108 protein-coding genes, 2 tRNA genes and 1 pseudogene (2 of these 111 only partly in view) are annotated in these 115,343 nt (G+C 40.5%); 65 read left to right on the top strand and 46 right to left on the bottom strand.

All coding sequences use genetic code 11. From position 1 onward, the window contains the following. Window positions 1-10, top strand: partial view of a glycoside hydrolase family 10 protein gene (locus tag IWX76_RS16560; protein WP_196861133.1) — the 3' portion only. The gene continues 1,523 nt to the left of window position 1, outside the view; 10 of the gene's 1,533 nt are visible here — the last part of the coding sequence; its start codon lies off the left edge, out of view; it ends in the stop codon at window positions 8-10. 2 nt (window positions 11-12) lie between these two features. Here IWX76_RS16560 and IWX76_RS16555 read toward each other — a convergent pair whose 3' ends face one another. The 3 genes from IWX76_RS16555 to IWX76_RS16545 all read right to left on the bottom strand — a co-directional run bounded on the left by IWX76_RS16555 (window position 13) and on the right by IWX76_RS16545 (window position 3,907). After that, complete coding sequence (locus tag IWX76_RS16555; RefSeq protein ID WP_196861132.1) at window positions 13-1,155, bottom strand: acyltransferase family protein; 1,143 nt, start codon at window positions 1,153-1,155, stop codon at window positions 13-15. A 6-nt stretch (window positions 1,156-1,161) separates the two neighbouring features. Continuing rightward, on the bottom strand, window positions 1,162-3,081 hold the full coding sequence (gene nagB, locus IWX76_RS16550; protein ID WP_196861131.1) for a glucosamine-6-phosphate deaminase: 1,920 nt from the start codon (window positions 3,079-3,081) through the stop codon (window positions 1,162-1,164). Between the two features lie 79 nt (window positions 3,082-3,160). Continuing rightward, window positions 3,161-3,907, bottom strand: coding sequence for a DeoR/GlpR family DNA-binding transcription regulator (locus IWX76_RS16545; protein WP_196861130.1), 747 nt, complete (start codon window positions 3,905-3,907; stop codon window positions 3,161-3,163). A 242-nt stretch (window positions 3,908-4,149) separates the two neighbouring features. Here IWX76_RS16545 and IWX76_RS16540 point away from each other — a divergent pair, with 242 nt between their 5' ends. From IWX76_RS16540 to IWX76_RS16530, 3 genes are all read left to right on the top strand, one after another. Continuing rightward, window positions 4,150-7,386, top strand: coding sequence for a SusC/RagA family TonB-linked outer membrane protein (locus IWX76_RS16540; RefSeq protein WP_196861129.1), 3,237 nt, complete (start codon window positions 4,150-4,152; stop codon window positions 7,384-7,386). Window positions 7,387-7,397: 11 nt separating this feature from the next. Next, a complete protein-coding gene (locus IWX76_RS16535) occupies window positions 7,398-9,089 on the top strand; it encodes a RagB/SusD family nutrient uptake outer membrane protein (protein ID WP_196861128.1) in 1,692 nt (563 codons plus the stop codon). Between the two features lie 75 nt (window positions 9,090-9,164). Then, the gene (locus IWX76_RS16530; RefSeq protein WP_196861127.1) at window positions 9,165-9,380 is read left to right on the top strand and encodes a hypothetical protein; all 216 of its coding nucleotides are present in this window, start codon (window positions 9,165-9,167) and stop codon (window positions 9,378-9,380) included. 61 nt (window positions 9,381-9,441) lie between these two features. Here the strand turns inward: IWX76_RS16530 and IWX76_RS16525 are convergent, their stop codons facing one another. Both IWX76_RS16525 and IWX76_RS16520 read right to left on the bottom strand, forming a co-directional pair. Beyond that, window positions 9,442-9,774 (bottom strand): 2Fe-2S iron-sulfur cluster-binding protein, encoded by a 333-nt coding sequence (locus IWX76_RS16525; protein ID WP_196861126.1) that lies wholly within the window; start codon window positions 9,772-9,774, stop codon window positions 9,442-9,444. 2 nt (window positions 9,775-9,776) lie between these two features. Beyond that, a complete protein-coding gene (locus IWX76_RS16520) occupies window positions 9,777-10,787 on the bottom strand; it encodes an NAD(P)/FAD-dependent oxidoreductase (RefSeq protein ID WP_196861125.1) in 1,011 nt (336 codons plus the stop codon). Window positions 10,788-10,916: 129 nt separating this feature from the next. Here IWX76_RS16520 and IWX76_RS16515 point away from each other — a divergent pair, with 129 nt between their 5' ends. The 4 genes from IWX76_RS16515 to IWX76_RS16500 all read left to right on the top strand — a co-directional run bounded on the left by IWX76_RS16515 (window position 10,917) and on the right by IWX76_RS16500 (window position 13,234). Beyond that, window positions 10,917-11,663 carry a UDP-2,3-diacylglucosamine diphosphatase gene (locus IWX76_RS16515; protein WP_196861124.1) on the top strand — a complete coding sequence of 249 codons (747 nt, stop codon included), beginning with the start codon at window positions 10,917-10,919 and terminating at the stop codon, window positions 11,661-11,663. 117 nt (window positions 11,664-11,780) lie between these two features. Then, window positions 11,781-12,854 carry a peptide chain release factor 1 gene (gene prfA / locus IWX76_RS16510; RefSeq protein ID WP_196861123.1) on the top strand — a complete coding sequence of 358 codons (1,074 nt, stop codon included), beginning with the start codon at window positions 11,781-11,783 and terminating at the stop codon, window positions 12,852-12,854. 96 nt (window positions 12,855-12,950) lie between these two features. After that, window positions 12,951-13,024 (top strand) — tRNA-Asp (locus IWX76_RS16505). A gap of 136 nt (window positions 13,025-13,160) precedes the next feature. After that, window positions 13,161-13,234 (top strand) — tRNA-Asp (locus IWX76_RS16500). A gap of 428 nt (window positions 13,235-13,662) precedes the next feature. Here the strand turns inward: IWX76_RS16500 and IWX76_RS16495 are convergent. The 11 genes and pseudogenes from IWX76_RS16495 to IWX76_RS16445 form a co-directional block, all read right to left on the bottom strand. Continuing rightward, window positions 13,663-15,336, bottom strand: coding sequence for a polysaccharide lyase (locus tag IWX76_RS16495; RefSeq protein ID WP_196861122.1), 1,674 nt, complete (start codon window positions 15,334-15,336; stop codon window positions 13,663-13,665). 160 nt (window positions 15,337-15,496) lie between these two features. Next, window positions 15,497-16,027, bottom strand: a complete 531-nt coding sequence (locus IWX76_RS16490) for a glycosyltransferase (RefSeq protein WP_196861121.1) — start codon at window positions 16,025-16,027, stop codon at window positions 15,497-15,499. Further along, window positions 16,024-16,467: an oligosaccharide biosynthesis protein Alg14 gene (locus tag IWX76_RS16485; RefSeq protein ID WP_196861120.1), complete on the bottom strand. Its 444-nt coding sequence runs from the start codon at window positions 16,465-16,467 to the stop codon at window positions 16,024-16,026. The genes IWX76_RS16490 and IWX76_RS16485 overlap by 4 nt, the downstream gene beginning before the upstream one ends. 62 nt (window positions 16,468-16,529) lie before the next feature. Further along, window positions 16,530-16,685: pseudogene (locus tag IWX76_RS18185) on the bottom strand (DapH/DapD/GlmU-related protein); the annotation flags it as partial. Window positions 16,686-17,029: 344 nt separating this feature from the next. Further along, window positions 17,030-17,986 carry a glycosyltransferase family 4 protein gene (locus IWX76_RS16475; protein WP_196861118.1) on the bottom strand — a complete coding sequence of 319 codons (957 nt, stop codon included), beginning with the start codon at window positions 17,984-17,986 and terminating at the stop codon, window positions 17,030-17,032. A gap of 3 nt (window positions 17,987-17,989) precedes the next feature. Beyond that, complete coding sequence (locus IWX76_RS16470; protein ID WP_196861117.1) at window positions 17,990-18,949, bottom strand: glycosyltransferase; 960 nt, start codon at window positions 18,947-18,949, stop codon at window positions 17,990-17,992. 1 nt (window position 18,950) lies between these two features. Beyond that, window positions 18,951-20,156: a hypothetical protein gene (locus IWX76_RS16465; protein ID WP_196861116.1), complete on the bottom strand. Its 1,206-nt coding sequence runs from the start codon at window positions 20,154-20,156 to the stop codon at window positions 18,951-18,953. Continuing rightward, a complete protein-coding gene (locus IWX76_RS16460; protein ID WP_196861115.1) occupies window positions 20,153-21,178 on the bottom strand; it encodes a glycosyltransferase in 1,026 nt (341 codons plus the stop codon). The genes IWX76_RS16465 and IWX76_RS16460 overlap by 4 nt, the downstream gene beginning before the upstream one ends. A 24-nt stretch (window positions 21,179-21,202) precedes the next feature. Beyond that, a complete protein-coding gene (locus IWX76_RS16455) occupies window positions 21,203-22,528 on the bottom strand; it encodes a flippase (protein ID WP_196861114.1) in 1,326 nt (441 codons plus the stop codon). A 20-nt stretch (window positions 22,529-22,548) separates the two neighbouring features. Next, window positions 22,549-24,858, bottom strand: coding sequence for a GumC family protein (locus IWX76_RS16450; protein WP_196861113.1), 2,310 nt, complete (start codon window positions 24,856-24,858; stop codon window positions 22,549-22,551). A gap of 3 nt (window positions 24,859-24,861) precedes the next feature. After that, window positions 24,862-25,641 (bottom strand): polysaccharide biosynthesis/export family protein, encoded by a 780-nt coding sequence (locus IWX76_RS16445; protein WP_196861112.1) that lies wholly within the window; start codon window positions 25,639-25,641, stop codon window positions 24,862-24,864. An 832-nt stretch (window positions 25,642-26,473) separates the two neighbouring features. Here IWX76_RS16445 and IWX76_RS16440 point away from each other — a divergent pair. Further along, window positions 26,474-28,024, top strand: coding sequence for an alpha-N-arabinofuranosidase (locus tag IWX76_RS16440; protein WP_334642110.1), 1,551 nt, complete (start codon window positions 26,474-26,476; stop codon window positions 28,022-28,024). A gap of 91 nt (window positions 28,025-28,115) precedes the next feature. After that, window positions 28,116-30,095, top strand: a complete 1,980-nt coding sequence (locus IWX76_RS16435) for an alpha-L-arabinofuranosidase C-terminal domain-containing protein (protein ID WP_334642108.1) — start codon at window positions 28,116-28,118, stop codon at window positions 30,093-30,095. A 71-nt stretch (window positions 30,096-30,166) separates the two neighbouring features. On the opposite strand, the gene IWX76_RS16430 is transcribed toward IWX76_RS16435, so the two are convergent. From IWX76_RS16430 to IWX76_RS16410, 5 genes are all read right to left on the bottom strand, one after another. After that, window positions 30,167-31,852: a sodium:solute symporter family transporter gene (locus IWX76_RS16430; protein ID WP_196861111.1), complete on the bottom strand. Its 1,686-nt coding sequence runs from the start codon at window positions 31,850-31,852 to the stop codon at window positions 30,167-30,169. A gap of 33 nt (window positions 31,853-31,885) precedes the next feature. Next, on the bottom strand, window positions 31,886-33,391 hold the full coding sequence (gene araA / locus IWX76_RS16425) for an L-arabinose isomerase (protein ID WP_196861110.1): 1,506 nt from the start codon (window positions 33,389-33,391) through the stop codon (window positions 31,886-31,888). Between the two features lie 9 nt (window positions 33,392-33,400). Continuing rightward, entirely contained in the window at window positions 33,401-34,099 is a 699-nt protein-coding gene (locus IWX76_RS16420) for an L-ribulose-5-phosphate 4-epimerase (RefSeq protein WP_196861109.1), read from the bottom strand. A gap of 4 nt (window positions 34,100-34,103) precedes the next feature. Then, window positions 34,104-35,771: a ribulokinase gene (locus IWX76_RS16415; RefSeq protein ID WP_196861108.1), complete on the bottom strand. Its 1,668-nt coding sequence runs from the start codon at window positions 35,769-35,771 to the stop codon at window positions 34,104-34,106. An 84-nt stretch (window positions 35,772-35,855) separates the two neighbouring features. Further along, window positions 35,856-36,560 carry an NUDIX hydrolase gene (locus IWX76_RS16410; RefSeq protein ID WP_196861107.1) on the bottom strand — a complete coding sequence of 235 codons (705 nt, stop codon included), beginning with the start codon at window positions 36,558-36,560 and terminating at the stop codon, window positions 35,856-35,858. A gap of 135 nt (window positions 36,561-36,695) precedes the next feature. Here IWX76_RS16410 and IWX76_RS16405 point away from each other — a divergent pair, with 135 nt between their 5' ends. The 3 genes from IWX76_RS16405 (at window position 36,696) to cobA (ending at window position 39,628) form a co-directional block, all read left to right on the top strand. Beyond that, on the top strand, window positions 36,696-37,874 hold the full coding sequence (locus IWX76_RS16405; protein WP_334642106.1) for an aldose epimerase family protein: 1,179 nt from the start codon (window positions 36,696-36,698) through the stop codon (window positions 37,872-37,874). 183 nt (window positions 37,875-38,057) lie between these two features. Then, window positions 38,058-38,741 carry a Crp/Fnr family transcriptional regulator gene (locus IWX76_RS16400; protein ID WP_196861106.1) on the top strand — a complete coding sequence of 228 codons (684 nt, stop codon included), beginning with the start codon at window positions 38,058-38,060 and terminating at the stop codon, window positions 38,739-38,741. 143 nt (window positions 38,742-38,884) lie between these two features. Then, window positions 38,885-39,628, top strand: coding sequence for a uroporphyrinogen-III C-methyltransferase (gene cobA / locus IWX76_RS16395; protein ID WP_196861105.1), 744 nt, complete (start codon window positions 38,885-38,887; stop codon window positions 39,626-39,628). Window positions 39,629-39,727: 99 nt separating this feature from the next. Here the strand turns inward: cobA and IWX76_RS16390 are convergent, their stop codons facing one another. Further along, a complete protein-coding gene (locus tag IWX76_RS16390; protein WP_196861104.1) occupies window positions 39,728-40,321 on the bottom strand; it encodes a GIN domain-containing protein in 594 nt (197 codons plus the stop codon). A 689-nt stretch (window positions 40,322-41,010) separates the two neighbouring features. Between IWX76_RS16390 and IWX76_RS16385 the strand changes: the two genes are divergently transcribed. Further along, a complete protein-coding gene (locus IWX76_RS16385; protein ID WP_334642104.1) occupies window positions 41,011-42,009 on the top strand; it encodes a glycoside hydrolase family 5 protein in 999 nt (332 codons plus the stop codon). A gap of 3 nt (window positions 42,010-42,012) precedes the next feature. Here IWX76_RS16385 and IWX76_RS16380 read toward each other — a convergent pair whose 3' ends face one another. Further along, window positions 42,013-42,888, bottom strand: coding sequence for an AraC family transcriptional regulator (locus IWX76_RS16380; protein WP_196861103.1), 876 nt, complete (start codon window positions 42,886-42,888; stop codon window positions 42,013-42,015). Between the two features lie 163 nt (window positions 42,889-43,051). On the opposite strand from IWX76_RS16380, the gene IWX76_RS16375 reads away from it, so the two are divergent. Genes IWX76_RS16375 through IWX76_RS16365 form a run of 3 tightly spaced genes read left to right on the top strand, consistent with a single transcriptional unit; the run spans window position 43,052 to window position 47,281 of the window. Continuing rightward, window positions 43,052-44,878: a sodium:solute symporter family protein gene (locus IWX76_RS16375; RefSeq protein ID WP_196861102.1), complete on the top strand. Its 1,827-nt coding sequence runs from the start codon at window positions 43,052-43,054 to the stop codon at window positions 44,876-44,878. 15 nt (window positions 44,879-44,893) lie between these two features. Continuing rightward, entirely contained in the window at window positions 44,894-46,066 is a 1,173-nt protein-coding gene (locus IWX76_RS16370) for a glycoside hydrolase family 130 protein (RefSeq protein WP_196861101.1), read from the top strand. A gap of 9 nt (window positions 46,067-46,075) precedes the next feature. Next, window positions 46,076-47,281: an AGE family epimerase/isomerase gene (locus IWX76_RS16365; protein WP_442952261.1), complete on the top strand. Its 1,206-nt coding sequence runs from the start codon at window positions 46,076-46,078 to the stop codon at window positions 47,279-47,281. Here the strand turns inward: IWX76_RS16365 and IWX76_RS16360 are convergent. Next, on the bottom strand, window positions 47,261-48,562 hold the full coding sequence (locus IWX76_RS16360) for a hemolysin family protein (protein WP_196861099.1): 1,302 nt from the start codon (window positions 48,560-48,562) through the stop codon (window positions 47,261-47,263). The two genes, IWX76_RS16365 and IWX76_RS16360, sit on opposite strands and share 21 nt — an antisense overlap. A gap of 188 nt (window positions 48,563-48,750) precedes the next feature. On the opposite strand from IWX76_RS16360, the gene IWX76_RS16355 reads away from it, so the two are divergent. Beyond that, window positions 48,751-51,432, top strand: coding sequence for a PAS domain S-box protein (locus IWX76_RS16355; RefSeq protein ID WP_196861098.1), 2,682 nt, complete (start codon window positions 48,751-48,753; stop codon window positions 51,430-51,432). A 39-nt stretch (window positions 51,433-51,471) separates the two neighbouring features. Here the strand turns inward: IWX76_RS16355 and IWX76_RS16350 are convergent, their stop codons facing one another. Together IWX76_RS16350 and metK are read right to left on the bottom strand one after the other, a co-directional pair. Then, entirely contained in the window at window positions 51,472-51,819 is a 348-nt protein-coding gene (locus IWX76_RS16350) for a hypothetical protein (RefSeq protein WP_196861097.1), read from the bottom strand. 126 nt (window positions 51,820-51,945) lie between these two features. Continuing rightward, on the bottom strand, window positions 51,946-53,196 hold the full coding sequence (gene metK / locus IWX76_RS16345) for a methionine adenosyltransferase (protein ID WP_196861096.1): 1,251 nt from the start codon (window positions 53,194-53,196) through the stop codon (window positions 51,946-51,948). A 233-nt stretch (window positions 53,197-53,429) separates the two neighbouring features. Here metK and IWX76_RS16340 point away from each other — a divergent pair, with 233 nt between their 5' ends. The 32 genes from IWX76_RS16340 (at window position 53,430) to IWX76_RS16185 (ending at window position 81,349) form a co-directional block, all read left to right on the top strand. Then, window positions 53,430-54,317 (top strand): diacylglycerol/lipid kinase family protein, encoded by an 888-nt coding sequence (locus IWX76_RS16340; RefSeq protein WP_196861095.1) that lies wholly within the window; start codon window positions 53,430-53,432, stop codon window positions 54,315-54,317. 19 nt (window positions 54,318-54,336) lie between these two features. Continuing rightward, window positions 54,337-54,687, top strand: coding sequence for a translation initiation factor (locus IWX76_RS16335; protein ID WP_196861094.1), 351 nt, complete (start codon window positions 54,337-54,339; stop codon window positions 54,685-54,687). 145 nt (window positions 54,688-54,832) lie between these two features. Continuing rightward, window positions 54,833-56,437, top strand: a complete 1,605-nt coding sequence (gene pckA / locus IWX76_RS16330) for a phosphoenolpyruvate carboxykinase (ATP) (RefSeq protein ID WP_196861093.1) — start codon at window positions 54,833-54,835, stop codon at window positions 56,435-56,437. 287 nt (window positions 56,438-56,724) lie between these two features. After that, on the top strand, window positions 56,725-57,558 hold the full coding sequence (locus IWX76_RS16325) for a MotA/TolQ/ExbB proton channel family protein (RefSeq protein ID WP_196861092.1): 834 nt from the start codon (window positions 56,725-56,727) through the stop codon (window positions 57,556-57,558). A gap of 84 nt (window positions 57,559-57,642) precedes the next feature. Further along, on the top strand, window positions 57,643-58,257 hold the full coding sequence (locus IWX76_RS16320) for an ExbD/TolR family protein (RefSeq protein ID WP_196861091.1): 615 nt from the start codon (window positions 57,643-57,645) through the stop codon (window positions 58,255-58,257). A 10-nt stretch (window positions 58,258-58,267) separates the two neighbouring features. Continuing rightward, entirely contained in the window at window positions 58,268-58,822 is a 555-nt protein-coding gene (locus IWX76_RS16315) for an ExbD/TolR family protein (protein WP_196861090.1), read from the top strand. A 30-nt stretch (window positions 58,823-58,852) separates the two neighbouring features. Continuing rightward, window positions 58,853-59,674, top strand: a complete 822-nt coding sequence (locus IWX76_RS16310) for an energy transducer TonB (RefSeq protein ID WP_196861089.1) — start codon at window positions 58,853-58,855, stop codon at window positions 59,672-59,674. An 11-nt stretch (window positions 59,675-59,685) separates the two neighbouring features. Beyond that, window positions 59,686-59,910, top strand: a complete 225-nt coding sequence (locus IWX76_RS16305) for a hypothetical protein (RefSeq protein WP_196861088.1) — start codon at window positions 59,686-59,688, stop codon at window positions 59,908-59,910. 33 nt (window positions 59,911-59,943) lie between these two features. Beyond that, on the top strand, window positions 59,944-60,810 hold the full coding sequence (locus tag IWX76_RS16300) for a substrate-binding domain-containing protein (RefSeq protein ID WP_334642101.1): 867 nt from the start codon (window positions 59,944-59,946) through the stop codon (window positions 60,808-60,810). A 67-nt stretch (window positions 60,811-60,877) separates the two neighbouring features. Continuing rightward, on the top strand, window positions 60,878-62,572 hold the full coding sequence (locus IWX76_RS16295; protein ID WP_196861086.1) for a tetratricopeptide repeat protein: 1,695 nt from the start codon (window positions 60,878-60,880) through the stop codon (window positions 62,570-62,572). Window positions 62,573-62,650: 78 nt separating this feature from the next. Continuing rightward, window positions 62,651-63,022 carry an NADH-quinone oxidoreductase subunit A gene (locus tag IWX76_RS16290; protein ID WP_196861085.1) on the top strand — a complete coding sequence of 124 codons (372 nt, stop codon included), beginning with the start codon at window positions 62,651-62,653 and terminating at the stop codon, window positions 63,020-63,022. 106 nt (window positions 63,023-63,128) lie between these two features. Continuing rightward, window positions 63,129-63,671, top strand: coding sequence for an NADH-quinone oxidoreductase subunit B (locus tag IWX76_RS16285; RefSeq protein WP_196861084.1), 543 nt, complete (start codon window positions 63,129-63,131; stop codon window positions 63,669-63,671). Further along, window positions 63,671-64,174, top strand: coding sequence for an NADH-quinone oxidoreductase subunit C (locus tag IWX76_RS16280; protein WP_196861083.1), 504 nt, complete (start codon window positions 63,671-63,673; stop codon window positions 64,172-64,174). Before IWX76_RS16285 ends, IWX76_RS16280 begins: the two co-directional genes overlap by 1 nt. A 4-nt stretch (window positions 64,175-64,178) precedes the next feature. Further along, entirely contained in the window at window positions 64,179-65,390 is a 1,212-nt protein-coding gene (locus tag IWX76_RS16275) for an NADH-quinone oxidoreductase subunit D (protein WP_196861082.1), read from the top strand. Further along, window positions 65,383-65,895: an NADH-quinone oxidoreductase subunit NuoE family protein gene (locus IWX76_RS16270; protein ID WP_196861081.1), complete on the top strand. Its 513-nt coding sequence runs from the start codon at window positions 65,383-65,385 to the stop codon at window positions 65,893-65,895. The genes IWX76_RS16275 and IWX76_RS16270 overlap by 8 nt, the downstream gene beginning before the upstream one ends. After that, a complete protein-coding gene (gene nuoF, locus IWX76_RS16265; RefSeq protein WP_196861080.1) occupies window positions 65,895-67,262 on the top strand; it encodes an NADH-quinone oxidoreductase subunit NuoF in 1,368 nt (455 codons plus the stop codon). Before IWX76_RS16270 ends, nuoF begins: the two co-directional genes overlap by 1 nt. A 15-nt stretch (window positions 67,263-67,277) precedes the next feature. Continuing rightward, the gene (locus IWX76_RS16260) at window positions 67,278-68,282 is read left to right on the top strand and encodes a 2Fe-2S iron-sulfur cluster-binding protein (protein ID WP_196861079.1); all 1,005 of its coding nucleotides are present in this window, start codon (window positions 67,278-67,280) and stop codon (window positions 68,280-68,282) included. Continuing rightward, window positions 68,282-69,319, top strand: a complete 1,038-nt coding sequence (gene nuoH, locus IWX76_RS16255; RefSeq protein ID WP_196861078.1) for an NADH-quinone oxidoreductase subunit NuoH — start codon at window positions 68,282-68,284, stop codon at window positions 69,317-69,319. The genes IWX76_RS16260 and nuoH overlap by 1 nt, the downstream gene beginning before the upstream one ends. Window positions 69,320-69,350: 31 nt before the next feature. Beyond that, window positions 69,351-69,851, top strand: coding sequence for a NuoI/complex I 23 kDa subunit family protein (locus tag IWX76_RS16250; RefSeq protein WP_196861077.1), 501 nt, complete (start codon window positions 69,351-69,353; stop codon window positions 69,849-69,851). Window positions 69,852-69,897: 46 nt separating this feature from the next. Continuing rightward, on the top strand, window positions 69,898-70,395 hold the full coding sequence (locus tag IWX76_RS16245) for an NADH-quinone oxidoreductase subunit J family protein (RefSeq protein WP_196861076.1): 498 nt from the start codon (window positions 69,898-69,900) through the stop codon (window positions 70,393-70,395). After that, the gene (nuoK, locus tag IWX76_RS16240; RefSeq protein WP_196861075.1) at window positions 70,395-70,724 is read left to right on the top strand and encodes an NADH-quinone oxidoreductase subunit NuoK; all 330 of its coding nucleotides are present in this window, start codon (window positions 70,395-70,397) and stop codon (window positions 70,722-70,724) included. The genes IWX76_RS16245 and nuoK overlap by 1 nt, the downstream gene beginning before the upstream one ends. Before the next feature lie 22 nt (window positions 70,725-70,746). Beyond that, window positions 70,747-72,639 (top strand): NADH-quinone oxidoreductase subunit L, encoded by a 1,893-nt coding sequence (gene nuoL / locus IWX76_RS16235; protein ID WP_196861074.1) that lies wholly within the window; start codon window positions 70,747-70,749, stop codon window positions 72,637-72,639. A 21-nt stretch (window positions 72,640-72,660) separates the two neighbouring features. Then, window positions 72,661-74,127, top strand: coding sequence for a complex I subunit 4 family protein (locus tag IWX76_RS16230; protein WP_196861073.1), 1,467 nt, complete (start codon window positions 72,661-72,663; stop codon window positions 74,125-74,127). A 4-nt stretch (window positions 74,128-74,131) separates the two neighbouring features. Next, entirely contained in the window at window positions 74,132-75,505 is a 1,374-nt protein-coding gene (locus IWX76_RS16225; protein ID WP_196861072.1) for an NADH-quinone oxidoreductase subunit N, read from the top strand. Between the two features lie 45 nt (window positions 75,506-75,550). Then, window positions 75,551-76,207 carry a DedA family protein gene (locus IWX76_RS16220; RefSeq protein ID WP_196861071.1) on the top strand — a complete coding sequence of 219 codons (657 nt, stop codon included), beginning with the start codon at window positions 75,551-75,553 and terminating at the stop codon, window positions 76,205-76,207. A gap of 7 nt (window positions 76,208-76,214) precedes the next feature. Next, complete coding sequence (locus IWX76_RS16215; protein ID WP_196861070.1) at window positions 76,215-76,766, top strand: inorganic diphosphatase; 552 nt, start codon at window positions 76,215-76,217, stop codon at window positions 76,764-76,766. Next, complete coding sequence (locus IWX76_RS16210; RefSeq protein ID WP_196861069.1) at window positions 76,766-78,088, top strand: hemolysin family protein; 1,323 nt, start codon at window positions 76,766-76,768, stop codon at window positions 78,086-78,088. Before IWX76_RS16215 ends, IWX76_RS16210 begins: the two co-directional genes overlap by 1 nt. A 10-nt stretch (window positions 78,089-78,098) precedes the next feature. Beyond that, complete coding sequence (locus IWX76_RS16205) at window positions 78,099-78,803, top strand: 16S rRNA (uracil(1498)-N(3))-methyltransferase (protein WP_196861068.1); 705 nt, start codon at window positions 78,099-78,101, stop codon at window positions 78,801-78,803. Between the two features lie 15 nt (window positions 78,804-78,818). Continuing rightward, window positions 78,819-79,319: a biotin/lipoyl-containing protein gene (locus tag IWX76_RS16200; protein WP_196861067.1), complete on the top strand. Its 501-nt coding sequence runs from the start codon at window positions 78,819-78,821 to the stop codon at window positions 79,317-79,319. A 54-nt stretch (window positions 79,320-79,373) separates the two neighbouring features. Beyond that, window positions 79,374-80,486 (top strand): type IX secretion system outer membrane channel protein PorV, encoded by a 1,113-nt coding sequence (gene porV, locus IWX76_RS16195; RefSeq protein WP_196861066.1) that lies wholly within the window; start codon window positions 79,374-79,376, stop codon window positions 80,484-80,486. 79 nt (window positions 80,487-80,565) lie between these two features. Next, window positions 80,566-81,045, top strand: coding sequence for a 2-C-methyl-D-erythritol 2,4-cyclodiphosphate synthase (gene ispF / locus IWX76_RS16190; protein ID WP_196861065.1), 480 nt, complete (start codon window positions 80,566-80,568; stop codon window positions 81,043-81,045). Window positions 81,046-81,109: 64 nt separating this feature from the next. After that, window positions 81,110-81,349 (top strand): hypothetical protein, encoded by a 240-nt coding sequence (locus IWX76_RS16185; RefSeq protein WP_196861064.1) that lies wholly within the window; start codon window positions 81,110-81,112, stop codon window positions 81,347-81,349. 3 nt (window positions 81,350-81,352) lie between these two features. Here the strand turns inward: IWX76_RS16185 and IWX76_RS16180 are convergent, their stop codons facing one another. The 9 genes from IWX76_RS16180 to IWX76_RS16140 form a co-directional block, all read right to left on the bottom strand. Continuing rightward, a complete protein-coding gene (locus IWX76_RS16180) occupies window positions 81,353-82,228 on the bottom strand; it encodes a pirin family protein (protein ID WP_334642096.1) in 876 nt (291 codons plus the stop codon). A 34-nt stretch (window positions 82,229-82,262) separates the two neighbouring features. Further along, window positions 82,263-82,793: a YceI family protein gene (locus IWX76_RS16175; protein WP_196861063.1), complete on the bottom strand. Its 531-nt coding sequence runs from the start codon at window positions 82,791-82,793 to the stop codon at window positions 82,263-82,265. Between the two features lie 78 nt (window positions 82,794-82,871). Further along, window positions 82,872-83,462 carry a Crp/Fnr family transcriptional regulator gene (locus IWX76_RS16170; RefSeq protein WP_196861062.1) on the bottom strand — a complete coding sequence of 197 codons (591 nt, stop codon included), beginning with the start codon at window positions 83,460-83,462 and terminating at the stop codon, window positions 82,872-82,874. Continuing rightward, window positions 83,452-83,604 carry a FeoB-associated Cys-rich membrane protein gene (locus IWX76_RS16165; RefSeq protein ID WP_196861061.1) on the bottom strand — a complete coding sequence of 51 codons (153 nt, stop codon included), beginning with the start codon at window positions 83,602-83,604 and terminating at the stop codon, window positions 83,452-83,454. The genes IWX76_RS16170 and IWX76_RS16165 overlap by 11 nt, the downstream gene beginning before the upstream one ends. Window positions 83,605-83,654: 50 nt before the next feature. After that, window positions 83,655-84,848 (bottom strand): hypothetical protein, encoded by a 1,194-nt coding sequence (locus IWX76_RS16160; RefSeq protein WP_196861060.1) that lies wholly within the window; start codon window positions 84,846-84,848, stop codon window positions 83,655-83,657. Window positions 84,849-84,850: 2 nt separating this feature from the next. After that, window positions 84,851-85,681 (bottom strand): type 1 glutamine amidotransferase, encoded by an 831-nt coding sequence (locus IWX76_RS16155; protein ID WP_196861059.1) that lies wholly within the window; start codon window positions 85,679-85,681, stop codon window positions 84,851-84,853. 8 nt (window positions 85,682-85,689) lie between these two features. Further along, window positions 85,690-86,787: a carboxylate-amine ligase gene (locus IWX76_RS16150; RefSeq protein ID WP_196861058.1), complete on the bottom strand. Its 1,098-nt coding sequence runs from the start codon at window positions 86,785-86,787 to the stop codon at window positions 85,690-85,692. Between the two features lie 11 nt (window positions 86,788-86,798). Next, window positions 86,799-87,872 carry an ATP-grasp domain-containing protein gene (locus IWX76_RS16145; protein WP_334642094.1) on the bottom strand — a complete coding sequence of 358 codons (1,074 nt, stop codon included), beginning with the start codon at window positions 87,870-87,872 and terminating at the stop codon, window positions 86,799-86,801. Between the two features lie 17 nt (window positions 87,873-87,889). Continuing rightward, window positions 87,890-88,600: an esterase family protein gene (locus IWX76_RS16140; protein WP_196861057.1), complete on the bottom strand. Its 711-nt coding sequence runs from the start codon at window positions 88,598-88,600 to the stop codon at window positions 87,890-87,892. A gap of 144 nt (window positions 88,601-88,744) precedes the next feature. Between IWX76_RS16140 and IWX76_RS16135 the strand changes: the two genes are divergently transcribed. Further along, on the top strand, window positions 88,745-89,557 hold the full coding sequence (locus IWX76_RS16135; RefSeq protein ID WP_334642093.1) for an alpha/beta hydrolase: 813 nt from the start codon (window positions 88,745-88,747) through the stop codon (window positions 89,555-89,557). On the opposite strand, the gene IWX76_RS16130 is transcribed toward IWX76_RS16135, so the two are convergent. Continuing rightward, window positions 89,554-90,204, bottom strand: a complete 651-nt coding sequence (locus IWX76_RS16130; RefSeq protein WP_196861056.1) for an oxidoreductase — start codon at window positions 90,202-90,204, stop codon at window positions 89,554-89,556. The two genes, IWX76_RS16135 and IWX76_RS16130, sit on opposite strands and share 4 nt — an antisense overlap. A 213-nt stretch (window positions 90,205-90,417) precedes the next feature. Between IWX76_RS16130 and typA the strand changes: the two genes are divergently transcribed. Both typA and IWX76_RS16120 read left to right on the top strand, forming a co-directional pair. Then, on the top strand, window positions 90,418-92,226 hold the full coding sequence (gene typA / locus IWX76_RS16125) for a translational GTPase TypA (protein ID WP_196861055.1): 1,809 nt from the start codon (window positions 90,418-90,420) through the stop codon (window positions 92,224-92,226). Window positions 92,227-92,481: 255 nt separating this feature from the next. Continuing rightward, a complete protein-coding gene (locus IWX76_RS16120) occupies window positions 92,482-93,198 on the top strand; it encodes a 3-ketoacyl-ACP reductase (protein ID WP_196861054.1) in 717 nt (238 codons plus the stop codon). 192 nt (window positions 93,199-93,390) lie between these two features. On the opposite strand, the gene IWX76_RS16115 is transcribed toward IWX76_RS16120, so the two are convergent. The 3 genes from IWX76_RS16115 to IWX76_RS16105 all read right to left on the bottom strand — a co-directional run bounded on the left by IWX76_RS16115 (window position 93,391) and on the right by IWX76_RS16105 (window position 96,101). Then, complete coding sequence (locus tag IWX76_RS16115) at window positions 93,391-93,954, bottom strand: type 1 glutamine amidotransferase domain-containing protein (protein WP_196861053.1); 564 nt, start codon at window positions 93,952-93,954, stop codon at window positions 93,391-93,393. Window positions 93,955-94,030: 76 nt separating this feature from the next. Further along, window positions 94,031-94,780: a glycosyltransferase family 2 protein gene (locus IWX76_RS16110; RefSeq protein ID WP_196861052.1), complete on the bottom strand. Its 750-nt coding sequence runs from the start codon at window positions 94,778-94,780 to the stop codon at window positions 94,031-94,033. A gap of 19 nt (window positions 94,781-94,799) precedes the next feature. Next, window positions 94,800-96,101 carry a glycosyltransferase family 4 protein gene (locus IWX76_RS16105; RefSeq protein WP_334642092.1) on the bottom strand — a complete coding sequence of 434 codons (1,302 nt, stop codon included), beginning with the start codon at window positions 96,099-96,101 and terminating at the stop codon, window positions 94,800-94,802. 140 nt (window positions 96,102-96,241) lie between these two features. Here IWX76_RS16105 and IWX76_RS16100 point away from each other — a divergent pair, with 140 nt between their 5' ends. Beyond that, window positions 96,242-96,994, top strand: a complete 753-nt coding sequence (locus IWX76_RS16100; protein ID WP_196861051.1) for a class I SAM-dependent methyltransferase — start codon at window positions 96,242-96,244, stop codon at window positions 96,992-96,994. Here IWX76_RS16100 and IWX76_RS16095 read toward each other — a convergent pair. Genes IWX76_RS16095 through IWX76_RS16065 form a run of 7 tightly spaced genes read right to left on the bottom strand, consistent with a single transcriptional unit; the run spans window position 96,991 to window position 102,863 of the window. Beyond that, window positions 96,991-97,896, bottom strand: a complete 906-nt coding sequence (locus tag IWX76_RS16095; RefSeq protein ID WP_196861050.1) for a glycosyltransferase — start codon at window positions 97,894-97,896, stop codon at window positions 96,991-96,993. The genes IWX76_RS16100 and IWX76_RS16095 overlap by 4 nt on opposite strands. A 5-nt stretch (window positions 97,897-97,901) precedes the next feature. After that, window positions 97,902-98,549 carry an FkbM family methyltransferase gene (locus IWX76_RS16090; protein WP_196861049.1) on the bottom strand — a complete coding sequence of 216 codons (648 nt, stop codon included), beginning with the start codon at window positions 98,547-98,549 and terminating at the stop codon, window positions 97,902-97,904. Then, window positions 98,546-99,865 carry a flippase gene (locus tag IWX76_RS16085; protein ID WP_196861048.1) on the bottom strand — a complete coding sequence of 440 codons (1,320 nt, stop codon included), beginning with the start codon at window positions 99,863-99,865 and terminating at the stop codon, window positions 98,546-98,548. The genes IWX76_RS16090 and IWX76_RS16085 overlap by 4 nt, the downstream gene beginning before the upstream one ends. Window positions 99,866-99,883: 18 nt before the next feature. Then, entirely contained in the window at window positions 99,884-100,396 is a 513-nt protein-coding gene (locus IWX76_RS16080; protein ID WP_196861047.1) for a DinB family protein, read from the bottom strand. 22 nt (window positions 100,397-100,418) lie between these two features. Next, the gene (locus tag IWX76_RS16075) at window positions 100,419-101,108 is read right to left on the bottom strand and encodes a YjjG family noncanonical pyrimidine nucleotidase (RefSeq protein ID WP_196861046.1); all 690 of its coding nucleotides are present in this window, start codon (window positions 101,106-101,108) and stop codon (window positions 100,419-100,421) included. A 2-nt stretch (window positions 101,109-101,110) separates the two neighbouring features. Beyond that, entirely contained in the window at window positions 101,111-101,755 is a 645-nt protein-coding gene (gene upp / locus IWX76_RS16070) for a uracil phosphoribosyltransferase (protein WP_196861045.1), read from the bottom strand. Beyond that, window positions 101,736-102,863 (bottom strand): DUF7033 domain-containing protein, encoded by a 1,128-nt coding sequence (locus tag IWX76_RS16065; protein ID WP_196861044.1) that lies wholly within the window; start codon window positions 102,861-102,863, stop codon window positions 101,736-101,738. The genes upp and IWX76_RS16065 overlap by 20 nt, the downstream gene beginning before the upstream one ends. 105 nt (window positions 102,864-102,968) lie before the next feature. Here IWX76_RS16065 and uvrB point away from each other — a divergent pair, with 105 nt between their 5' ends. From uvrB to IWX76_RS16010, 11 genes are all read left to right on the top strand, one after another. Continuing rightward, window positions 102,969-105,002 carry an excinuclease ABC subunit UvrB gene (uvrB, locus tag IWX76_RS16060; protein WP_196861043.1) on the top strand — a complete coding sequence of 678 codons (2,034 nt, stop codon included), beginning with the start codon at window positions 102,969-102,971 and terminating at the stop codon, window positions 105,000-105,002. Between the two features lie 13 nt (window positions 105,003-105,015). Beyond that, window positions 105,016-105,213: a YwbE family protein gene (locus tag IWX76_RS16055; protein ID WP_196861042.1), complete on the top strand. Its 198-nt coding sequence runs from the start codon at window positions 105,016-105,018 to the stop codon at window positions 105,211-105,213. Between the two features lie 143 nt (window positions 105,214-105,356). After that, window positions 105,357-105,626, top strand: coding sequence for a DUF4834 family protein (locus IWX76_RS16050; protein ID WP_196861041.1), 270 nt, complete (start codon window positions 105,357-105,359; stop codon window positions 105,624-105,626). A gap of 84 nt (window positions 105,627-105,710) precedes the next feature. After that, window positions 105,711-108,197 (top strand): hypothetical protein, encoded by a 2,487-nt coding sequence (locus IWX76_RS16045; protein ID WP_196861040.1) that lies wholly within the window; start codon window positions 105,711-105,713, stop codon window positions 108,195-108,197. Window positions 108,198-108,206: 9 nt separating this feature from the next. Next, window positions 108,207-109,193 carry a glycosyltransferase family protein gene (locus tag IWX76_RS16040; protein WP_196861039.1) on the top strand — a complete coding sequence of 329 codons (987 nt, stop codon included), beginning with the start codon at window positions 108,207-108,209 and terminating at the stop codon, window positions 109,191-109,193. 29 nt (window positions 109,194-109,222) lie between these two features. Then, window positions 109,223-110,206, top strand: coding sequence for a DUF6427 family protein (locus IWX76_RS16035; RefSeq protein ID WP_196861038.1), 984 nt, complete (start codon window positions 109,223-109,225; stop codon window positions 110,204-110,206). 77 nt (window positions 110,207-110,283) lie between these two features. After that, a complete protein-coding gene (locus IWX76_RS16030; protein ID WP_196861037.1) occupies window positions 110,284-111,039 on the top strand; it encodes a type III pantothenate kinase in 756 nt (251 codons plus the stop codon). Beyond that, a complete protein-coding gene (locus IWX76_RS16025; protein ID WP_334642089.1) occupies window positions 111,002-112,348 on the top strand; it encodes a hypothetical protein in 1,347 nt (448 codons plus the stop codon). The genes IWX76_RS16030 and IWX76_RS16025 overlap by 38 nt, the downstream gene beginning before the upstream one ends. A 55-nt stretch (window positions 112,349-112,403) precedes the next feature. Beyond that, complete coding sequence (gene lptC / locus IWX76_RS16020; RefSeq protein ID WP_196861036.1) at window positions 112,404-112,931, top strand: LPS export ABC transporter periplasmic protein LptC; 528 nt, start codon at window positions 112,404-112,406, stop codon at window positions 112,929-112,931. Window positions 112,932-113,051: 120 nt separating this feature from the next. Next, complete coding sequence (locus tag IWX76_RS16015) at window positions 113,052-115,148, top strand: peptidylprolyl isomerase (RefSeq protein WP_196861035.1); 2,097 nt, start codon at window positions 113,052-113,054, stop codon at window positions 115,146-115,148. 63 nt (window positions 115,149-115,211) lie between these two features. Continuing rightward, window positions 115,212-115,343 carry the start of a DUF2480 family protein gene (locus tag IWX76_RS16010; protein ID WP_196861034.1) on the top strand. Its footprint extends 384 nt past the window's final position, so 132 of the gene's 516 nt are visible here — the first part of the coding sequence; it begins with the start codon at window positions 115,212-115,214; its stop codon lies beyond the right edge, outside the window.

The raw sequence follows: 115,343 nt of genomic DNA, 5'->3' as shown, positions 1-115,343 counted from the left end.
GGCACACTAATGTTATACTTTGATAAAGATTTTCTTTTTATACATTATGTATAAAATAATATACCAAAAGAGAATTTGAGTAACTGCCCAAACTAGTGAAGCATTTACAGGCGCGAAATTAGCGCTATAATAAGTTTGATATAACCAGCTTTGGAGTCCAGTTTCACTGCCGTCGGGCGTGTTCACTTTAAACATGTTTAGGGTGCGTGGCAATAACCCTGAAAGAAAAAAGACAGTGATGGCGTTAACCCCATAAACCACAAATGGTGTGGTGAACTTCTGATATTTTTGTACATCAATCATCCAATAGCTCAAGGCCAGGATAACGGTTGCTAAACCACCTGTGTACAAGACGAAGGAGCTTGTCCAAAGTGCTTTGTTAATCGGGAATTGTAAATCCCACAACAGTCCAAATGCAATGGCTGCAAAGCCGGTGGAGAATAACCAGGCCATTTTAGTGGCGGCGTCCATATCTTTACGTTTTAAGAATAGACCTACTAAAACGCCGAATAAACCTGTTGCTACTGCTGGAATGGTGCTGAACAATCCTTCGGGGTCCCAGGTTTTTGCTGACTTATACAAATGAGCTTCGGTTAATATGGATCGGTCGATCCAGGCACCCAGATTAGTTTCTTTTTCCAGGTTGGGATAACCAACACCAGGAACAGGTACAAAGGTCATCATGGCCCAATAAAAAACCAGCAGACCAATAAAGATTCTAAAGATATTTTTCTCTGTATTTTTCAAGAATATGACGGCAGAAATAAAGAAAACCAGGGCAATGCGTTGCAAGACGCCTGGTATTCTTACTGTTTGTAAAGCTTCGATGGGTGCAGTAAAGATTTTAGGGTACAAGGAAAGGAAAAGTCCAAGTCCAAATAAAATCAGGGCACGTTTAAAAGCTTTACTTAGGAGTTGACGGTGTAATGATGGGTCAGTTTTTTTACTGCCCATGGCATACGCTATGGAAACGCCCACAATGAAGAGGAAAAATGGAAAAATCAAATCGGTGGGGGTACAACCATTCCACGCCGCATGGCGTAATGGGGCATAAATATTTCCCCAATCGCCAGCATTGTTAACCAAAATCATTGCAGCTACGGTCGCCCCTCTAAAGAAGTCTAACGACAATAACCGCTGTGGGCTGTTTTCCATATTATATTAAAATTTCCACCTTACAAATGCTTCCATTGCTTCGTATTCTGATAAGCCCAGGTCGTCATAGGCTTTAGCTGTCTCCCGGTTACGGTCTTCAGCACGTTTCCAGAACTCACGTGAATCGTCGCCAGGGAAAACAGCACGGTCTTTTTGACTTTGGTGTTTAAAGATGGCATATTTCTTTTTCTCCAATTCCTGCGGACTAAGCGGTACAGCCATTTCGATTTCATGAGTTGGAAACTCATGCCAAGCGCCTCTATACATCCATAACCAGCAGTCTTGCGCCCAGCTTTCAGTTTTACGGAGTTCGGTTAATGCGGCAAGAATGATGTTGAAGCAAACGATATGTGTTCCGTGCGGATCTTCAAAATCTCCGGCAGCGAAAACTTGTTGTGGTTTTACTTTTTGTAATAATTCGATGGTTATTTGAATATCCAGGTCTGTTACCGGGTTTTTCTGGCTTTTGCCTGATTCGTAAAATGGCAGGGCCATGAAGTGAATATGATCATCTTCAAGTCCGCAGTAACGTGCACCAGCAATCGCTTCGCCTTTTCTAACTAAACCTTTAACCGTTTGAATTTCGGGGGTATCGATTTGATTAGGTAATTTCTGGTCAATGAAGGTACGCATGTTATCATAAATGCTTTGTAAAGCATCCTGACCTAAGCCCATTTTTTTAGCAAAATCAATGCTGAACTCTACAAAACGTAAGGCGTCATCATCCCAAACCGCAGTATTTCCAGAAGTTTGGTAAGCCACATGGACATCATGTTGTTGATCTACCAACCGGATGAAGGTTCCGCCCATGGAGATGACATCGTCATCAGGATGAGGAGAGAAAATAAGTACACTCTTTTTAGCAGGCTCGGCACGTTCTGGCCGCTGGCTATCATCGGCATTTGGTTTGCCACCTGGCCAGCCAGTAATGGTATGTTGTAGTTTATTAAAAATATGAATATTAATATTGTAAACTGGACCTTTTTCCAGGGCAAGTTGTGCCATGCCATGGTTGTTAAAGTCGTCTTCTGTTAGTTTCAGGATTGGTTTTTGTAAGGTGTTTGCTAACCAGATCACTGCTTTACGGGTGAGCATTTCATCCCATACACAGTCTTTCACTAACCATGGCGTGTCAAAACGGGTTAACAAGGAGGCTGCATCCTTATCAAGTATAAATTCTACATGTTCTGAAAGTTGCAGGTAAGTTGCCGGTACTTCACTAGAAATTTCGCCTTCTACTGCTTTTTTAATGATGGATGCTTTCTTTCTATTCCAAGCCATTAAAATGATTTCTCTGGCTTTGAAAATGGTGCCAATACCCATAGTAATGGCTTTTGAAGGCACAAATGATTTACCCCCGAAATCTCTTGCCGCATCTCTTTTAGTAAGGTCGTCAAGTGTTACTAAACGGGTACCTGAATTTGGTGCAGAACCTGGCTCATTGAAACCAATGTGACCAGTACGACCAATACCAAGAATCTGAATGTCTAACCCACCTACATCACTTATTTTCTTTTCATAGTCCAGGCAGAAAGCTGGGATTTCTTCAAGCTTTAAAGTTCCGTCAGGAATATTGACATTGTTTTTATCAATATCAATATGGTTAAAAAGGTTCTCATTCATGAAGGTCACGTAACTCTGTGCAGCATTAGGCTGCATAGGGTAATACTCATCAAGGTTAAACGTAACAACATTTTTAAAACTTAGCCCTTCCTCTTTGTGTAAACGCACAAGTTCTGCATACACCGCAATAGGCGTGGCGCCTGTTGCTAAACCAAGAACGGCCATTGCATTTTGTGACTGTTTGAGTTTGATTAGGTTAGCGATACGATGTGCAACACTTAGGGATGCTTTTTTTGGGTTTTCAAAGACGGAAACGGGCAGTTTTTCAAAGCGTGTTTCCTCTAATAGATTTAATCTAGCCATTAATTCGGTTTTGTTAAAATTGGTTCGGAGCAGTAAAGATAGCATACAATTCCGGTTTGTTCAGGATTTTGAGGCTTGATTAGAGAATTTTTAAAGTCTTTATCCGGTAATCGTTTAGTTCCGTGCACGCTGCGTCAATTTCCGTTATTAAATAATTGATATTTTCTAAAGAAGCTACTTTTAACCGTTGTGTAGTATTTAATTTCTCTGAAATACATAATATAGCAGCCCTTTTACTCGAGCTCAGCATTTTTTTCTTAAGCTGGTTAATCTCCCAGTCTGTATCGGTTAGGCCATTGGTTGGATGTACGGCGCTGGTGCCAATTAAACAGAGATCGGCATTGATTTCCGACAATTGGTTGATGACATGGCTGCCGTAGGTAACCTGTGAGTTTTTAGAAAAAAGACCTCCAATCAAAATCACTTCCAACTTTTCATATTTGGCCAGTTCAATCGCTACGTATGGGCTCACGGTAAAAAAAGTGGCTGTCAGCTGAGGAGGAAGCAATTTAGCTAGTTCAATTAGGGTAGTACCACCTCCTGTTAAGATGACCATCCCATCTTTAATGAGACCAATAGCTTTTTTTGCAATACACCTTTTGGCGTCGCGGGCGTAAACGTGTACGTCATCAAAAGAACTCTGGTAAGAAGTGGAAAGCGCTCCGCCATGTACTTTGATTAGCCTTTTGCTTTCACTTAATTCCTGCAAATCTCTTCTGATGGTGTCTTCAGACACGTTTAACAGGGATACCAGATCTGAGGTGAGCACCCGATTATGCAAATTTATTTGACGCATAATCAAATCATGCCTTTCTTTCTTTAACATGTGAGTAAATTTTAGCTAATGTAATAAAGCTTCTGATAATTTATTCCCTTTAAATGATAAATTGCGGGTTTTTGCTGTTGTGTGCAATAATAGTCTGCACTTTAGATTTAAAATAGTTGTTTATTTCTTTTGTTTAATGGAAAACATTCTGATATTTACTCTGTGAATTTTTTTTTGCGTGTTTTTGCGGGGTTTAAAATATTCACAATAAATAACTTATTAAATAACCAAGTCAGCCATTTATGAAAAAAAAACTACTCCTATTTATTTTAGGTAGTTTATTTGTTTTTGCTCATGCCTTTGCTCAGCAAAAAACAGTTTCGGGGAAAGTGATTTTCTCTGATGATAAACTCCCGATTCCAGGAGCTTCCGTAAAGATCAAAGGAAGTTCTACCGTTGTACAATCTGGCACTGATGGTGCATATACCATAAAAGCCTTGCCAACAGATGTATTGGTATTTAGCTATGTATCTATGGCTACGCAAGAGCTTGCCGTTGGTAGTAAAAGCACTATTAATGTATCATTGAAAGCAGACAATAACGACTTAAATGAGGTTGTTGTTGTAGGTTACGGTACACAAAAAAAAGCAAACTTAACCGGTGCCGTAAGTACGGTAGATACGAAAATGTTGCAAGCCAGGCCAATTACAGATGTAGGTAGAGGTTTACAAGGTATTGTACCTGGATTAAGCATTACTACAGCCAGTGGTGATTTGGGAAGAGATCCAAAAATTACCTTGAGGGGTGTTCGTGGATCTTTAAACGGTGGCGGTGCACAACCTTTGATTTTATTGGATAACGTAGAGATTGAAAGTATCCAGATGATTAATCCGGATGATATTGAAAGTATCTCTGTATTAAAAGATGCAGCATCAACCTCTATTTATGGAACAAGAGCTGCCTGGGGTGTTGTTTTAATAACCTCTAAATCAGGTAAAAAAAATCAACCTAACCGGGTGTCCTATACCAATAACCTTTCCTGGTCGACGCCAACAGAAATGCAAAAAGTTGCCGGAACTGCAGAAGGTGCTGAATTTGCACTTTCCGCTTTACAAAGGGCAAATCCGAACGTAACGCAGCCAGGTGTTGTGGGAATGTATATTGATGACATCGCTATTCAGAAAATGCGTGAATGGGAGCAGTTATATGGTGGACAAGAGCTAAGTGATGAGATGGTAATGGGTCGCGACTTTGAAGTTCGTGACGGCAAACTGTTTTTTTACCGTCCATGGGATGCAGCTGATAAATACCTGAAAGATTGGTCACCACAACAAAACCATAACTTAAGTGTAAGTGGAGGAAGTGAAAAAACAAGTTATAACCTAGGTTTAGGTTATTTAGACCAAACGGGTGCTTTAAAAGTTAATCCTGATGAATTTAGTCGTTATAATTTCTCTGCCAGTATTAATACCGCTGTTACTGATAAGATCGATTTGAGGGCAAAAGTTTTTTATACCAATACCACCTCAACTACGCCATTTATCTTTAGTGGTGCACAATACGGACCATTTTATTATTTATACCGTTGGCCTAAGTTCTATCCATATGGAACTTATGAAGGTGCCCCATTTAGAAATGCGGTTACCGAAGTAGAGCAAGCCAATATGAATGAAAGTAAAACCGGTTTAACGAGAATTCAAACAGGCGCAACTTTCAAACTGGCTAAAGGTTTAACATTTGATGCAGATTATACCTTTTCATCTACCAATAACCATTATACCAGTGTGGGTGGTGGTACCGCTGGATGGGATTTCTGGGCTGGATGGCCATCGGCTCCTTCAACAAATTACCAGTCGGCTGCTTATGATAATACGTTCGTAAGTTCAAGATGGAAAACGGTAAATACAGCAAAGGCTTTTGCAACCTATGTTAAGGAGATCAATGATCACTCTTTTAAAGCCATTGTGGGTGGTGATTTAGAATATTTTCAAAATGATTTTCACAGTTCAAAACGTAATATTTTATTAGATCCGGGAGTAGGTGCAATCCCTGGCGCAATTGGCGACCAGTTTGTAGACGGAAGTAACCTTCACTGGGCTACTTTGGGTGGTTTTGGGCGTATTAATTATGCTTTTAAGAATAAATTTTTATTGGAATTAAATGGCAGGTTTGACGGTTCTTCACGTTTCCCAAAAAATGAATTATGGGGCTTTTTCCCATCCATGTCTGCCGGTTACATTTTAACCGAGGAGACATTTATGAAAGAACTGGCGCCTGCGGTATCTTTCTTTAAAATTAGAGGATCATACGGTTCTATCGGTAACCAGGATGTGGGTGTGGCAGGTTCATACTATCCATTTATACCAACCATGGCAACATCAAACTCTAACTGGTGGATCGGTGGAAAAAATATGGTCACTATTGGAACGCCAGGTGCCGTATCGAGGTCATTAACCTGGGAAACTGTAACGACACTAGATTTTGGTGTTGATGCAAGGTTTTTCAAAAATGCTTTGGGTGTATCATTTGACTGGTATAGCAGAAAAACTACTGACATGTTAAGTGCTGGTGTAACCTTGCCAAGTTCTTTTGGTGCTACATCGCCGAGAAGAAACTATGGGGAAATCGAAACTAAAGGATGGGAATTGGCGATTGATTACAACCATGATTTTGAAAATGGTTTAACCTTGAACTTAACGGGTACCTTAGCTGATTTCCAGGATAGGATTACTAAATTTGCCAATACAACGATGACCACTACAGGTAACTATGAAGGTAAAAATCTGGGTGAAATCTGGGGTTATGAAACTGACCGCTTTTTTACAGAAGATGACTTTGTAGGTAGGGATGCCAATAACAAATGGGTGCTAAAACCTGGGATTCCGTCGCAGTCAAGATATGAAACGGCAAGTTTCAACTATGGTCCTGGTGATGTTAAATACAAAGACATAAATGGTGATGGCGTAATTGATAATGGCTCTAACACTGTAGATGATCATGGAGATTTAAAAGTGATCGGGAATAATACGCCAAGGTACCAGTATGGCTTCAGGTTAGGTGGTACATTCAAGGGCGTAGATTTCAATGCCTTTTTCCAGGGTGTGGCTAAAAGAGATTTCTGGGCATCGGGACCGGTTTTTGTTCCGGGATGGAATCCAGTTGAAGCTGCTTATGAGCACCAGATGGATTACTGGACACCAACCAATACGGATGCGTTTTATCCACGTCCAACTAATCAGGGGCAATCCAACAATACCCTTAACTTCTTAACACAATCTAAGTACTTACTGGATATGTCGTATTTAAGGGTGAAGAACATCACCTTAGGTTATACCTTGCCTACCAAAGTGAGCAGCAAAGTAAACATAGATAAATTGAGGTTCTACGTAAGTGGCGAAAACCTGTTTACGAAGTCTGATATTGGTATTCCAATTGACCCGGAAGTTGATTATACAGCAGAACAGAGTGACCAGGCATCATTTGGTCGTGTGTACCCTTACCGCACCACCTTGTCATTCGGTTTGCAGTTAACACTATAATTTTTAGAACAATGAAAAAGATATATATATTAATATTTACGGTTTGCCTGCTGACTACAGTAGGGGGGTGTAAAAAGTTTTTAGATAAAGGGCCGATTGATTCGTTTTCTGACGATAACTATTGGCAGACAGAAGCTGAGGTGAGAACCTTTGCCTGGGGTTTTTATACGGCTTATTTCACAGGTTATGGTTCAGGTTTTACCTGGGGAAAATATTTTTCCGGCGAAACGTTGAATGATGACTTTGCACCGAATACACCCACTGCTTTTACCAGGATTGTGCCTACTTCGTCTACAGCGTATAGTTTTACCTGGGTTAGAAAAGCCAACATCTTTTTGGCGGGTGTAAATCGTTCGCCATTAAATGAGGAGTCTAAAAAGCACTGGGGAGGTATAGCAAGATTTTTCAGGGCATTAGAATACAATGACCTGGTAAAATCTTACGGTGATATGCCATGGTACGAAACGGTATTGGAGGAAACTGATCCTGAACTTTACAGACCAAGAGATCCACAGATTTACGTTTTGGATAAAATGTTAGCTGATTTTAAATATGCTGCAGAAAACGTAAGGATTGCTGATGCTTCTACAGGTCCTAAAGGCCAGATTGTTAACAGAAATGTCGTGCTAGCCATGATGTCTAGGGTGTTTTTATACCATGGTACTTTGATTAAACAACAAAATATTGATGCTGCGAAAGCTACTGAATACCTTGAAGCTGCTAAGTGGGCTGCTAATGAGGTAATGACCAATGGTGGTTTTTCTTTAGGTGCTAGCTACAGAGGTTTGTTTAATGCTGTTGACTTAGTAGGAAATCCTGAAATGATCATGTTCAGGCAGTATGAGGCCGCACAAATTACGCATAGTTTGCATGGTTATGTGAATAGAGAGCCTCAGTCTGGGGCTTCTAAAGATGCTATAGATGCTTATTTATATGCCGACGGTTTACCAGCGTCTTTGTCGCCACTTAATAAAGGCGATAAAACCATCGCTAGTGTAATGAGCAATCGTGATCCACGTATCACGGAAACTTTCGCTAAGGAACTTCGCCTGAACGGTATCGCGGCTAACTACTCTTCCAGTGGTTATGCTATAATTAAGTTTTACAATGAATCTCTTAAAGATGTAGCAGGTGGTTTATCAAATACTGGTATTACAGATGCACCCATCATTAGGTATGGTGAAGTGTTAATGAACTACGCGGAAGCCAGTGCTGAATTAGGTACGCTAACGCAAAGTGATCTGGACAGGTCAATCAATCTGTTGAGAAAGCGTAATGGGGTAGCTATGCCTAGGCTAGAAGTGATGGGTGTACAGCCAGCAGTAAATGGGGTTGTTTATGATGATCCACTTCGTGATCCTACCGTTCCTTCCTTGATCTGGGAAATTCGTAGGGAGAGAAGAATTGAGTTGATGATGGAAGGATTTAGAAATGATGATTTAAAACGTTGGAGAAAATATACTTATATCGACACGCAAAAGAAACCTAACATTAATAAGGGTGCCTGGATCAAAAAATCTGACTATCCGAAAGCTGCAGTAACTCTTGATGGCGGTACAGAAGGTTATATTATTCCGGCTGCCAAAGCAGAAACACAACGCCTGTTTGAAAGTGACAAGGTATATTTAACCCCTTTGCCTATCGATCAAATTAAATTATATAAAGATCAGGGAGTTGATTTGAAACAAAATCCTGGGTGGTAAAAAGTTAATCACGAAGAGGCCGCATCAATTATTTGAATGCGGCCTTTTTTATAACAAATATTTATAGTTTTGTGTATGGCAAATTTTACTCTGACCCCTGAAACCGCAGAAAAAGTTAAAATTAAGTTTTTACGGAAATACAGGGATTTAACAAACGCAAATTTATCCTTTACACCAGGGCAGGAAGAGGAATTGGTTGAACAGCTGATGTTGCTTACCAAACGAGACCGGAAGTATGTGGAGTTTACAATTAATAAAGCTTTAGCTGATCCGGAAGGAAACAGATTATAGATTTTAATGCAAAAAAAAAGCATCCTTGTGGGATGCTTTTTTTTTTAAAGTTATTTTGAATTTAGTTTAAGCCGCCATGTAATTTTACGGTTAAACCATCCATATCTGCATTCAGCTGCAACTGACAAGCCAACCTGGAGTTAGGCAGCACATCTGGCAAGGTATCCAGCATGGCGTATTCATCATCAGACATTTCGTGTAGTTTATCCTCCCCTTCAAGTACGTCAACGCAGCAGGTTGCGCATAAAGCCATACCGCCACAGGTGGCTAATATGTCATACTCACAAGCTTTTAAGTATTCCATTAAACTCAGTCCCATATCAACCGGAGCTTCTAAGGTAGTGATGCTGCCATCTGGATTTTGAACGTGTATATTGATGTTATTTGCTTCCATAGTTAAAATTCACTTACGCCGTTAACAGTAGTATATTTCATGGTGTATTTTACCCCTGGGTTCATGTATTGATAAGCACTGTGGCTCATTAATGCTGCCTCATGGAAACCACATAATATTAACTTTAATTTATTGGTGTAAGTGTTGATGTCGCCGATGGCATAAATACCAGGGATGTTGGTAGAGTAATCATCTGTATTTACTTCAATGGCACTTTTATGAATGTTTAAATTCCATTGTTCGATCGGACCTAACTTAGGGCTTAATCCGAAAAGTGGGATTAAATGATCTGTAGGGACATTGGTTGTTTCTAGCGTTTTATTATGGATAATTTCAACGTTTTCCAATCGCCCATTTCCAGTAACTGCATTTAGGTTACTGTTTAACACTAAGTTTATGCGTCCGCTTTCAGCTAGGGCCATTACTTTATTTACCGAATCTGGTGCTCCCCTAAAGCTTTCGCTGCGGTGAACCAATGTTAACTCTTCAACAACGTCAGCTAAAAATATAGTCCAGTCCAGCGCAGAGTCGCCACCACCTGCAATAACCATTTTTTGTCCTCGGTATTGCTCGGGATCAAGAATCATATAGTTAACACCACGGCCGTTTTCGAATTGCTCTAATCCAGAAACAACTGGCTTACGAGGTTCAAAGCAACCTAGTCCGCCGGCAATTACAACAACCTTAGATTCTATGATGGTGCCCATGTTTGTGGTCAATACAAAATCGGCTTCTCCACGTTTTTCTAAACCTTCGATACGTTCGCCTAAAGTAAATCCTGGATGAAAAGGTTTCCCTTGTTCCATTAGGTTATCAATAAGTTCTTGAGCTAAAACTGTTGGATAGCCTGGGATGTCATATATTGGTTTTTTAGGGTATATTTCTGAAAGTTGACCGCCAACTTGTGGTAGGTAATCAATTAAATGACAGCGCATTTTAAGTAGTCCTGCTTCAAATATGGCGAATAAACCTACGGGTCCGGCGCCAATAATGGCTATATCTGTAGAGATCATGTATTTATATTTATGGCGAAAATACAAACTTTTGTTTTAATATTGGTTGTGTTCATAAATAATCTACATAAATTGTAGTACTTTATTTGTGAGGCTGCAATTGAATTTAATTTATCTTTGTTGCTATCGATGATCAAAAATATATACTTCGCATCTGATTTTCATCTGGGCGCTCCGAGCTATGAGCAAAGCCGTGCTCGGGAGAACCGGATTGTTAGCTGGTTAAATCAAATAGAACCAACCTGCAGTGAACTCTTTTTAATGGGTGATATATTCGACTTCTGGTTTGAATACCGCCTGGTTGTGCCTAAGGGCTTTGTCAGGTTGCAGGGGAAGCTTGCACAAATGTCTGACCGTGGCATTAAGATTTACTTCTTTAAAGGTAACCATGATATGTGGGTTAACGATTATTTTACCAAGGAAATGGGCATACAGGTGATCAGTGATGAGTATGTTATAGAAAGAAATGGCAAGCGATTTTATTTACACCATGGTGACGGTTTAGGTCCGGGTGATGAGAAATACAAAATACTTCGTAAAGTATTCAGAAATCCAGTTTGTCAATGGCTTTTCTCAGTTGTTCCTCCACAAATTGGATTGGGCATCGGGAGTGCCTGGTCATCAAAAAGCAGGAGAGATGGGCTTGATGAGCAGGTATTTATGGGTGAGGAGAATGAGTGGCTGGCTATTTATTCGAAAGAGCTGTTAGCAAAAGAGCACTTTGACTATTTTATTTACGGCCACCGGCATTTACCTTTAGACCTTCAGTTAAATGAAAAAAGCCGCTATGTCAATCTTGGAGAATGGATGAAATATAATTCATACGCTGTTTTCGATGGCAATGAGCTATCCCTTAATTATTTTGAAGCTAAATAATTAAGCTAAAAAAACCTATTTTTGTGTCCAAATAGATCGCTGGTCTTCAGAATCAGGGTATCGGCATATGCCTATACTACTGAAAAACGAGTGATTTTAATTTTCTGAAAAAAAGATATGTTAGAAAAATTAGAAGCAATTAAACTGCGGTGGGAAGATGTAGAAGAGCAGTTAAGTAATCCTGACACCATGCAGGATATGAAGCGTTTTGCAGCGCTAAATAAAGAATACAAGGACTTAGGTAAAATTGTAGATCAATATAAAATCTACAAGAATGTGATGAGTAATATAGATGCTAATAAGGAAATCTTAAGCACAGAAAAAGATGCAGAGATGCGTGACATGGCTAAGGAAGAATTGGATATGTTACTTAAAGAGCAGGAGGAGCTGGAAGAAAAAGTTCGCCTGATGTTGATTCCTGTAGATCCCGAAGATGCTAAAAATGCGGTATTTGAGATTAGAGGTGGTACTGGTGGAGATGAAGCCGCTTTATTCGCTGGTGATTTATACCGGATGTATAGCCGCTTCTTTGAGCAAAAAGGCTGGAGGGTAGAAACGGTTGACGTGACTGAAGGTTCGGCCGGTGGTTATAAAGAAGTGATTTTAAAAGTAAGCGGCGAGGATGTTTACGGACAGTTAAAATATGAGTCTGGAGTTCATCGCGTTCAACGAGTACCTGATACCGAAACACAGGGTAGGGTACATACTTCTGCGGCATCAGTAGCGGTATTACCAGAGGCAGAAGAAATTGATCTCTATGTTAACCCTGCAGATATAGATTTGCAGACATCACGTTCCGGTGGTGCAGGTGGGCAGAACGTTAACAAGGTGGAGACTAAGGTTCAATTAACGCACAGGCCTTCTGGACTCGTTGTTGTTTGTCAGCAAGAGCGTTCACAGTTAGGAAACCGTGTTATTGCCATGGAGATGCTAAGAAGTAAGTTGTATGATATAGAACTGCAAAAGAAGAATGGAGATATTGCTGCAAGGCGTAAAACTATGGTTTCGACCGGTGACCGATCTGCAAAAATCAGAACTTATAATTATCCACAGGGAAGGGTTACAGATCACCGTATTGGTTTGACCTTATATAACTTGAATAATGTGCTTGATGGTGGCGTGCAGGAATTGATTGATGCGCTTCAGTTTGCTGAAAACGCAGAAAAGATGAAAGAAGGTGCTGGTAATTAAGCACTTGAAAAATAACTAAAATAAAGTTTGCAAGTTTAAATATTCGCCTTATATTTGCATTCCCGAAAGGGACAAAGGATCCTTATTTGGATCAACGGACCGGTAGTTCAGCTGGTTAGAATGCCGCCCTGTCACGGCGGAGGTCGCGGGTTCGAGTCCCGTCCGGTCCGCAAAGCCACTCTCTAGAGTGGCTTTTTTGTTTACCATAAAATGGTAATGAAAATAAATAATAAAAATAAAGCGGTCTATTGATATATTCAGCTATATTTGCACTCCCGCAAGGGGAAACGATCTAACAAGATCAACGGACCGGTAGTTCAGCTGGTTAGAATGCCGCCCTGTCACGGCGGAGGTCGCGGGTTCGAGTCCCGTCCGGTCCGCAAAAAGGGATGATTGAAAAATCATCCCTTTTTTTATGGAATCATTTTTTCAAATCATAATGGGTGAAGTGATAGGACTTGTCTGCAGGCTTACTAGGGTCCACTCAGGCTTCTCCCAAATCCAAGCCAACGACGTGAATGACACCTTTTCCGTACGCATATCAACGGGATCACTCAGATGATATGTATGCGAATAGCGTACCTATCGAGTCTCAGATTTGGACTTTACAGAAAGCGCAGTCAAAGCCTTAAGGGCTTAATTGATTACACATAAAATTAAAGTTAATTTAGGCTATTTATTTGGATAGAAATCCGCGGAAGCATTATTGGACCTTGTCAAAAAATGGGATAAAAAAAAAGAGGGTTCCTTTTGGAAACCCTCTTTCGATTTGTTTGTGTGTGTTGTACTAGTTTAAGATGTTATGTTCTTATAATGTGCGTCCAGGGTATACATCGGCGTAAGTTGCTGTTGCTTTTCCAATAGTCAATTCATCTACGAAATAAACTCTTTTTTGAACTGAAGGCGTAGATTTGTTAGCCCAATCCCATTTATAAATTCCGGTTTTGAAATATGGAAAGGTGGCATCGTTGTAAGCGTTAGGCATATTTTTTCTGCTCACAACAAGTTTGTTGTTTTTCCATATCTCTAGTATGCCTGTATTATCCCAAGCCCATTTAACGTGGATAACCCAATCATTCCATACCTCTTTATCTACAGGACCTAAATCAAGTCTTGTCATTTTCGGCTGTCCTTTGGTTATGGCATTTGCATCACTTCTCATGTCTAATATAAAGCGATCATTCATAATACCCAAGGCTAGGGGTGGACTTCTCCAGGCTTCGCCTTTATTTAAATCTGGTCTGGAATTAAACTGTGCAATAATTTCAGCAATTGGATCTTTGGTGAATTCTTTTGGAAAGAAATTCGAAAATCCGTACCATGCTTCTTTATCTGTTCCAGGCTCCTGACCAAGTTCTGTACGATAACCTAATTTAGAATCACTTTTTCTAAGTTCAAATCTCAATGCGCCGCTACCAGCACGTTTCTTTTCTGTGCTAATATTTGCAGACCAAGTTTGGGTAATGCTTCTCTCGAACCAGGTACCCAAAGAGCTATTAAAATTGTAATAGTTAACTGCAGCATTGCTAACGTTTGGAGGCGTTACAACTGGTTTTGTAACTTCTACTGGTGGCGCAACTGTTGCGGTTGATGATGTGCGCCCTGGATATACGTTATTGTAACCTGCGCTGCCACTTCCAATGGTCACTTCATCAACATAGTAAATTCTTTTTTGAACAGATGGTGTTGATTTGTTAGCCCAATCCCATTTGTAGACACCAATTTTAAAATATGGATATGTTGCATCGTTGTAAGCGTTAGGCATGTTTTTTCTGCTAACGATTAGCTTGTTATTTTTCCATATCTCTAAGACACCTGTATTGTCCCAGGCCCATTTTGCATGAACAACCCAATCATTCCATACTTCTTTTTCAACAGGACCTAAATCCAGGCGTGTCATTTTTATTTCGCCAGTTGAAATAGCTCTCGAATCGTTTCTCATGTCTAAAACAAATCGGTCATTCACAATAGCTATAGCTAGTGGTGGACTTCTCCATTTTTCGCCCTTATCTAAATCTGGTTTAGAGTGAAATTGAACAACTATTTCAGCAATTGGGTCAGCTGTATACTCCTTAGGAAAATAATTTGCAAAACCATACCAGGCTTCTTGCTTAACTACGCCTGGTTGCTGGCCTAGTTCTGCACGGTGACCGTGTTTTGAATCACTTTTTCTTAATTCAAATCTCATCGAGCCTTTACCTGCACGAGTGATTTGATTATTAATAGCTGCTGAATATGATGCGGAGATGGATTCTTCATACCACTTTCCTTTTTCAGTGTTGAAATCATTGTAAGACAAGATGCCGCTTGATGCATTGGTTGTTGCGCTTACTGCATTTGAATCTGTTATTGAGGCAGCTTCTGTGAATTCAAGTTCATCAGATTCTGATTTTTGACAGCTTTGAATACCGAATGCGAAAAATAATGCTAAGAGTAAAATAAGCTTTGTTTTTTGTGTTTTTGTTTTTGTTAATTTTCTCATTTAATTTAGGAATTTTTTCCAAAACTAAATAAAAAAATTAGGATATCGATACTTTTATTAGGAATGATTCAAATTTTATTTTGAAAGACTCTATTTTTATTACTTATGATTCCTTTTTATTTTATGGAATACTACAATAAATAATAAGGAAAAATTACCTTTAATTCATTTCTGGTGCAGATTGTGGCTTATGTGTGTCGTTCGTGGTGCTAATATTTAAGTATTCTTGGATCGATCCGATTAAACTTGAAGATGCAGAGTTTTCAATAGCATGTAAAGGAATTAATTCACCTTTTAAAAAAGAGAAAATTTTTGCTTCCAATTCTTTTTCTTCATAAATAACATGAATGTATTTCAGTTTCTCTAATATCTTGGCGGTGGCAAGCTGATGCTCGTTACGATGCTCTCCAAGAGCAGCTGACCTAGGTAAAATTATAACTGGTTTGTTATTTTGTAACGCTGAAATAATGGTTCCCATTCCTGCATGGCTTACGATAAGATCTGCTCTTGAAAAATTTTCATTAAAATCTATGGGATTCAACATCGCAACAGACTTCATGTTTTTAACTTTATATTTTGACTGATTGATTTGGGCAATAATCTCCACCCCATTCAGAGATGGTGCAATCTCATCCATGCATTTTACAAGGCGGTCAAATGGTGCTTGTGTTCCAGTTATTAAAAATATCATGATAATACATTTCCCTTATAGAATATCTTATTAGTTGCCAGGTTTGCCCATTGGGTATAAACTCTATCTGCGAAGTACTTGGCGATTTTCCCACTTAATGATATATGTTCAGCATTGGCGATGCTGTCTATCCAAATGGTTTTAGCGCCAATTAACCGGCCTGCAATAATGCCCATTAGTCCTGGTGCAGCCCCAGTGGTAATAATTGCTTTAGGCCTTTGCTTGAAAACTATCCAGGCGACGTGAAAGAAGCAACTTATTAATTTAAGTTTTGTCTGCTGGTTGGCATCGGGTACTCTATAATAAGTATAATCTTTCAACGTAGCACTGATATCCGGGTTAGTTGACATGAATGACAACTCCTGGTCTTTGAATGCCGGTGTTAATCTTAAAAGTTGTACCCAATGGCCACCTTCTGATGCAATTGCTAAAATTTTCATGGTAGTGATTTTAAAAGTTTGCTAATCTGTTTGGTGCGTTAATTTTCTATGTATATTTTATTTCGATATTTGATGATTTTGGCTGGAACTCCACCGACAACTGCATATGGAGGAACGTCCTTCGTTACCACAGCCCCTGCTGCAATTACAGCCCCTTTTCCAATGATCAAGCCAGGCATAATGATTGCATTTCTTCCAATCCAAACGTCGTCGGCTATAATCACTGGTGATGAATTAGTTGACCCCTGAAGTTTGATAGGAACGATAGTGGATTCAAAATGATGGGTTACACTTAGTATAGCTACCCTTTGCGCAATTAATACGTAATTACCTATAATTGCAGATTGTATATAGACATCTTCATTGATTTGGCTATGGCTGCCTATGATTAAAACATCTTTCATTCCGAATTTAAATCCCGACTCAATCGTTGTATGTGGGCCAATGGTGAATAGATTTTTTAATACACCCACTCTTAATGTATTGAAAAATTTTCCGCATGGAAAATAGCTCGATGGCAAGTTTTTTAATAAAAGATAGTAAGTAATGAGGAAAAGCTTTTTCATAAGACTTCATTATAGACGTGTATTACTGATTTGGCTACTTGATCGGCACCTAGTTTCATTTGTATAAGTTTTTCCCGACCATTTGTTTTACGATGTTCTGCAGAAAGAGAAAATATTTCTCTTATTGGCTTAAGCAGTGCAGCTGACTCAAAGGAGTTGATAACATGGCAATTCTTTACATTGTGAAGTAAATCAGCTAGGTCACCAACATTAGTACTGACTATTGGCCTATTACAAGCCATTGCTTCTTTAATTATTTGTGGCGAGCCTTCCACTAAAGAAGTCATCACTAATACATCGAGCGTTTGAAGGTGATGCAATACTTCATTCCTGGTGAAGTTGTGAAATTCAACAATTCGTATATTGAACGTTTTCCGAAGTTCATCTATAATTTCTTTAAAGAGTTTAAAGTTCTTTTCATTTCTTGCTTTATTTCCAGGAAAGCCCACAATTAATTCTTGTTCAGGCTGGCTTGTATTTCTTTCTATAAAGGTGTTCAGGTCTATTCCACAGGGCAACTTGACTAACTTTTGCTTGTGTTTGTATAATAAATTCACCATATCATCATTTAGAACTATTATCCTATTGGTGTTCTTCAACGCAGCCATGGTAATGCTTTTTTGGGCCAAGTGATTTAGTATTCCCTTTTTTTTATAGAGCTCGCCACTATGTAGCGTGACCACAACGGGGATTTTTGGTTGGTAAAAGAGCAGAAACAATGCGGATAAGCCGTAATGAATATGAATCAAATCATAGTTTCCATTTTTAATTTTGTTCCGGATGTTTGCTATGCTATTAAAGTAATTCCATTTCTTTGCGCGGCCATTGATAAAGTAAACCTCCGTCTCTATATCACCTTGGGTGGCTATAGCCTCTATTTGTTCCTTAACATGTATACCAAAATAGATGTAGTCCTCAACAGGATACATATTCGTAACATAGAGTACCTTCATTTTTTAGGGTTTTTGATAGCCTAAGAGGAAATTTTTGATTTCCCAGTAGACTAGGTATGAGCTGGCTAGCAGTTTGGTGTCATGAAATTCTAACTCATTAATGACCTTGTTAAGCACCTGATATCTTTCCTTGAATGAGAACCCAGGTGTTACAACTAGTGTAGAAATTATCCATTTAATTTTATCAAATGGTTTAGTTTGATCGACCAGATTATGGCTCTTTAGAAAATTGGTAGCCCATTTAATGTGCTTAATATTTAAAGTGATTTTCTTAATGACGACATTTTTGTCGCTATTCATAGAAGAGATGTTTTCTCCGCTAATCCGCCAGTACACTATTCCGGGAATGGTAGTAATTCCTTTTTTTTCTCCAAATTTAAGCCAAGTAGCATCATCTGAGCACCAGGCCATCTCATTGTTTTTAAACCCGTTTTTTTCAACATATACGGTTTTTCTGAATATGTATTCTACAACAGAACTATTAATTTGAAATTTAATTCTCCTGAAAAAAAAGTCTGAAACAGATAATCGTAAGGGAAATGGTTTACATTCTTTAGTGATACCGCCTGCACCGTTAATGAAATTTAAATTGATGTGAAACAAATCAGTACTACTACCATTTCCATTCACATTATCATAAAAATTTTGAACGCAGGAACTTCCCATCACGTCATCATCGGAAAATAACCACACCCATTCTTCATCTTGAGTGAGGTTGATGCAACGCTCCCAATGTGCTACCAGGTTCTTGCTACCTAAATTCTCCGGAAACCGTTTGTATGTAATATTAAGATCTCCTTGATAGGCTTCAACCAGTGTGCCCAGGTCTTCCGGACTAGCATCATCTCCAATATATAGATTGAATAACTTACAATTTTGTTGTGCAATAGAATCAAGGGCTGCTTTAAAGTATCGTCCCTTAAAAGCCGGTATGACAAGCGCTAATTTCACATCGTTAGCCATGCTATACTTTTATTAAAGTTGTCGGTTGTTTTTCTTCATATAAAACCTGCAGGCTGTAGAGCACAAATACATTCGTAAGAATAAAGCTTATGGAAAAAATAGAATCTGAGGTGAGACAGGTAGCTAAAAGGTTAAATAAATAATATTTCAAGTATTGATATTCTGGAGGTACGCGCATTTTCAAGCCTTTAAAGAAGATTATGATATATGCGATGATGGGAAGGATACCAAACATTGCATACATTCCTACTACTCCAACATCGGTAAGGAAATAACCATAGTTTTCTTCGAGAATAGTGATAAACTTACCATAATTAGATTTCAGGTTTGGATATCCATTGCCAAAAATTCTACTCAGCAAATTAGGTGAAAAGTCATTTACAAAGTATTCACTTGCGAGGATCCTAATATTTTGATTGCCTTGCTGAATATTGTCCCGTTGAGATTCAACGATTCCCCTTGAAATAGGATTGTTGGAATTTAGCGTTCCATAAATAATGGAACTTGCTAAAATCATAACAAATACTTTTTTGCCAACTGAAATTGTTCTAAGCAGATGAAATAATGTAATAAGGATTAGTATGGCAATACTTTGTTTAGTTACCTGTAATACCGTTACAATGATCCCGCAGAAGATGAAAAGGGCGAAAGCCCAACGGTATTTATGTTTTTCTAAAACTTTGTTTAAAGCAATATAATAAGCTAGTAAAAACACCCCTGCCCCTGGGAAAAGAATCCTTATTACACCCCTGTCTTCCGCAAATTCATCTCTAAATCCAAAGTACACAACATGGCTATGGGTGTATTGGTACATGAAGAGTACAATGTAAACCCATCCATAAAAAAAAACTATTTTTTCCAGTTTTGCTATTGGGAAGCGAATATGCAAGAGATAGAAAAACACAATCCATAATAAATATGGAATGGAGCTCGAAAAATAAGTTAAATCTTGTTTCCAGGATATCTGCGCTAAGAAAATTGATAAAAGCACTGATATACTAATCATTTGCACGGGTAGTACAAATCCATTACTGATTTTGAAAGATCGCGGAACAGACATTATGATGGCACCAAGCATGTAGGCATAACATACATTCTTAAGCATGGAGGTGGATACAAATTTCGCAAAGAAGAAATTCAAGGAAAGTATGACCAGCAAAAAAATCATCATTCCTTGTAGGCGTTGTTTGTTTTCTGTCACGATCATATGTTTGTATTCTTTGGCATCGTTAATATCGTGGAGTTATCAAATTTTCCTGAAAGACCTTGGCTATACATGGCATAATAGAGATTGAACAATAGTTTGTTATTAGATCGGGAGAAGACAACATAGGCTATAGATCTACACATGTCGTTTACTAGAAATAAAAAAAGCGGCATGTTCATTCCGTTATGGTGCATGATGGTCCATAACCAATTGCGTTTGCTAATGAATAATAGAGGGTTTATTTTGGAGATGTCCTGATATTTCTCTCTTTTGTCATAATAGTATTGAGCTAACGTTCTTTTTTCTTTCTTATAACTTTTACTCGTAAAGGCTGAAGCGTCAGAATTTTTCAGTTCAGGAACACTTCGTATCTTATGGTATACAACGGCATTTTTGACCAGGTATATAGGGAATCCAGCTTTAACAATTCTAATTGAATATTCCATGTCTTCCTGGAAGATGTAATAATTATGATGTGGGAAGTTTATTTTACTGATAATTTCTCTTTTAATAAACAAACCTATAAACGAGGCAAAAGAAATTTCAACAAGATTGCCTTCTTTTTGGAAGATTTTGTCATTAGTATGAACCTGTAAAGGGAATTGTATCTTATCAAAATCAATATATCCCCGGTGCATGTGGTCTACTTTGTCACCCTCTACAACAACCGGTGCAAGTACAATATTCTTGTCAGGCAGCAGTTCGCTTTCCATCATCAGGTTCTCTAAGCAGTCTATTTCAGGAAAGGCATCATCATCCATCATCCAGATCCACTCGAATTCTTGTTGATAAGCCTCTTGTAGTCCGATTTTAAAACCAGCTGATCCGCCGAAATTTTTAGTCAAAGTAATCACTTCAATATCGGGTTGTTCTTCAAGCCATTCCTTTGTTCCGTCAGTACTTGCATTATTGATCACAATTATATGATCTACATGAACTGTTTGATTTCTTATACACTTAATACACTCCGTCAAAAGTGCAATACGATTAAATGTAAGTACCGTAGCTACAGTTTTTTTCATTTCGATAAGCCATATGTTATAACATTACGGGGAAGGCCAATACTTTAATTTTATGGCCTGGTAATATTTTTTATAAATTGATAATTTGAAATATTGAAGATCAATAGGGTGGATGTCTTTTCTCTTTAAAACCAAAAACATCGTGATTGCAATAATGAACTCGGTCAGTACCCAATTGAAAGAAGTTGCCAGGTACCCCCATTTTTTAATCATCAATAAATTTAGTAGAATACTAATTGCCGCTCCGCAAGCTGTGATCCTGAAAAAAATCTTGTCCATCTTCAGGTTTAGCATAATTTGAATACCCATGAGGTTACTGAAACAGATGATCAATGGTAGGAACATTAATATATATAATACAGGTATTGCAGGATAGAACTTTTCCCCATAAAATAAGCGTATAAGATAAGGTCCCAGTAAAATGATCGCTAATACGGCAGCACCAGTAAGCATTAGGACTACAGGAAGTAATTTTTGCACCATTTTTATTCCGGCTTCCTTACTCACCCCGAATGCCTGCCCTATATAAGGATAAAGTGCCTGCGATAAGGGGGTAGTTAAAATGGTCTGAATAATAATAATTAATTTCTGCCCTGCTGTGAAATAGCCAACTTGCGTAGGACTTTGATAAAGGCCTAAAATAAATACATTCGTGGATGTAAATAAGTTAACTACGACCAACGAAAAGAAAATCATTCGCTCGGTCCACAATAATTTTAGGGTAGCAACAATTGGAACCTTTACAAATTTTAACTTGTATTTCTTGAAAGCCCAGGCAAACGATGCTAAAGACACGACAATCTGTATACAGCCAATAATTAAAGGCTGTAACACGTAGTCGTCTTTTTGTTTAATTAATAGGAGTATAAATACTGTAAATAGCAGCTTGGTGACTAAATTGAAAAATGCAACTTTAGGCATATCCTGCATCGCAAGAAATAACCAGTTTTGAGTAAATAACGTGCTGATGCAAATTAAAAATGAAAAAAGCATCAATAAGGATTCAACCTTAAACTGGGGAATGGTATAAAGCAGCCAAGTGAAAATTAAACCTGAAATCAACAATAAGATTGACTGTATATAAAATACCTCACTAAAAACCTGATTACGATTTTCCACGTTAAACGGGTCTCTTGCTATTTTCCTCGTCGCAGAAAGGTCAAAACCATAGCCAATAAGCAGGACAAAGTAACCTATAAAAGAAGCGGCAAAATTGATTGATCCAAACTTGTCAGGCCCAATAATTCGAGAGATCACCGGGACCGAGAGCAATGGCAATACATTATTGGCAATTTGGACGGCTGATAGTGATAAGACGTTTCTGGTTAGGTTTTTCTTTTCTACGTTCATGATGCTGCTGTAGTGGGAACTTAAGCGGGCATAAAACGATTCGAGAAATTGCTAAACAAAAAATTTAGAGGTTTCTTTTTAGCGCCCTGGTTGTAATAACTGTAATCGTAGTTGTAGCCGTAACCATATTTAATTTTACTGATGCCATTAAAAATGAACATCATATTGCTCAATTGCTGTTGTTCATACAAATCTTTTATAAATGATAATTCCGCTTTTTCCGTATACCCCTGTCTGATTATATATAAGGTAACATCACTTATTTTAGATAGCGTAAAACTATCAGATACCAGGTGTACTGGTGGACTGTCAATTATAATATCATCAAAAGTTTCCCGTAATCCGGAGAACAAATTTTGAAGGCTGTCGTCCTCTAATAGTTCCGATGGATTGCCTACCGGCGTGCCACTACAAATAACGTGTAAATTAGGAATGGTATGATGTGGAATGATAATGTTGTTGTCCGTTGCATTGCCCATTAAAAAATCACTTAGACCAGCCTCTCCTTTAGGTAAACCCAATGTTGCTGCAATTTTTGGTTTACGCATATCAGCCTCGATAATGAGTGTTTTTCGGCCTGCCATGGCTAGCGCTACGGCAAGGTTGCTACTCACAAAACTTTTCCCCTCTCCAGAAATACTTGAAGTAACGAGGGTGATTCGCCCACTAATTTTTCGTTTATAAAGGTGATGAAGCCGGGAGCGTAGGGCCCTGAGTTGCTCGCTCATGGCACTTGAATTGGATTGACTTATCGCTAATTGTTGTTTATCCTCCGAAAGTTCGAGTTGACCAACTATTGGAACTTTAAGATCACCTTTGATTTCATTTAAATTAACAATACTGTCTTTGACATGGCTGCGGGCAAAAACTAAACCTGCCGGAAGTCCTAGACCTAAAATGAAAGCGCCAGCATAAGTGGCTAATTTCATTAAGCCTCCGGTTGGCACAGCATAGGCCTTGTCGATAATCTGTTCATCAGATAGGGTGGTGGCGTAACTAACAGAGACTTCTTCCTTTTTTTGAAGCAAATAAGTGTACAAATTTTCCTTACTGGCTTGCTGTCTTTTTATACTGATATATTGGCGTTCCTGTGTAGGGATGTTTTTTATTGATGATTCAAATTGCGAATTATAACTCTGTAATTTATTTCGGGTGCTATATAAAGAGGTTTTAATATTTCGCACATTATCTCTGATGGCCGATCTTGTACTTTGGATCTGCATTTTAATGGGCTCAAAATCAGGATTAGTTTCAGGGGTAGTGGCAAGCAACCGATCATGTTGTAGTTGCAATTGTGTCAGTTTCTCGATTAAACTGCTCAAGGCGGGATCTACAATGCCCAAAGTAGCTGGAACTCTACCTGTATTCTGGTTGGCATTAATGTAATCTTCGATCCCTTCTATTACACTAATTTTGACGTTCACTTCATTAAGCGTTTTATCATTGGCCTGCATATTTTCCAGGCTGATCTTTGAATCGGCACTAATGTCAGTTATTCCACGACTACTTTTAAAGCCTTCAATTCCTTTTTCGGCTTCTGTTAGTTCTTCAGAGAGGGCTGTGAGCCTTTGATCAATAAAATTGATCGTACTTTTAGTCTCCTCATTCTTTTGCGTCTTTGCGGCTTCATTATAACTTAAGATGAGCTGGTTTAAAACATCTATTCCACGTTGCGGGTGCTGTTCTATGATGCTGATAACAACGGCAGTTGACAATTTATTCAGCAGGCTTACATCAATCTTTTTTTGATAAAGAATCGCTGTTTGCTGAGGATTGTTTACCTTGATGTGTATAGGTGCGCCCGCAAATTGATCGATATTGCTGTTTGGACTTAACCTCCAGGTGCCAAATTTATTTCTGAATGTCTTATCAAAAGAATATTCTTGTTCGCTATCCTCACTTGTAGATAGCAGGAAGGTATTTTGGTCTTTTATCGTGATGTTTAACTCCTCTGGTTCGAAGTTTTTGTTTGCTTGCAGCAGGGTGAACTTCACCGGTGTTGTATTGTATAAATCCTCTTTACGAAGTTTATCATCCATTGTATAAATGACCGCTAAGTCAAGATCGTCAACTACCCTGGATATAAGGGCGTTAGATTTTAGTATTTCGATCTCATTCTCAATGATTTTGGTAGAGTTTGATAGGTTTAATTCTTTTAGCGCAGATTGCTGATCAGGTGATTTTTTCTCATCCTGGATTAAAAGAGTAGCCTTTATCTCATAACTGGGGTTTTGAGCCCGAACATATAAATAGGCTAATCCCACAGATACCAATAAGGTAATTAAGAAGAGGGGCCAATAATATAGAAAGCGGTTGATATGTAAGTTCATGGTTTATCTGTATAAATTTGATAACACAATAGCAATAATTGAAAGTCCCGAAAGTACTAAGGTGGCTGTTCTATAACCACGGTCTACCGTTGCATATTTAGTCCGGTCAGGTTGAACATAGATTTCATCGTTATTCCTTAAATAATAATAGGGCGATTGAAATAACTTTTTTGAAGTCAGGTCAATAGGGATATATTTCCTGTTACCGTTCTCTTCTCGGATGAGAAATATTCTTTTACGCATGGCGGTAATGTTTAGGTCTCCAGCCAAACTTAAAGCCTGAGTGATGGTTGTCCGCTCATTTTGTAAGGTGTAGATGTTCGGTCTGAGTACGTCTCCATAAACAGATACTTTGAAATTCAGGATCCAGATATTCACCACAGGATCTTTGTAATACGTTAACATCAGGTTGTTTAGCTGTTCCCTCAACGCGGCAACGGTCATCCCTGAGGCTTTATGTTTTCCAATTAAGGGTAAGTGTATATAGCCTTCACCATCAACTTTATAACCTGTAGCTGGTACATCCTGTGGTGTTGATGCGGTCACCCCATTTACCCTGCTAATGTTGTTGTTAAATATGGACGACGACTCTGGGTTTCTACTGTTTACATTGATTCCCAAAATATCATCAGGCTGTATCGTGAGTGGGGAGTAGTTGCCTACACGTTCTTCTGATGGTCCAGATGTCTTAAGATCCTGAAAGTAAGGGATGTCTTGGTAGCTCCCACAGGAACAGAAAAGTATTGTGATGAGCAATACCATAAGGTTTGTTCTTTTGTTCATATGCTTTATAAGGTTAGTTGTATGCTTAAGCTAGATGTTCCTGGCATAGCTTCGCCATTTTACTTACAGTAAATCAGTTTTTTGAAGCTAGTTTTTTGTTTAATCGGGTAGACGGATGATGGTGTTTGTTAGTTCGAAAATAACAAACTTTTTTACCTGATTGTTGCTGGCTTTGAGGATTGTGTATTGCCTTGTGAAAATGTGGGAAAAGGGTGTTGAATAATTTTACACCCCTCTAAAAGGGCTTTCCAAGCCTATTAAGCCATGCCAAATTGCTAAGTAAATTGATTAATGTTATAAATGCGCCGCTAGATTTACATCTTCTTTACACGTGTATAGTCATTCACAGGGTAACAGGTTTGATTATTTTCAGGTCATTAAAACGAGGCCATGTGTCTGAATGTGGTGAACCCATTACAAATTTGAATCTACTCCATTCCGCTAATATTGTTTACCGAATTTTGTGCCTGCATATACATTGCCTTTTTAAACCAGGTGTTAGAATTTAAATAATGTGTATTTGCTTTTTTTGCCACGTGAGATCGTTTTATAAAACTTGAAAATGATATTTTAAATGTTAAATTGACATTTAAAATATTATTGCTACATTAGTTTGATAACCCAAAATAGCTAGTATTATTTTAACCAAATATAACCTGATCATAAGTAAACAACGCAGGCCTATTAGCTTGTGAACAGATTACGCTTAATCTTACCATGCCCTTATCAGAAACTAAATGTCAAGCCTAAAATATCACGTAACTAAACAAATTAACCATAAACCTGGCGGTCAATAAACCGGCAGGTTCATCAATTTAACCTAGACCCAATAATGATGAAGTTCAAAAAAACCTTACCAAAAATTACTTTGGTTTGTCTATTAAGCGTTTTTGCAACCACTTCGCTGTTTGCACAACAAACGGTTGTCGCTTTACGTGCAGATAAGCCATCCAATCAAATTAGTAAACACATTTATGGCCACTTTGCCGAACACCTTGGGCGGAGCATTTATGATGGGTTCTATGTTGGCGAAGATTCAAAAATTCCCCACACCGACGGTGTTAGAAATGACATTGTTGCTGCTTTAAAGAACCTGAATATCCCTAATCTTCGCTGGCCAGGTGGTTGTTTTGCCGATCGTTACCATTGGAGAGATGGGGTTGGCACAAAGATTAATCGTCCATCTATCGTTAATACCATGTGGGGTGGGGTTACTGAAGACAATAGTTTCGGAACTCACGACTTTTTAAACCTATGTAAGCTTTTGGGTACGGAGCCATATCTTGCCGGCAATACCGGTAGTGGTACTGTTCAGGAGCTTGCAGATTGGGTACAATACGTAAATTTTGAAGGAAAAAGTCCAATGTCAGACCTGCGTGTTAAAAACGGACAGGAAAAACCTTGGAATGTGAAATTCTGGGGTGTCGGTAACGAGGCCTGGGGCTGTGGAGGCAATATGACACCTGAGTACTATGTTGGCGAATACCGCCGCTTTGCCACCTTTATGGAGGGGCAGAATTTGTATAAAGTAGCGTCGGGTGCTAATGTTGACGATTATCACTGGACAGAAACTTTGATGAAAGGCATTCCATTGCGCATGTTAGATGGTATTGCGCTACATCATTACTCTTTCCCAACCTGGGAAAAGAAAGGTCCTGCCACTGGTTATTCTGAGCAGGAATACTTCGAAACCATGAAAACCGCTTTACGTATGGATGAACTTATTATCAAACATACAGCCATCATGGATAAATATGATCCTAATAAAAAGATAGACCTGGTTGTTGATGAATGGGGTGGCTGGTTTGATGTGGAGCAGGGAACTAACCCTGGATTCTTATATCAGCAGAATACCATGCGCGATGCCATGATTGCAGGTGCTACCTTAAATATCTTTAATAACCACAGTGATCGCGTTAAAATTGCCAATTTAGCGCAATGTGTAAATGTATTACAAGCTGTAATCTTAACAGATAAAGAAAAAATGCTGCTTACACCCACCTACCATGTGATGGAAATGTACAAAGTGCACCAGGATGCTACTTTAATTCCTGTGGAAGTGAAAACTTCTGACTATGTATTTGGTAAAGAAAAATTACCGGCCGTTTCTGTGTCTGCCTCAAAAAGTACTGCAGGTCTAACCCACGTTTCTCTGGTTAATATTCACTCCTCTAAAAGCGAAGAAATAGAAATCGACATCACCGGTCAGGAATATAAAAACGTAACCGGCAGAATCCTAACTTCTAAAAAGGTAGATGATCACAATACTTTTGATCAGCCTGAACGTGTTAAACCTTCAACTTTTACCCAGGCAAAATTGAAAGGCGGAAAATTAAAAGTAATCATTCCACCCTTCTCTTTAGTTGTACTCGCACTTAAATAACCCATCAGGCGATTGGTATGCATAAGGTTATTTATAAATCAGATGTTACCATGAAACGAATTATTAGGACTACTTAGGAAAAAAAATGAAAATGAAACAAATTACACTAACAATAATCGCCCTACTGGTTTTTACGCAGGTTAAGGTAATGGCACAAAAAGCAACGACAATAGATGTCAATCCCGATAAACTGATTGCTGCAGTACAACCCGAAATGTGGGGTGTTTTCTTTGAAGATATTAATATGGGTGCTGATGGTGGTATCTATGCCGAATTAATCAAAAACCGGTCTTTTGAGTTTTATAAACCCTTAATGGGGTGGGCCAGGAATGGAAAGAAATATCAGGAGGGTGACCTCCTGGTGCTTAACCGTAATGATAGCAAAGAAAAGAATCCAAGATATTTGCGTGTGACGTCAAGAGGCAACACACAGGAAGACCTGAATTTAACAAACGAAGGCTTCAGAGGCATAGGGGTTAAAAAAGGCTTAAATTATGATTTCTCTGTGCTTTACAGACAAACAGGTGCTCAGGTGAAACTTCATGTGGAGCTGATTGATTCAACTGGAAAGGTGATCGGATCAGGCGTGGTTAATCCCGTAAATAGTAGTAACAAATGGAATAAGGGAACAGTAAGTTTTAAGGCCGATGAAACGGTGTTAAAAGCAAAGTTCCGCATGTGGTTTGAAGGTTCAGGCCAAATTGACCTCGATATGATGTCCTTATTTCCAGGCGATACCTGGAAAAATAGAAAGGGAGGCCTTCGTGCCGATATGGTACAGATGCTTGCAGATATGAAGCCAGGTTTTGTCCGTTTTCCTGGTGGCTGTATTGTAGAAGGTCATGATCTTTCCTCCCGTTACCAATGGAAAAAAACCGTAGGTCCTTTCGAAGACCGCGAATTATTGATTAATCGGTGGAATACAGAGTTTGCGCATAGACCAACGCCAGATTATTACCAGACTTTTGGTTTAGGATTTTTTGAGTATTTTCAAATGGCAGAAGACATTGGGGCAGAAGCTTTACCTATTCTAAATTGCGGAATGGCCTGTCAATTTAACACTGCTGAATTAGTAGAACTGGAAGATCTTGGTCCATATATTCAGGATGCGCTTGATTTAATAGAATTTGCTAATGGAAGTGTAGAAACCCCATGGGGGAAAGTCCGTGCAGATATGGGCCACCCAGCGCCTTTCAACTTGAAAAAAATGGGTATAGGAAATGAAAACTGGGGTCCACAATACCTGGAGCGCCTCGCTCTTTTCACTGAAGCTTTAAAAGCAAAACATCCCGAAATTAAACTTGTTGCCAGCTCAGGAACAGATCCTGTAGGCGAACGTTTCGATCTGTTAAATAACGCTTTACGAAAAGCAAATACGGATATCATTGATGAACACTATTACCGTTCGCCAAAATGGTTCCTTGAAAATGCTAACCGTTATGACAATTACGACCGAAATGGTTCTAAAGTGTTTGCCGGGGAATATGCAGCACATAGCGCGGGTGTTACCAAAGGCAACCGAAGCAATTGGGAATGTGCACTTGCTGAAGCAGCATTTTTGACCGGTATAGAAAGAAATGCAGCCGTTGTCAATATGGCTTCTTATGCACCTTTGTTTGCTCATGCCGATGGCTGGCAATGGACACCTGATTTAATATGGGTGGATAACCTAAATGTATATGGTACACCTAGTTATTATGTGCAAAAATTGTATTCACTAAATAAGGGTACCAATGTCATCAGCATACTAGAAGACAATAAAATCATTTCCGGACAGGATAGCGTGTATGCTTCCGCAGTGATCGACCAGGCAACACAAGAAATGATTATTAAAATCATCAATGTTTCAAGCGCTGAAAAGACCCGTGATATTAATGTGCAGGGTGGTAAAAAATTGGCTTCCAAAGGTTCAATGACCCTATTAAGCAGTTCGACCATAAACGCAGAAAACTCTTTTGAAAATGCAATCAATGTAAGTCCTAAGCAAAGTAATTTATCGGTAAAAGGCAACCGTATTCCACTTCGTTTAAAGCCTTATTCATTCACCATGATACGGATTGGATTGAAGTAATTAATAAAAAAGGCTACAGCATCATTCGACGCTGTAGCCTTTTTTATGCTACCACAACTTAACGTATGCGGCTACCAGAACTTAACGTATAAGGCCGCAATGATTAAGAGTGTAATAATAATCAATACCACTGTAGATGGTTTAACCTTAAACATCTCTGCATCCAATTCAAAAGCTTTTGGATTCACTTTAGGACCACCAAAACTTATCGCAATCATGATTAACATGGTAAAGGCGAATGATAATCCCATACAAATGTGGAAAGGAATTTCATAACCACCATTCCCATTCGGATAAGCTGTATATAGGAACGTGTCATGCCCCATTAAAGCAGGTGCAAATTCATTAAAGAATACTGAAAGCAGGAAGCCGGCAATTACACCTACTATAGCTGCCAAACCAGTGGTTCGCTTCCAGAACATACCCAAAAAGAACATGGCAAATACACCCGGACTAATAAAACCGGTATATTTCTGGATGTAAGTAAAACCACCCACGCCACCAATACCTAATAAATCGTTCCAGGTAAACATTACTGCTAATACCAGGGCAAGGAAAACTGTTAAACGGCCAATGAGTACCAGGTCGCGCTGTTCTGCATTCTGCTTAAAGTATTTAGAATAGATATCCAGGGTAAAAATAGTTGAAACACTATTTACCTTCCCAGCCAGGGAAGCCACAATAGCTGCCGTCAATGCTGCGATAGACAAACCTTTTAGTCCTGTTGGCAAGAAAGTAAGTACAGCAGAATAAGCACCATCTTTTCCCCCAACCAATTGAGGTAAGTGCCCGTTTTCATAAAGCACGAAAGCCGCAATACCTGGTAACATTACGATTAATGGCATGAACAACTTTAAGATACCGGCAAATAAAATACCGGTACGTGCGGTGTGTAAATCTGCACCCAGTGCACGTTGCGTAATGTATTGATTACAGCCCCAATAGTTAAGGTTAATAATCCAGATCCCCGCAGCATAAGAAGCCAGTCCGGGAAAGGTAAGGTATTTGCTAATCTCCGTCTGGGTAGAGGTTTCCGTTGGTTTAGGAATAATCATTTTAAAATGCTCCGGTGCCTGTTCCATTAATACCTTAAAACCGGCAATTGCATCTGCACCTACACCAAACTTTTCACCCACCACCGTTAAAGCAATATAGGTAGTCACTAAACCACCAAATATTAAAATAGCTACCTGAATCACATCTGTATAGGCTACTACCTTCATTCCACCTAAGGAAATCACCAGGGCAAATACAGCGAGACCAATCATAATCAAATGCAGGTAATCCCCGCCAGTCAATCCGTTTATCGCTACGGCTCCCAAATAAAGGATGGATGTCAGGTTCACAAAAATGTAAAGAAAAAGCCAAAATACGGCCATGATCAGGGCTACCGACTCATTATATCGGGTCTTGAGAAACTGAGGCATGGTGTAAATCTTGTTCTTTAAGTACACTGGAATAAACCACACCGCCACAATAATCAGGGCGATGGCGGCAATCCATTCGTAGGCCGCCACGGCAATACCCAGGAAGAAACCTTCACCACTCATGCCGATAAATTGCTCGGCACTAATATTCGATGCGATAAGGGAGGCGCCAATGGCCCACCACGTTAAGGTGCCTTCCGCCAGGAAGAATGCTTTAGCATCGTGTTCGTCCTTTTTCCTCTTTCTATAAATAGAATATCCATAGGTGGACACGATGATGAAGTACAAGAGTATGACTACATAATCGGTAGTAGCTAAATTATTGCTCATATAGTTTAGTATTTGGTTTAGGTTAATTTAGAACTAATGTTTATTATTTTGGTAATAAGCTTCATTCCATTGCAGCTCGTTACGGAACTGGTTAATTTTGGTATCGTTGTCTATGGTTACATATTCTATTCCTGCAATGTTCGCAAAATCACTTAAATGTTCGGCTGTTAGGTTTTGGCTGTAGCAGGTATGGTGGGCACCACCAGCATAAATCCAGGCGGCACATCCGTTTTTCATATCCGGCTGCGGTTTCCACATCACGCGGGCAACAGGTAATTTAGGCAGTTTGGGTGTAGCTTCCACACCATCAACCATGTTCACTAATAGACGGAATCTATTGCCCATGTCAATGACAGATGCATTTAAGGCTGGTCCAGATGCCGCATTGAAAACCAAACGTACCGGATCAGCTTTGCCGCCAATTCCTAAAGGGTGGATCTCACAACGTATCGGTCCACTGGCAATCGCTTCATCAACTTCCAGCATGTGCGATCCTAAAACAAAGGAGTTGCCAGGCTCAAAATGATAGGTATAATCTTCCATAAAAGCATTGCCACCGACTAAACCAGTTCCCATTACTTTCATCGTGCGTACCAAAGCAGCTGTTTTCCAATCGCCTTCACCCGCAAAACCATAACCTGCATTCATCAGGCGCTGTACCGCGATACCTGGCAATTGCAACATGCCATGTAAATCCTCAAATGTATCCGTAAAACCTTTAAAATTACCTGCTTCCAGAAAGTTGCGTAAGCCGAGTTCAATTTTTGCTGCTTCTCTTAAGGATTGGTGCTGGCTTCCACCCACCCGCAGGGTTTCTGCCATTAGGTATTGGTCGTTATATTCCTTTACCAATTGGTCTACTTCGCTGTCCAGACTTTGGTTAATCACCTGTACCAGGTCACCAATGCCGTAGGTGTTTACCGAATAACCAAACTTGATTTCCGCTTCTACTTTGTCACCTTCGGTTACCGCAACATTTCTCATGTTATCACCAAAACGGGCAAATTTAGCGCCCTGCATATCATGCCAGCCTGCTGCAGCACGGATCCATGTGTTTAAGCTCTCGCGAACCTGTGGGTCTTCCCAATGTCCGGCAATTACTTTTCTATTCATGCGCATTCTTGACATGATGAAACCAAACTCCCGGTCGCCATGTGCACTCTGGTTAAGGTTCATGAAATCCATATCCATGGTGCTCCATGGAATGTCGCGGTTAAACTGCGTATGTAAATGTGCCATTGGTTTTTGTAAAATCTTTAAACCATTGATCCACATCTTTGCTGGCGAAAAAGTATGCATCCAGGTAATTACCCCAATGCAATTTGCAGTAACATTGGCATCCTGAAATACCTGGTAAATTTCTTCTGCTGTTTTCACTACCGGTTTAAACACAATTCTCACCGGGATAGCTGGCGAGTCATTCAAGGCTTGTGCAATTTGTGTAGAATGTTCTGCAACACTTCTTAAGGTTTCTTCGCCATACAAATGCTGGCTACCGGTAATAAACCAGGCTTCTAGTTGTTTTAGGTCTGTTGTCATAGTTGAGTTTTATTGTCCGTAGTAAGCGTTCTTACCGTGTTTTCTTTCGTAATGTTTATTAATCAGGGCGTCTTTCATTGGCAAAACTGCAGGCTGCACCTGTTCGGTTAACAATGCCATTTTTGCCAGTTCTTCTAATACCGCACTGTTGTAAACCGCTTTTTCAGCTGTTTTTCCCCAGGTAAAAGGCGCATGGTTGCCCACTAGAATCATTTCCATTTCCTGGTAACTTAAATTCAATTCTTTAAGGTGTTCTATTATTTGAAAGCCGGTTTCATATTCATAATTTCCGGCAATTTTATCATCGCTCATGGGTGGGGCACAGGGGATATTTGCTGTCGTATGATCTGCATGTGTCGTCCCATATAAAGGGATCGCCCGTAAAGCTTGTGCCCAGGCTGTTCCATAAGTAGAATGCGTATGCACAATGCCACCAACTTCTGCCCAGTTTTTGTATAATACAGCATGAGTTAAGGTGTCTGACGATGGTCTCATATTACCTTCCACCGTTTTTCCGTCGAAATCAACAATAACCATGTTGTCTACGGTTAATTGTTTGTAAGGAACACCACTAGGTTTAATGGCGAAAACACCTTGATTATGGTCTGCTGCACTGGCATTACCGAAAGTAAAAAGCACCAGCCCAAGCTCCGGAAGTTCCATGTTGGCTTTATAAGCCTGTTCTTTAATATCCTGATAGGTTTTCATGATCTTAGTTTTCTTCAATGTATTTACCCAGCGAGCTATACAGTGGATAGCGTTGCTCATAAAAGGCTACGTTTTCTGGTACTGGCAAGTATTCTGCATCAAAGCCGCTACCCATGCCAGCCATAGCTTCTTCTACCGTAGGGTATATGTCTGCCACCACAGAGGCAAACATCGCTGCACCCAGGGCACAAGTATGTTCAAACTGGTGAATACGGATCGGCATGTTTAACACATCGGCCATCATCTGCATAATATAAGGCGATTTCTTAGCCACACCACCAATACCAATGAGTCCTTTTACAGGAATGCCTTGCGCTATAAAACGGTTTACAATATTCTTTGCGCCAAAACAGGTTGCTTCTGCCAATGCCCTGAACAGGCGAGGGGCGTCGCTACCTAAATCAAGGTTCAAAAAGGCACCTTTCAGCTCCTGGTTGGCATCTGGTGTCCGCCTGCCATTAAACCAGTCGATAGCCACTTCGTCATCCAGCTGCTGAGGTAACAATGCTGCTTTTTTACTTAGTGTAGGTATAATTTTACTTAAAATTTCTTCTTTCAATGCTGCGGCAGTAGGAGCATCAATAATGGCCGACTCTTCCAGCAGCTGATTTAACGGCCAGGCCAGAATTTGCTTAAACCAGGCATAAGTATCGCCAAAGGCAGATTGCCCGGCTTCTAGTCCAACCATTCCCGGAATCACCGAACCATTCACTTGTCCGCAAATTCCTTTAATCAGCTTACCATGAATGTCTGTGGTGGGTGCCACCAGAATATCGCAGGTAGAAGTGCCCATCACCTTGCTCAGGTAATAGGGTTCTATCTGTCCGCCTACCGCGCCCATATGTGCATCAAAAGCACCGACACCAATTTTCACTTCTGTGCTTAAGCCTAATTTCTCTGCCCATTCCGCACTTAAGTTTCCAGCCGATACATCAGACGTATAGGTTTCAGTAAATAGCCTTGACGTAAAGCCATCCAGAATGGGGTCCAAAGAACTAAAGAATTCATTAGGTGGTAATCCACCAAATTCCTCTGCCCATAAGGCTTTATGTCCCGCCGCACAGCGGCTACGTTTCATGGTTTCAATATGTGTAGCACCGGTTAGCAGAAAAGGAATCCAGTCGCAGTGTTCTACCCAGGAGTAACAAGCCTCACGCACCTGCTCATCTTCCCGCAATACATGCAGTAACTTTGCCCAATACCACTCAGAGGAGTAAATGCCGCCACAATACTGCAGGTAGTTATGTGTTTGCGTAGCTGCATGTGCATTAATCTGCGCCGCTTCTTTAACCGCTGTATGGTCTTTCCATAACACGAACATGGCATTAGGGTTGGCTTCAAATTCAGGAAGAAGTGCTAAGGGAATACCAGCTTCGTTTACCGCAACAGGGGTAGAGCCGGTGGTATCAACGGCAATGGCCTTAATGTCGTTAGCATCAATACCAGGTGCTTTGGCCAGGCAATCTTTTATGGTTGCGGTAAGCCCTTCTATATAATCAAGGGGATGTTGCCTAAACTGGTTGTTTGCGGAGTCACAGTAGTGCCCTTTTCCCCATCGGGGATAGTTAAAAACCGAAGAAGCAACTTCTTCTCCATTCCGGGTGTTGACGAGTACCGACCTCACTGAATCGGAGCCGTAATCTATTCCAATAACATATTGACCTTTTTCCATAAAACAAATAAACGTCTAATTAACGTTTATTTGTTTATTAAAAGAAATATTTTAAGGTTTTTTATGTAATTGATCCGATACAAATTATTTTATTTTGCTCGTCTTCGGTATAAAGCTCAACAAGTTAGGGAAATTTGTTTTATATTTTTTCCTATCCAATTTAAAATAGAAAGCTCCTTTTTTAGAATTAGATTTGTCTTTTTCTGCAAGTTTTATTAGTAATCCGGCTGCGGTTAGTTTTCTAATAAAGTTCCGGTTGTCAATCTGAATATTATAAATGCCTTCATATAGATTCTGAACTTGTGGAATCGTAAATTTCTTTGGCAGTAATTCAAAAAGAAGAGGGTTATGTGCTGCTTTATTTCTGATATAGGTTTTTGCCGTTTCCACCATGTGGTCGTGGTCAAATATTAATGCCGGTTTTTCTTTAATAGGAAACCATTCTGCATGGAATTGCTCATTCAGCTGTTTTTCGTACTTATGTATATCGATTAATGCAAAATAAGCGATGGATACGGTTCGTTCCACCGGGTCGCGGTCAGGGCCCCCAAAGGCATGGAGTTGTTCCAGGTAAACGCCGCTCAAGCCGGTAAGTGAGGTAAGGATATGTTGTGCAGCCTCATCAATTCCTTCGCCTTGTTTCACAAATCCACCCATTAAACTCCATTTGTCTTTTTCTGGTTCAAACCCTCTTTTGATCAATAGAATTTTCAGTATTTCTCCGTCAAAACCAAATATGATACAATCTACTGCAATAAGCATCTTGTGTTGTTCTGTATACCCTGTCATTTATGTAGCTACTAATCCCGTATCGTTAATGGTCATGTGGAAACCATCAAATTTAGCATTAATTATTAATTGTTAATTCGACGTTTAATATAATTTTTCTAAATTAGTTCAAAATTAACCAAATAAACATTCGTTATGAATAAAGACCTTAAAATAATACTTTTAATGATGGCTTCCGTTGGTGTCTTTACAGGCTGTAACCAGACAGCGAAGACAGGTGATGGAGAAGCCAAAAATGCTGTTGAGATGAAACAAGCTGTACTTCCCCAGGTAGAGGGCTTTAACCGTCAGGTGGATGGTAAAGAAACCAAACTTTTTGTACTTAAAAATGCTAATGGCTCCCAAGCGGCTATCACCAATTACGGTGGTCGTATTGTTTCGCTCATGGTTAAAAATAACCAGGATCAACTTGTTGATGTGGTATTGGGCCACGATAGCTTAGCCGGTTACCAAACCAAGGATGAATCCTTCTACGGCGCCCTGGTTGGTCGTTATGCAAACCGCATTGCCAAGGGAAAATTTACCCTCGATAACAAAGAATATAACCTGCAGGTTAACGACGGCCAGAACACCTTACATGGTGGGGTTGATGGTTTTTATGATAAAGTATGGGATGCTAAACAAGTCAATGACCATACGCTGGAGTTATCTTACCTGGCCAAAGATGGCGAAGCGGGTTACCCGGGTAATTTAAACGTGAAAGTGGTCTATGATTTAACGGCAGCCAATGAGTTGAAAATAAGTTATCATGCCACTACCGATAAACCAACAGTATTAAATTTAACTAACCATGCCTATTTTAACCTAAGCGGTGCCGGCGACACGATTATTACCGATCACATGCTAACCATCCATGCAGCTGCTTATACACCTGTAGATGCTACTTTGATCCCAACTGGCAAACTGGAGCCGGTAAGTGGTACACCGTTCGACTTTAACAAACCTATGCTGATTGGTGCCCGCATTAATGAAGACCATGAGCAACTGAAAAGAGGCGGTGGTTACGACCATAACTTTGTACTGAGCGATGCTAAAGGCTTGCGCCTGGCGGCAACATTACATAGTCCTAAATCAGGAATATACATGGATGTATTAACTGAGGAGCCTGGGGTACAGTTTTACAGTGGTAATTTTATGACAGGAAAAACGGCAGATGGTAAAGGTGGTCAACGCTATGGCTACCGCTCGGCCATATGCTTAGAAACACAACACTTTCCAGATTCTCCTAATCAAAAAAACTTTCCCTCTACAGTATTAAGGCCAGGGCAGGATTATAAGTCTGTTACGGTGTACAAGTTCTATACTGCTAAATAGCCAAAAATATTTCAAGTAAAAGCCACTCCCCGGAGTGGCTTTTTTGTTTAATTTCACCCCTGATCGCTTCATTACCTATAAAAAACAATAAAATACAATGAAACCATCAGGGCAAACTTTATATATCGTTATCAATATTGCTCCTGATCGCTTCATCACCTATAAAAAACCAATAAATATATAATGAAAAAAAGCCCAAGTTGTGATATGCGAAGCTGCCTCATGTGCCGCATGACCCTAACGGAATGGAAGCCAGTTATTGCAGCGCACAAGAAAAACTTTGTGGTTAAACGCGGAGAGCAAATTATTGCAGAAGGCGACCCGGTTAACGGCGTATTTTTTGTTACCTCAGGAAACGTAAAAGTTCATAAAAAATGGGGCGATAAAGAGCTGATCCTTCGTTTTGCTAATGCAGGCAAGATCTTTGGCCACCGCGGTTTGGGAAGTGATAGTGGCGTATATCCTATATCAGCCACAGCACTTGAAAAAACCGAGCTGTGTTTTATTCCGCTTGACTTCTTTAAAACCACCCTAAAGGTAAATGCCGATTTTATGTATAACCTGCTCTTATTTTATGCAGAAGAACTGCAAAGCTCAGAGCGGAAAATGCGTAACCTGGCACTAATGCCAGTTAAAAACCGTCTGGCAGTGGCCTTAATCAATTTGCAGGTGCAATTCGGATTAGACGAACATGGGTTTATCAATGTAGAACTAAGTAGGCAGGACTTAGCGGCTTATGCCGGAGCTACTTATGAAACTGTATTTCGAACATTAAATGATATTGTGTCAGAAAATCTTATTTTAATTAAGGGGAAGAATATACAAATCACCAACGAAGCAGGTTTGGAGCTGCTTACTCATGGGTAATACTTTGGTTGTTCTGATTTATGTCGTTTATTTTGTGTTTTTTGTTTATTTATTTCCTATTAAATATGATTTAAGATATATTTTTTAGTAAATATGTCATATATATTACTGATTTTTGAAATAACAGAATAAATACAAGTGTTATGTCGGAGAAAACAGAAGATAATGGCTTATTCGTGATGGGCGGTGGGCCTGGTGATCCTGAATTAATCACTTTAAAAGCATATCATGTATTAAAACGTGCTGATGTTATACTTTACGACAACTTAATAAATCGCGAGCTGCTCGATCTTGCGCCAGCGCATTGTGAAATGGTCTACGTAGGGAAGCAGCCTTATGGAACTTATACACCACAGGAATCCATTCATGAATTAATCAAACAATATACCAATAGTCATCAAGTGGTGGTCCGTTTAAAGGGTGGGGATCCATTTATCTTTGGAAGAGGTTTTGAGGAAGTTCTTTTTGCAAGGAAACAGGGTATCCAAACCCATTACATTCCCGGCATCAGCAGCATGCAGGCCAGTGGTTTTAGTGATATTCCATTAACCCATCGTGGGGTAAGTGAAAGTATGTGGGTCATTACCGGCACTAAAAAGGATGGTAGTCTTTCCCGCGATCTGCGATGTGCCATCCAGAGTGCTGCAACGGTGGTCATTTATATGGGCATGAAAAAACTTGATGAAATTTCAGAAATTTATCAGCAGTCTGCCCTAGGTGAAATGCCTGCAGCTATCATCATGCACGCCTCTCTTCCCCAGCAAAAGAAAGTCATTTGTGCCGTAAAAGACCTGAAGTCGGCTTCAGCAGCTGCAGGCCTTACTTATCCCGCCATGATTATTATAGGGAAAGTGGTTGGTCTGGATCAAGATCCTTCGGCTGTTTAACCATAAATGCCAATTTCTAGAATAGATTTTTCTATCAAAAAGTTATATAACAAAAAAGGCTGTTCGCAAGAACAGCCTCCACCTAAACCTAACCTAACCCTATTTCTTGTTGATGGCAAATTCGATAAATTCTAATACGGTTTTATCATCTTTTCCGGGTGCTATTGCAAACCTGCAGCCCTTAGTAGCCGCGCTGCTGGCGTAATGTTCGTCACTTTTGCCGCTCAGGTTTAAGCTTGCTTCCCCGCTGATGTCAGTATTAACACTGACTACATTAACATCGATATCTGCTTTAGCCTGGTCTTTTAAAGCAATGCTAAAACTTAACAAGTCGAATTTACCATAGGTTTTAACTGTACTTTGATCGGCAACTGAAAGTGCAGACAGATTCTTAACGCGGGCCACCACAGTTAATTTTTCTTTACCAAAAGAACTGATGCGCAATTGTCCTTGTTCATGTTGTACCAATGCGTTACTGGCATAGTAGTCGTTATACACTTTCACACTTTCTTCCGTATCCTGAATCAAGATCAATTCCACGTTTCCGGAAAGGGAAATTTTATTGATGTTTTTAATGGACGATAATACAGTGCTTTTTGTTGGCGAAACATCAGCTTTTGCAGCAATGGTACTTCCTAATAATACAGTGGCGGTGATGCCGGCAGCGATAAGGTTTTTAATAGTTGTTTTCATGATTTCTAATTTTTTGAGGGTTATAACGGTTATGTTTTTTTCTTAAATCTTTGATAATAAGACGTGAGCATGGCCGATACGTTTCAGCAGAAAACGGGCTATTAGACAAGGGCAGGGGGCCAAACGACCAAAGTCTGTAAACACTCGACCAACAGGAAAAAAATTTGTAGAATAGGAACCAGCACGCCGTTTCAGCAGAAAACAAGGTGAATGATTGTTTGCGTTTAAGAAAAGCTACAGATTGCTTTTGGATTGTTGGGGGGTCTCTAGGGGGTTGCTTCGCCCTCTCGTCGCCCTTGCTTCGCCCTCTTGTCGCCCACAGACGAAGCGACCCCCTAGAGATGCCTAAGCAAAGGTTAATAAAGGGACAGGTGGTTATTTGCTACTTATCAGTTGATGTAGCCTTTATTTAGGAATAATAATACTGCTTGTATTAACCATTCCGGAAGAAGAGAATAAAGGACATGCTCCTACATTAGCCAAATCGGGTACTAAACCTTTTAAAGCGGGTTATCATAAAGGGAACTGAAGTGTCGATAGATTTGCCAACTGGAATATTATTGTTAAAATGCCCGAATATAATTACCTTACTTTTTGGATTAAGGGGGGCTTTAGTTTACTCCTTACCGGCGATGCGGGAGGGGGTTACGGCAACTCAGACTGGTTTTATATCTGCTAAATTGATATTGATGAAGTATACTAAAAAAGTATTCTGTATAATGTTCCTGGTTTTGCTGATTGCTGGCTCATTTGATACTACTGCTCAGGAGAAAAAAAATGCAGTAGCCTTACACGGTGCATTGAAGGTAAAAGATGGACAGATTGTGAATGCACATGATGAGGCACCTCAACTTAGGGGAATCAGTTTATCATGGAGCATTTGGGGCGGACGTAAATATTATAACCGGGAGGTGGTAAAGTGGTTAAAGGATGATTTTAATATTAACCTGCTGAGGGTGGCCATGGCTATAGAACCCGACAGTGGTTACCTAAAGGACCCTAAAGGGCAGGAGCAGTTGATTGTGAAAACGATTGATGCGGCCATCAAAGAAAACATCTATGTGCTGATCGATTGGCATGACCACCATGCAGACCGGAACTTACCGCAGGCAAAGGCATTTTTTAGCAAGATGGCCAAAAAATATGCGGGGAAACCACATGTCATTTATGAAATCTGGAATGAGCCGGAAAAAATAGAATGGCAGGTGATTAAAGATTATGTGCAGGAGGTAATAGCGGAGATTCGTAAATATGATAAAGAAAACCTTATTGTAGTGGGAAGTCCGTCATGGGACCAACATGTTGATGTAGCGGCAAAAGATCCTATACATGGTTTTAAAAATATAGCTTATTCTTTTCACTTTTATGCTTCTCAGCCTAGTCACCAGGAAGGGTTAATGGCAAAAGCCGACGAAGCGATTAGCCTTGGGCTACCTTTATTTGTCACCGAATGGGGTGTAGGTGAAGCCAATGGCGACGGGGTTTTTGACCGGGAGAAAACTGCCAAATGGATGAACTGGATGGAAAAGAATAAGTTGAGTTGGGTAAACTGGAATGTTACGGATAAACAGGAGACCACTGGCTTGTTAAAAACGGGAGCGGCGGCAAAGGGTAGCTGGCCTATCACTGATTTATCGCCGGCAGGGCTGTATATCAGGACGGAACTTAGAAAGCTGAACCCGCATTAGGGGTTAAATAAAAACCCTTGTTCCAGAGAAATTTTCCCTAAATTCCTTTGGCGTACAGTTCTTCTTTTTCTTGAAAAACCTGTTGAAATTGGAGATGTTATTGAAGCCGCAATTGAAGGAAACTTCGGCAATGGAATGTGTGGTTTCTATCAGCATCCTGGTGGCATGACCCAGCCTGATCTCGTTAAGGCTGTCGATAAAGGTGTTGCCTGTGCGTCGTTTAATAAAACGGCTGAAGGAAACTTCAGTCATGTTTACCAGTTTAGCCAGGTCTTTTAAGGATACCGGTTTGTTGAAATTGGCATTCATATATTCAAAAGCTTTATCAATGCGGCGGCTGTTGTAGTTTAATGCCTGATCGTTGTTAAAGGTAGCATCTGATAAAACCCGCGTGGACTTGGCAGTTGATAGCTGATGTAAAATGCTCATTAACTCAAGTACAGAATCAAATCCCTGCATCTGGTCTATGGCGAGTAATCTTTTGTATACAAGTTGGGCAGTTTCCTGCGGAAATAGAATGCCTTTGGTAGATCGGTCAAACATCCTTCGGATAAAACTAAGCTGGTTTCTTTTAAGGATTTTTTCATCAAAAAAGTCCTTATGCCATTGGATGGTCACCTCTTTGATTTCTTCACTTTTACAATTATGGGTAAGCCACACATGAGAAAGGTTAGGGCCTACCAACACCAGTTCCATGTCTTCAATTTCTTCCACATTATCACCTACAATTCTTTTCGCACCTTTTGCATTGATGATCAGGTTGAGTTCGTATTCTTCATGAAAATGAAGCGGGAAGTTAAATTCTTTCTTCACCCTGGAAAAAATAGTGAAGCAGTCATTTTGCGTTAAAGGCGTGATCTCTTTGGTAATGTTGTTCATTGTGAAGGTGAGGTATAAATGGTTAGGATAAATGTAATTAATTAAAAGCAATAGTTATTCGCTATGAATTAGTTAAAATAGTATTACGATACTGTGAAATTGATCTATAATTTAGTTGAAATAAATAGCCTTATTAGGCTAAGTCATGACTACCCCACCAAATATGAATTTACAACTTATTGACATCTCCATTCTCCTGTTGTACCTGGCCGTCATGATTTTTATCGGCTTATGGTATCGCAAAAAAGCAAAGCAAAATAATGAAAGTTACCTTTTAGGGGGAAAGTCCTTACCCTGGTATAAATTGGGATTAAGTGATGCTTCGGATATGTTTGATATCAGTGGTACGATGTGGATGGTGGCATTATGTTTTGTTTATGGTTTAAAAAGTATTTGGATCCCATGGTTATGGCCTGTTTTTAACCAGGTGTTTATGATGATGTTTCTGAGCAAGTGGCTGCGGCGGAGTAATGCCACTACTGGGGCAGAATGGTTGCAAACCAGGTTTGGCTTAACTGGTAAAGGGGTAACCCCCTCACACCTGGTGGTGATTGCTTTTGCGCTCCTCAGTTGTTTTGGTTTCCTGGCGTATGGGTTTATCGGACTGGGGAAGTTCATGGAAATTTTTATCCCATGGGAAATTGTAAAAGGCTATGTCCCTGTTGATATTCCTGTGGCTTATGTTCCTCATTTTTATGGGATCATTTTTACGCTTTTTGCCATGTTTTATTCAATTCTTGGTGGTTTGCACAGTATCGTGTTAGGCGATATGATTAAATACGGGATTATGATTGTGGCCTGTATTGCCATTGCGATAATTGCCATGACCAACCTGAAGGGCCAGCAGTTGAATGTACCGGCCGGCTGGGATAACCCATTTTTTGGATGGAGGCTGGATCTGGACTGGACTACCCTGGCGGCAGATGCAAATAAAAAGATTGCAGATGATGGTTTTAGTCTGTTTAGCTTATTTTTCGGTATGATGCTCATGAAAGGCGTTTTTGCATCTCTTGCCGGACCGGCACCAAATTACGACATGCAAAAAGTGTTGAGTACGCGGAGTCCGAAAGAAGCAAGTAAAATGACGGGTTTCGTGAGCATCATATTGTTGCCCATCAGGTATTCCATGGTGATTGGCCTTACGGTATTAGCGTTGTTGCATTATGATCAATTGTATTTGAAAGGGCCAGACGGGGTGACCGATTTTGAAAGGATCTTGCCAGCCACCATCAATAAATTTCTGCCTACAGGCATTCTGGGTATAGTGCTTACCGGTTTGTTAGGGGCTTTTATGGGAACTTTTAGTGGAACATTAAATGCCGCTCAGGCTTATATCATTAATGATATCTATTTGAAATATATCAACCCTAAAGCCAACACAAAGCGAATTATGTCTATGAATTACCTTGTTGGGGTACTGGTGGTTTTTATCGGCATCGGACTTGGGTTTTTTGCGACTAACGTAAATGATATTCTGCAATGGATTGTTGGAGGTCTATATGGGGGTTATGTAGCTGCAAACTGTTTAAAATGGTATTGGTGGCGTTTTAATGCCAATGGTTTTTTTTGGGGAATGGCAGTGGGGATTGTTGCAGCCTTGCTGATGCCCTATGTGACTACAGGATTGCCTCTATACTGGTGGCCGGTCTTGTTTTTACTATCCTTAGGCGGTTGCTTAGTGGGCACCTATGCAGCTCCACCTACAGATGAAGACGTATTAAAATCATTTTATAAAACAGTAAGACCATGGGGTTTCTGGCAACCGGTACATGCCTTGGTGGTTGCGGAAGATCCTTCGTTCCAGGCAAATAAGCGGTTTAAATTAGACATGTTCAACGTTGTGTTGGGTATTATCGGGCAATTATGCCTCACCATTTTACCTATGTATTTTATTTTAAGTATGCATACCCCACTCTGGATTACGCTGATGATACTCACGGTAATCGTTGTTATCCTGAAAAGAACCTGGTGGAATAAATTAGAAGACTAAGTATATTTTTTAATCATGAGAGATTTTAACTTAAGGAAACAAGAGATGCTGAGTGCCCACGAAGCCTTATTGTCTAGGCAAAATAAAGAAATAGAGGTGAGTAATGGTGTTTTCAAACGCTACCAAAATCCCGTTGTTACTGCTGCACATACGCCATTAGCCTGGCGTTATGATTTCCATCCGGAGCATAATCCATATTTAATGGAGCGGATTGGTATAAATGCAGCTTTTAATGCAGGGGCTATTAAGCTACATGGGAAGTACTTGTTGGTGGTAAGGGTAGAGGGAGTGGATCGTAAGTCATTCTTTGCCATAGCTGAAAGTCCGAATGGCATTGATCACTTTAAATTTTGGGATAGTCCGGTGGTATTACCAGAAACCTCGGATCCGGATGTGAACGTGTATGACATGCGTTTGGTTGCACATGAGGACGGCTGGATTTATGGGTTATTTTGTACGGAAAGAAAAGATCCTGCTGCCCCGGCGCACGACCAGACGATGGCCATTGCACAGTGTGGTATTGTACGAACAAAGGACCTGAAAACCTGGGAGCGGCTGGCTGATTTACAAACAAATTCGCCCCAACAGCGGAACGTAGTGTTACATCCGGAGTTTGTAGATGGGCAATATGCATTTTACACCAGGCCTCAGGATGGTTTTATTGAATCGGGAACGGGTGGAGGTATTGGTTATGGCCGTTGTGAAAGTATGGAACAAGCAGTTATTACGGAAGAGACACTGGTTGACAATAAAAGATACCATACTGTATATGAGGCGAAAAACGGATTAGGTCCGGAGCCATTGAAAACCATGCATGGCTGGTTACACCTGGCCCATGGCGTGAGGTATACAGCGGCTGGGTTACGCTATGTATTGTATCTATTTATGACCGACTTAGATAACCTGACGCAGGTTACTTATAAACCTGCAGGTTATTTTCTGTCGCCGGTAGGGGAGGAAAGAATTGGTGATGTGTCTAATGTGGTTTTTTGCAACGGATGGATACAAGATGATGATGGAAAAGTTTATATTTATTATGCTTCTTCAGATACCAGGATGCATGTAGCAACCAGTACCCTGGAGCAGCTGATTGATTATGTGATGCACACACCCGCTGATGGGTTTAAGTCGGCTAGTTCTGTACAGCACATTATAAACAACCTGACAAAAAACAAAGAACTGATATAACCTATGGAGGTGAACGGGCGGTTATCCACCTATGCTGCAGAACTGCGGCTGGAGTTGGGAAATATTCTTGATTATTGGACGCAGCACACGGTTGATGAAATACATGGTGGGTTTGTAGGCCGAATAACGGGGGAGAACCAGGTTGAATTGCGTGCAGATAAAGGCGCGGTGTTAAATGCCAGGATCTTATGGGCTTTTTCTGCTGCCTTTAATGCAAAGGCCACGGAGGATTTAAGCCTGGCCGACCGGGCTTACCATTATATGGCGGATCATTTTATAGATAAAGACTTTGGTGGCGTGTATTGGAGTGTAGACCATTTGGGTAAGCCAAAGGATACAAAAAAACAAATATACGCGGTAGCCTTTACCATTTATGCCCTTACAGAGTACTTCATGGCCTCGGGATTGGAATTGGCGAAGGAGCATGCGGTGGCTTTATACCACGACCTGGTGAAGTATAGTCATGATCGGGAAAATGGTGGTTATGATGAAGCTTTTAATCGGGAATGGGTAGTACTTGATGATTTACGGCTTAGCCATAAGGATGCAAATGAGAGAAAAACGATGAATACTCATTTGCACATCCTGGAGGCCTATACAAACCTTTACCGGGTTTGGCCTGATGAGGATTTAAAGGTACTGCTACAGGAGTTGATTCATGATTTTAAATGGTGTATACTGGATCCGCAAACAAAACACCTGGGCTTATTCTTTGACGAATTCTGGGTGAGGAAATCTTCGCTTGTTTCTTATGGACATGATATTGAAGCCTCCTGGTTGTTACAGGAGGCAGCAGAGGTAACTGCAGACAGGGCGTTGATTAACGAGATAAAAGAAATAGCTGTTCAACTGGCAGAGGCTGCACTGGAGGGTATTGGGGGCGACGGCGCGTTGTGGTATGAACGTGAGCCAGATAGGCAGCAGCTGACGAAGGAGAAACACTGGTGGGTACAGGCAGAGGCCATGATTGGGTTTTTTAATGCCTGGGAACAAACCGGAGCAGAACGTTTTTTAACGGCCTCATTAAATACCTGGGATTATGTGAAAGTGCAACTATTGGATGATGTGCATGGAGAATGGTTCTGGGGTCGCGATGAACTGGGCGCGATAATGGCAGGGGAAGATAAAGTGGGGATGTGGAAATGCCCTTACCATAACAGCAGGGCATGTATCGAACTCCTTAGGCGAATAGACTTAAAAAATATCGATGATTGATGGTGTTTCTACAATTGACATTAAAAGTTTGTCAATCCTTACCCCATCCATGTCCACGATTTCAAAGCGGTAGCCTTCCACTTCTATAAAATCACCCGCATGAGGGATCGCTTTTAAGTGATCCATCATAAATCCGGCAACGGTAGAATAATGGTTAATATTTTCTTGTATCACCTGTAGGGAGAAATATTGGTTCAATTCAAAAACGGGGGTACGTCCATTAATTAGGTAAGTGCCGTCTTCTCTTTTAACAATGTGTTGTTCATCGATTTCGTCTTCATCAGGCAGGTTGCCAACGATGGCTTCAATGAGGTCGTGTAAGGTAATGATACCACGCACACTTCCAAATTCGTCAACTACAACACCCAGGTATTGCTTTTTATCTTTAAATAAGTTTAGGATCTTAAACGCCGGCATGCTTTGGATGACATAAATTGGTCGCACCAAAATCTGATCCAAGTGAAAGCTCGGCAGGTTAATGTTTTCTAAAACATCTTTGATGGTTACCACGCCTCTGGGTTTGTCGATGATCTGATCTGCGACGATGAACTTGGAATGGCCACTTTCCTTGATTTTGTCAAAAAGCACTTCTTTGGGCCAGTTGTAATCGATCCATTCGACTTCAGAACGGTGTGTCATTAACGACTTCGCTGTTTGATCGGTAAATGAAAAGAGGTTTTGCATGGTCTGGCTTTCCTCATTTTCCAACACGCCTTGTTTCCCTGCAGTTTTGAGGATAAACCTTAACTCTTCTTCACTTACTCTTTCTTCTTCGTTTTCTTTAATGCCGAAGATTCGAAGAATCAATTTGGTGGAACCAGAAAGTAATTTTACAAAGGGAAAAGTGGCAAGGGTAAATACACGAATGATGGGTACAGTAAACAGGGCGATATTCTCCGCATTGTTCATGGCAATGGTTTTTGGCACCAGTTCGCCCACAACAATGGTAAAATAGGTGATTCCACCAATAACCAGCACAAGAGATACCGTGTGAACATAAGGACCTAAAAAAGTAAAGCGGGAAAGCACAGCCACCATATCATCAGTTAGGGCTGCCCCACCATAGGCACCAGAAACGATACCAATGAGGGTAATACCAACCTGTACAGAGGAAAGAAAGTTTTCGGGGTTTTCAAGTAAGGTAAGGATGCTTTTAGCACGGCTGCTTCCTTGAGCGGCAAGGTGTTCTATGCGGCCTTTTTTGACTGATACCAGGGCGATTTCAGACAAGGCAAAAAAGCCGTTTAATAATGTTAAAATAAAGATGATAAGTATTTCCAAGGCTTCAGTTGCTAATAACCACAAAGATAATCTATTTATGCAACATCAGTTATGGGATAATCGGCTTAGCTGTTTTGAAGTTAATTGCTTTTACATGTGGTGAAAATTAAGTTTTAGCTTTTTTATTAATATACTTTTTATTTGATAAATAAAATTATCTTTAGTTAATAAAAATAGAAAACTAGCTTATGATAAGCACTAAAGAATTCCAGGAGATATTTAAAGTGTGGCCTACGGCAGGTTTAATTTTACTACCTAATTGCCCAAAATTCACCGTTGTTGCGGTTAATGATGCTTATCTAGACTTAACTGATTTTTCGGAAGAAGCGTTAGTTGGAAAAAGTTTTACAGGTACTGCATCTCCTTGTCAGTATTTAAATTGGGAAAAATCAATATTAAAAGTACTTAATACTAAGGCTACCAACAAAATTGTTACAAAATATGTGGAGATGTCTAGTGTTCCTGTTTTAAATAAACAGAATGAGGTGGACTATATTGTCTGCTCTTTTATCATGTTGAAAAATCGCCAGGATTATCAAGACAAGTATGATGTAGATATTGAGGAATGGAGAAGAGTTGAGCAAATGGAGGTGGTCAACAAACAATATCAATCGATCCTGGAAAATATTGATGGTGTATTATGGGAGTTGGATTTAGAAACGCAGGAGTTGACTTTAACCAATGAAAAGCGTAAGCCCGTTTTGGGATATTCCATGGAGGATTGGCAGTCGGGACCAGATTTCTGGAAAAGACATCTTCATCCTTCTGACCGGGAATTGGTCACGGGATATCTGGGTATGCGGAAGCATAAAAATGATAAATTCAACTTTGAGTGCAGAATGGCGAGAGCTGATGGGAGGTATGTGTGGTTAAAGAATTTCGTAACAGTAATTTCAAATGAGGAGAAACCTGTATTGCTGCGGGCCTTAATGGTTGATATTTCAGAAAACAAACGATTAAATGATTTTGAGTATTTTGAGAAAAAAATATTAAAGCTTAATGCTAAAAAGGGATCAAAAGTCCAGCAAATTTTAATGGCCTACCTGCTTGGTCTGGAAGAAATACTTCCTGATTTCAAATGTACCATTCATCAGGTTAAACATAACCGCATCTTTAACTGGGCTGCACCATCCTTACCACACACTTATGTAAATGCCATGAATGGTTTATTGCTTAGCAAATGTGTTGGTTCATGCGGCGCATCGGCTTTTTTAAGGCAAGCCGTTATTGTGCATGACATTAAATACGATTTGAGGTGGGCGAAATCAAGGGAAGTAGCCCTGGCAACAAACTTGAGGGCCTGCTGGTCATATCCAGTGATGGATGCAGATGGCACTGTGGTGGCTACTTTAGGTTTTTATGCCAGCGAGCCTAAGTCGCCAGGTAGTCATGAAGAACTAATTATTCAACGTGCACATGCATTTTTAAAAGTTATTTTGGAAAGCCGCATATACTCAGGTCATCTGGAGGAAAATGTAGCGCTTTTAAAAGAGGGGCAGCACTTAGCAAAGTTTGGAAATTGGTCTTGGGATACCCAAAGAGATGAATTGACCTGGTCTGACTGCCTTTTTGAAATTTATGGATTGGATAAGAATAAGGCTATAATAACCTTTGAAAGTTACCTGAATTTTCTTCACCATGAAGACAAGGAAAGGGTATCGGCAATTATGGGCGGCGTATTAAGTACAAAAAAAGGTGTTGAGTACGAAGAACGAATTGTTCGTCCAGATGGAGAGGTGAGGCATTTAAAATCCTGGTGTAAATTAAAGCTTGATGAAAATGGCACTGTAATAAGTCTTTTTGGTGCGAGTTTGGATATTACCGAGAGTAAAAAGACAGAGCAGAGCTTGTTAGCCAATGAAGCGAAACTACGTGATTTAGCTGATTCACAAACTAATTTCGTGATGAGGATAGATTTGAAAGGCAAATACACTTATTGTAATAAAAAATATGAAGAAGTGTTTGGCTGGAGTGCTGAAGGAGATAGCCTTATTGGCTGTAAAAGTTTGAGAACAGTGTTTCCGCATCATTTAAAACAAGCATTTAATGTAGGAGAACAATGTTTGATGCAGCCAGAAAAGGTATATCAGGTTGAGCTTGATAAAATTGCTTCAGATGGAAGTGTGATTCACACGCTATGGGATTTTGTTTGCCTGACTGATAAATTAGGTGGCCCAAGAGAAATTCAAGGGATAGGGATCGATATTACAGATTGGAAACTGAAGAAAGATGGTGCGCTGCGGGAAATTTCTGAACGGGAAATCACTGCGTCTAAACAGCAGGTGATGAACGAACGTTATCATGAACTGTTTCAGCATAGTCCACAACCCATGTGGGTCTATGAAGTAGATACCTTGAGGTTTATCGATGTAAATGAAGCCGCAATTAAATGTTACGGGTATAGCCGTGAAGAGTTTTTGTCAGCTAATACGGCAATGATTAAACTTGCCGAAGATATGCACCGTTATTTAAAGGTGATGGAGTCGGCAAATCTGGAAAAGAACATGGTATTTCAGGGAGTATTCAGGCAGCAGCATAAAAATGGGGAAGTCCTTCATATGGATATTCGAAGCAATCCGATGTCATTTAATGAAAAAGAAACTTACCTGGTGCTGGCAAGTGATATTACTGATCGGTTAAACCATTTTGAGGATATCGAGAAGCAAAATGAAAAGCTGAAAGAAATTGCATGGATGCAATCTCATGTGGTTCGTGCGCCTTTAACGCGGATGATGAGCCTGATTGATTTGTTGAAGAAAGAGGAAACTACCAATTCAGATAATAATCGGCTATTTGATTACCTGTTAAGTTCAGCTTTAGAATTGGATGAAATTGTAAAAGATATCTCTGTTAAAACGCCAAAAGTGTAGGAAACATCATGCCATCAATTGATGACATGATGTTATTAATTAGCTGAATAATTCCTGTAGATCGCGGTCTGCAGTAGGTATCTTTTTTAAAAAGTCATCAAACCCTGTTCCTTCCTGGGAGCTGTACATGCCATAGGCATCAATAATATAACCAATCTGGCCTTTTTTATCCTCTAGCAAGTAAAGAACAGCATTATCACCAGGATCAGAATCACCTTCGAAACGATATGTTTTTATGATGGTTAAATCTTCTGGGGTGTAAATTTGATTGTTGATAGATCCTTGCATTTTGCCATGATCAGTCATTTTTATTTCATTATCGAGCCCTTTTTGCCTCAATTTTTCCATGATCTGGCTTAGGGTATTCATTTCTACTGGACGTTCCATAAAGATTTTGTTTAATACCTAACAAACAAGAAGTAGCCAAAATGGTTTTACAGCCAAAGATTTAAAGTAAAAGAGACCACCTTTTGGGGTAGTCTCTTTTGGGTATATTATTTCAGGTACCGCTAATTATAAGGCAAAAGCAGCTTTTACTTGTTCAAGATAATCTAATTTTTCCCAGGTAAATAACTCCACAGTAACCACTTTCTCATCGCCGTTTGGTGTTTTAAAAGTTTTTGTCACTGTTTCTGGCTTTCTGCCCATGTGCCCGTAGGCAGCAGTTTCACTATAGATAGGGTTTCTTAGCTTTAAACGTTGCTCGATAAAGTAAGGACGCATATCGAAAAGCTCTTCCACAATTTTTGCGATCTCGCCATCTGTTTGTGCGACTTTACTTGTTCCATAGGTATTGATGTAAATACCCATTGGTTTAGCTACACCGATTGCATAACTCACCTGTACTAGAATTTCTTCTGCTACACCTGCCGCTACAAGGTTTTTAGCGATGTGACGGGTTGCGTAGGCAGCACTTCGGTCAACTTTACTTGGGTCTTTACCAGAGAAAGCCCCGCCACCATGAGCACCTTTACCACCATAAGTATCTACAATGATTTTTCGGCCGGTTAAGCCGGTGTCGCCATGCGGACCACCTATCACAAATTTACCAGTTGGATTTATATGGTAATCAATAGTGTCATTAAAAAGGTGAGCGTATTGTGGATATTTAGTGATGATTCTTGGAATCAGGATATCGATCAGGTCTTTTTTGATCTTGGCTAACATGATTTCTTCTTCGTCGAAATCGTCATGTTGTGTAGAGATCACGATGGCAGCAATTCGAACAGGCTTGTTGTCATTGTTATACTCTAAAGTAACCTGGGATTTAGCATCAGGGCGTAAATAGCTGATCTCTGTGTTTTCACGTCTTAACACGGCAAGTTCTTGTAGCAATTTATGCGACAGATCTAAGGCCAATGGCATATAGTCTTCCGTTTCGTTTGTTGCATACCCAAACATCATCCCCTGGTCGCCAGCGCCCTGATCTTCTTTATTCGTTTTGTCAACACCCTGGTTAATGTCCTGTGATTGCTCATGTATCGCAGAAAGGATACCGCAGGAATTGGCTTCGAACATGTATTCGCTTTTCGTATAGCCGATTTTCTTAATTACATCACGCGCAATCTGCTGTACATCAAGGTAAGTTTTTGATTTAACTTCTCCAGCCAATATAACTTGCCCTGTGGTAACCAAGGTTTCGCAAGCGACTTTTGACTCCGCATCAAAAGCTAAAAAATTATCAATAAGCGCGTCGGATATTTGATCTGCTATCTTATCCGGGTGACCCTCGGAAACAGATTCTGATGTAAATAAATAGGACATTTTAAATAATTAGTGTTAATAAAGATAACAATTAAATAAAATGGAAGATGACCCTGTATACAGGCGGTAAAAGGAAGTGTGTAAAAGGTTAGCACTTTTTTTTACGTGGTTGCAATCCCGCTATTCTTAGAATAACATCGCAAATCAGTCCACTTTAATGCTGCAAAATTACACTATATATTCAGATAGTCAAAAAATATTGATTATTTTGTAGTTTAATTAACCTTTTACTCTTGGCAAAATCTAATATATTATTTATTATAAATCCGATCTCCGGTGGGAAGGATAAATTAACTATTCCAGACTTAATTGATGCATACCTGGATCGTTCTAAGTTTAATGCTAATTATCGCTTCACGTCCTATGCAGGGCATGCCGCTGAGATTGTGGATGAGACGGTAAGCATGAACTTTGACATCATTGTAGCTGTTGGTGGCGATGGTACGATCAATGAGATTGGTGCTAAGGTCATGCATCAGCATAAAGTACTAGGTATTATTCCATATGGCTCTGGAAATGGCCTGGCAAGATTTTTAAAAATACCGATGAATACCCGTAAAGCAATTGAAGTACTTAACCATTTTCAGGTGAGTAAAATCGATACCGCTATTTTTAATGATAAGGTGTATTTTAACATGGCAGGTATGGGCTTTGATGCACATATCAGTTCAATTTTTGCTAAGAATAAAAAGAGAGGCTTTTCGGAGTACCTGAAAACAGGATTGAAAGAGATGATCAACTATAAACCCGAAACCTATCGTATTGTAGTTGATGGTAAAAGTTATACACGTAAAGCTTTTGTTGTGAGCGTGGCAAATTCTTCACAATATGGCAACAACGCTCATATTTCACCATTGGCGTCGGTAAGTGATGGATTGCTTGATGTTTGCATTGTAAAAAATTTCCCATTATACAAGATCCCTGCCCTTGCTTATTATATGTTAAGTGCTAAAACTCACCAAACAGATATGGTAGAAATTATTACAGGAAAAAATATTCAGATTTTTCGGGAGCAAGAGGCGGCTATCCATATTGATGGAGAACCATTTTTAATGGGTAAAGAGATTAATATTTCTATTCAGCCGTTGTCATTACAGGTGATAGTACCTGGGCATATTTAAATACTTTAAAAAATAAGCAATGAAAAGCAAAAAGAAAGTAATTAATGATTTCGGAGGAATCATGTATTCGACCGATCCAGGCTTTAGCTATGAGGAAGAAGAAACAAGTCAGGTGAATTTACCGAATAACCAACAAAACATGAAGGTGATGCTGGATAAGAAGAATCGCGGGGGAAAAGCGGTTACCCTTGTTGCCGGCTTTGTTGGTGAAATGGATGCATTGGAGCAGTTAGGAAAAATGTTGAAGACTAAATGCGGGGTTGGTGGAACCACCAAGGATGGTGAGATTTTAATTCAGGGAGATTTCAGAGATAAAGTGGTTGAATTGCTTAAAAAAGAAGGTTTTAAAGTGAAGAAATCCGGAGGTTAATTTCAATGATTTTATTGTTGTCAAATGCCTGTTAATTAACAAGTTAGTTGTTAGTGTATCGCAGACAATAAGTAAAATTAATTCCAAATATCCGTGTTAATTACCTATTAAACTGGCTACATTTGCATGACTAACCATTATTCATATGAGCAGAGTTTTTTTGCAAAAACCGGACCTGAGTTATTTAAACCTTGGGGGGGTAGATGCGCATTACCAGTTGGAAGTTCCAGAACTAGTTGAAGAAGCCTTATTTAATGAGGAGGGTACTTTGGCAGATACAGGTGCTTTGGCCATCGACACCGGAAAATTTACTGGGCGTTCTCCGAAAGACAGATTTATTGTTGACGATAATGTTACCCGTGATGCGGTATGGTGGGGTGATGTTAATATTAAAATTAGCGAAGCATCCTTCGATATTTTATTTGACAAGATGACTACTCATCTTCAGGGTAAAAAAGTTTATGTCAGGGATGCGTACGCATGTGCTAACCCAGAATTTAAAACTACTATCCGTGTAGTAACTGAAAAGGCCTTTCAGAGTTTATTTGTTCATAACATGTTTCTGAGGTTCGCCTATGATGTTTTGGGAGTACAACCGGAATGGACCATTATTGCGGCGCCAGATTTTTTAGCTGATCCGAGCACAGATGGCACCCGCCAGGGTAATTTCACCATCTTGAATTTCACAAAGAAGATTATTTTAATTGGTGGCAGTGCTTACACGGGTGAAATAAAAAAGGGAATATTCTCCGTTTTAAATTTTATTTTACCTGTACAGCGGAACACCTTGTCCATGCATTGCTCGGCAAATGTAGGGAAAGCGGGAGACACGGCTATTTTTTTCGGACTTTCGGGCACCGGGAAAACCACCTTATCTGCAGATCCACAGCGGAATTTGATAGGCGATGATGAACATGGCTGGGCGGAAGAAAGTGTCTTTAATTTTGAAGGCGGGTGTTATGCCAAGTGTGTAGATTTAACTGCAGAGAAGGAACCGCAAATTTTTAATGCCATTAAGTTTGGGTCTTTGCTGGAAAATGTAAATTATTTTCCAGGAACGCGTACAGTAGATTTTTCAAACATTGAAAAGACTGAAAATACGAGAGTAGCTTATCCAATTAATTACATTGAAAGTGCTATGGTGCCGTCTTTGGCAGGCCTTCCTAAAAATATATTCTTTTTAACAGCCGATGCCTTTGGTGTGTTACCGCCAATTTCAAAGTTGACAACCGGACAGGCTATGTTTCACTTTATTTCGGGGTATACGGCAAAAGTTGCAGGTACAGAGGCTGGTGTAATTGAACCACAACTTACATTTTCTGCCTGTTTCGGTAAGGCCTTTTTACCTTTACACCCTACCCGTTATGCAGAATTATTGGGAGAGAAGCTTGAACGTAACCAGGTAAATGTATGGTTGATTAATACAGGATGGAGCGGTGGGGCCTATGGTGTAGGAAAAAGAGTGAAATTAGCCTATACCAGAGCAATGATTACGGCGGCATTAGGCGGAAAACTTGATGAAGTAAGTTACCTGGTGCATCCTGTTTTTGGTTTAAAGATGCCGGAAAGTTGTCCGGATGTTCCTGCTGAAATATTGAATCCAAGAAATACCTGGGCTGATCCACTATTATATGATGCAAAAGCGAATGAACTGGCGGCAGCCTTTATTGAGAATTTTAAGCAGTTTGATTCTTCAGCAAATGCAGAAATGAGGAGTTCTTTGCCTAAAATCAACGAAATCGCTGTTTAAAGCTTTTTTTTTATCTAAAAATTTGCATTTAATTTTTTTTTTGGTTTTACTTGTGAAAGATTGTCTCGAGAGAGGCAGTCTTTTTTTGATATATACTTCGTCTAAGGGGAAAATACGCGAAAGTGACATTTTAAATTAGATTGATATTTTATGTTATAATGTCAATCAAAGTTCTAAATTTGTTACTACAACAATTGTGTATATTAGTCGTTGTTTGTATTACTGAATAAATTTTAACAAATCTTTCAAAAAAACAAGGTTTAAAAAACTAAAAAAACTAAAAAAAAATGGCAAACGCACCAAAACCAACAACAGTTACAAAAGATGGCTCTAGCTCTTCAGCATCGAATTTATTCGCAATGTTAGTGATCCCAATTTGTATTATTATCGGAATTATTCTATTCAAATTTGTATTAGGAGATCCAAGTAATTTCATTGACAATGATTCATCAAATCAGCCACTTCCTGGAAACTATGCAGCTATGGCATACAAAGGTGGACCGATCGTTCCAGTTTTAATCGGAATGCTTCTAATGGTATTTGTTTTCTCAGTAGAACGTTTTATCGTAATTAGTAAAGCTACAGGTTCTGGAAGTTTAGATGCTTTCATCAAAAAAATTCAAGGCTATTTAGCTTCAAGCAACATTGAAGGTGCAATGGTTGAGTGTGACAAACAAAAAGGTTCAGTTGCAAACGTAATTAAATCTGGTTTGAAAAAATACCGCGAAATGGAAGTGGAAGTAAACATGGATACAGATCAAAAATGTTTAGCTATTCAAAAAGATATTGAAGAAGCAACTACATTAGAGATGCCTATGTTAGAACAAAATTTAACTGTAATTGCAACCTTAGTATCAGTTGGTACATTAACAGGTTTATTAGGAACAGTAACAGGTATGATCAAGGCTTTCGGTGGTTTAGCTACATCAGGAGCACCAGATCAGGCAGCACTTGCGAATGGTATCTCTGAGGCCCTAATTAATACAGCTACTGGTATTGCTACATCAACTGTTGCGATTATCATGTACAACATTCTGACTTCTAAAATTGACAAATTAACTTATGCAATTGATGAAGCAGGTTTTAGCATCATCCAAACTTATGCATCTACGCATAAATAAGAATAATGAATTTTTTTTACCGGCTTTATGGAAAACCGGGAGATTAAACATCATTAGTTAAAAACATAAGTAATTTAAAAGATTATGCCAAGAGCAAAGGTTAAAAGAACCAGTACCTCGATTGATATGACCGCCATGTGCGATGTTTCCTTCTTGTTATTGACGTTCTTTATATTAACAGCAACAGCACGCCAGCCTGACCCCTTGAATGTCAGTATTCCATCTTCAACCTACAAGATTCCGGTTCCGGATATTGATATTGCGAAGTTGTCTATTGGTCACGGAAAAGTGTTCTATGAAGTTGCTGGAAAAGACGTGAAAATGGCAACGCTTGATAAAATGGGAGAGCAGTATAAAATCAGCTTTACTCCTGAAGAGCGTGAGCGTTTTGGTGTTATCCAGTCATTTGGAGTTCCAATTCAAAGCTTAAAACAATTTATTGCTTTAAGAGATGAGGCTTCAAGAACAGAATCACCATTACAAACAGGGATTCCAACAGATTCGGTAAACAATCAGTTAGCGGACTGGATATTGAATTCGCGTAAAGCGGTTGCAGAATTGCATTCTACGTCGATGAGAATTAGTATCAAAGGTGATGCAGAGGAAGAGTATTCAAATATTAAAACTATTGTTGATATTCTACAGAAGCAAAAAATTAACAAATTTAGTTTAATTACGACTGCTGAAGGCGGCGAATAAATAACAGACAATGGCAGAATTAGATACCTCCAGCGGGGGTGGTAAAAAGGGCGGCGGTAAAGTAAGGACCAAAAAAGCTAATACCAAAGTAGATTTAACTGCGATGGTTGATTTAGCCTTCTTGTTGATTACTTTCTTCATGCTAACCACCTCGCTTTCGAAGCCAATCGCAATGGATATTGCAAAACCAGACAAAAATGAAAAGGATGATACGAACAGGCTTGAATTAAGAGCTTCTCAAACCATGACTATTTTGTTAGGTAAGAACAATAAAGTTGCCTGGTACATGGGTGAAGCAGGTAAAAGCCAACCTAATATCGAAGGATTTGCAGACGTTAGAAAATCAATACTGGAGAATAAAAAGAAAGTAGCTGATTTAAACAATAATGATCCTAAGAAGACCTTAGTCATAGTTATCAAACCTACTTCAGGTGCGACATACAAAAACTTTGTTGATATTATGGATGAACTGAACATCACTAAGATTACCACTGCACCAGCGATTGATGATGAGAACATCCTGGATTCAGAAAAAAGTTTCATGCAGCAAAATGGAATTTTATAATAATAAATTAAACATTAAAACATTAAAGCAATGTTCGGTTCTAAAATAGATTTATTCAGAAAAGAGTGGCTTGATGTTGTTTTTGAACAGAAAAATAAAAGCTACGGTGCTTACGAGCTCCGAAGACAAAACGGCTCAAATACAACTAAATCCTTACTTTATGCAGGAACAGTATTCGTGCTGTTGTTCGTAACACCCAAGATTATTTCGATGATTAAGGGTGCCCTTCCTGAAGAGGAGATAGTTAAACAAGTAGAGGTTACCGTTGCGCCACCACCGCCGGTGAACCCGGATACCCCTCCGCCACCACCGGTTGAGCCACCGCCGCCAAAACAGGATCAGGTTAAGTTTCCTCCTCCAATTGTAAAGCCGGATAATTTGGTGCGTGACGAAGAACCTCCTCAGATTGAGGACTTGAAAAAAGCAGATCCAGGTCAGAAAACCATTGCTGGTGATCCTGATGCTGATATTGTAATTGCCGCTCCAGTTGGAGAAGGACCAAAACAAGCTGCTGTAGTGGAAGATACTAAAGTTTACGATTTCGTAAGTATTGAAACACAACCAAGTTTTCCAGGTGGAATGGATAAATTTTATGCTTACTTAAAAAGAGCTGTAAAATACCCTCCAATGGCAGCTGAGAATAACATACAAGGGAAAGTGTTTTTATCTTTCGTTGTTGAGAAAAACGGTGAATTAACAGACATCAAAGTAGATCGTAAATTAGGCGGTGGAACAGATGAAGAAGCTGTTAGGGTTTTAAAGGCTAGTCCGCGTTGGACTCCTGGTATCCAAAACGGTAAACCAGTACGTGTTAAATATAACATACCTATAAGCTTCACTTTAAGTCAATAAGAAAAATAAACATGATTGACTTCAATTTTTTTAAACAGAAATCGCCACAACAGCGATTTCTGTTTATTTTAGGGCTTGTTATGCTCTCGTTATATCTAGCTCTGGGCATCCTGCTCATCTTTTGGAAAGACATTCCATTCGACATCACACCGACGTACAGAATACTGTTCGGTATATTATTAATTGCCTACGCCATACTACGTTTTTACAGGTTGATCAACAAAAGGGAGGATTAAATGAAATATTGCGGTTTTATCTTATTCATATTGATGGCCTTTTCTTCATGCAAAGACAAAGAAGAAAAAGAAGTTGTCGTGTCAAGAACTGAGGGAGATGTATCTATTTTAGTTGATGAATCTTTTAGTAATGTCGTCGACGATCAGATCGCTGTATTTCAATCGGACTATCCAAATGCTAATTTTAAAATTATTCCAGGGCAGGAAAGTGCAATTCTTCCAACTTTTTTAAATGATAGTGTTAGGGTGATGATCTCATCAAGGATGCTGACCTCAGCTGAGGAAAAAATTTATGCAAACCGAGGAATTCCGGTAAGGGCCTCACGTTTTGCAATAGATGGTATAGCTTTGATTACCAGTAAAGAAAATGCGGATTCTACAATTACTGTAGATGAAGTGATATCCATATTAAAAGGTACTAGTGCCAGCAATAGAAGCTTGGTTTTTGATAATGCCTACTCCAGTACCGTTCGTTATTTTAAGGAACTTGCCGGCGTTAAATCTTTACCTAAAAAAGGAGTGTATACTTTAAACAGCAATGATGACGTTATTAAATACATTGGATTGCATAAAGATTACATAGGTGTGGTAGGTGTGAACTGGTTATTACAGGGTGATGCCAAGGGAAAGGACTACATGCAACAGGTCAGATTAATGGGTGTGAAGAATCTTCAGGGCAAAAAAGGGGATGACCGTTTTTATAAGCCTACTCAAAATCATCTCATAAGTGGGATATATCCATTCTTACGTAACATTTACATCATCAATGGTGAGGGTAAACTAGGTTTGGGCACAGGTTTTGCAAACTGGTTAGTGAGCCAACGTGGACAGCTGATTGTCTTAAAATCAGGTTTAGGTCCGCATAAACTCACATCGAGGGAATTTAATCTTAAAAATTAAAAATAATTATATATTTGAAACAAGCGAAGTGTTTATAAGCTTCCTAACGATTTAACGAAAACGAACCATGAAAATGACAAAAAAAGCAATAGCCTTAAGTTTAGGTCTAGCAGTGGTAGGTTCTGCCTCTTTTGCTCAAAGTTTAGATGATGCAAAAAAGGCATTAGACGCTGAACAGTATCAGAAAGCTACTTCTATGCTAAAGACACTAGTAAACTCTCAGGGAAAGAAAGGTGAAAATTTTTATTACTTAGGTGAAGTATATCTGCGTACTGATTATGTAGATTCAGCTCGTGCTGTATTTACGCAAGGAGTTGCAGCAGATCCTAAATTCGCCCTAAATTATATAGGATTAGGTGAAGCAGATCTAGCAACAAATAATGCGGCCTCAGCAAAAACTAATTTTGATAAAGCACTTGACATCGCATCTAAAAAAGATCATGTTCCAGCAATGTTTATTGGTAAAGCTTATGTAGCATCTGAAAAACCAGATTATGCTGCTGCATTGACTTTCTTGAAGAAAGCTGATGAATTGGACAAGGACGATAAAGATGCTGAAACATTTTTAGCGCTTGGTGATTTCCATGCTAAACAAAAACAAAATTCAGAGGCTTTACAGAACTACTTAAGAGCTTTAAATATTAACCCAAATCTACACCGTGCTAAAGTTCAGATCGGTAGAATGTATAAAGAGTCAAGAGCTTTTCCTGAGGCTGAATCAACCTTAAAAGAAGTAATTGCTGCTGATGCTAACTACGGTCCAGCTTACCGTGAGATTGCTGAGCTATATATGCAATGGGCGAATTTTGAACCTCAAAATTTTGATGCTAAAGCGGCATCTGCATTAGAAAACTACAAAAGGTACCTGGATTTAACTGATAAATCATTTGAATCGAGATTACGTTATGCTCAGTTCTTATTTTATGCAAAAGATTTCAAAACTTTAGAACAAGAAACAAGTGCATTAGCATCAGTAAGTGCAAATGATCCAAAAGCGCCTGTTGTATTAAGGTTACGTGGATATTCAGCTTATGAGAACAAAAACTATCCACAAAGTTTGCAATACATGAATGATTTCTTTGCAAAAACCACAGATACTTCACGTCTTGTAGGATCAGATTATCTATATTTAGGTAAAGCCTTATTGCAAAGTGGAAATGATAGCTTAGCTTTAAAAAACATTACTAAAGCAGTAGAAATGGATTCGACAAATGTGGAATCTTTAACTGAAATTGCTAAAGCATTTTATGATGCAAAAAAATATGGTCAGTCTGCTGACATATACGATAAAGCAATTGCTGCAGCACCAAACGCAAGAGGTGTTTTGTATAGCTATTATTACAATGGCTTAGCTCGTTATTTCCAGTATGCTGGCGAATTAAATGCTAAAACTAATCCATCGAAAGACATTTTGGTTAAAGCAGATTCTGCAATTGCTAAAGTAGCTACATTAGCTCCGGAAACTACAGATGCTTATTTATGGAGAGGTAGAATTAACAGTTTAATTGATGATGAAGCAAATCCTAAAGGATTAATGGTTCCTCACTTTGAAACCTTTATTCAAAAGGTAACTGTAGAAAAACCAGAATTAGCTGCTGCAAATGCAAGAAAATTAGCTGAAGCTTATGATCAATTAGGTGCATTTTATGCAAATACTGATAAAGCAAAAGCAAAGGAATATTTTACAAAAAGTGTTGCTGCTAATCCAGCAGGAACATTTGCTCCAGCTAAGTTGAAAGAGTTAGCCGGAACAAAAAAATAAACATCTTTTTAAATCTATTTGAAAGGCAGGGTTGTTATCCTGCCTTTTTCTGTTATTTTTGTTGTATAAAGATTTTTCATGGAAACACAAAGTATACCTTCTGACTTTTTACCTATTATATTTCAAGTTATTGTTGCCCTTGGTTTTGTAGTGGTAACACTTATTGCTACCCACTATTTAGGCCCAAGAAGAAAAACGATCGACAAGTTGTCAACTTTTGAGGCGGGCATTAAGGTAGTAGGAAATGCACGTCAGCCATTTTCCATTAAGTATTTTTTAGTGGCTATATTATTCGTTTTATTTGACGTTGAGGTCATTTTCATGTATCCATGGGCAGTTAATTTTAGGGAATTGGGCATGGAAGGGATGATAGAGATGTTTATCTTTATGGGTACCCTCTTGCTAGGCTTTATATATGTCATAAAAAAGAAGGCATTAGACTGGAATTAATTATTTAGATCCATTATAAATGAAGTGCTAAAGTCGTTATCTTTCTAAAATATCGTAAATTAGTGGTCCATTCCGTATTTAGGGATGGACCATTTTCGTATATATCATGAGTGACATCAATATAGTAAATGCACCTCCAGGAATCGAGGGATCTGGCTTTTTCGCCACATCACTGGACAAAGTTGTAGGCCTTGCCCGTTCCCATTCCTTATGGCCTTTGCCATTCGCAACTTCCTGCTGTGGAATTGAGTTTATGGCTACCATGGGCTCACATTATGATTTCGGTCGTTTCGGCTCGGAACGTTTAAGTTTCTCCCCCCGTCAGGCAGATTTACTGATGGTAATGGGTACCATTGCCAAAAAAATGTCCCCTGTTTTGAAACAAGTGTACTTACAAATGGCAGAGCCCCGATGGGTGATGGCTGTTGGTGCATGTGCTTCTAGCGGTGGCATATTTGATACCTATTCGGTACTTCAAGGCATTGATGAAATCATCCCTGTTGATGTTTACGTCCCTGGATGCCCACCTAGACCGGAAGCGATTTTAGATGGTTTCGGTAAAATTCAGGAACTTGTTAAGAGTGAATCATCCAGAAGGAGAGATTCTGATCAGTACAAGGAAATGTTGGCTTCATACGGGATATTATAATGGAAGAAACTAAGAACAGTGAATTAATCCAGCTGCTAAGTGAAAAATTTAATGGTAAAATTCTAAACGTTAATGAACCCTATGGATTATTAACGTTTGAAACTACGAAAGATGTCATTATACCTGTCTTGACCTTTCTAAAAGAGGATGCAAAGACTAGTTTTAGTTTTCTTACCGATATCACAGCAGTACACTATCCTGAAAAGAAACATGGAATTGCAGTTGTTTATCATCTGCATAATTTGGTGCAAAAGATCAGGGTTAGGGTAAAGGTTTTTATCGACCAACATGAACCCATAATTCCTTCAGCTACTTCGTTGTGGGATGGCGCCAATTGGATGGAACGTGAAACCTATGATTTTTTTGGAGTTAAATTCGAAGGTCATCCTGACTTAAGAAGAATTTTAAATATGGATGACTTAGGGGTATTTCCAATGTTAAAACAATACCCATTGGAAGATCCAAATAGAGTTGACAAAAAAGACGAATACTTTGGTAGATAATAAAATGAGTAATCAGCCAGTATATACAGACAACGATCCTCAGAATGAATTGGTAACCTTAAACTTAGGCCCAACACACCCCGCTACACACGGGGTTTTTCAAAATGTTCTACAGTTAGATGGAGAACGTATTGTAAGTGGAGTGTCTACGATAGGTTATATCCACCGTGCTTTTGAAAAAATTGCAGAACATAGGCCTTTTTATCAAATCACCCCTTTAACAGACCGGTTAAATTATTGTTCGTCGCCGATTAACAATATGGGCTGGCATATGACTGTAGAGAAATTACTGAACATCCAGATGCCTAAACGCGTTGATTACCTGCGGGTAATTATTATGGAATTAGCCAGAATTTCCGATCACATCATTTGTAATACTATTATCGCTCAGGATACAGGTGCAACCACCACGTTTTTATATTTGTTCCAATTCAGAGAGCACATTTATGAAATATATGAAGAGATTTGTGGTGCAAGATTAACCACAAATATTGGACGTATAGGCGGGTTTGAGCGTGATTTTAATGATATTGCTTTTGCGAAAATCAACAAGTTTTTAAAAGAGTTTCCAGTTGCGCTTAGAGAATTTGAAAGTCTGCTTAACAGAAATAGAATCTTTATTGATCGAACTGCCGGCGTAGCTTGCGTAACCGCAGAAACTGCATTAAGTTACAGTTGGACAGGGCCACTTTTACGTGCTACAGGTATAGATTACGATGTTAGGGTAAGTGAACCCTATTCGTCTTATGGAGACTTCGATTTTGAAATTCCTGTAGGTACCAGTGGTGATATTTACGACCGTTATTTGGTGCGTAATGAAGAGATGTGGCAAAGTGTTCGGATTATTGAACAAGCTTTAGAAAAGTTGAAAAGTGAGCCTGCTGGGATCTTTCACGCTGATGTTCCTGAATTTTATTTACCAGCCAAAGAAGAGGTTTACAATAACATGGAAGCCTTAATCTATCATTTTAAGATCGTAATGGGAGAAATTGACGCACCAAAAGCGGAAGTTTACCATGCTGTGGAAGGTGGAAATGGTGAACTTGGTTTCTACCTGATTAACGATGGGGGAAGAACACCATATCGTTTACACTTCAGACGTCCAAGTTTTATAAATTATCAAATGTATGCTAAAATGAGTGAGGGGATGCTGCTATCGGATGCCATCATTAACATGAGTAGCATGAATATTATAGCAGGAGAACTAGATGCTTAAAGTAGAAGAACAACAACCTGTGGACTTTTCATCAACTTTGCTTTCAAAGTTTGAAGAGATAGCAGGTAGATACCCGGAAGGTAAACAAAAATCTGCCTTGTTGCCCTTATTACATGAGGTTCAGGCCGAACAAGGCTGGTTAAGTACTTCAGCAATGGATCGCGTTGCTGCTTTTCTGGATATTGAGCCGATAGAGGTTTATGAAGTGGCATCGTTTTATTCGATGTATTTTTTAAAACCTTCAGGTAAATATGTCTTAGAAGTATGCCGTACCGGTCCATGCTGTTTAGTGGGAGCAGAAAAAATAATGTCCCATATTGAACAAAAGCTGGGCGTTAAAGAGAATACGGTAACACCAGATGGCTTGTTTAGCTGGAGAGGCGTAGAATGTTTAGCCGCATGTGGTTATGGACCTGTTTTACAAATTGGCCCTGATTACACTTTCTATGAGAACCTGAACGAGCAAAAGGTGGATGAATTAATAGAGAACTTACGTAATAAATAATGGCTCGTAAACTATTATTAGAACATATAAACGTTCCTGGCATCAATACATTTGATGTCTATCGTCAAAAAGGCGGATATCGTGCAGTGGAGAAAGCTTTGAAGACCTTAACTTCTGAGGAGGTGGTTGAAGAAGTTAAAAAATCCGGCTTGCGCGGTCGTGGGGGTGCGGGATTTCCTACTGGGATGAAATGGAGTTTTCTGGCGAAACCAGAAGGTGTTCCACGTTATCTGGTTTGTAACGCAGATGAATCTGAACCTGGGACTTTTAAAGACCGGTACTTGATGACACATATCCCTCATGCTTTAATTGAAGGGATGATTGTATCGAGTTATGCTCTAGGTGCCAATACTTCCTACATATACGTACGTGGTGAAATGATGCCACAAATCAGGATTCTGGAAAAAGCAATTGCTGAAGCTAGGAACGCTGGTTTTCTCGGGCAGAATATCATGGGAACAGGGTACAACCTGGAGCTTTATGTTCAGCCGGGTGGTGGTGCCTATATTTGTGGCGAGGAAACGGCCTTATTAGAGTCATTAGAAGGCAAGAGGGGTAATCCAAGAATTAAACCACCTTTTCCTGCTATTGCTGGTTTATATGGCCGGCCGACTGTAGTGAATAACGTCGAATCAATTGCAGCTGTTGTTCCCATTATCAATGATGGGGGTGAAGAATATGCAAAAATAGGAATTGGCCGTAGTACAGGTACAAAGTTGATTTCAGCGTCAGGAAATTTAGTAAAACCTGGGGTTTATGAAATTGAGCTTGGCTTGCCAGTGGAAGAATTCATCTATTCTGATGAATACTGTGGTGGTATTGCCAATGGTAAAAGGCTTAAGGCCACTGTTGCCGGCGGTTCATCGGTTCCGGTATTACCAGCAAATCTTACCCTGAAACTTGCTAATGGTGACCCAAGGTTAATGAGCTATGAATCTTTATCAGAAGGTGGTTTTGCAACAGGCACAATGATGGGTTCAGGTGGATTTATAGCCTTTGACGAAGACCAGTGTATGGTTAGAAATACCTGGAACTTTGCACGCTTTTATTCACATGAAAGCTGTGGTCAATGTTCCCCTTGTCGTGAAGGTACCGGATGGATGGAGAAAGTTTTACATCGTTTGGAATACGGACACGGTAAAATGAGTGATATTGATTTATTGATCAATGTGGCTAAAAATATTGAAGGAAACACAATTTGCCCGTTAGGCGATGCTGCAGCCTGGCCAGTGGCCAGTGCAATCAGACATTTCAGGGATGAATTTGAGTGGCATGTAAAAGAGCCAGTTAAATGCCTGGATACAAATTATGGTTTAGCTAATTATGCTGAACCCATAGCGAAAGCAGAAGTTACTACAGAAAATTAAAGAATATCTTTAACAATGAGTGATAAAGTTAAGGTTACCATAGACGGTATAACTGTTGAAGTCGAACCCGGTACATCGATCTTAAATGCCGCAAGGCAAATAGGTGGCGATATTGTGCCTCCTGCGATGTGCTATTATTCCAAATTGGAAGGCAGTGGCGGTAAATGTCGTACCTGTATTGTTAAGGTGAGCAAAGGGTCAGAAAAAGATCCAAGACCTATGCCAAAACTTGTGGCTTCTTGCCGGACTACAGTGATGGATGGTATGGAAGTGCAGAACATTACCTCTCCAGAGGTTATTGAAGCGCGTGCAGGTGTTGTAGAGTTTTTACTGATTAATCACCCATTGGATTGCCCGGTGTGTGATCAGGCCGGTGAATGTGATTTACAAAACCTGGGTTACGAACATGGTTTACAGAAAACCAGGTACGAATTTGAACGTCGTACTTTTGAGCGAATCGATATTGGTGATAAGATACAATTACACATGAACCGTTGTATTTTATGCTACCGTTGTGTGTTTACAGCCGATCAGATCACTAATAAACGAGTACATGGAATTTTAAACCGTGGTGATCATTCAGAAATTTCTACCTATATCCAAACAGCTGTTGATAATGATTTCTCTGGAAACGTGATCGATGTTTGCCCGGTAGGTGCTTTAACAGATAAGACATTTCGTTTTAAAAACCGTGTTTGGTTTACTAAACCTATTGACGCACATCGCGACTGTCCGACTTGCAATGGTAAGGTAACCTTGTGGTATAAAGGCGAAGATGTACTTAGGGTAACTGCCCGCAAAGATATTTACGGAGAAGTAGAGGAGTTTATCTGCAATACTTGTCGTTTTGACAAGAAGAAAACTATTGACTGGGTACTTGAACACCCTACACATATTAGTGATGCCTCGGTAATCGCTTCTAATCATTACGAGACGATGGTTCCATTACCTGTTATTCAGGACAATCCAACATTACAATTGGCTAATAAAATTGAACTAGAAAAAACCAGTAAATTCTAATGGAGAACTCGTTAATGATAGAAAAATTTATACTTGTCTCCATTATATTTGGAGTTACGCTGTTGATTGCGATGTATTCTACCTATGCAGAACGGAAAGTTGCAGCGTTTTTGCAGGACCGCTTAGGGCCGGATCGCGCGGGTCCTTTTGGGATATTCCAACCCCTAGCAGATGGTTTAAAGATGTTTATGAAGGAAGAAATCGTTCCTACCAATTCCAGTCGCTGGTTATTTATGGTAGGTCCTGGTTTATCCATGCTTACGGCCTGTATAGGAACGGCAGTTATTCCATGGGGTTCTGATATTACCATTGGAGATCGTATTATTCCCTTGCAGGTTGCTGACATTAATGTAGGTGTTTTATATATCTTCGGTGTAGTTTCTTTAGGTGTGTATGGCGTAATGATCGGGGGCTGGGCTTCAAATAACAAGTATTCCTTGTTAAGTGCCATCCGTGCAGCCTCACAAAATATCAGTTACGAAATTGCCATGGGGCTTTCCATTATTGCATTATTGCTGGTTACAGGCACCATGAGTTTACGCGAAATCTCAGACCAGCAGCATGGCTGGCATTGGAATGTGCTGTATCAACCACTGGGCTTTATCATATTTTTAATCTGTGCCTTTGCAGAAACAAACAGGGCGCCGTTCGATTTGCCAGAATGTGAAACAGAATTAATTGGTGGTTACCATACCGAATACTCGTCTATGAAACTGGGCTTTTACCTGTTTGCAGAGTATATCAATATGTTTGTCTCTTCGGCAGTTATAGCAACCCTTTATTTCGGTGGTTATAACTATCCGGGTATGGATTGGGTATTGTTAAATGTAGGACCTATTTTCGGACCAATCATTGGTACCCTGGTATTATTCATTAAAATATTTGCATTTATCTTTTTCTTTATGTGGGTACGCTGGACAATTCCACGTTTCCGCTATGACCAATTGATGCACCTGGGGTGGAAAGTTTTAATCCCATTGGCCATCGCAAATATTATTATCACCGGTGTGGTGATTGCATTAGTAGAGAAATTTTAACGTTCCGCTTGCGGATATAAAAGGAGGTTTAATGGAACCATTAACCAATAAAAAGAAAGTATTAGAACAAAAGCCCTTAACCTTTGCTGAGCGCATGTATTTGCCTGCTATTGGAAAAGGACTGGCAATAACCATCAGCCACTTTTTCAAAAAAGAGGCCACCATCAGGTATCCTGAAGTGCAAAGAGAGTTTTCAACTAACTTCAGGGGAATGCATTCCTTGAAAAGGGATGAAGATGGACGCGAGCGTTGTACCGCCTGTGGTCTTTGTGCACTATCGTGTCCGGCAGAAGCCATCACCATGATTGCCGGGGAACGTAAAACGGAGGAAAAAGAACTTTACCGGGAGGAAAAATATGCTGTTGTCTATGAGATCAATATGCTGAGGTGTATTTTCTGTGGTTTATGTGAAGAAGCCTGCCCAAAAGAAGCCATTTATTTAGATGGTCCTATAGTGCCTTCAGATTACCTGCGTAAAGACTTTATTTACGGAAAAGACAAACTGGTGGAAGCACCACTAGAGAAAAAATAATATTGGTGCCTTTCGGCTTTTAATTAAACAGTTTAACAAATTATAAATGGGTACATCTGTATTCTATATCGTAGCAATATTAAGTATATTCTTTTCACTGATGGTTATCTTTGCTAAGAACCCGGTGCATAGCGTACTCTACTTGATTGTCACATTTTTCACTTTCACCATTCATTACATTCTATTGAACGCACAGTTTCTGGCTGTTGTTAACTTCATTGTTTACATGGGGGCCATTATGGTACTCTTTCTGTTTGTGCTGATGCTGCTGAACCTCAATGAGGAAAACGAACCTACAAAATCTAACCTGGTCAAAGTTATTGGCGTTATTGCCGGATGCTGTTTAGTAGTCACACTCATTGGCTCTTTAAAAGCAACTGCACTGGCAGATCCATTGGTTTTAAAAAATCCTAATTTAGGCCTGGTTAAAAACCTGGGTAAAGAATTATTTGGGCCCTTTATGCTTCCATTTGAATTGGCATCGGTATTATTATTAACCGCCATGGTTGGAGCAGTATTATTAACTAAAAAAGAAAAAGTATAGTGGAAAATATTACGCAAGAACTGCAGGGAGTGCCGCTTAACCATTACATCTGGCTAAGTGCCATTATTTTCACCATTGGTGTGATTGGGGTTTTAACCCGAAGAAATGCTATAGTTATTTTTATGTCGGTAGAGTTGATGCTAAATGCAGTAAACTTATTGCTTGCCGCCTTTTCTGTGCATCATAATGATGCTTCGGGTCAGGTATTCGTGTTTTTTATTATGGCATTGGCTGCTGCCGAAGTGGCCATTGGGTTAAGTATCATCGTTATGGTTTACCGAAACACCCAGTCTACAGATATTAATGTGTTGAATCGCCTTAAGTGGTAATTATTAAGTATAGAATTATAAGATGATAGATTTAGTTTGGCTGGTTCCGTTGATTCCACTTTTAGGCTTTATTATAAATGGTCTGGGTAGAAACTCAATGTCTAAAAACCTGATTGGTTTTATAGGCAGCGGTGTAATATTGCTTTCCTTTGCCCTGAGCGCAGGCATTTTCCTTGAATTGGGTGCAGATGCAAATAAGTCACATGAAATATTCCTATTCGACTGGATCAGTGCCGGGAATTTACATATTCCAATGTCTTTTCTGGTTGATCCATTGAGCAGTATCATGCTGTTAATCATCACCGGAGTAGGATTTTTAATTCATGTATACTCCATCGGGTATATGCAACATGATGAAGGTTTTGGTAAGTATTTCAGCTACCTCAACCTATTTATCTTTTTCATGTTGTTACTCGTTTTAGGTTCCAACTATATTGTGATGTTTATTGGCTGGGAAGGCGTGGGACTTTGCTCTTATCTTTTAATCGGCTTTTGGTACACCAAGAGCAGCTACGCTACGGCTGCAAAGAAAGCATTCGTCATCAACCGTATTGGAGATTTAGGCTTTTTATTAGCCGTTTTTTTGATTTACACTACTTTTGGAAGTGTAGAATTCTCTAAAGTATTCCCATTGGCCGAAAACCTGTTACCAGGTCACACCCCAATTATTTTAATTACCCTGTTCCTTTTTATCGGAGCCTGTGGTAAATCGGCACAATTGCCATTGTTTACCTGGTTACCAGATGCCATGGCCGGGCCCACACCAGTATCTGCATTAATACACGCGGCTACCATGGTAACGGCAGGCGTTTATATGATTGCCCGCTCTAATATCTTATTTGACCTGGCTCCGGTTATTCAACACCTTATTACTATTGTCGGTTTAGCTACCGCTGTGTTAGGCGCGTTAATCGCTTTAACGCAGACTGACATCAAAAAGGTGCTTGCTTATTCTACGGTATCACAATTAGGTTATATGTTTATCGGTCTTGGTGTTGGCGCTTATGATGGTGCTCTCTTCCATGTGATTACCCATGCATTCTTCAAAGCTTTATTATTCCTTTGTGCCGGTTCGGTAATCCATGCTATGCATCATGAACAGGATATGCGCAAGATGGGCGGATTACGCAAAAAACTACCCATTACCTTTATGACCATGTTAATTGGTACTATAGCCATTTCCGGGCTTCCACCTTTTTCAGGGTTCTTTTCTAAAGACGAGATTCTTGCTCATGCCTTTGAATACAACAAAATTGTATGGGCTATTGCATTGTTCACTGCTTTCTTAACGGCATTCTACATGTTCAGAATGTTATACCTAACTTTTTATGGCGAACATAGAGGGGCACACCATGAGGAAGAAAAAATACATGAATCGCCTAAGAGTATGACTACTCCATTAATCGTATTGGCTGTATTATCTGCAATTGGTGGTGCTATTGGTATTCCAGAAGCCCTTGGCGGTAGTCATTGGTTATCCCATTGGTTGTCTCCTATTATCAAACACCACGGTACAGCTCCTAGTCATGCAACAGAATATATGTTGATGGCAGTTTCCGTACTTGGCGTGTTAGTCGCCATTGGCCTTGCTTACCAGAAATACATTAAAAAAGCACATGTGCCAGTTACAGATGAAACAAAAAGACCGGTTCTACAAAGTTTGTCTTACAACAAATTCTACGTCGATGAAATATACGACATGCTGATCAGGAAACCTTTAGATGCCTTTTCGGCATTCTTCTATCGGATTATCGACACGAAGGTAGTCGATGGCCTGGTGAACGGATTTGGATGGAGTGCTTCTGAAGCCAGTAAAAGCTTAAGGTTACTGCAAACTGGTAATGTTGGCTTTTATATATTAATGATGGTTGTTGGAATCATCTCCTTGTTATTGTATACTTACTTATCTCTATAAGCGATCGATCAAAGAAACATAATGGAACAACTTTTAATACTTCTTATCGTTTTACCGCTGGTTGGCGCACTAATTACCGCGTTTTCTGGCAAATCAGCTAAATATGTAGCTTTAGTAGCTGCGCTGGTTTCTTTGGCCTTAACCTTCGTTATTGTTGGTAATTTTACGCCCGATGCCAGTACACAGTTCACCGTGAACTATCCATGGATACAAGATCTTGGTATTCGCTTCCATGCCGGTATAGACGGCATCAGCTTAATTTCTGTATTGCTGACCAATGTGCTTATCCCCATTATTATATTAGCGAGTTATAAACACGATTATTTAAAAACTCATGCCTTCTATGCTTTAATATTGTTTATGCAAGCCGGTTTATTGGTTGTATTTACAGCATTAGATGCCTTTCTATTTTATATCGGATGGGAAGCCGCATTAATACCTATCTATTTTATCTGCGCCATCTGGGGCGGTAAGGACCGCGTTAAAGTGAACATGAAATTTTTTGTTTACACCATCGCAGGCTCGTTATTTATGTTGCTGGGTATCATTTATCTTTATTTACAGAATCCATTACAGAATTTTGACATCCAGGCTTTTTATAATTTAGAGCTTGATGCTGTTCACCAGGGCTGGGTTTTCTGGGCTTTCTTTATTGCGTTTGCTATAAAAATGCCTGTTTTTCCTTTTCATACCTGGCAACCAGATACCTATACAGAAGCTCCGGCAACCGGAACCATGTTGTTGGCTGGTATTATGTTAAAAATGGGTATCTATGGTGTTATCAGATGGCTATTGCCTATTGTTCCAATGGGTGTTCAGGATTGGGGTACCACCGCTTTAGTATTATCTATCATAGGGGTGGTTTACGCTTCTATTATCGCCTTTACTCAAAAGAACGCTAAACGACTTATTGCCTATTCATCCATTGCACACGTGGGCTTAATTTCTGCAGGTATTTTTGCTTTAAATACACAGGGTATGCAAGGCGCCATGATACAAATGCTTAGTCATGGTATTAATGTGGTTGGATTGTTCTTTGTCCTTGATATCATCTTCAGCAGGTTAAAGACAAATAAAATTGCCGAACTTGGTGGTCTTGCTACAGTAGCGCCTCAATTAGCCGTCACCTTTTTGATCATTGTATTCGGTACCATTGCCTTGCCAGGAACCAGTGGTTTCATTGGTGAATTTTTGTTGCTATTAGGTATCTACCAGTTCAACATTTGGGCAGCCGTATTTGCGGGACTAACTATTATTCTAAGTGCCGTGTATATGTTACGCCTGTACCAAAATATGATGCTAGGTAAAACGAACGATCTCACGATTAGCTTTACTGATATTAAAGGTTCAGAGAAAGTTGTATTATACATTATTTGTGCCCTGGTTATTGCAATTGGTGTGTATCCAAAACCATTACTTCATTTATCAGAAGCAGCGGTACAACAATTATTAGAGCAGGTAAATTTAAAATTAACATCGGTAAACTAAGGAAATGAATATCATTATAACAATTGCGGTTACAGCTTTAGTCGTACTTTATGCAGGCTTGTTTAAAGCTAAAAAAGCATTATTGCCTCTTTCCCTTTTTGGTCTGCTTATTTCTTTAGTTTTTGTGGTCACCTCCTGGAATACCAACCAGGTATCCTATGGCATGATGCAAATGGACAATTTTGCATTGGCATTTTCTGGTTTAACCATCATCAGCACATTTTTCATCCTGTTGCTTTCCCAAAATTATTTTGCTAAAAACAGCGATAACATTGCCGAGTACATTACTTTAATTCTTTTTTCGCTGGTTGGTGTCATCATGATGCTATCCTACAAAAACATGTCGATGTTATTTATTGGTGTCGAAATCATGTCCGTAAGTTTATACATCCTGGCCGGTATACGAAAAAGTAATTTATCTTCTAACGAGGCCTCTATAAAGTATTTCTTAATGGGTGCCTTTTCTACCGGCTTTTTGCTATTCGGAATCACCTTAATTTATGGTGCAACGGGCTCATTCGATCTTGAAGTGATCAGCGAATACCTTGTAGGTAACTATAATGCAGTTTCGCCATTGTTTTACCCAGGTATTATTCTATTGATGATTGGCCTGTGCTTTAAAGTAGGTGCAGCACCTTTTCATTTCTGGGTTCCTGATGTATATGAGGGTGCGCCGACCTTAATCACCACATTCATGTCTACCACTGTTAAGGTGGCAGGTTTTGCCGCATTATTGCGACTGTTTACAGAAACCTTTGCTCCATTACATGATTTCTGGATGCCACCCGTGATGGCTCTAGCCTGTATCACCTTGTTTATAGGTAACGTAACAGCGCTATTTCAGAAACATTTTAAAAGAATGCTGGCCTATTCCAGTGTGTCCCATGTGGGTTATCTTTTATTTTCCATCATTACGTTAAGCGGCCAATCGTCAAACAGTGCCCTGGTTTACCTAACCGCCTATACCTTTGCCAGCATCATCGCTTTTGCGGTTCTCATTTTGGTTAAACAAAAAACGGGTTCAGACCATTTTGATAGCTATAATGGCCTGGCTAAAAAGAGTCCTTTTGTTGCTTTTGCCTTAACAATTGCGATGTTGTCTCTTGCAGGTATTCCATTAACGGCAGGTTTTATGGGTAAATACCTGATGTTCCTGAACGTGATGGGGGAGTACCATGTCTACCTGGTGGCCTTTGCTATTTTAAATGCACTGGTTGGATTCTATTATTATTTTAGGGTAATTGTGGCCATGTATTTCAAAGAAGGTGCAGAAGTGGACTTACCAACTCCAGTTCAATACAAGCTGGTTTTAGTATTGTCGGTCGTAATCACGGTGCTACTTGGGGTATATCCTTCACTTATTTTAAATCTGATATAAACGTTTCTCTTAATATTTATTTGTAGTTTTAGGGATATTTGAGCTATGCACGAATTCTGGAATTCATTACAGCACTTCATTGATCCTGAAAAATTATTAAAAGAAGGCGGTTTTTACGTAGTCATGTTTGTCATTTTTGCGGAAACCGGTTTGTTTTTTGGGTTTTTTCTTCCTGGCGATTATCTGCTATTCCTTGCAGGTATGTTTGTTGCCACCGGCAAACTAGATGTTAACATTTATGTATTGGTCATCGGATTGTTCATTATGGCTGTCCTGGGTAACTTTACTGGCTATTGGTTTGGTCGTAAAGCTGGTCCCATGCTCTATCAAAGAAAAGACACCTTCTTCTTCAAAAAGAAATATTTAAAGGCTGCCGAAGAATATTATAACAAACAAGGCGCATTTGCACTCATTATGGGTAGATTTGTACCGATTGTTCGAACTTTTGCACCGATTTTTGCTGGTGTCGTAAAGTTAGACTTTAGAAAGTTTGCTTTTTATAATATTTCTGGTGGATTTATATGGATCACATCCTTAACTTTGCTGGGTTATTTCTTGGGCAAACGATTTGAGAAAGAAATTAACGATTACTTATTTTACATAATTACCGGATTTATCGTCATCACGACCATTCCTTTGATCATCGCATTTGTGAAAGGGAAAGTTGTGAAAGATAAAGACAACAAAAAAAACACTGACTAATAAAAAAATGATAAAAGACGAGCACCACCCGTGGCATAATGTTTCACCAGGCAGCACTTTGCCTGAATTTGTAAATGCAATCATTGAAATCCCTAAAGGATCAAAAGCGAAATACGAAATTGATAAAGATTCAAACTTAATTAAATTGGATCGTGTCTTATTTTCATCCGTCATGTATCCTGCTAATTATGGCTTTATTCCACAAACTTATTGTGATGATAATGACCCTTTAGATATCCTTGTATTATGTTCTGTAGATGTGTATCCTTTATCTATCGTTGAGGCGAAGGTAATTGGTGTCATGCATATGGTTGATAATGGCGAGCAGGATGATAAAATCATTGCTGTAGCAAAAAATGACCAGTCGGTAAACTATATCAATGATATTTCAGAACTTCCTCCACATACGATGAAAGAAATCGTTCGTTTTTTCCAGGATTACAAAGCATTGGAAAATAAAAACGTTGAAATTGAACACCTATTGGGCGTTAAATTCGCTCACAAAGTGATATATGAAAGTATAGAACTTTACGACAAGACATTTAGAAATAAATCTTAATGGGATTTCAGATATTTTTAACTTTTTTCTTAGTGGTGCTCAACGGCTTTTTTGTTGCAGCAGAGTTTGCGATTGTAAAAGTAAGGGCGTCACAAATAGAGATTCAAGCCAAATCCGGAAGCAAGGTATCTAATATTGCAAAATTCATTACGCAACATTTAGATGGATATTTAGCTGCTACACAGCTTGGTATTACCTTAGCTTCACTAGGCCTAGGCTGGGTTGGAGAATCTGTTATGGAGCACTTATTACATAACCTATTAACTTCATTGGGTTCTACCCCACAATTTATTGCTTCTTTTTCAAGTACAGCTTCACCCATTATTGCTTTTGCTTTTATTACAGTTATGCACATCGTTTTCGGTGAGCTTGCTCCAAAATCAATAGCCATACAACGTCCGGTTGCCACAACTTTGTTTATTGCAGTACCCTTACAAATATTTTATGTGGTATTCAGGCCATTCATTTGGGCACTAAACGGTTTTGCCAACATCTTGCTTCGCATGATTGGTTTGAGCACCGTAGGTGGCCATGAAGATCACAGTACCGAAGAATTGTACTACCTATTAGATCAGGGTAAAGAAAGTGGTGCATTGGATACCAATGAACATGAGTTAATTCGTAATGTATTCGACTTTAACGAACGTGTGGTTAAAAATATCATGGTGCCGAGAACTAAAATCTCGGGCATCGAACTGAATACCCCTAAAGAAGAAGTCATCCAGAAAATCATTTCTGAAGGTTATTCCCGTCTTCCGGTATATGATGAAATCATTGACAAAATCATTGGTATCATTCATGCCAAAGATGTGTTACCCCTGTTGGCCAGTCATAAAGAATGGACACTGAGCGATATTATCCGCAAGCCTTACTTTGTTCCTGAAACCAAGAAAATTAATGAACTGTTAACTGAACTGCAAAAGAAACGCATCCAGATTTGTATCGTTATTGACGAATTTGGTGGTACCGCAGGAATGGTGACTTTAGAAGATATTGTAGAAGAGATTGTTGGTGAAATTCAGGATGAGTACGATGAAGAAAAACCAAATGTAGAAAAGATCTCTGAAAACGAATTTATCATTAACGCCTATGCTACGGTATATGATGTGAATGAGTTATTACCTCATGATCTTCCTGAAAATCAGGACTTTGATACCGTTGGTGGATTGGTGTCTCATGCCTTTGGTAAAATTCCTGAGGTTGGCGACAGTGAGGAATGTTATGGTTACTTGTTTACGATTTTAAAGAAAACGGAACAAAATATAGAGACCATCAAACTGGAGCTCGTTATACCAAAAGATGAAATGATAGATAATCACTAAAAGAGGTGTTATGCATGTATTTTATACACCTGATATCACATCAAAGGAATATACATTAAACGAAGAGGAAAGCAGGCACTGTAATAAAGTGCTTCGCTTGAATCTCGGTGATCAGGTTTTCCTGGTCGATGGTAAAGGCGGCTTTTACGAAGCAGAAATTAGCGTAGCCGGAAAGAAACTCGTCACCCTTCAGGTCACCCAGGCCCAGCAGGAATTTCAAAAGCGTAACCATCATTTACACATTGCGGTAGCACCCACCAAAAATATTGATCGCCTGGAGTGGTTTTTAGAAAAAGCGACCGAACTGGGTATCGATGAAATCACACCCATCATCTGCGAACGTTCTGAACGTAAAATCGTTAAAGAAGAACGGCTGTTTAAAGTCATTACCGCAGCAGTTAAACAATCCTTACAAGCCTATCATCCCATTTTAAATCCAGCAACAACTTTGTCTGATTTTTTGAAAGAAGAACAGGAAGGTATAAAGATGGTGGCACATTGTGTGGCAGGCGAACCCCGGCAGTTTATCAGCGAACTGATCCAGCCACATGGCCGGTATACCATATTAATTGGTCCTGAAGGTGATTTTAGCCCTAACGAAATCTCGTCCACACTGGCTCAGGGTTTCCAACCCTTAACATTAGGAAACACGCGCCTTAGAACGGAAACAGCAGCCCTTGCGGCTTGTTTTGAAGTCAACTATATCAATAGGTAAACCAACCCAGCTCACATGTATAAGGTAAAAGTTAACGACCAGTATAATTTCGATATTGAAGCAAATAAAAGCCAGGTCAAGGTGAATGGTGAAATTGTTGAAGTTGATCGGGTAGCGTTATCAAAAGGACTTTCACACGTGATTTACCAGCACAAGTCGTATAATGTGGAAATTGTGGAGCACCACCAGGAAGATAAAACAGTAGAGGTAAAGGTAAACGGCAAGTTATATGTAGTTTCTATCGCCGATCAATACGACCTTTTGCTGCAACAATTAGGGATGGACAACCTGCAAACCAATAAAGTAAAGGAAATAAAAGCACCTATGCCTGGATTGGTTTTAAATGTTATGGTTGTTGCCGGACAAGAAGTTAAAAAGGGCGATAATCTGCTTGTGCTTGAGGCCATGAAAATGGAAAACATTATTAAATCCAGTGCCGACGGGGTGGTGAAATCTGTTCACATTGTGCAGGGCGATAAAGTGGAGAAAAACGCCATCCTCCTTCAGTTTTCTTAATAATTTTTTTATTCTTATAAAACTAAATTACATTAATGAAAATTAATGTAACCAATGACCGGCAAAAACCTCTTTCTGGCCTTCTTGTTTTATAGCATATTTTCCACTTCCTTTTTAAGCTTTGCGCAAACTGTTCACCCGGTTGAGCGACCTGCAGTTCCATTTCTGCAAATTAGTCCCGATGCACGTACTGCCGCCATGGGCGAAACAGGTGCTGCCACTACGCCAGATGCAAATTCCCTGCATACCAACCCTTCCAAACTAGCTTTCCTACAATCCACCTATGGTTTTTCTTTAGCTTACAGCCCCTGGCTAAAAAGCATGGTGCCCGATATGTACCTCAGTTACCTCAGTGGTTTTTACCGGTTATCTGATAGGAATACCATTGGTGCCTCCATCAGGTATTTCTCCATGGGCGAAGTACAGCTTACCGATGCAGCACAACAAAGTCTGGGGAGTTACCGCCCTAATGATTTCGCTATTGATGCCACCATCGCCAGGCGATTTGGCGATTCCTTTTCTATAGGAGGCTCGCTTCGTTATATTCAATCTGGTATTAGCACGGCGCCGCTTAATACCGGGCAATCCGGTCAGGCGGCAACTGCCTTTGCGGTTGATTTTTCTGCTTACTATCAAGCACAATACCAGGTGTTTGAAAAACCGACCAAACTTTCTGTAGGACTTGCTTTCTCCAATATCGGAACCAAAATGGTTTACGCCGAATCTGAAACACCTTATTTCCTGCCCGCTAATGCCAGGTTAGGCTTGGGGGCAAGCTTTGGCTGGCAAGAAGACAGTCAGTTTAGCCTGGCTTTTGATTTAAACAAACAATTGCTTCCTACCACAACCACAGACCCCATTAACACAGCTATTCCCGTAGCCGCGGCTATAGTGAAGTCTTTTGCCGATGCGCCCGGTGGCTTTAAGGAAGAAAGGATGGAGGTAAGCATGGGCGGCGGTTTAGAATACCTACATCAACAGCAGTTTGCCCTGAGGGCAGGTTACCTTTACCAGAACCCAAAAAAAGGCAATTACAGCTACCTCAGTACCGGCATAGGTTTTAAATACCAATTTATCGATATAGACCTTGCTTATTTAATCGCCAACCAGCAAAAGAACCCCATGGGCAGCTCCTTAAGGTTTACCCTGTTACTTAACTTTAAATAAGGAATGGCCTAACCAGGCTTCCCATGCAGGCATTATAAATTGTATCTTAGTGCCATTTGCATAATTAAAGTCGTTTTTCATGAAAATTAAGATAGGATTCGGATTTGACGTTCATCAATTAAAAGATGGTCATCCATTTATTGTGGGTGGTGTAGATTTAGCCCATCATCGCGGGGCTTTTGGCCATTCTGATGCTGACGTATTACTTCATGCCATTTGCGACGCCCTATTAGGTGCCGCCAACCTGCGCGATATTGGCTTCCATTTCCAGAATACAGATCCACGCTGGGCGGGCATCAGCAGCATGGTCCTGTTAAAGGAAACCGTTAAATTAATAAAAGATAAAGGGTTTGCCATCGGAAATATTGACGCCTCACTATGTTTAGAAGCGCCAAAAATCAACCCCCATATTCCTGAAATGCAACAACGTATTGCCGAAGCCATGGGTCTTTCCGTAGAGGACATCTCCATTAAAGCAACCACCAATGAACAGATGGGTTTCATCGGCAGGGAAGAAGGTGTAGTCGCTTATGCGGTGTGTTTATTGGAGAAGGTCTAAAGACCTCCAACGTTTTGCAAACAATTAAGCACTTTCCTTCGTTAATTAACCTAAACTAATAACGATGAGAAAATTGCTTAAATTGATAACGCTAGGTACAACTGCAGCCTTATTTACGGCCTGCACTTTTGGAGATAAAGGAAGCGATAAGGTTCCAGATTCTGTGAGCATCGACACCAATATGCATGGTGGTGGTGAACAAGGCGGATATCAAGGAACAGGAGTTAGAGACAGTGCGGTGAACACTGGCCGTGGAACCATTTCTAAAGATACTACCGGAACAGACAGTATACCAAGGCACTAATCGCTACTCTTCCAGGTAACCAAATTTACCCTGGTTATAATCTGCTAGCGCTTGTTGTATTTCTTCTGGCCTGTTCATTAAAAACGGGCCATAACTGGCAATGGGTTCATTGATGGGTTCTCCGCTGAGCACAAGAACTATCGTGTCTTCCAGTGCTTCGACCGTAAACGCTGTTCCTTCATTTTTAAAATGGACAAACTGGTCGGCACTTGCCTTTTCCAGGTCATTAACCTGTATAGTACCTTCAATCACTAATAATCCAGTATTGTAAGGTGCAGGGAAGTTTAAAGACAACCGGGCTCCGGCATTTAGCCTGAGTTCGTACACTTCCATCGGACTAAAAGTACTTGCTGCACCTTCAATGCCGTCAAAATGTCCTGCAATAACTTTTACCGTACCTTGGTTTTGCGGCAAAACAACTTCTTTAATGTCCGATGCCTTGATGCCCTGGTATTTAGGTGTCGTCATTTTAAATGCTGCAGGCAGGTTTACCCATAACTGCACCATTTGAAAATAACCACCTTTAAGGCTATACTGCTGTTCGTGGTATTCCTTATGTAAAATACCACTGCCGGCAGTCATCCACTGTACGTCGCCAGGGTAAATAATACCGCTGTTTCCTGCACTATCATGATGCGCCACAGCCCCCTGATAAGCGATGGTTACTGTTTCAAAGCCGCGGTGTGGATGGGTGCCAACCCCTCTGGGCTGCTCCCTGGCAGAAAAATTAACCTTTGCGTTATAGTCCAACAAGTAAAATGGACTCATCTTTAGTTTGTGACCCTGAGGGAAAAAATTATGCACCCTAAAGCCGTCGCCCACCATATGAGGCGCCGGTGGGTTTAATACCGACGCCACTTCTTTAACCGCTATATTCATTATATTCCTCGCTTTCTTAGAAGGATGTTGCTGGTTACGCTTGTTTCACAAATTGCAGCTCACCCAATATACGTACATCTTCACTTACCATTACACCACCTGTTTCAAGCGCTGCATTCCAGGTTAAGCCAAAGTCAGTACGGTTAATTTTTCCATTTAATGTAAATCCTGCTTTAACATTGCCCCATGGATCAGTTGCAATACCACCAAATTCTACAGCTAATTTCACTGGTTTAGTGGTGTCTTTGATTGTTAAATCACCAGATAAAATATAGTCATCGCCATCTTTAGCTAAAGAAGCACCTTCAAATTTTAGGACTGGGTAAGTTTCCGCATCAAAAAAGTCGCCGCTTTTCAAGTGATTATCTCTGTCGGTATTGTTTGTGCTAATCGAGGCAACTTGCGCTTCGAAGCTTACTTTCGCATCACTGAAATCTTCTGTTTCTGTAGTTAGTTCAGCAGTAAATTCATTGAATGATCCAGTTACGGTAGTGATCATTAAGTGTTTTACTTTAAATTCCAGTTCGCTGTGGGTTGGATCTAATGTCCATGTCGTTGTAGCCATAGTTTTGTTTTTTTAATTGGTATGCAACAAAGGTAAGGCCATCTTGCGACGGTGGCATTGATGTAAGATAAGAAATGCCTAAGGACGGAAATGTTTGTGCGCAAGGTCTTTACGTACGCGGCTTAAAGATTCGGGCGTAATGCCCAGGTAAGAAGCGATCATCCATTGCGGTACACGAAGGGTAAGGTTAGGGTAAAGCCTGATGAAGTCCAGGTACCTTTCTTCAGCCGTGGCACTCAACAGCATATTAATACGTTTTTGCATAAATCGGATGGAATTGTTCAGCATGGTTTCATTCAATTCCTGCATTTTGGGAAGATGCGGAATAGCCAGGTTAAAATAATCTTTAGGGATCACAATGGCTGTCGTCTGCTCAACGGCATCAATAAAAAAGTCAGAAGGTTCATTAAACAGTAAACCATTCCGTTCAGAAATCCACCATAATTCTGGCGCAAACTGTATAATATGTACTTTTCCCTTGCTGTCAATGGAATAACTGCGTAATAATCCATCGCCCACAAAGAATGTTCGGTTGCACACATCGCCCTGGCTCAGAATAATTTCATTCTTCTGGAAAGTTTTTATTTGTAAATCTTTGGAAATCAGGTTAAACTGTGCATCTGTAATGGGGAGGCTTTTTTCCAGGTAAGCCCTAAACTTATTTAACATCCTTAAAATCTATTTTGCACTGGCTCCCATTACAAGAACCACAACTGCCACCTTTACTGGCCGCTGCACGAAAAACTAAACGACCTATATAAAACAGGGCAGCAATAAAAAGAAGTATGACTAAAATCGTTTGCACATCCATATTTCAAATTTAAATAACAATCTTAATGGAGTCGTCTTTCAATTGTAAATTTACTTTTCCATTAAACCTACCGTGCCACCTACCCAGTCAAAATCCTGGTTGTAACGTACGCCAATCATTTTTCCCCGGCTCATTCGCGCCAGGTTTATGCAAAGCACAGGTTCTTTGCCATCGGGCCATAAATACATCAACCTGATTTCAGCCTTAACGCCGCCATCCAATGCCTGTACCACGGGTTCGTAGTTTACCTTCCGCTGTAATATCCAGTTTTCCTTGTCTTTGATGTTGTAGATGTCGTCGGCAGTTACATCAATGATTACGCCCTGCCCTGCAAAAGAAAATAAGGGTTTTAATACATAATTTTCCAAATCCTGAGGTAATTCCTTTACGTCCAGTAAAAATTGTGTTTCTGGTACAAATTCACCCTTAAAGTAGGGCATGGTATATTTACTAAGCCGGTAAAACCAGTTGGGGTGGGTAATCCATTCCACATCCAGTTCCGCTCTAGGGTCAAAACCTTGGTTAAAAAAAGCCTCCGGATTCTTGATTTCGTCAAAAATTAAACGGTTATAAATTCTTTTTACCTGTACCTTTTCATCCTGCTCCAGGTAAAAAAGTTGTTTACCTTCCTGAATCAGGTCAGTCGGACTCAATATTTTAAGTCCTAATTCCCTTTGGGTAAGGTAAAAGTCAATGGCCGTCTTTTGATTGGGGGCATCTAAATCTAACAGCACCACTTCCTTTGCTTCATGATCGCCCATGATCACCTCCTTCAACAACTTAAAATATGCTGTTTTGTCTAGCGCTCCAAAATAAGGGCTCAGCTCGCCCAGTTTCTGCAGGTCGTAAGCTTTCTCAAATTGCGCCGCCAAATGCGCCTGAAAGCCATACAAAGATGGGAAACCTTGTAGCTCAATTAATTTAGGCACGAGTGTACCTGAAGCATCTTTACAAATGGCAAAATCAAAGGTGAGAAAATGGGGGTGGTCATTTTCGCCGGGCACATTCCAATAGTCAGGAATGGCACCTTGCGTCAAGTCCTTAAAGTCAGGTCTTTTTATAAACTGGATGAGTTCTTCACCAGCCTGAACCAGTTTCTCGGCCAGTTCCTTGGGGATAAATATGGGCGTCTCTGCCACACGAAAAGAAATAGAAGGTAAATCCTTACTGAGGTGCTGCAATAATTCATCATATTTTTTATGCGTAAAATCACTGTTGAATTTCCTTCTATACCTTGCAATCATATTTATACGGCTATTTGTTGGTGAATAGCTTCAGTTAAAAAATTTGGTAAAATCATATTCTTGGTCAGCAAAATACGCCCCGGGTCATCCAGGCTGTGAATCATGTCCTCATACTTTTCTTCCCCATGGAGCTCAATAATCTTCGCCTTTTTATCTTCCTGCAACAAATATGATTTCATGCCCATGGCATCCGCTTCCGGATGGAATTGCGTGCCCATCACCTGGTTAGAAAATCGTATCGACATAATGCAACGCTCCAGGTCAATATCCGGACGGTACTTCTCAATGGCTGCCACTTCTGCACTGGTATAGGCAAAACGGTCTTCATCTCCAGATACTACTTGCCAATCCCGACTGTCAACCACGTAAAAGGGATTCGGTAATCCACTAAACACCGGGTCTTCCTGCCCAGCCAGGGTCATGCTCACTGGAAAAATCCCAAAGGCTGTCGACTTCCGCTGCGTCACTTTACCTAATTTATACTTGCGGCACGCCATCTGAAAGGAGTGGCATATTAGAAATACATATTTCTTTCTGCCCTTTTCCATTTCATTGTAGGCATCAATGTCATCAAGCAGTTTAAAAAAGGCCAGCTCCCAGTCCATACCTTCTCCATCATACGGACTTCCAGGTCCGCCACTTGAAATATAGATATCATATTGGATATCCGGTATTTCGTTTTTTTGTCTTAAATCAAATACATCAACAGAAAGTACCCTGCTATTATCCACACCAAATTGGTCCAAAACATCCAATATACCCCTCAAGCCAAGGTTAGGTGCACCGTTATTCATATCAATAACGGCTACCTTCAACTCTCTTTCTTCAATCATATGCTTTTTTATAGTCCTGTTAGGGTTTGGGTGGTAATATAATCCACCACAGACTCATAACTGCCGGTTTGTCCATATACAGCGAGTTGCCGGTCGGCACCGGTACCACCCGCTAAAATTTTATGGACATAGTTAATTTCGTTTCTGCTACCGAGTTCATCGACTACATCATCAATGAAATCAAGTAGTTCCAGCACCAAATTACGACAATTTACTTCCATTTCTTTACCAAAGTCTATCAAATTTCCGTCAATTCCGTATCGGGCAGCCCGCCATTTGTTCTCATTAATCAAAGCGCGGGAGTAACTGATGAAGTTAAGGTTCTGTAAACGCAGTTTGTATAACTTCGCACATAAAGCTTGAAACAGCGCAGTAAATGCCATCGTTTCATCCACCAGCATCGGGCAATCGCAAATCCGGAACTCGATGGTTTGGAAGAAAGGATGCACCCTGATGTCCCACCATATTTTCTTCGCATTGTCAATACAATTCGTTTTAATCAGCAATTTCACATAACTGTCGTAATCTTCAATGCTGTTAAATATATCTGGAATACCTGTTCTTGGAAACTTATCAAATACTTTCGTACGGAATGATTTATACCCTGTATTTCGCCCTTCCCAAAATGGAGAGTTTGTCGATAGTGCAAATACATGGGGTAAGAAATAACGCACCTGGTTAGCAATGTGTATCGCCAACTCCCTCGATTGGAAACCTACATGCACATGCAGACCAAAAATCAGGTTAGAACGTGCGGCTTCCTGCAATTCATTTACAATCTCACTGTAACGGGGGTGCTCGGTAATCAATTGTTTTTCCCAGTGGGAGAAAGGATGGGTACCCGAGGCACCAATCCTTAATCCTTGTTCTCCGGCCAGTTGGGCAACCGTTTGCCGCAGCTGACTGATTTCCTTTCTCGCCTGGTCTGTGTTTTTGCAAATGCCAGTCCCTACTTCCACCACCGCCTGGTGCATTTCCGCTTTAACCTGGTCTTTGTGTATCTTTTGTGCAGCTTCTACAATTTTCTGATCATGTGAGGTCAGTTCCCTGGTTACAGGGTCTATCACCATGTATTCTTCTTCTATGCCGAGCGTAAAATCATTCATTTTTTTGTGTCCTAAATTGTTCCTTTAGACTTTTTGGCAATTTTTTCTTTTGTCGCTTTTGGCGCCACTTTAACTTTATCTGCATCCAATGCCTTTACCTTACGCGCTGCCTTAACAACAGTATCCGTTGGTTGTAATGGTGTGCCCGATGCTGATCGTCTTACATATTCCCCCCAGGTCAGGTTGTCTTTACCATCCTGATGGGCTTGCGCACGTTCAATCGCATAAGTAGCAGCTGTTTCTACCACCCAGTCAAAGTTCTCCTGGCCTACACTTGTTATTTCCGCATCTGGTGCAGGGTTACAGAAATCAATGGCATAAGGAATCCCGTCCCTCACCGCAAACTCTACCGTGTTAAAATCATAGCCCAGGTATTCGTTTAACTTCACTACGTAGCCATGAATGGTTTGCAATAATGCCGCATCAGCAGGAGGGCCCTCCACCTGGTACCTTAAATGAAAAGGATTTCTCGGTTCATAGGGCATAATGCGCACATGTTTCCCGCCTATACAATAACAGCGAAAATACTGGTCAAACACAATCTCTTCCTGCAGCATCATCACCGTCTGTTGTGTCTGGCTATGTTTATCAAAAAAATCTTCTTTGTCCTGCAGCTTATACACATCTTTCCAGCCGCCACCATCAAAAGGTTTCATATACGCCGGGAAGCCGGTATAGTCAAATATCGAATCCCAGTCCAGCGGGAAAGCCAGGTTGCTGAAAGAAGCCTCTGATGTATCCGATGGCCGGTCGTAGGAGGGGATCAGTGCTGTTTTTGGCACCGGTATGCCCAGTTTTACGGCCAGCGCATTGTTAAAAAACTTCTCATCGGCACTCCACCAAAATGGGTTGTTAATTACTGCGGTGCCGGTAATGGCTGCATTTTTAAGCGCAGCCCTGTAAAAAGGTACGCCCTGCGAAATACGGTCAACAATCACCGCATAGCCTAAAGGTTCTGCCTGCATTACTTTATTCAGGCTAACAAATTCTGCCTTAATGCCCTCAGGGGCAAGTTCATTTACACGTTTAACAAAAGCCTCAGGAAAGGATCGCTCCTGTCCGAATAGTATTCCGATCTTCTTCATGTCGTCGCTTTAAAAAATTAATGGTAAAGTTTGCTTAAATAACCTGGAAACTGTTCCCGCCAAACCACCCAGTCGTGGTCAGCATCCTGCCGAACATCTAACCAGTGGCTCATGCCTTTATGATATAATATGGCCGATAACTTTTCGTTGTCCTGCCGGCATATATCCCGTTCCGCTGTACCCAGAACAATTTTTAGATTCCAAAGTTCTGGATTATTTGCATCCGGTAAAAAATCGACCGGATTATTAAAATACACCTCATCGTTATAAAAGCCATCCAGCTGGCCGCGAATATCAAAAGCACCGCTCATGCTAAATAAATGACTCACCAGATCCGGATGCCGGAAAGCAAAATTTGCCGCATGGTAACCACCAAAACTACAACCGGCAACCACTACCTTTTCTTTTCCGGTTTCCTGCAGCGCCTTAGGCACAATTTCCTCCATAAGCATGCGCTCATACCATTGGTGATTAATTACGCGAAATGCTGGTGGAACAGACTTATTGTACCAGCTTAGGGCATCAATGCTGTCAGGGCAATAGATTTTAACCAGGCCTTCTTCTACAAAATGCTGAACGGCATGGATCAGCTGGAAGTCTTTGTTCTCATAATAACGCCCCTGGCTGGTGGGGAAAAGTATAATCGGATAGCCGCTATGGCCAAAAGTGAGCATTTCAAACTCCCGACTTAAATTGGGGCTAAACCATTTTAGGTACTCTTCTTGCATAATCGTTATTTGGTTTTAAAAGGTAAGCAAGTACAAAATTAGATGCAAATACTATTTAATAAATATTGCGGTTCTATTTCAGTTTTCCTAATCATTTAAACTTATCTGTTAATCTTTTATAAAGATTGGTAAATTGCAGGCCTTATGTTAACTGTCGAAATGATCAATACTCCCCATCAAATAACTTCTGCTTTTCTAAAGCGGGAGGTGATGCTGGAAATCTATTCCCCGGAGCACACTGCGGCACAAACACCCATGCATTTGTTGTTGTTCAACGATGGACAGGAGGCAGAGGCCCTGGAGCTGGCATCAACAGCCGCAAGTCTGTTATCGGCCGGAAAGATTGAACCGCTGCTTATCGTGGCCATTAAAGCGGGCGAGGATCGCCTTCAGGAATATGGTGTGGCGGGTGTGCTTGATTTTATGGGCCGTGGTGCTAAGGCAGAGGCGTATACACAGTTTGTCGTTGCAGAACTTTTGCCATACCTGAGTGCAACCTTCAAAACATTAGGCCGAGGTAAATGTGGTTTTGCAGGCTGTTCGCTCGGCGGACTGTCGGCTTTCGATATCGCCTGGCAACACCCTGAATTATTCGATGTGGCAGGTGTATTTTCTGGTGCCTTTTGGTGGCGTAAAAAAGCTTTTGAAGATGGCTATAGTGATCAGGATAGGATTTTACACGAGCGAATCCGCCAGACGCCCATAAAACCAGGAGTGAAATTCTGGTTAATGACAGGTACCGAAGATGAAACGGCCGACCGTAACCATAATTACATCATTGATTCCATTGATGATACGATCGATGTGATCAAGGAGCTGACGTTAAAAGGTTTTACGCGTCCCGAAGAAGTTTTTTACTATGAAATGGTAGGTGGCAAACATCATCCTTCCAGCTGGGCCAAAGCTTTGCCGGGCTTTCTCACCTGGGCATTCCCGACACCATTTTTCCCCATTTAAGCAGGTTCCTGCAGTTCATCAGATTGATGGATAAAGATGCCTCGTTTGTCTACCAGCGAATGCCGTAACATGGCGTCAGCTACTTTTTCAATCTTCACACTCCGGTATTTTTTTAAGCCACCAATCAGCAATGGGTTAAGGATACGCATGGCATAAATCATCAAGCCTTCGCCTAAACGTTGCTCCTTACGCTCGCCATCCAATAAGGAAGGGCGGTAAATATGAATACTTTTAAAAGGGATTGTTTTTAAGTCGCGCTCCACTTCACCTTTCAGTCGCGAATAAAAAATACTTGATTGCGGATTTGCACCCATAGCCGAAACAAGGTGGTATTGCGAAGCGCCGTTGGTATAAGCAATCCAGCCCATATCCAGTGGGTATTGATAGTCTATTTTCCGATAATCTTCAGGGTCTGGTGTTTTTTTCTTGGTCGTACCCAGGCAGCAAAATACAACATCCGTTTTCAGCTTTTCCGCATAATCGTTTAGTTTATCAAAGTCAACCACCAGCATGGTTAACTTCGGGTGCTGCTGGTTTAAAGGTTTACGAACCAGGACTAAAACTTCAGTATAATGTGGACTTTCCAGAAGTTGTTGCAGTAAACTGCTTCCAATTAAACCGCTTGCGCCAAGTAAAACTGCTTTCATTTCTCTCCGTATTTATGGTTTATCATAAGACATTTAGCCATCAAAAACCTTTAGTCCTTGCTTTTTGTAAGCGCTAAGCTGCAGGTGGTTTAATTAACATAACAACAAATAAAGGGTAACAAAGTTTATGACATTTAACCTGCAATTACGTCACATCTAGGCTTATATATTAAAATAAATCGATATCTTTGCGCAAAATTCACAAGGCATTATATGCAAAAAATTAGAAATATAGCTATTATAGCACACGTTGACCACGGTAAAACCACATTGGTTGATAAAATTTTACATACCTGTTCAATCTTTCGTGATAACGAACAAACAGGTGATTTGATTCTTGACAATAACGATCTAGAACGTGAGCGGGGGATTACCATCGTTTCCAAAAATGTTTCTGTACAGTACAAGGATTATAAAATTAATATTATCGATACACCTGGTCACGCCGATTTCGGTGGTGAAGTTGAACGTGTGTTAAAAATGGCTGATGGTGTGGTATTGCTTTGCGATGCTTTCGAAGGTGCCATGCCACAAACGCGTTTCGTAACGCAAAAAGCATTAGCTCTTGGTTTAAAACCAATTGTTGTTGTTAATAAAGTAGATAAAGAAAACTGTCGTCCAGAAGAAGTTTATGAGCAAATCTTTGAATTGTTCTTTAACCTGGAAGCTACTGAAGACCAATTAGACTTTCCTGTAATTTACGGTTCTTCTAAACAAGGTTGGATGAGTACTGACTATAAAGTGCCAACGACTGATATTTTCCCTTTATTGGATAGCATCATCGCAAACATTCCTGCTGCACCAGAAAACGAAGGTACTTTACAAATGCAAATCACCTCTTTAGATTATTCATCTTTCGTAGGTCGTATTGCTATTGGTCGTGTACACAGAGGTGTAATTAAAGAAAATCAACCGGTAACGTTAATTAAACGTGATGGTAAAGTGGTTAAATCCCGCGTTAAAGAATTATATACTTTCGAAGGTTTAGGTAAAATCCGTACTACTGAAGTAAAATCAGGTGACATCTGCGCAGTTGTAGGTATCGATGGTTTTGATATCGGTGATACCATTTCTGACTTCGATGCACCAGAACAACTTCCGGTAATCTCTATTGATGAGCCAACCATGAACATGTTGTTCACCATCAATAACTCTCCATTCTACGGTAAAGAAGGTAAATTTGTTACTTCTCAACGTATTAAAGAGCGTTTATATAAAGAGATGGAGAAAAATCTTGCCCTTAAAGTGGTAGAAACAGAATCTCCTGATGCTTATTTAGTTTACGGAAGGGGTATTCTGCATTTATCAGTATTAATCGAGACCATGCGTCGCGAAGGATATGAGATTCAGGTAGGTCAGCCACAAGTTATCGTTAAAGAAATTGACGGTAAAAAATGTGAGCCTATTGAAACCTTAATCGTAGATGTACCGGGTGAAGTATCTGGTAAAGTAATCGAACTGGTTACCCAACGTAAAGGTGAGTTATTGGTCATGGAGCCAAAAGGCGATTTACAACACTTAGAATTTGAGATCCCTTCACGTGGTATCATCGGTTTAAGAAATAACGTATTGACAGCTACTGCAGGTGAAGCGATTATGGCTCACCGTTTCAAAGCTTACGAGCCTTGGAAAGGTACCATCCCAGGAAGATCTAACGGTGTATTAATCTCTATGGATAAAGGTGCTACAACAGCTTACTCTATTGATAAATTACAAGATCGTGGTCGTTTCTTCGTTGATCCGGGTGTTGATATTTATGAAGGTCAGATCGTGGGTGAGCACATCCGTGATAACGACTTAGTCGTAAACATCACTAAAGGTAAAGCCTTAACCAATATGCGTGCATCTGGTACAGATGATAACACCCGTATTGCACCAGCCATTAAATTCTCTTTAGAGGAAGCTATGGAATACATCCAGGCTGATGAGTATATCGAGATTACGCCATTAAGCATGCGTATTCGTAAGATTTACTTAAATGAAAATGAGCGTAAAATAAATCAAAAGAAATTCCAATCTTAAGCTGATCGGGTTTTAAATACTAACTTTAATAAGGCCTGTCTCATTAATCATGATGACAGGCTTTTTTGTGGCTTATATTTTTTCACGTTATCAATTGATAATTGCGGCTTTTTATTTTGGCCAATGCTCAGGTTAAGGCTGATTTATAAAATCACCTCCTCTATATCTGCTCGGGTTAAACTTCTGTCACCTTATCCAATGGTGTCTGTTTACCACCATATCTTTTATAAATTTGAAATATAAATAGTTGATACAATGGAATCATTACAAGGAAAAAATGCACTGATTACTGGTGCGGGTAAAGGAATTGGTCGCGCCCTGGCCATTGCCTTAGCGCAGGAAGGCGTAAACGTAGGTCTGGTAGCCAGAACTCAGGCCGACTTAACCCAGGTTGCAAATGAACTAAAAGAATATGGCGTTAAAACAGTGACCACCGTAGCTGATGTAGCAGATATCGATGCCGTAAATGCAGCAGTTGCTAACGTAAAAAATGCTTTAGGCCAAATTGATATCTTAATAAACAATGCCGGCATAAGCAGTTTCGGTTCTTTTATGGAACTTGATCCGGCACGTTGGGAGCAGATTGTGAAAGTGAACCTATTTGGTCCTTATTATGTCACCCGTGCAGTATTACCTGATATGATCGAGAAAAAAACAGGTGATATCGTTAATATTTCCTCTACCGCTGGAAAAAATGGCAATGCGGTAACCAGCGCTTACAGTGCCTCTAAATTTGCATTGATTGGCATGTCTGAATCGTTGATGCAGGAAGTGCGTAAACACAACATCCGGGTGAGTACATTGACGCCAAGTACCATCGCAACTGATATGGCTAAAGATTTAAACTTAACCGATGGCAACCCAGAACGCGTCATGCAGGCAGAAGATTTTGCAGAATTGATCGTGTCACAATTGAAGTTAAACCGCAGGGTTTTTGTTAAAGAAGCCGCTCTTTGGTCTACAAATCCATAAAATAGGCTTGCTTGAAAAAATCGCTATGATCTGTTCTAAGTCTGAAAACTTTTACCGGAAGGGGTAAAAGCCTTCTAGGCCTTTTCACAGACATAGCGATTTTTTTTGTGCAAGTGAGGGGGGTAGTCCAGTAAAGGAGGTGAAAGGGCTCCTTTACTGGATTTGAAAGTGGAAATCCAGCAAAGGGCTTAGTTAAGCGTGTTGTCCGGAATGCACACCCTCCGCAAACTCTTCCACAATTTTATCGCAAAAAGCAGGCAGGTCCTTTGGACTGCGGCTAGTCACCAAGCCCTGGTCAACCACTACCTCTTCATCCACCCAATTTGCACCTGCATTTTTAAGGTCTATGCTGATGTGTGGAATCGATGTGAGCTTACGTCCTTTCACCACTTCTGCCGAAATCAAGATTTGTGGCGCATGACAAATGGCTGCTACAGGTTTCCCCGCTTCAAAAAAGGCTTTTACAAAGGTAAGGGCATCCTCGTTTTTACGTAAAGTGTCAGGATTTAACACCCCGCCAGGTAACAATAACCCATGATAGGTGCTGGCATCGGCATCAGCAATCGTTTTGTCTACATCAACTTCAATGGTCCAGTCCTTATCGCCTTTCATGGGCTGTATTTTGCCCATTTCTGCAGATATAATGTGTACCGTAGCATTTTCTTCTTTCAGGCGTTGTACCGGCACGGTCAATTCTGATTCTTCAAATCCGTCAACGGCCAAAACTGCTATAATTCTATGCGTGAGTAGTCCCATAATTATCTATTTTTAATAAAACATTCAATTTGTTCTATTAAAGACAACTCAGGAAAAATATTGTTTGCGTAACGGTTTAATCATTGGTGCGGCGGTGTTTAACAAAATACTTGCCCAGGTTCAACGCAATCACCACATGGTTGATCAAATTAGGTATTAAACCATAATACTTCGTAAAAATGTGGAAACGTTCTTTTAAACTGGCCAGGTGCTTTTGCTTAGATACGCCACCAACCAGGTATTTGGCTACATAAAGGCGGGTATTGATAATTGTTGACGACTTTCTGGCCGCGCGGATAATCCAGTCGATATCGGCACTGTAATGGTATTGAAGGTCGTAAGGGCTACAAAGCGAACGTTTGATGTAAATGGCCTGGTGACTCACATTCATGCCGTATTTAAAACTTTTCCAGTTAAAGTTTTCCGGTGCCTGGTGGCGGCGTTGACCTAAACTTTCCCAGTTCTGGTTATACATTTCCGTTTCGCCATAATAAATGTCAGCGTTCGGGGCGCTGCTAAACACCTGCTCCACGGTATCCGGCGCATAAATCTCATCCCCAGAGTTCATAAATAACACATAGTCGCCGGTAGCAAGGGCCAGCCCTTTGTTCATGGCATCGTAAATGCCTTTGTCCCGCTCAGAAACCACTACTGCCAGTTCGTTTTTATAGCGGTTAATTACCTCCAGCGTACCATCGTTACTGGCACCATCAATCAAAATATATTCAATGTGGGGGTAAGTCTGGTTTAACACCGAGCGCATGGTACGTTCAATATCGCTTACATTATTGTATACAATGGTAATGACGCTTAATAAAGGCTGCATGACGGGGGTTTAACGGGGATTAATGAGGGTGTAAATTGATCAGCGACTGGTACAGGCTGATGTGCTTTTCGGCAATCACGGCCGGCGAAAATTCCGTTAAGATGGTTCTCCGTGCTTCTTTTTGAATCTCCTCCCGGTTTTGCAGTCGGTAAAGCCATTCCATGCCATTGGCCAAATCCACTGCCGATTCGTAGGTAGCCAGGAAACCATTTTGCTGGTGTTTTACCATATCTGGAATACCACCCGTTTTAAAGGCAATCACAGGCGTGGCGCAAGCCAGGCTTTCCATTACGGTATTGGGTAAGTTATCTTCCAGTGAGGCGCTTAAAAAGGCATCTGCAGCAGAATAACACTTCGCCAGGTGCTCATCATTGTCAATGGTGCCCAAAAATGTCGTTTTAAAAGGGAATTCAGGCAGCTCCGCCTGGTTCTTATTGCCAAAAATGACCAGTTCGATATTTTCCTTTTTAACACCCGGTCTTTTGCTAAATTTCACTAAAGCCTCCAGCAGATAGGCCGTACCTTTGTGTTTATCGTTGGTTGAGGGCATAAAACCACTCATCAACACAAACTTTTCAGGCGCAATTTTTAGAATTTTCTTAGCCTCAGCTTTCACATAAGGTTTAAAAACATGTGTTTCTATGGTATTGGGTATTACCACCACCTGGCGTGCACCCATTAAACTGCTAAACTTCACAGAATTGTGCATCCACTGGCTAGGGGCAACAATGTGGAAATTAAGGTTGGCATAAGCTTCTTTTTTACGTTTCCAGGTCTGCCGAGACAGGTCGTCTTTACCACTGGACCTCAATAGCGGACAAAAACCACATTCTTTGTGGAAGTTTTCACAGGCGTATCGCACATGACAGCCACCGGTAAAGGCATTGCTGTCGTGAAAGGTCCAAACCATCGGTTTATCCAGATCTTCCAGCTGCGCCAAAACCCTGGGCGACAAGAAACCATGGTTTATCCAGTGCAGGTGGATAATGTCGGCTTGTTTAACTTTGGGGTGTTTAATGACCGAACGGCCAAACCATTGCAGGGAGAAAGGCGTTTTCATGGCTTTCACAAAGAACTTAACCAGGTAACGCTCCGCCAGGATGTTAAATATGGCAAATGCTTTCTGGAGAGGTGTTTTGCTAAAGGTGGTGGTTTTCGCACTTTCCTTAAACTGGTAATACACCATCACTTCCGATTCGGCACCATTGTTATTCAGCGCATCGTTCAGGCGTAAACACGCCCTGCCTGCACCTCCGTTACCTTCATATGTGTTTAAGTGGATGACCTTCAATTTTTTCTCCAAATCAATGTTATTTCTCAAAATTACATATTATTGCCAATCTTTATTAAAAAGTCTTTGTGTATTTTTGCTTGTCACGCACGTTGAAGCGGCCTGTTCCTGGGCATCAGTGTTTTTCAACCCTCCGCAAGACAACAAAAAACAATAAAATAAAGGGGTATATGGATAACCAGTTAACAGACAGGGCGTTTTGGGTAAAATATTGGGAGAATAAAACGGACCTGGCGGTTAACATTCCGGCCGACTACCTCTTTCACCAGCAGCTGGGCGCCATGGTAAAACAGCAGCAGGTTAAAACCGCCATTGAATTAGGTGGTTTTCCAGGTTACTATGCGGTTTTCTTAAGGAAGTATTTAAAACTCGATGTTACCCTGCTAGATTATTTTGTGCATCCACCCATCACCCAGAAGCTGCTACAAACCAATGGTCTGCAGGAAAACGATATCCATATTATAGAAACTGATCTGTTTCATTATGTGCCCGAACAGCACTACGACCTGGTGCTGTCCTGTGGTTTAATTGAACATTTTAACGATACTGCCGATATCATTAACCGACATATCAATTTTGTTAAACCCGGTGGAACCTTATTTTTAACCCTGCCTAATTTCAAAGCCTTGAACGGCTGGTTCCAAAAGACCTTCGATAAAGCCAATTACGATAAACACAATATTGATTGCATGGATCCGTCATTATTAGCCGATATCTGTAAACAAGCCGGATTAGAAGTGATACAGTCAAGGTATTTCGGCAATTTCAGCCTCTGGTTAGAAAATGAGAAAGAAAAACCTGCTGCGGTACGTTTATTTAAAAAGGCGGTATGGTTTGCCGGTAAAGTGTTCACTAAAGTGGTTCCATTTAACTCCAGGGCTTTGTCGCCCTACATCCTGCTCGAAGCACGAAAACCGCTTTAAAATTTACTCAGCTTTTCGTTAATAAACCTTTTCAGGCGTTCCCAGAACGTTCCTTTTCTATGGGTAAGGAATTCCTTGATGGTGGCATAAGCGGCCTTATTTTCTTTAATTTCCTGGGGAAACTGGGTAATGCGTTTCGGGTTGATGATCACATTGTAAATGTCGTTAATTCCCGAATGGATGCCAGAACCATCATGGCCAATGTTGTTGACTAAGGACTGTGCCGGATTTAAAGTTAATCCTCCTTTTAAAAATATCGACGCATACCAGCGGATGGCCCAGCTGTTGTTTTTGCCTTTTTTAAAGTCGTTCACCTGCTTCCAGAAATTCATCTGGCCGTCAATAGAAAAGTCATGTATTTTCTTTTTATCGAACTGCGCAATCAAGGTGTCTATATTAGGCTCAAAATGTAACCATGCCCTTTCCCAGGTGGCCCAGCCCCAGCTGGTGGCGGCCCTGTAAAAGAAGGTTTCAGGTAAAGTTTCATTTTTTAAGGGGTACATATAAGCCCCCAGGTGCATCACCTTTTCGTTTTCCTTGTAACGGGTTAACCCTTCATTAAAATAGGTCAGCGTATGTGGCGAAGTAATCAGGTCATCCTCAAATACAATCACCTGTTTATAAGTTTTTACCAGCCTGCTCACTCCGTCAATAATGGAATTCGCCAGGCCCAAATTATGTGGACGTTTGATGATTTCTACCGATTTGAACCCATCGATATTTTGCAACAAATCCCTTACTTCCTGTACATGATCTTCGTCGGCCTGGCTTTTAGCGCCATCAGAAAATACAAACAACCTGCTTTCGGCTGCCAGTGCATTCTGCTGCAGAAACTTTAAGGTACGGGCCGTATGTTTTGGCCGGTTATAGACAAAAAGGGCAATGGGTGCAAATGTTTGCATATCAATTAGATGGCTAAACAGTTCTCAGGTTTATAAAAAACGGATGTTGCTTTCAAATAGAAAAGTCCGGGAGAAACACCACTAAAGGAAAGTTCTTTAAACCCCTGGTTTTTCAAATACTGACGTGCCTCGTCGTATTCCGGGCGTTCAGAATCATCTAATACCAACACGCCCTGCGCACTTAAAGCATGGATACTTTCTTTACAACAGTTCACCCGGTCGCGGCCATCCACAATAATGATATCAAATAACTCGCCAAGAAGCACCGCTTTTTTACTGTACTCCCCACCTTTTTCCAGCTTCGTGAAAATCATTTCTGCATTTTGAGGTTTGGTCCCCAGAATTTTATTGTACCAGTTTTCATCATGCTCCACAGAAACCACTTTGGCTACCCTTTTGGCATAAAATAGGGTAGAACTGCCCGATCCATATTCAAACACCTTTTGGGTATTATTTAGGCGATCTTTAATAAAATCGATGAAACTATAGGTTACCCAGGGCAGCGCTTCGCCATTGGCATCTACGGCCTGCTGGCTGTCGAAAGCCTTAAACCAGCCAATATTAGCCAGGTAGCCCTTATGGCCGTATGACAAGAGTGCGTGAAGCCTGTTTGGCTTGGAAATCAGGGCTGCTAATGCTTTTATTGTGCTCAATGTGATTTGATTTTTTGAAATGCCGAGATCAAAAATAATGATTTTAACATCACAATGCCTTGTTCTCTGGTCCGTGGAATAAATAAAATATAGAAAGTGGATACAATGCAGGCAATCAGTGTGGCCACAGATGCACCCATACCACCATAGAGGGGAATTAGCCAAAAGTTAAGCAAGATATTAATTACAGCACCTGCTGCAGTGCGTTGCAAGGAAAGCATGGTGTAACCCTCTGCCAAAAGATACTGTGAACTTGCTGTGCCCAGGAACACAAAAACACCCGACCAGATGTGTATGCTAAACATAGGGCCTGCACCTTCATAGCGGTTGCCATAAACCAGGTGTATCAGGTCTGTGCTAAAAAAACTAAAAAACAGGGCTACCGGCAGACTGATGTACACCAAAAGGTCGTATAAATTGGAAAGTCGTTTTTTATACCTTGACGGATCATTTAACCTGGCATTCACCAGGGCAGGAAATACGGAAGTGACAATGGCCAGCGGAATGAAATACCAGGCCTCAGATATTTTTACCGCAGCACTGTAAATTCCAACTTCTTCACTGCCTACACTTTTCAACATCACCTGATCGATTTTCATGTAAATGGATACCATCAGGGCCGAAAAAATCAGCGGAAAAGAGAGCTTTAGCAAGGATTTCGCACGATTCAGGTTAAACGTCCACAACCTCATGTTAAACCCTCGTTTATGGTACATCCAGACTAATCCCAAAGCCAGGATCAAAGCATCGAAAGATAACGCTGCAGCAAACCAGACTAAAGGCATTTGCAGCCATACAAACATTACTTTGACGATGGTAGAAACCACCAGGCAGGCATTTTGAACCTGGACCACATATTTTGACTGGACCTGCGATTGAAAATAGGAATCAATCACGTTAAAGGACTTAAAAAATGAAGCCAGAGAAAGCAGCGTCACAATGAGAGTGAGGGGCGTGCCCGGTTTAGCAGAAAAATGGTGAAAACTCAGGTAAACACCAATACAAAGGGGGATGAGTAAAACATTCACCAGCAGGCGCATACCCAATGCGGTGCCCAGAATCTCGTTTTTGCGCCCCGGTTCTTTGATGATCTCCCTAATGATGAAACTATCTAAACCCAGTGTACCCACCGCAGCAATAATGGCGGTTAAGGCTTCAGCAAAACTAAGGTCGCCGAAGTTAACAGGCCCCAGGTAACGGATAATAAGCAGGTTAACGGCCAGGCTGAAGATCTTTCCAAACATGAGCCAGCTGGTATTCTTGAAATATTTTTGAAAGGCAGCCTCGTCAAAACCTTTGATATTCGGAATGTTCATCAACGCAAAGATGTAAAATTAAAAGCTCTTCTCCACCCGATTTAATTGTTTCAGGTGGTGCCTGAGGTGAATTCCGATAAAGCGTAACCACTGCCTGGCGTTCAGGTAGCCTAAACGCGGGTGTTTACTTTTTACATTGGGATTGGCCCTGGCAATTTTTACGCGCATCAGTTCCAGCTCTTCCGTAAACTGCCTGATCAGTTCCGCAGCCTCCGTTTTGCTAATCACTTTTACCCGGCCATCTAATATTTTCGGTGTTTTAAACCGTACACCCGGCGGGAAAGCCCCAAAAAACAAGATTACTTTGGTGAGGAAAGGGGTAGGGCGGTTGGCACCACGGCCTTCCAGGCATTCATTCAGCGCTTTTAAGGATAAAAGACTGGCATCAAAAATATGGGCATACACTTCACTGGCCGACCAGCCGCCAATCGGTGGTGTCTGGGCAAAGCGAGTTTCCGGCAGCACATGCAGTTTACTGCGGTAAGCTTCAATCACCCGCTGAAGCGAATAAAAATCTTTATGATTACCCATAATCTCTGTTTTATAACAAATGCTAAAATAGCAGCATCAACTCTTCCAGGTGTACAATTTGCTGTTTCACGTCTGCAGGTTTATCGCGGTTAAGTGGATTAAAGAAAATAGCCCGCATACCAAAATCCTGCGCGCCACGTATATCCGCTTCCAGGCTGTCGCCAATCATAATACTTTCCTCCTTCGTCGCCCCAGCCTTATTTAAAGCGTAGGTAAATACTGCCGGATCTGGCTTATTCACGCCCACATCTTCAGAAATGATCACATGCTCAAAATAAGGATTTAAATTGGAAAGATTCATTTTCGTTAAGGTGGTTTCCTTAAAGCCATTAGAGATAATGTGCAGGGTGTATTTCTGTTGCAGGTAAGCCAATACTTTTTCTGATCCTTCAAACAGATTGGTCTTCGTCGGACTGATCCTCACATAGTCTTCCTCAAAAGCCAGCGGCACCAGATCAGGTTCTACACCAAGTTCCTTAAAGGTCTTGCTAAAACGCTCTGATCGTAAATGCTCCTTGGTAATTTTCCCCAGGTGGTACTCTGCCCAGAGTTGGTGGTTATTTTCGGTATAGGTTTGAATAAAGTTTTGCGGAGAATCCAGCCCTAGTGAAGGGAGGTTGTAATGCTCAAAAAGCTCCATCAGCGTTTCCTGTGCATTGCGGTCAAAATCCCAGATGGTATGATCCAGGTCGAAAAAAATATGTTTAATCATGGTTATAATTTACTGCCGTAAGCTAAATCGCCGGCATCGCCTAAACCGGGTACAATATATGATTTGCTGGTCATCTCCTCGTCTATGGCGCCAACCCAGATTTTGGCTTTCGGTAAATTAGCCCTTACATGGCGTATGCCCTCGGTACTGGCAATGGCCACCACAATATGTAATTCCTTTACCGGAAAACGGTGGATCAGTTCTTTGCAGCACAACACCATGCTTAAGCCGGTCGCCAGCATAGGGTCGGCCATGATCAAAACTTTTTCCGTAAGGTCGGGGGTAGAGATGTGTTCAATCTGTATGTTAAAACCGCCGGTATTGTTAGACTTGCGAAAGGCACTTACAAAAGCACTTTCCGCCTGGTCAAATACATTCAGCAAACCTTTGTGCATAGGTAAACCGGCACGCATAATGGTGGCTAAAACCGGCTGATCATTCAGCACTTTACACTTGGCAATGCCTAAAGGAGTTTGGGTGTCACAATCTTTGTAGGTTAAGGTTTTGCTGATTTCATAAGCAAAAAATTCGCCCAGTCTTTCCAGGTTCTTGCGAAAGCGCATGGCATCTTTCTGGATGTTTTCATCTCTGAGCTCAGAGACAAATACATTAGCAATAGAATTTGTTTTACTTAGGTCGAAGATCATTTGGTAAAGATAAAAAATTGCTTAACATTTCTGAGTAGAGCTTCCTTGCATATTTGCCTTTGCCGGGTTGGCTTAGCGTATCCTGGTGCCACACTACATAAAAATGACCATTCATCAATTTTACCATGTCCACCATGTTCTTCCATTTGTTCAGCACAAAATCAGCACGATTCATTTTATCGGCGGTCATGCTTAAGTCGTTGATCGCAATCGGGTGAACCATCAGGTGCGTTATTTTCTCCAGTTGCAAATCGTACCACAAAAAAGGCGTACAGGTACCGGCCCTAAAACCCGGGTTATTTTTATAGCCCATGCGGTAATCGTTCCGGGTGCCCATTTTAAGCAATTGCAAATAACTGTTAGGTAAATCTGCCTGTCCATCCACTTCACCATCTTGTGCTTTGGCGGGCTGGTAAAAAAACAAGCCGTCTAACTGGTATTTATCCTGCTCATTTTTCAGGAACTCATAGACCTCGGCACTTTGAATCACTTCCACTTCATTACGTTTCAATACCGTTTGTACGGTCCTCACCAGTTGCCGCACAGATTTGAGCAGACTGGCGGGGGTCTTAGAACCCGGAAACATGCAGGTAATGGGTACAAAATTAAAGTTCTTTTTACCAAAGAACAGCTGGGGGTATTTTTTAAGCAGGATGTTTTTTAAGATCATTGCCCAAACATCAATGACCGGAATCTGTAAGAGTTTTAGGCGACTTTGCAGACTGAGTTCTGCAGGGTAATGGCCGTCGGCATCCGCATGATAGTGGATATATTCTTCGTAACGGCTAATGAAGTAAAAAGATGCCGCAAAAGGATCAAACGGTAAGGCGCCTGCGTTTACTGCAAAAGGCACTATGGTATCACCAAAAGCGGTCGTTTTAAAGGTGGTACGTGTAATGTTGTGCCCCAGTAGCAGATCGGCATTTCTAAAATGAATTTCATCGCCTACAGCCTGGTTGCAATAGCTGATTTTAGGAAGATTGGAGCTTTTAAATTCCTGCAGATTGGAGCAGAACCCGATCTCCGTTCTCAGGATATCATGGAAGATAAAGTTGAAGATGTACTTTATCCGGGGTGTGAGAAGGGGTACATAGACAAGTAGCTTCATGATGCCCATAAAAATAGGATAATAACATCACATTTAGGTAATCAGATTTCCTTATCTTTGGAGTTATAGATATTTTTTATGGTGAAGATTACTAAAAGGAACTAGATGAAATTTAAACTCGTCTCCGATTACAAACCTACCGGCGATCAGCCGAATGCCATTCAACAACTGGTAGAGGGGGTAAACAATCAAGAGCACTATCAAACCTTACTAGGGGTTACAGGATCGGGTAAAACCTTTACCATGGCCAATGTGATCGAACAGACACAAAAGCCAACCCTTATTCTGAGTCACAACAAAACATTAGCTGCCCAGCTTTACGGAGAATTTAAACAGTTCTTCCCAGAAAATGCGGTCAATTATTTTGTTTCCTATTATGATTATTACCAGCCCGAGGCTTATATGCCCAGCAGTAATACCTATATCGAGAAGGATTTAAGCATTAACGAAGAGATTGAGAAGTTACGTTTACGTACCACCTCGGCATTAATGTCGGGCAGGAGAGACGTCATCGTTGTTTCTTCCATTTCCTGCATCTACGGTATGGGAAACCCCGAAGATTTCTCCCGTTCCGTATTTCGCTTTGCAGTGGGCACTAAAATATCAAGAAATTCCTTTCTGCACAGTCTGGTGGAGATTTTATATGCCCGCACCATTAATGATTTTAAAAGAGGAACCTTTAGGGTAAAAGGCGATACGGTAGATATATTTCCCGCTTACCTGGATAATGCTTACCGGGTATCTTTCTTTGGCGATGACATTGAAGAATTAAGTGTGATCGATCCGGTTACCGGAAAAACTATTGAGAAATTAGAAGATATGGCCATTTACCCGGCCAATTTATTTGTGACCCCCAAGGACAGGTTCGCCTCCTCCATCTGGGGCATACAGGAAGAATTGGAAATCCGTAAAAACCAGTTACTGGGCGACCGCCATTTACTGGAAGCCAAACGCCTGGAAGAAAGGGTAAACTTTGATATCGAGATGATGAAAGAACTCGGTTACTGTTCCGGTATCGAGAACTACTCCCGCTTTTTTGACGGCCGTACACCGGGCATGCGTCCCTTCTGTTTGCTGGATTATTTTCCAGACGATTACCTGATGGTGATCGATGAGAGCCATGTAACGGTTCCACAAATCAGGGCGATGTATGGAGGTGACCGTTCCCGTAAAATGGCGCTGGTAGAATATGGTTTCCGACTGCCCTCTGCACTGGACAACCGTCCGCTGAATTTTGAAGAATTTGAACGACTGGCACCACAAACGGTATATGTAAGTGCAACGCCGGCCGACTACGAGTTACAAAAATCAGAAGGGATTATCATTGAACAGGTCATCCGGCCTACGGGTTTATTAGATCCTGTCATTGAAATCCGCCCGGCAATTAACCAGGTTGATGATTTATTGGACGAAATTGATAAAACCATCAAACTGGGCGACCGTATACTGGTCACCACATTAACCAAACGCATGGCAGAAGAGCTGACCAAATATATGGACAGGTTAAACATCAAATGCCGTTATATCCACTCGGAGGTGAAAACTTTAGACCGGGTAGAAATATTAAGAGATTTACGTTTAGGTGTGTTTGATGTACTCATAGGAATCAACTTGTTAAGAGAAGGGTTGGATTTACCGGAGGTATCACTCGTAGCTATTCTGGATGCCGATAAAGAAGGTTTTCTACGTTCCGAGCGCTCCCTGGTGCAAACCATTGGCCGCGCGGCCAGGAACGACAGGGGCCGGGTAATCATGTATGCCGATAACATCACCGACTCGATGGCCAAAACCATTGAAGTAACCAATAGCAGGCGCGAGAGGCAAATTGCCTATAACCTGGAACATGGCATTACGCCAAAAACAGTGGGTAAAAGCAGGGAAGCGATCATGGAACAATCAGCCATGTTAGATTTCTCAGAAAATGCCACCCGTGCAAAAGCCTATGTGGAAGTAGATGAGGTAAGTCTGGCGGCAGATCCCGTGGTACAATACATGACCAAGGCCGAAATGCAGAAGTCGATCGACAAAACCCGCAAGGACATGGCCAAAGCGGCAAAAGACATGGACTTTCTGATGGCTGCAAGGTTAAGGGATGAGATGTTTGCGATGGAAAAAGTATTTGAAGAAAGATTTAAATAAGTAGCATAAAATAATGGACGGTAAGAATAGAAAAGACATCTATCCAGGTGTATTGGTTGATATTATCTTAAAAAAAGACCAGCGAAGTGGGAACCTGACCAGGGGCGTGGTGGCAAATTTGCTCACTTCTTCCGCATTCCATTCCAGGGGAATTAAGGTGAGGCTGGAAGACGGACAAGTAGGGCGTGTAGCACAGGTGATTGAAGAGTAAACACATTGATTTAAGCAGGATCAATGGCACGGGCATTGTTGGAAAATTAATAAGTTTATGTAAGTTGATTGCAATAATCTCACGCTCCACGTAATAATTAAAGGCGGAAACCGTCATATTTGTAAACATATTAAGTTAAAAGCATGGGTTTATTGAAATTTATCATGATTACCATTTTTGTGATATGGGTAATCAGAATCATATTAAGACTGGTTTTTCCAATGGTACTCAAAAGTATCTTTGGCAAAATGCAGCGACAAGCAAGTGGAGGCGCAGCCGCAGGCCGTGGCCCGGCCTACCAGGCAAATCCTAAACAAGAAGGGGCAATCTCTATTGAATATATGCCACCACAACCTAAGAAAGGCAATGCCGATAAATTGGGTGATTTCGTGGAATATGAAGAATTAAAATAATAAAATATTTAATTCTTCTTTAAACAGCGCTTATTTCCTTCATTTTTATATTTTTGGGGTTAGTTTTATATTAAATAACCCTTAATGAATACTTGGTTCAAAAGAAATGGCACACACTTAGCCATCATCGGATTTTTCGTAATTATCTGTTTTGCTTACTTCAGCCCTGTAATACAAGGCAAAGGGCCGGCGCAAAGTGACGTATTGCAGGCTAAAGCCATGCAAAAAGAGATTATGGATTACAAAGCCAAAGATGGTAAAGGGCCACTTTGGACGAACCAGATGTTTGGCGGTATGCCCGCCTACCAGATTTGGGTACAATACCCAATGAATGGGGCAACACATGTCATCTCCCTGATTAAAACCGTATTGCCAGATCCTGTTGATGTGGTCTTGATATACCTTTTAGGGGCCTACCTGTTATTTAGCGTATTAAAGGTTAAACCCTACCTGGCCGCCGCTGGCGCCATCGCCTTTGCATTCACCTCTTATAATTTTATCATCATTGCCGCAGGGCATAGCAATAAGGCCATGGCCATTGCATTTTTTGCACCGATCATTGCTTCGGTCATCCTGTCGCTGCGCGGAAAATACTGGCTCGGCGGTAGTTTGTTTGCTTTATTTATGGCTTTGGAAATTCGTTCCAACCATATCCAGATGACCTATTACCTGTTTCTTGCCCTGTTAATTTACATCGGTATAGAAACTTACTCCGCCTATAAAGAAGGTCGTTTGCAGGCTTATGGCAAAGGCATTGGCTTTCTGGCTATGGGTGCAGTACTGGCCTTAATGGTGAACACCAGTACACTTTGGACAACATATGAGTACGGCTTAGAATCAAACCGTGGTAAATCTAATTTAACCGCTACTAACAAAGCTGAAGAAAACTCAGGCTTAACCAAAGAATATGCTTACGGCTGGAGCCAGGGTGTTGGCGAAAGTTTCACCTTTTTAATTCCTAACTTATATGGTGGTGCCAGCGGTATTGATGCTTTAGCCAATCCAGAAAGCGAAACCTATAAATCATTAGCAACCCTTACCGGTGGCGATCCTACACAAGCCATCCAGCAACTGGCCGGACAAATCGGCTTGCAACAATACTGGGGTGGTAAACCTTTCACATCAGGTCCTTATTACTTTGGCGCCATCGTGTGTTTCCTATTTGTATTCGGACTGATGATCGTACGCAGCCGCCTCAAATGGTGGATCCTGGGTACCAGTATTTTATTTATGTTCCTGTCATTCGGCAGCAACTTCCCTTTAATCTCCGATCTGTTTTTCGATTATTTCCCATTATACAATAAATTCAGGGCAGTAGAATCCATTATCGCTGTTGTTGGTTTATTGGTTCCCTTATTAGCTATTTTAGCGGTTAAAGAAGCTATAGAAGGTACTTATGATCAGAAAGTACTGGTAAAAAAACTAAGCATTGCTGCGGGTATCACCGGTGGTTTCTCTTTATTAGTGGCCATCATGCCAACCGTGTTTTTCAGCTTTACCACATCGAATCATGGTTTAATGATCGATGCCTTAACGCAAATGCTGCAAAACAACCGTGGCGAAGCAATGAAAATTGGTAATGCGCTGATTGCCGACCGTGCTGGTCTGGCACGTGCAGATGCTATTCGTTCCTTCTTATTTATTGCCGTTGCGTATGCCTTAATCTGGGCTTATGTGACCAAAAAAATGAACCTGTCGCTGGCTGTAATCTTGTTAGGTTTTGCGGTATTGATCGATATGTGGCAAGTGGACCGTCGTTATTTAAACAACGCCAACTTTGCCAACAAAGTAGACCTTAAAAACCATTTCCAACCAAGAGATGTAGATACCTTTATTACTGCAGACCAGGATCCAAACTTCAGGGTATTAGACTTAACCATCTCTACCTTCCAGGATGCTAGCGCCTCACAGTTTCATAAAACCATTGGGGGTTACCATGCAGCTAAACTGAAACGTTACCAGGAGCTGATTGACCACCAGTTTTCAAAAAGCATCAACCAGGACGTACTGGACATGCTGAACACCAAATACCTGATTACCCAGGACCAGCAGAACGGTTCTTATAAAATGCAAAGAAATCCTACCGCTGCGGGTAATGCCTGGATTGTTCAAAGTGTGCAATATGCAAAAGATGCCGATGAAGAAATGAAAGCCATCAGCAGCTTTGACCCTAAAAAAGAAGCCATCGTTGATGAGCGTTACAAAAGTTTAATCGAAGAAAAGAAAATTACTTCAGGTGGCCCTAATGCCATGATTAAACTGGAAAGTTACCACCCAGATCACCTGGTGTACTCGTATAGCGCACCAAGTGACGTGATTGCCGTATTCTCAGAAATCTATTATGATAAAGGCTGGAACATGTATGTAGATAAAGTCAAAAAACCATATTTCCGTGCCAATTATGTGTTGCGTGCAGCACAGCTGGAAGCAGGTAACCATACCGTAGAATTTAAGTTTGAGCCTACTTCTTACTATACAGGAGAAAAGATTTCACTTGCAGGATCGTTACTATTGGTGGCAGCTTTAGGTTTTGCTTTTTACAGCGATAACAAGAGAAAAAAAACTGCTTAAACGGAGACATTGAGAATTCTTTATGCGATTCAGGGAACCGGTAACGGCCACATCAGCCGTGCAAGGGAAATTGTTCCCTTGCTCCAGCAACATGGAACGGTAGATTTACTGATCAGCGGCACTCAAAGTGACGTCAAGCTTATACAGCCTGTAAAATACCAATTGCATGGATTCAGTTTCATCTTTGGAAAAAAAGGCGGTGTACACCATTGGGAAACTTTTAAAACGATGAATCTTCCGCGTTTCGCCACCGACATGCGGAAGATTCCATTGAAAGACTACAACCTGATTATTAACGATTTTGAGCCTGTCACCGCCTGGGCCTGCAAACTGCAGGGTTTAGAAAGTGTTGGTTTAAGTCACCAGGCGGCTTTCCAATCGCAGAAAGTTCCTAAGCCAAAAAGTATCGACTGGGCACAGCTGGTCATGAAATACTATGCCCCGGCCACCCATTATGTGGGTTTCCACTTCCGTAAATACGATCATTTTATCAATACCCCGGTTATCCGTTCAGAAATCAGAAACCTGATTGTGAGTAATGACGGGCATTATACCGTTTATTTGCCGGCCATTGACGACCGCCTGCTGGTGCCTTTATTACAGCAATTGCCACAGGTGCAGTGGAAGGTGTTTTCCAAACACTGCCAATTCAAATACCGCGCAAAAAATGTGGACGTTTCGCCAGTGAATCATTACGAATTTAACCAGAGCCTGGCCAGTTGCACCGGATTATTTACTGGTGGCGGTTTTGAGGGCCCTGCCGAAGCACTTTTTCTGGGCAAAAAGCTATTGGTCATGCCCATGCGTTACCAATATGAGCAGCAATGTAATGCCTATGCCTTAAAACAACTCGGTTTTCCGGTCATCTGGGGGAGTAATAAAAACTGGCTGCCCATTTTGAAAAGCTGGATCGAGAACCCCCAGGAATACGAATTTGACTTCCCTGATGACACCGCTACGGTTATTGATGAAGTTGTGAGTCGCTTTGCCAGATAATTTCCTTTACTTTGAGTTCTTAAACCGGCATGATAAATCAATTCAGAACGCTAAACCCCATTAACCTCCTTTATTTATTCGCCTATACTTTTTTTATGCGGATTGCGATTTTCGTGGACATGCCTCCGATGTTAAACTTCGAGTTTGTGGAGCCCTATGCGAAGCTTTTTTTCTCCATCCCCATCGCCGAAAGTGTGATTAGCCCCACTTTAAATGTGTTCTGTGCCAGTTTAATCGTCTACCTGCAAGCCCTCATCTTTAACCGGGTAGTCAATAACCACGGTTTACTCAACAAACATGGTTACCTGCCCGCCTTGTTATACATTACCGGAGCCAGCTTATTTTTACCCTTTTTAGTCCTCAGCCCGGTACTGATGTGTAATTTCCTGCTGATCCTGGTCATGGATAAGATCCTGAAAATCGGAAAATCACCACATGCCATTATGCTCATGTTCGACATCGGGATGATCATTGCCATTGGCTCCCTCATTTATTTTCCTTTTATCGCCATGATGCTGCTGATCTGGCTGTGTCTGTTGTTGTACCGATCGTTTAACTGGCGGGAGTGGTTTTCTGGATTGGTGGGTTTTGCGATGGTGTTCTTTTTCCTGGCCGTCTATTATTACTGGCAGGACCAGATTAGTATTTTTTACCGCATTTGGCTTCCGCTCACCAATAAGTTCCCTATGGTTTTCAAAATCAACTATAACGATTACCTGGTGTTGGTACCGGTATCCATTATGATGGTTTTGGCGATGATACAATTAAGGAATAACTTCTTCAGAAGTTTTATCAGCACCAGAAAAGCCTTTCAGGCCTTATTTTTTATGTTTCTGCTGGCGGTTATCAGCTGTTATGCCAAGCCAGGCTTTCGATTATATCACTTTTTATTGTGCGTTCCCCCGGGGGCTGTACTGCTGGCCTATTATTTTTCAAATGCCACAAAGCGTTGGTTTTACGAAAGTTTATTCCTCATCCTGGTCATCACGATCCAGTGCTTTTTATTCGTTTAACTTTTTTTAACAAATTGATCCCTTGAAACTTGCTAAAGATTAATAGCTTTGTGCCATGAAGTTTGTAGCTGTAGGCCATGCATAACCTGGTTATAGATGTTGGAAATACAAACAGTAAAATCGCTGTTTTTAAATCCAGAACGCTGGTTTCTTTCGAATCAGTGCCAAAACTTGATCCCCGCAGGATAGCGGACTTGCTGGTAGCTTACCCCATTGAAGGGGCTACGATTTCCAGTGTAAATGAAGAAGAAGTTGAAGTAAAAGAACTGCTGAGGGCCCATAGCCGGTATATTGAATTTTCTACCCACATCAATCCGGGGATTAAAAACAACTATAAAACGCCTGATACATTAGGTTTAGACCGCTGGGCAAAGGTAATTGCCGCCTATCGGTTGTACCCGGGAGAAGCTTGTTTTATCATCGATGCAGGTACCTGCATTACTTATGATCTTTTACAGGGCGATGCTGGTTATGATGGAGGTTGTATTAGTTTAGGACTGCAGATGCGGTTCCAGGCGTTAAACCATTATACCGAAAGGTTGCCATTGGTAGAAAAGCCAGGTGCAGATGCCGCAATACCAGAAGGAGTAAATACCTTTACGGCCATACAGCAAGGTGTGCTGCAAGGTGCAGTATATGAGGTGGCAGGTTTTATAAACAGGCCGTATACGAATAACAATAAAATAAAAGTGCTGATCACCGGAGGCGACGCACCCTTTTTTCTGAATCAATTAAAAGGGTATAAATTTGCAGGGCAGGTCATTCACGAACCATACTTAGTATTAAAAGGATTAAATGAAGTCATTGCATTTGAATATGTACAAAAGAATTAGTTATATCACTGGCGTTATGGTTGTGCTGATCAGCATGAACGTAAAGGCACAGGTTACCACACAATCGCCTTACAGTAAATTTGGTGTTGGAAATATTAGAGGCGTTGTTACGCCCCAGTTAAGAGCGATGGGTGGAATCTCTACCGGTGTATATAAGCCAAGTGGCTACAGCAATGTAAACATGCACAATCCGGCTTCTTATCCAGGCATTAACCTGACCACTGTCGATATCGGTATAAACGGTAGTTTAACTACTTTAGACAACGGATCTACTTCAGAGAAAAGTTTTAATGGAACCCTGAGCCATTTATTAATTGGTATTCCGGTATCTTCCAGATCGGCCTTAAGTTTCGGTGTGGTTCCATACACAGACTTAGGTTACTCCTTTACCAACCGTGTGACGTTAAGCAACGGTGCCAATTCTACGGCGCAGGATGCTGATTATATTTACAGTGGCGAGGGTGGATTAAACAAAGGTTTTATTGGTTACGGTTACCGTTTCGGTAAACACCTGAAAATTGGTGCCAATGCAGAATACCTGTTTGGTAACCTGCAAAACTCCCGTTCCACAGAGCTGGTTGTTCCAGATTCATTAGCAAGTAACTCCATTAACTCCCGCATGCAGAATAAAAACAGCATCGGTGGGTTCAGCTTTTCTTATGGTTTACAATATGATATTCCATTAAACAGCAAAACATCCCTGATCTTAGGTTACTCCGGATCATCTGCTTCCACCGTATCATCTACCCAGTCGTCGGTGGTTACGCAGTACACAAGAAATACTGTAGGGGAAGAAAATGCAGCCTTAGATACCCTGATTAACAATGAAGGCGCTTCTGCCAACCTGAAGTTACCCTTAATTCATAACTTTGGTTTCACCATCCAACGTGATAACAAATGGTTAATTGGTGCCGATTACCGCATGGGAAAATGGTCTGAAGCCAGTATTGGTGGCGAGAACATGGACCTGCAGGATACTGAAGGATTCTCTATCGGTACACAAATCACGCCTGATATCAACTCCATCAACAACTATTTCAAACGTGTAGATTACCGTTTAGGCTTTACGTACGACAAAACCTATGTTCAACTAAACCAACAGGATGTTAAACAAATGGCAGTAACCTTCGGATTTGGTATTCCATTGGCACGTGCCATGAGCGGTTTATCGTTCTACAAACTAAACTTCACCACAGAAATTGGTAAAAGAGGAAACACTTCTAACGGTTTGTTGCAGGAAAACTTCGTTAACTTTAGCTTAGGTTTCACGCTTAACGATAAATGGTTCAGAAAGTTCAGATTCGATTAACATGAACAGGCTCGGTATTCGATATGGAATAATAGTCATACTGGGCTTAACACAAATGATATTGTGGTCATCCTGTAATGAGGATGACCTTAAAAAAGCTGCTGCCATCTCGGCCAGCAAAGTCACCTTTACCCGCGACCGCTCTTTGGGCGTCGAAGTGGTTTACAGTGATTCGGCTAAAGTAAAAGCCAAAGGATTTGCCCCGGTACTCGATAAGGTGAGTCCGAAAGACGGAAAAACCTATCAGGAAATGCCCAAAGGGGTAAGTGTCGACTTCTATGGTGATCTGCAGACGAAAACCGGGAGTATCACTTCCGAGTATGCGATCATGAAGGAGACCGAACAGCTGACCATTTTCCGTAAAAATGTAGTGGTGGTGACGGAAAATATGACCTTTACCACGGAAGAGCTGACCTGGGACCAAAACAAAAAAATGTTCTTTTCCCAAAAAGGGCTAGTTAAAAGACCCGATGGATCCTTTGTGGATGCCATCAACTTTTCAGCGCCACAAGATTTCAGCACCACGACCTTTGAACAGGGTTATGCGGAGACCTATATCAAGGGCGATCTGACCAATCAATAGGAGAAAGTAGCACCACTTATTCCCTTAATTTATAAATACTTATTCAAATGCCTTTTTAATTTTCTTTTTTTGGCAAAAGTTGTATCTTGCGCCCTCTTAAAAAAATTAAATAAGAATATTATGGGTTTAATGACATTTTTGCGTAATCGTGCAGGCTTCATCATTATTGGCTTTATCGGTTTTGCAATTGTTGCATTTTTGTTGGGCGACGCAATAAACGTAGGTAAGCCATTCTGGGCTGAATCTCAACGAGTAGTGGGAACGATAGACGGTGAATCTATTGATATCGAAGATTTCGGTAAAAAAGTAGAACAAAGTCAGGCACAATTACAACAACAATACGGAGGTGGTTCTAACCCTCAGATGCAGGCCATGGCCGTTGAAAACGTATGGAACGGTGAAGTAGCCAGTGTATTATTAAGTAAAGAATACAGCCGTTTAGGCTTAGCAGTATCCAGCGATGAACTGTTCGAACTTTTACAAGGTAAAAACCCAAGTCCGCTTATTGTACAATATTTCGGAAACCCACAAACAGGTCAGGTAGACCGTGCTGCTGTGATCAGCAGTTTAAAACAACAAAGCAAAAACCCAGAGCTAAAAGCACAATGGGATTTATTGCAGTTGGAAGTGGAAAAACAAGCCCTACAAGAAAAATACGGTAACCTGATTAAAAACTCTGTGTATGTAACTTCATTAGAAGCAAACGACGAGTATGTCAACAGAAACAAATTGGCTAGTTTCAATTATGTGGCTTTAGATTATGCTTCGATCGCTGACGCTACTTTGAAACTAACAGATGCAGATTATACAGCTTATTATAACGAAAACAAAAAACGCTTTGACAATCCGGTGGAGACCAGAACATTCGAATATGTTTCTTTCTCTGCAGAACCAACCAAAGCAGATACTACAGCAATTCAGGCACAAGTGACTAAATTAGCTGCTGATTTCAAAACTGCTAAAAACGACTCCTTGTTTTCAGCCATCAATTCTGACGTAAAAGTTCCTTATACTTATATCTCTAAAGGTCAATTAGACCCTGCTGTAGATTCAGTAGTATTTAACTTACCAGCAGGAAGTTTCTACGGACCAGTATTATCTGGTAACTCTTTCAAATTAGCTAAAGTAGTTGACGCCCGTTTTTCACCAGATTCAGTGAAAGCAAGTCACATCTTAATCGACGCAGCCAGAGCAGGTGGTGTTGATAAAGCAATGAAACAAGCAGATTCCCTAAAAACATTAATTCAAAACGGTGCAAGTTTCGCAACCTTAGCTGCACAATACAGTGTAGACGGTTCGAAAGATAAAGGTGGCGATTTAGGTACGTTCAGTCGTGGCCAAATGGTTCCTGAGTTTGAGAATGCAGCATTTAATGGTAGCGTTGGCGACCTGAAAGTGGTACGTTCACAATTCGGTGTTCATGTGATTAAAATCGAAAAACAAATTGGTTCATCAAAAGTGGTGAAGCTGGCCTATATCGAGAAAAGTTTAGCGCCAAGCAGCAAAACTAAAGATGCAGCTTATAAAAAAGCAACTACTTTCCTTAGCCAGGTTAAAGGTGATAACTTTGCTGCAATAGCACAGAAAAACGGTTATACGGTAGCCATTGCTGATAAAGTTGCAGGAAGCCAGGGTTATGCACCAGGATTAGATAATCCACGTCCAATCATCAAAGACGCTTATGAAGCAGAAGCAGGTGATGTATTAGGACAGGTTTACACGATGGACAATGCTTTTGTGGTAGCGCGTTTAACACAAATCAGCCCTAAAGGATTATTGCCTTTAGAAGTGGTTAAAAAAGATATCGAGCCTATGGTACGCCAGGCTGTTAAAGCTAAAATGCTGACCGAGAAAATGAACAGTGCTGTACAAGGTGCCGCAAACATCAACCAGGTAGCACAAAAAGTAGCAAAACCAGTGGTGCCAGTAGAAAACATTGTATTTGCTAACCCGGTAGTTCCAGGTGTTGGACAGGAAAACAAACTGATTGGATCTGTTTTCGGATCATCAGTAGCTAAAGTTTCTGCTCCGGTAGCTGGCGAAAGAGGTGTTTATGTATTCAGTGTAAAAGGATTCAGCGCACCTGCACCATTAGCAAACGTGTTTAAGCAAAAAGAAACCATGTTATTGTCTGTAGCACAACGTTCTTTAGGTTCGGCATTCCAGGCATTAATTGATAAAAGCGAGATAAAAGACAATAGGGTGAAATTCTATTAATCTTATTTTACGTAATTTTGTAACCGGAAGCAACGCTGCTTCCGGTTTTTTTATTTTAGCACCATGGAGATACAGGAGAATTTTGTTAATAAAGTAGCCGCCAGTGGTTTGGTTACCCTAAACCTGGAAGAATATTATCCAGCAGGAGAGCGCCTGGTATATGATATCAAGGAGAATCTATTTCATGGACTGATG

The organism is Pedobacter sp. CAN_A7 (assembly GCF_015752175.1).
Lineage (GTDB): Bacteria > Bacteroidota > Bacteroidia > Sphingobacteriales > Sphingobacteriaceae > Pedobacter.
Note: the sequence above shows the minus strand (reverse complement) of the source record. Positions and strands in the feature narration are given on the sequence as shown.

What these genes read in the sequence shown, in the direction of transcription:
- IWX76_RS16115 (WP_196861053.1), bottom strand. Translation starts at nt 93,954, where the DNA reads ATGGGACTACTCACGCATAGAATTATAGCAGTTTTGGCCGTTGACGGA.
- IWX76_RS16315 (WP_196861090.1), top strand. Translation starts at nt 58,268, where the DNA reads ATGGCAGAATTAGATACCTCCAGCGGGGGTGGTAAAAAGGGCGGCGGT.
- IWX76_RS16405 (WP_334642106.1), top strand. Translation starts at nt 36,696, where the DNA reads ATGAATAAAGACCTTAAAATAATACTTTTAATGATGGCTTCCGTTGGT.
- IWX76_RS16225 (WP_196861072.1), top strand. Translation starts at nt 74,132, where the DNA reads ATGAATATCATTATAACAATTGCGGTTACAGCTTTAGTCGTACTTTAT.
- IWX76_RS16220 (WP_196861071.1), top strand. Translation starts at nt 75,551, where the DNA reads ATGCACGAATTCTGGAATTCATTACAGCACTTCATTGATCCTGAAAAA.
- IWX76_RS16415 (WP_196861108.1), bottom strand. Translation starts at nt 35,771, where the DNA reads ATGGAAAAAGGTCAATATGTTATTGGAATAGATTACGGCTCCGATTCA.
- IWX76_RS16540 (WP_196861129.1), top strand. Translation starts at nt 4,150, where the DNA reads ATGAAAAAAAAACTACTCCTATTTATTTTAGGTAGTTTATTTGTTTTT.
- IWX76_RS16065 (WP_196861044.1), bottom strand. Translation starts at nt 102,863, where the DNA reads ATGAAGCTACTTGTCTATGTACCCCTTCTCACACCCCGGATAAAGTAC.
- IWX76_RS16100 (WP_196861051.1), top strand. Translation starts at nt 96,242, where the DNA reads ATGGATAACCAGTTAACAGACAGGGCGTTTTGGGTAAAATATTGGGAG.
- IWX76_RS16455 (WP_196861114.1), bottom strand. Translation starts at nt 22,528, where the DNA reads ATGAACGTAGAAAAGAAAAACCTAACCAGAAACGTCTTATCACTATCA.
- IWX76_RS16485 (WP_196861120.1), bottom strand. Translation starts at nt 16,467, where the DNA reads ATGAAAATTTTAGCAATTGCATCAGAAGGTGGCCATTGGGTACAACTT.
- lptC (WP_196861036.1), top strand. Translation starts at nt 112,404, where the DNA reads ATGATATTGTGGTCATCCTGTAATGAGGATGACCTTAAAAAAGCTGCT.
- IWX76_RS16525 (WP_196861126.1), bottom strand. Translation starts at nt 9,774, where the DNA reads ATGGAAGCAAATAACATCAATATACACGTTCAAAATCCAGATGGCAGC.
- IWX76_RS16320 (WP_196861091.1), top strand. Translation starts at nt 57,643, where the DNA reads ATGCCAAGAGCAAAGGTTAAAAGAACCAGTACCTCGATTGATATGACC.
- IWX76_RS16370 (WP_196861101.1), top strand. Translation starts at nt 44,894, where the DNA reads ATGAGAGATTTTAACTTAAGGAAACAAGAGATGCTGAGTGCCCACGAA.
- IWX76_RS16430 (WP_196861111.1), bottom strand. Translation starts at nt 31,852, where the DNA reads ATGAGCAATAATTTAGCTACTACCGATTATGTAGTCATACTCTTGTAC.
- IWX76_RS16230 (WP_196861073.1), top strand. Translation starts at nt 72,661, where the DNA reads ATGGAACAACTTTTAATACTTCTTATCGTTTTACCGCTGGTTGGCGCA.
- IWX76_RS16285 (WP_196861084.1), top strand. Translation starts at nt 63,129, where the DNA reads ATGAGTGACATCAATATAGTAAATGCACCTCCAGGAATCGAGGGATCT.
- metK (WP_196861096.1), bottom strand. Translation starts at nt 53,196, where the DNA reads ATGTCCTATTTATTTACATCAGAATCTGTTTCCGAGGGTCACCCGGAT.
- IWX76_RS16475 (WP_196861118.1), bottom strand. Translation starts at nt 17,986, where the DNA reads ATGAAGGTACTCTATGTTACGAATATGTATCCTGTTGAGGACTACATC.
- IWX76_RS16170 (WP_196861062.1), bottom strand. Translation starts at nt 83,462, where the DNA reads ATGTTAAATAAGTTTAGGGCTTACCTGGAAAAAAGCCTCCCCATTACA.
- IWX76_RS16445 (WP_196861112.1), bottom strand. Translation starts at nt 25,641, where the DNA reads ATGAACAAAAGAACAAACCTTATGGTATTGCTCATCACAATACTTTTC.
- IWX76_RS16245 (WP_196861076.1), top strand. Translation starts at nt 69,898, where the DNA reads ATGGGTACATCTGTATTCTATATCGTAGCAATATTAAGTATATTCTTT.
- IWX76_RS16155 (WP_196861059.1), bottom strand. Translation starts at nt 85,681, where the DNA reads ATGATTGAAGAAAGAGAGTTGAAGGTAGCCGTTATTGATATGAATAAC.
- IWX76_RS16300 (WP_334642101.1), top strand. Translation starts at nt 59,944, where the DNA reads ATGGCCTTTTCTTCATGCAAAGACAAAGAAGAAAAAGAAGTTGTCGTG.
- porV (WP_196861066.1), top strand. Translation starts at nt 79,374, where the DNA reads ATGACCGGCAAAAACCTCTTTCTGGCCTTCTTGTTTTATAGCATATTT.
- pckA (WP_196861093.1), top strand. Translation starts at nt 54,833, where the DNA reads ATGAGCAGAGTTTTTTTGCAAAAACCGGACCTGAGTTATTTAAACCTT.
- IWX76_RS16470 (WP_196861117.1), bottom strand. Translation starts at nt 18,949, where the DNA reads ATGGCTAACGATGTGAAATTAGCGCTTGTCATACCGGCTTTTAAGGGA.
- IWX76_RS16375 (WP_196861102.1), top strand. Translation starts at nt 43,052, where the DNA reads ATGAATTTACAACTTATTGACATCTCCATTCTCCTGTTGTACCTGGCC.
- IWX76_RS16140 (WP_196861057.1), bottom strand. Translation starts at nt 88,600, where the DNA reads ATGCAAGAAGAGTACCTAAAATGGTTTAGCCCCAATTTAAGTCGGGAG.
- IWX76_RS16420 (WP_196861109.1), bottom strand. Translation starts at nt 34,099, where the DNA reads ATGAAAACCTATCAGGATATTAAAGAACAGGCTTATAAAGCCAACATG.
- IWX76_RS16210 (WP_196861069.1), top strand. Translation starts at nt 76,766, where the DNA reads ATGGGATTTCAGATATTTTTAACTTTTTTCTTAGTGGTGCTCAACGGC.
- IWX76_RS16490 (WP_196861121.1), bottom strand. Translation starts at nt 16,027, where the DNA reads ATGATATTTTTAATAACTGGAACACAAGCACCATTTGACCGCCTTGTA.
- IWX76_RS16045 (WP_196861040.1), top strand. Translation starts at nt 105,711, where the DNA reads ATGAATACTTGGTTCAAAAGAAATGGCACACACTTAGCCATCATCGGA.
- IWX76_RS16295 (WP_196861086.1), top strand. Translation starts at nt 60,878, where the DNA reads ATGAAAATGACAAAAAAAGCAATAGCCTTAAGTTTAGGTCTAGCAGTG.
- IWX76_RS16530 (WP_196861127.1), top strand. Translation starts at nt 9,165, where the DNA reads ATGGCAAATTTTACTCTGACCCCTGAAACCGCAGAAAAAGTTAAAATT.
- IWX76_RS16180 (WP_334642096.1), bottom strand. Translation starts at nt 82,228, where the DNA reads ATGAATATAGCGGTTAAAGAAGTGGCGTCGGTATTAAACCCACCGGCG.
- IWX76_RS16440 (WP_334642110.1), top strand. Translation starts at nt 26,474, where the DNA reads ATGATGAAGTTCAAAAAAACCTTACCAAAAATTACTTTGGTTTGTCTA.
- IWX76_RS16030 (WP_196861037.1), top strand. Translation starts at nt 110,284, where the DNA reads ATGCATAACCTGGTTATAGATGTTGGAAATACAAACAGTAAAATCGCT.
- IWX76_RS16250 (WP_196861077.1), top strand. Translation starts at nt 69,351, where the DNA reads ATGGAACCATTAACCAATAAAAAGAAAGTATTAGAACAAAAGCCCTTA.
- prfA (WP_196861123.1), top strand. Translation starts at nt 11,781, where the DNA reads ATGTTAGAAAAATTAGAAGCAATTAAACTGCGGTGGGAAGATGTAGAA.
- IWX76_RS16175 (WP_196861063.1), bottom strand. Translation starts at nt 82,793, where the DNA reads ATGGCTACAACGACATGGACATTAGATCCAACCCACAGCGAACTGGAA.
- IWX76_RS16460 (WP_196861115.1), bottom strand. Translation starts at nt 21,178, where the DNA reads ATGAAAAAAACTGTAGCTACGGTACTTACATTTAATCGTATTGCACTT.
- IWX76_RS16150 (WP_196861058.1), bottom strand. Translation starts at nt 86,787, where the DNA reads ATGAATGATTTTACGCTCGGCATAGAAGAAGAATACATGGTGATAGAC.
- IWX76_RS16015 (WP_196861035.1), top strand. Translation starts at nt 113,052, where the DNA reads ATGGGTTTAATGACATTTTTGCGTAATCGTGCAGGCTTCATCATTATT.
- ispF (WP_196861065.1), top strand. Translation starts at nt 80,566, where the DNA reads ATGAAAATTAAGATAGGATTCGGATTTGACGTTCATCAATTAAAAGAT.
- IWX76_RS16215 (WP_196861070.1), top strand. Translation starts at nt 76,215, where the DNA reads ATGATAAAAGACGAGCACCACCCGTGGCATAATGTTTCACCAGGCAGC.
- IWX76_RS16380 (WP_196861103.1), bottom strand. Translation starts at nt 42,888, where the DNA reads ATGAACAACATTACCAAAGAGATCACGCCTTTAACGCAAAATGACTGC.
- IWX76_RS16280 (WP_196861083.1), top strand. Translation starts at nt 63,671, where the DNA reads ATGGAAGAAACTAAGAACAGTGAATTAATCCAGCTGCTAAGTGAAAAA.
- IWX76_RS16335 (WP_196861094.1), top strand. Translation starts at nt 54,337, where the DNA reads ATGAAAAGCAAAAAGAAAGTAATTAATGATTTCGGAGGAATCATGTAT.
- IWX76_RS16305 (WP_196861088.1), top strand. Translation starts at nt 59,686, where the DNA reads ATGATTGACTTCAATTTTTTTAAACAGAAATCGCCACAACAGCGATTT.
- IWX76_RS16535 (WP_196861128.1), top strand. Translation starts at nt 7,398, where the DNA reads ATGAAAAAGATATATATATTAATATTTACGGTTTGCCTGCTGACTACA.
- IWX76_RS16080 (WP_196861047.1), bottom strand. Translation starts at nt 100,396, where the DNA reads ATGGGTAATCATAAAGATTTTTATTCGCTTCAGCGGGTGATTGAAGCT.
- IWX76_RS16025 (WP_334642089.1), top strand. Translation starts at nt 111,002, where the DNA reads ATGAAGTCATTGCATTTGAATATGTACAAAAGAATTAGTTATATCACT.
- IWX76_RS16310 (WP_196861089.1), top strand. Translation starts at nt 58,853, where the DNA reads ATGTTCGGTTCTAAAATAGATTTATTCAGAAAAGAGTGGCTTGATGTT.
- upp (WP_196861045.1), bottom strand. Translation starts at nt 101,755, where the DNA reads ATGATCTTCGACCTAAGTAAAACAAATTCTATTGCTAATGTATTTGTC.
- IWX76_RS16200 (WP_196861067.1), top strand. Translation starts at nt 78,819, where the DNA reads ATGTATAAGGTAAAAGTTAACGACCAGTATAATTTCGATATTGAAGCA.
- IWX76_RS16435 (WP_334642108.1), top strand. Translation starts at nt 28,116, where the DNA reads ATGAAACAAATTACACTAACAATAATCGCCCTACTGGTTTTTACGCAG.
- IWX76_RS16260 (WP_196861079.1), top strand. Translation starts at nt 67,278, where the DNA reads ATGAGTGATAAAGTTAAGGTTACCATAGACGGTATAACTGTTGAAGTC.
- IWX76_RS16355 (WP_196861098.1), top strand. Translation starts at nt 48,751, where the DNA reads ATGATAAGCACTAAAGAATTCCAGGAGATATTTAAAGTGTGGCCTACG.
- IWX76_RS16515 (WP_196861124.1), top strand. Translation starts at nt 10,917, where the DNA reads ATGATCAAAAATATATACTTCGCATCTGATTTTCATCTGGGCGCTCCG.
- IWX76_RS16270 (WP_196861081.1), top strand. Translation starts at nt 65,383, where the DNA reads ATGCTTAAAGTAGAAGAACAACAACCTGTGGACTTTTCATCAACTTTG.
- IWX76_RS16110 (WP_196861052.1), bottom strand. Translation starts at nt 94,780, where the DNA reads ATGCAGCCTTTATTAAGCGTCATTACCATTGTATACAATAATGTAAGC.
- IWX76_RS16145 (WP_334642094.1), bottom strand. Translation starts at nt 87,872, where the DNA reads ATGAAGAAGATCGGAATACTATTCGGACAGGAGCGATCCTTTCCTGAG.
- IWX76_RS16495 (WP_196861122.1), bottom strand. Translation starts at nt 15,336, where the DNA reads ATGAGAAAATTAACAAAAACAAAAACACAAAAAACAAAGCTTATTTTA.
- IWX76_RS16160 (WP_196861060.1), bottom strand. Translation starts at nt 84,848, where the DNA reads ATGATTGCAAGGTATAGAAGGAAATTCAACAGTGATTTTACGCATAAA.
- IWX76_RS16450 (WP_196861113.1), bottom strand. Translation starts at nt 24,858, where the DNA reads ATGAACTTACATATCAACCGCTTTCTATATTATTGGCCCCTCTTCTTA.
- typA (WP_196861055.1), top strand. Translation starts at nt 90,418, where the DNA reads ATGCAAAAAATTAGAAATATAGCTATTATAGCACACGTTGACCACGGT.
- IWX76_RS16325 (WP_196861092.1), top strand. Translation starts at nt 56,725, where the DNA reads ATGGCAAACGCACCAAAACCAACAACAGTTACAAAAGATGGCTCTAGC.
- nagB (WP_196861131.1), bottom strand. Translation starts at nt 3,081, where the DNA reads ATGGCTAGATTAAATCTATTAGAGGAAACACGCTTTGAAAAACTGCCC.
- IWX76_RS16390 (WP_196861104.1), bottom strand. Translation starts at nt 40,321, where the DNA reads ATGAAAACAACTATTAAAAACCTTATCGCTGCCGGCATCACCGCCACT.
- nuoH (WP_196861078.1), top strand. Translation starts at nt 68,282, where the DNA reads ATGGAGAACTCGTTAATGATAGAAAAATTTATACTTGTCTCCATTATA.
- IWX76_RS16465 (WP_196861116.1), bottom strand. Translation starts at nt 20,156, where the DNA reads ATGATCGTGACAGAAAACAAACAACGCCTACAAGGAATGATGATTTTT.
- uvrB (WP_196861043.1), top strand. Translation starts at nt 102,969, where the DNA reads ATGAAATTTAAACTCGTCTCCGATTACAAACCTACCGGCGATCAGCCG.
- IWX76_RS16135 (WP_334642093.1), top strand. Translation starts at nt 88,745, where the DNA reads ATGTTAACTGTCGAAATGATCAATACTCCCCATCAAATAACTTCTGCT.
- IWX76_RS16185 (WP_196861064.1), top strand. Translation starts at nt 81,110, where the DNA reads ATGAGAAAATTGCTTAAATTGATAACGCTAGGTACAACTGCAGCCTTA.
- IWX76_RS16130 (WP_196861056.1), bottom strand. Translation starts at nt 90,204, where the DNA reads ATGAAAGCAGTTTTACTTGGCGCAAGCGGTTTAATTGGAAGCAGTTTA.
- IWX76_RS16205 (WP_196861068.1), top strand. Translation starts at nt 78,099, where the DNA reads ATGCATGTATTTTATACACCTGATATCACATCAAAGGAATATACATTA.
- IWX76_RS16385 (WP_334642104.1), top strand. Translation starts at nt 41,011, where the DNA reads ATGAAGTATACTAAAAAAGTATTCTGTATAATGTTCCTGGTTTTGCTG.
- IWX76_RS16520 (WP_196861125.1), bottom strand. Translation starts at nt 10,787, where the DNA reads ATGATCTCTACAGATATAGCCATTATTGGCGCCGGACCCGTAGGTTTA.
- IWX76_RS16165 (WP_196861061.1), bottom strand. Translation starts at nt 83,604, where the DNA reads ATGGATGTGCAAACGATTTTAGTCATACTTCTTTTTATTGCTGCCCTG.
- cobA (WP_196861105.1), top strand. Translation starts at nt 38,885, where the DNA reads ATGTCGGAGAAAACAGAAGATAATGGCTTATTCGTGATGGGCGGTGGG.
- IWX76_RS16290 (WP_196861085.1), top strand. Translation starts at nt 62,651, where the DNA reads ATGGAAACACAAAGTATACCTTCTGACTTTTTACCTATTATATTTCAA.
- IWX76_RS16410 (WP_196861107.1), bottom strand. Translation starts at nt 36,560, where the DNA reads ATGACAGGGTATACAGAACAACACAAGATGCTTATTGCAGTAGATTGT.
- IWX76_RS16050 (WP_196861041.1), top strand. Translation starts at nt 105,357, where the DNA reads ATGGGTTTATTGAAATTTATCATGATTACCATTTTTGTGATATGGGTA.
- IWX76_RS16085 (WP_196861048.1), bottom strand. Translation starts at nt 99,865, where the DNA reads ATGAACATTCCGAATATCAAAGGTTTTGACGAGGCTGCCTTTCAAAAA.
- IWX76_RS16545 (WP_196861130.1), bottom strand. Translation starts at nt 3,907, where the DNA reads ATGTTAAAGAAAGAAAGGCATGATTTGATTATGCGTCAAATAAATTTG.
- IWX76_RS16055 (WP_196861042.1), top strand. Translation starts at nt 105,016, where the DNA reads ATGGACGGTAAGAATAGAAAAGACATCTATCCAGGTGTATTGGTTGAT.
- araA (WP_196861110.1), bottom strand. Translation starts at nt 33,391, where the DNA reads ATGACAACAGACCTAAAACAACTAGAAGCCTGGTTTATTACCGGTAGC.
- IWX76_RS16075 (WP_196861046.1), bottom strand. Translation starts at nt 101,108, where the DNA reads ATGATTAAACATATTTTTTTCGACCTGGATCATACCATCTGGGATTTT.
- IWX76_RS16035 (WP_196861038.1), top strand. Translation starts at nt 109,223, where the DNA reads ATGATAAATCAATTCAGAACGCTAAACCCCATTAACCTCCTTTATTTA.
- IWX76_RS16400 (WP_196861106.1), top strand. Translation starts at nt 38,058, where the DNA reads ATGAAAAAAAGCCCAAGTTGTGATATGCGAAGCTGCCTCATGTGCCGC.
- nuoL (WP_196861074.1), top strand. Translation starts at nt 70,747, where the DNA reads ATGATAGATTTAGTTTGGCTGGTTCCGTTGATTCCACTTTTAGGCTTT.
- IWX76_RS16350 (WP_196861097.1), bottom strand. Translation starts at nt 51,819, where the DNA reads ATGGAACGTCCAGTAGAAATGAATACCCTAAGCCAGATCATGGAAAAA.
- IWX76_RS16095 (WP_196861050.1), bottom strand. Translation starts at nt 97,896, where the DNA reads ATGCAAACATTTGCACCCATTGCCCTTTTTGTCTATAACCGGCCAAAA.
- IWX76_RS16120 (WP_196861054.1), top strand. Translation starts at nt 92,482, where the DNA reads ATGGAATCATTACAAGGAAAAAATGCACTGATTACTGGTGCGGGTAAA.
- IWX76_RS16555 (WP_196861132.1), bottom strand. Translation starts at nt 1,155, where the DNA reads ATGGAAAACAGCCCACAGCGGTTATTGTCGTTAGACTTCTTTAGAGGG.
- nuoF (WP_196861080.1), top strand. Translation starts at nt 65,895, where the DNA reads ATGGCTCGTAAACTATTATTAGAACATATAAACGTTCCTGGCATCAAT.
- IWX76_RS16275 (WP_196861082.1), top strand. Translation starts at nt 64,179, where the DNA reads ATGAGTAATCAGCCAGTATATACAGACAACGATCCTCAGAATGAATTG.